This window comes from Actinocorallia libanotica, assembly GCF_039525175.1.
In the GTDB taxonomy this organism is placed as follows: Bacteria; Actinomycetota; Actinomycetes; order Streptosporangiales; family Streptosporangiaceae; genus Actinocorallia; species Actinocorallia libanotica.
In genome coordinates this window covers 1-109,591 of sequence record NZ_BAAAHH010000011.1, presented here as the reverse complement: position 1 = coordinate 109,591, position 109,591 = coordinate 1, and the positions used below count along the sequence as shown (strand labels likewise).

General features: G+C 72.1%; 114 protein-coding genes and 1 riboswitch (1 of these 115 cut by a window edge). Of the genes, 61 read left to right on the top strand and 53 right to left on the bottom strand.

Translation table 11 applies throughout. The features are described from left to right. The 4 genes from ABD140_RS15950 to ABD140_RS15935 all read left to right on the top strand — a co-directional run. Window positions 1-328, top strand: partial view of an ABC transporter permease gene (locus ABD140_RS15950; protein ID WP_344241482.1) — the 3' portion only. The gene continues 668 nt to the left of window position 1, outside the view; 328 of the gene's 996 nt are visible here — the last part of the coding sequence; its start codon lies off the left edge, out of view; its stop codon occupies window positions 326-328. A 53-nt stretch (window positions 329-381) separates the two neighbouring features. Beyond that, window positions 382-1,434 carry a substrate-binding domain-containing protein gene (locus ABD140_RS15945; protein ID WP_344241480.1) on the top strand — a complete coding sequence of 351 codons (1,053 nt, stop codon included), beginning with the start codon at window positions 382-384 and terminating at the stop codon, window positions 1,432-1,434. A gap of 12 nt (window positions 1,435-1,446) precedes the next feature. Further along, a complete protein-coding gene (locus ABD140_RS15940) occupies window positions 1,447-2,598 on the top strand; it encodes a Gfo/Idh/MocA family protein (RefSeq protein ID WP_344241478.1) in 1,152 nt (383 codons plus the stop codon). Between the two features lie 273 nt (window positions 2,599-2,871). Beyond that, a complete protein-coding gene (locus ABD140_RS15935) occupies window positions 2,872-3,864 on the top strand; it encodes an Acg family FMN-binding oxidoreductase (protein WP_344241476.1) in 993 nt (330 codons plus the stop codon). A 49-nt stretch (window positions 3,865-3,913) separates the two neighbouring features. Here ABD140_RS15935 and ABD140_RS15930 read toward each other — a convergent pair whose 3' ends face one another. Continuing rightward, the gene (locus ABD140_RS15930) at window positions 3,914-4,489 is read right to left on the bottom strand and encodes a DUF4383 domain-containing protein (RefSeq protein WP_344241474.1); all 576 of its coding nucleotides are present in this window, start codon (window positions 4,487-4,489) and stop codon (window positions 3,914-3,916) included. Between the two features lie 168 nt (window positions 4,490-4,657). Here ABD140_RS15930 and ABD140_RS15925 point away from each other — a divergent pair, with 168 nt between their 5' ends. Together ABD140_RS15925 and ABD140_RS15920 are read left to right on the top strand one after the other, a co-directional pair. Next, window positions 4,658-5,707: a type III polyketide synthase gene (locus tag ABD140_RS15925; RefSeq protein WP_344241472.1), complete on the top strand. Its 1,050-nt coding sequence runs from the start codon at window positions 4,658-4,660 to the stop codon at window positions 5,705-5,707. Next, a complete protein-coding gene (locus tag ABD140_RS15920) occupies window positions 5,704-6,249 on the top strand; it encodes an isoprenylcysteine carboxyl methyltransferase family protein (RefSeq protein WP_344241450.1) in 546 nt (181 codons plus the stop codon). The genes ABD140_RS15925 and ABD140_RS15920 overlap by 4 nt, the downstream gene beginning before the upstream one ends. Window positions 6,250-6,290: 41 nt before the next feature. On the opposite strand, the gene ABD140_RS15915 is transcribed toward ABD140_RS15920, so the two are convergent. Beyond that, entirely contained in the window at window positions 6,291-6,677 is a 387-nt protein-coding gene (locus ABD140_RS15915; RefSeq protein ID WP_344241448.1) for a DUF6292 family protein, read from the bottom strand. Between the two features lie 310 nt (window positions 6,678-6,987). Next, on the bottom strand, window positions 6,988-7,116 hold the full coding sequence (locus tag ABD140_RS15910) for a hypothetical protein (protein WP_344241446.1): 129 nt from the start codon (window positions 7,114-7,116) through the stop codon (window positions 6,988-6,990). 244 nt (window positions 7,117-7,360) lie between these two features. On the opposite strand from ABD140_RS15910, the gene ABD140_RS15905 reads away from it, so the two are divergent. From ABD140_RS15905 to ABD140_RS15885, 5 genes are all read left to right on the top strand, one after another. Continuing rightward, window positions 7,361-8,212: a GntR family transcriptional regulator gene (locus ABD140_RS15905; RefSeq protein ID WP_344241444.1), complete on the top strand. Its 852-nt coding sequence runs from the start codon at window positions 7,361-7,363 to the stop codon at window positions 8,210-8,212. A 58-nt stretch (window positions 8,213-8,270) separates the two neighbouring features. Next, a complete protein-coding gene (locus tag ABD140_RS15900; RefSeq protein WP_344241442.1) occupies window positions 8,271-8,900 on the top strand; it encodes a GNAT family N-acetyltransferase in 630 nt (209 codons plus the stop codon). A gap of 1,123 nt (window positions 8,901-10,023) precedes the next feature. Further along, window positions 10,024-10,251, top strand: a complete 228-nt coding sequence (locus ABD140_RS15895) for a ribbon-helix-helix domain-containing protein (protein ID WP_344241440.1) — start codon at window positions 10,024-10,026, stop codon at window positions 10,249-10,251. Window positions 10,252-10,383: 132 nt separating this feature from the next. Beyond that, window positions 10,384-11,271, top strand: a complete 888-nt coding sequence (locus ABD140_RS15890) for a serine/threonine-protein kinase (protein WP_344241438.1) — start codon at window positions 10,384-10,386, stop codon at window positions 11,269-11,271. 57 nt (window positions 11,272-11,328) lie between these two features. After that, complete coding sequence (locus ABD140_RS15885; protein ID WP_344241436.1) at window positions 11,329-11,688, top strand: DUF488 domain-containing protein; 360 nt, start codon at window positions 11,329-11,331, stop codon at window positions 11,686-11,688. Between the two features lie 40 nt (window positions 11,689-11,728). Here the strand turns inward: ABD140_RS15885 and ABD140_RS15880 are convergent, their stop codons facing one another. Together ABD140_RS15880 and ABD140_RS15875 are read right to left on the bottom strand one after the other, a co-directional pair. Next, window positions 11,729-11,938 (bottom strand): hypothetical protein, encoded by a 210-nt coding sequence (locus ABD140_RS15880; RefSeq protein ID WP_344241434.1) that lies wholly within the window; start codon window positions 11,936-11,938, stop codon window positions 11,729-11,731. A 209-nt stretch (window positions 11,939-12,147) separates the two neighbouring features. Next, window positions 12,148-12,333, bottom strand: coding sequence for a hypothetical protein (locus ABD140_RS15875; RefSeq protein WP_344241432.1), 186 nt, complete (start codon window positions 12,331-12,333; stop codon window positions 12,148-12,150). A 152-nt stretch (window positions 12,334-12,485) separates the two neighbouring features. Between ABD140_RS15875 and ABD140_RS15870 the strand changes: the two genes are divergently transcribed. After that, a complete protein-coding gene (locus ABD140_RS15870; protein ID WP_344241430.1) occupies window positions 12,486-15,194 on the top strand; it encodes an RNA repair domain-containing protein in 2,709 nt (902 codons plus the stop codon). Here ABD140_RS15870 and ABD140_RS15865 read toward each other — a convergent pair. Next, the gene (locus tag ABD140_RS15865) at window positions 15,181-16,467 is read right to left on the bottom strand and encodes an ABC1 kinase family protein (protein ID WP_344241428.1); all 1,287 of its coding nucleotides are present in this window, start codon (window positions 16,465-16,467) and stop codon (window positions 15,181-15,183) included. The genes ABD140_RS15870 and ABD140_RS15865 overlap by 14 nt on opposite strands. Window positions 16,468-16,598: 131 nt before the next feature. On the opposite strand from ABD140_RS15865, the gene ABD140_RS15860 reads away from it, so the two are divergent. Genes ABD140_RS15860 through ABD140_RS15850 form a run of 3 tightly spaced genes read left to right on the top strand, consistent with a single transcriptional unit; the run spans window position 16,599 to window position 19,045 of the window. Beyond that, the gene (locus tag ABD140_RS15860) at window positions 16,599-17,753 is read left to right on the top strand and encodes a sensor histidine kinase (RefSeq protein ID WP_344241426.1); all 1,155 of its coding nucleotides are present in this window, start codon (window positions 16,599-16,601) and stop codon (window positions 17,751-17,753) included. After that, window positions 17,750-18,391, top strand: coding sequence for a response regulator transcription factor (locus tag ABD140_RS15855; protein ID WP_344241424.1), 642 nt, complete (start codon window positions 17,750-17,752; stop codon window positions 18,389-18,391). The genes ABD140_RS15860 and ABD140_RS15855 overlap by 4 nt, the downstream gene beginning before the upstream one ends. Before the next feature lie 33 nt (window positions 18,392-18,424). After that, a complete protein-coding gene (locus ABD140_RS15850) occupies window positions 18,425-19,045 on the top strand; it encodes a pentapeptide repeat-containing protein (protein ID WP_344241422.1) in 621 nt (206 codons plus the stop codon). 4 nt (window positions 19,046-19,049) lie between these two features. Here the strand turns inward: ABD140_RS15850 and ABD140_RS15845 are convergent, their stop codons facing one another. Continuing rightward, the gene (locus tag ABD140_RS15845; protein WP_344241420.1) at window positions 19,050-19,511 is read right to left on the bottom strand and encodes a DUF2267 domain-containing protein; all 462 of its coding nucleotides are present in this window, start codon (window positions 19,509-19,511) and stop codon (window positions 19,050-19,052) included. Between the two features lie 225 nt (window positions 19,512-19,736). On the opposite strand from ABD140_RS15845, the gene ABD140_RS15840 reads away from it, so the two are divergent. Together ABD140_RS15840 and ABD140_RS15835 are read left to right on the top strand one after the other, a co-directional pair. Then, complete coding sequence (locus tag ABD140_RS15840; protein ID WP_344241418.1) at window positions 19,737-19,943, top strand: hypothetical protein; 207 nt, start codon at window positions 19,737-19,739, stop codon at window positions 19,941-19,943. Between the two features lie 28 nt (window positions 19,944-19,971). Next, window positions 19,972-20,346, top strand: coding sequence for a hypothetical protein (locus tag ABD140_RS15835; protein WP_344241416.1), 375 nt, complete (start codon window positions 19,972-19,974; stop codon window positions 20,344-20,346). 6 nt (window positions 20,347-20,352) lie between these two features. Here ABD140_RS15835 and ABD140_RS15830 read toward each other — a convergent pair whose 3' ends face one another. Beyond that, window positions 20,353-21,516, bottom strand: a complete 1,164-nt coding sequence (locus tag ABD140_RS15830) for a protein kinase domain-containing protein (protein WP_344241629.1) — start codon at window positions 21,514-21,516, stop codon at window positions 20,353-20,355. Window positions 21,517-21,561: 45 nt separating this feature from the next. Further along, the gene (locus ABD140_RS15825) at window positions 21,562-22,167 is read right to left on the bottom strand and encodes a TetR/AcrR family transcriptional regulator (RefSeq protein ID WP_344241414.1); all 606 of its coding nucleotides are present in this window, start codon (window positions 22,165-22,167) and stop codon (window positions 21,562-21,564) included. An 81-nt stretch (window positions 22,168-22,248) separates the two neighbouring features. On the opposite strand from ABD140_RS15825, the gene ABD140_RS15820 reads away from it, so the two are divergent. Beyond that, window positions 22,249-23,097: an SDR family oxidoreductase gene (locus ABD140_RS15820; RefSeq protein ID WP_344241412.1), complete on the top strand. Its 849-nt coding sequence runs from the start codon at window positions 22,249-22,251 to the stop codon at window positions 23,095-23,097. 112 nt (window positions 23,098-23,209) lie between these two features. On the opposite strand, the gene ABD140_RS15815 is transcribed toward ABD140_RS15820, so the two are convergent. Further along, window positions 23,210-23,791 carry a hypothetical protein gene (locus tag ABD140_RS15815; protein WP_344241410.1) on the bottom strand — a complete coding sequence of 194 codons (582 nt, stop codon included), beginning with the start codon at window positions 23,789-23,791 and terminating at the stop codon, window positions 23,210-23,212. Between the two features lie 173 nt (window positions 23,792-23,964). Here ABD140_RS15815 and ABD140_RS15810 point away from each other — a divergent pair, with 173 nt between their 5' ends. Next, complete coding sequence (locus tag ABD140_RS15810; RefSeq protein WP_344241408.1) at window positions 23,965-25,503, top strand: ABC transporter substrate-binding protein; 1,539 nt, start codon at window positions 23,965-23,967, stop codon at window positions 25,501-25,503. Window positions 25,504-25,523: 20 nt separating this feature from the next. Next, on the top strand, window positions 25,524-27,215 hold the full coding sequence (locus ABD140_RS15805) for a protein kinase domain-containing protein (protein WP_344241406.1): 1,692 nt from the start codon (window positions 25,524-25,526) through the stop codon (window positions 27,213-27,215). A gap of 4 nt (window positions 27,216-27,219) precedes the next feature. On the opposite strand, the gene ABD140_RS15800 is transcribed toward ABD140_RS15805, so the two are convergent. Next, on the bottom strand, window positions 27,220-28,836 hold the full coding sequence (locus tag ABD140_RS15800) for a phytoene desaturase family protein (RefSeq protein ID WP_344241404.1): 1,617 nt from the start codon (window positions 28,834-28,836) through the stop codon (window positions 27,220-27,222). Between the two features lie 188 nt (window positions 28,837-29,024). Between ABD140_RS15800 and bdeA the strand changes: the two genes are divergently transcribed. The 3 genes from bdeA to ABD140_RS15785 all read left to right on the top strand — a co-directional run bounded on the left by bdeA (window position 29,025) and on the right by ABD140_RS15785 (window position 31,750). Continuing rightward, window positions 29,025-29,900, top strand: coding sequence for a bis(hydroxyethyl) terephthalate hydrolase (gene bdeA, locus ABD140_RS15795; RefSeq protein ID WP_344241402.1), 876 nt, complete (start codon window positions 29,025-29,027; stop codon window positions 29,898-29,900). 108 nt (window positions 29,901-30,008) lie between these two features. Further along, entirely contained in the window at window positions 30,009-31,175 is a 1,167-nt protein-coding gene (locus ABD140_RS15790; protein ID WP_344241400.1) for an acyl-CoA dehydrogenase family protein, read from the top strand. Between the two features lie 29 nt (window positions 31,176-31,204). Continuing rightward, window positions 31,205-31,750 carry a TetR/AcrR family transcriptional regulator gene (locus ABD140_RS15785; RefSeq protein ID WP_344241398.1) on the top strand — a complete coding sequence of 182 codons (546 nt, stop codon included), beginning with the start codon at window positions 31,205-31,207 and terminating at the stop codon, window positions 31,748-31,750. On the opposite strand, the gene ABD140_RS15780 is transcribed toward ABD140_RS15785, so the two are convergent. Genes ABD140_RS15780 through ABD140_RS15770 form a run of 3 tightly spaced genes read right to left on the bottom strand, consistent with a single transcriptional unit; the run spans window position 31,751 to window position 37,444 of the window. Then, window positions 31,751-32,344 (bottom strand): hypothetical protein, encoded by a 594-nt coding sequence (locus ABD140_RS15780; RefSeq protein ID WP_344241396.1) that lies wholly within the window; start codon window positions 32,342-32,344, stop codon window positions 31,751-31,753. Continuing rightward, window positions 32,341-32,661 (bottom strand): hypothetical protein, encoded by a 321-nt coding sequence (locus ABD140_RS15775; RefSeq protein WP_344241394.1) that lies wholly within the window; start codon window positions 32,659-32,661, stop codon window positions 32,341-32,343. The genes ABD140_RS15780 and ABD140_RS15775 overlap by 4 nt, the downstream gene beginning before the upstream one ends. Then, a complete protein-coding gene (locus ABD140_RS15770; protein WP_344241392.1) occupies window positions 32,654-37,444 on the bottom strand; it encodes an HD domain-containing protein in 4,791 nt (1,596 codons plus the stop codon). The genes ABD140_RS15775 and ABD140_RS15770 overlap by 8 nt, the downstream gene beginning before the upstream one ends. 258 nt (window positions 37,445-37,702) lie before the next feature. On the opposite strand from ABD140_RS15770, the gene ABD140_RS15765 reads away from it, so the two are divergent. Both ABD140_RS15765 and ABD140_RS15760 read left to right on the top strand, forming a co-directional pair. Then, window positions 37,703-40,201: a protein kinase domain-containing protein gene (locus ABD140_RS15765; RefSeq protein ID WP_344241390.1), complete on the top strand. Its 2,499-nt coding sequence runs from the start codon at window positions 37,703-37,705 to the stop codon at window positions 40,199-40,201. A 2-nt stretch (window positions 40,202-40,203) separates the two neighbouring features. Next, the gene (locus ABD140_RS15760) at window positions 40,204-41,556 is read left to right on the top strand and encodes an extracellular solute-binding protein (protein WP_344241388.1); all 1,353 of its coding nucleotides are present in this window, start codon (window positions 40,204-40,206) and stop codon (window positions 41,554-41,556) included. Between the two features lie 6 nt (window positions 41,557-41,562). On the opposite strand, the gene ABD140_RS15755 is transcribed toward ABD140_RS15760, so the two are convergent. The 6 genes from ABD140_RS15755 to ABD140_RS15730 form a co-directional block, all read right to left on the bottom strand. After that, window positions 41,563-42,366, bottom strand: coding sequence for an acyl-CoA thioesterase (locus ABD140_RS15755; protein WP_344241386.1), 804 nt, complete (start codon window positions 42,364-42,366; stop codon window positions 41,563-41,565). 75 nt (window positions 42,367-42,441) lie between these two features. Beyond that, window positions 42,442-43,266 (bottom strand): acyl-CoA thioesterase, encoded by an 825-nt coding sequence (locus tag ABD140_RS15750; protein WP_344241384.1) that lies wholly within the window; start codon window positions 43,264-43,266, stop codon window positions 42,442-42,444. A gap of 102 nt (window positions 43,267-43,368) precedes the next feature. Then, entirely contained in the window at window positions 43,369-45,138 is a 1,770-nt protein-coding gene (locus ABD140_RS15745; RefSeq protein WP_344241382.1) for a PD-(D/E)XK nuclease family protein, read from the bottom strand. Window positions 45,139-45,376: 238 nt separating this feature from the next. Then, window positions 45,377-45,856 carry a YcxB family protein gene (locus ABD140_RS15740; RefSeq protein ID WP_344241380.1) on the bottom strand — a complete coding sequence of 160 codons (480 nt, stop codon included), beginning with the start codon at window positions 45,854-45,856 and terminating at the stop codon, window positions 45,377-45,379. 241 nt (window positions 45,857-46,097) lie between these two features. Continuing rightward, window positions 46,098-47,000 carry a pyridoxamine 5'-phosphate oxidase family protein gene (locus ABD140_RS15735; RefSeq protein WP_344241378.1) on the bottom strand — a complete coding sequence of 301 codons (903 nt, stop codon included), beginning with the start codon at window positions 46,998-47,000 and terminating at the stop codon, window positions 46,098-46,100. A 12-nt stretch (window positions 47,001-47,012) separates the two neighbouring features. Continuing rightward, window positions 47,013-47,447 carry a VOC family protein gene (locus ABD140_RS15730; protein WP_344241376.1) on the bottom strand — a complete coding sequence of 145 codons (435 nt, stop codon included), beginning with the start codon at window positions 47,445-47,447 and terminating at the stop codon, window positions 47,013-47,015. A gap of 112 nt (window positions 47,448-47,559) precedes the next feature. On the opposite strand from ABD140_RS15730, the gene ABD140_RS15725 reads away from it, so the two are divergent. Beyond that, a complete protein-coding gene (locus ABD140_RS15725; RefSeq protein WP_344241374.1) occupies window positions 47,560-48,105 on the top strand; it encodes a CGNR zinc finger domain-containing protein in 546 nt (181 codons plus the stop codon). A 2-nt stretch (window positions 48,106-48,107) separates the two neighbouring features. Here ABD140_RS15725 and ABD140_RS15720 read toward each other — a convergent pair whose 3' ends face one another. Next, window positions 48,108-48,431: a DMT family transporter gene (locus tag ABD140_RS15720; protein ID WP_344241372.1), complete on the bottom strand. Its 324-nt coding sequence runs from the start codon at window positions 48,429-48,431 to the stop codon at window positions 48,108-48,110. 19 nt (window positions 48,432-48,450) lie between these two features. Continuing rightward, a riboswitch (guanidine-III (ykkC-III) riboswitch) is annotated at window positions 48,451-48,516 on the bottom strand. A 19-nt stretch (window positions 48,517-48,535) separates the two neighbouring features. Further along, window positions 48,536-49,027: an NUDIX hydrolase gene (locus ABD140_RS15715; protein WP_344241370.1), complete on the bottom strand. Its 492-nt coding sequence runs from the start codon at window positions 49,025-49,027 to the stop codon at window positions 48,536-48,538. Between the two features lie 104 nt (window positions 49,028-49,131). Between ABD140_RS15715 and ABD140_RS15710 the strand changes: the two genes are divergently transcribed. Next, window positions 49,132-49,599, top strand: a complete 468-nt coding sequence (locus tag ABD140_RS15710) for a TspO/MBR family protein (RefSeq protein WP_344241368.1) — start codon at window positions 49,132-49,134, stop codon at window positions 49,597-49,599. Window positions 49,600-49,638: 39 nt separating this feature from the next. Here the strand turns inward: ABD140_RS15710 and ABD140_RS15705 are convergent, their stop codons facing one another. Together ABD140_RS15705 and ABD140_RS15700 are read right to left on the bottom strand one after the other, a co-directional pair. Then, window positions 49,639-50,175 (bottom strand): Pvc16 family protein, encoded by a 537-nt coding sequence (locus tag ABD140_RS15705; protein WP_344241366.1) that lies wholly within the window; start codon window positions 50,173-50,175, stop codon window positions 49,639-49,641. Between the two features lie 162 nt (window positions 50,176-50,337). Next, complete coding sequence (locus tag ABD140_RS15700; RefSeq protein ID WP_344241364.1) at window positions 50,338-51,690, bottom strand: MBL fold metallo-hydrolase; 1,353 nt, start codon at window positions 51,688-51,690, stop codon at window positions 50,338-50,340. 158 nt (window positions 51,691-51,848) lie between these two features. Between ABD140_RS15700 and ABD140_RS15695 the strand changes: the two genes are divergently transcribed. From ABD140_RS15695 to ABD140_RS15685, 3 genes are all read left to right on the top strand, one after another. Next, window positions 51,849-52,424, top strand: coding sequence for a hypothetical protein (locus ABD140_RS15695; RefSeq protein WP_344241362.1), 576 nt, complete (start codon window positions 51,849-51,851; stop codon window positions 52,422-52,424). Window positions 52,425-52,552: 128 nt separating this feature from the next. Then, on the top strand, window positions 52,553-53,080 hold the full coding sequence (locus ABD140_RS15690; protein WP_344241360.1) for a copper chaperone PCu(A)C: 528 nt from the start codon (window positions 52,553-52,555) through the stop codon (window positions 53,078-53,080). A 14-nt stretch (window positions 53,081-53,094) separates the two neighbouring features. Next, entirely contained in the window at window positions 53,095-54,270 is a 1,176-nt protein-coding gene (locus ABD140_RS15685; protein ID WP_344241358.1) for a Dyp-type peroxidase, read from the top strand. Between the two features lie 417 nt (window positions 54,271-54,687). Here the strand turns inward: ABD140_RS15685 and ABD140_RS15680 are convergent, their stop codons facing one another. The 7 genes from ABD140_RS15680 to ABD140_RS15650 all read right to left on the bottom strand — a co-directional run bounded on the left by ABD140_RS15680 (window position 54,688) and on the right by ABD140_RS15650 (window position 63,607). Next, a complete protein-coding gene (locus tag ABD140_RS15680; protein ID WP_344241356.1) occupies window positions 54,688-55,380 on the bottom strand; it encodes an N-acetylmannosamine-6-phosphate 2-epimerase in 693 nt (230 codons plus the stop codon). A gap of 159 nt (window positions 55,381-55,539) precedes the next feature. Then, window positions 55,540-56,682, bottom strand: coding sequence for an ROK family protein (locus tag ABD140_RS15675; RefSeq protein ID WP_344241354.1), 1,143 nt, complete (start codon window positions 56,680-56,682; stop codon window positions 55,540-55,542). A gap of 387 nt (window positions 56,683-57,069) precedes the next feature. Then, window positions 57,070-58,008: a dihydrodipicolinate synthase family protein gene (locus ABD140_RS15670; protein ID WP_344241352.1), complete on the bottom strand. Its 939-nt coding sequence runs from the start codon at window positions 58,006-58,008 to the stop codon at window positions 57,070-57,072. Continuing rightward, window positions 58,005-59,054, bottom strand: a complete 1,050-nt coding sequence (locus tag ABD140_RS15665; protein WP_344241350.1) for an oligopeptide/dipeptide ABC transporter ATP-binding protein — start codon at window positions 59,052-59,054, stop codon at window positions 58,005-58,007. Before ABD140_RS15665 ends, ABD140_RS15670 begins: the two co-directional genes overlap by 4 nt. Continuing rightward, window positions 59,051-61,030, bottom strand: a complete 1,980-nt coding sequence (locus ABD140_RS15660; protein WP_344241348.1) for a dipeptide/oligopeptide/nickel ABC transporter permease/ATP-binding protein — start codon at window positions 61,028-61,030, stop codon at window positions 59,051-59,053. The genes ABD140_RS15665 and ABD140_RS15660 overlap by 4 nt, the downstream gene beginning before the upstream one ends. Next, complete coding sequence (locus tag ABD140_RS15655) at window positions 61,030-61,986, bottom strand: ABC transporter permease (RefSeq protein WP_344241346.1); 957 nt, start codon at window positions 61,984-61,986, stop codon at window positions 61,030-61,032. The genes ABD140_RS15660 and ABD140_RS15655 overlap by 1 nt, the downstream gene beginning before the upstream one ends. Window positions 61,987-62,008: 22 nt before the next feature. Next, the gene (locus ABD140_RS15650) at window positions 62,009-63,607 is read right to left on the bottom strand and encodes an ABC transporter substrate-binding protein (protein ID WP_344241344.1); all 1,599 of its coding nucleotides are present in this window, start codon (window positions 63,605-63,607) and stop codon (window positions 62,009-62,011) included. A gap of 175 nt (window positions 63,608-63,782) precedes the next feature. Between ABD140_RS15650 and ABD140_RS15645 the strand changes: the two genes are divergently transcribed. Continuing rightward, window positions 63,783-64,520, top strand: a complete 738-nt coding sequence (locus ABD140_RS15645; RefSeq protein ID WP_344241342.1) for a FadR/GntR family transcriptional regulator — start codon at window positions 63,783-63,785, stop codon at window positions 64,518-64,520. Between the two features lie 21 nt (window positions 64,521-64,541). Here the strand turns inward: ABD140_RS15645 and ABD140_RS15640 are convergent, their stop codons facing one another. The 3 genes from ABD140_RS15640 to ABD140_RS15630 are packed head-to-tail and all read right to left on the bottom strand — an operon-like array spanning window position 64,542 to window position 67,412. Next, window positions 64,542-65,717, bottom strand: coding sequence for an alpha/beta hydrolase (locus ABD140_RS15640; RefSeq protein ID WP_344241340.1), 1,176 nt, complete (start codon window positions 65,715-65,717; stop codon window positions 64,542-64,544). A 5-nt stretch (window positions 65,718-65,722) separates the two neighbouring features. Continuing rightward, window positions 65,723-66,808 (bottom strand): homogentisate 1,2-dioxygenase, encoded by a 1,086-nt coding sequence (locus tag ABD140_RS15635; protein WP_344241338.1) that lies wholly within the window; start codon window positions 66,806-66,808, stop codon window positions 65,723-65,725. 4 nt (window positions 66,809-66,812) lie between these two features. Beyond that, on the bottom strand, window positions 66,813-67,412 hold the full coding sequence (locus ABD140_RS15630; RefSeq protein WP_344241336.1) for a TetR/AcrR family transcriptional regulator: 600 nt from the start codon (window positions 67,410-67,412) through the stop codon (window positions 66,813-66,815). Window positions 67,413-67,520: 108 nt separating this feature from the next. On the opposite strand from ABD140_RS15630, the gene ABD140_RS15625 reads away from it, so the two are divergent. The 3 genes from ABD140_RS15625 to ABD140_RS15615 all read left to right on the top strand — a co-directional run bounded on the left by ABD140_RS15625 (window position 67,521) and on the right by ABD140_RS15615 (window position 69,141). Further along, window positions 67,521-68,315 carry an SDR family NAD(P)-dependent oxidoreductase gene (locus ABD140_RS15625; RefSeq protein WP_344241334.1) on the top strand — a complete coding sequence of 265 codons (795 nt, stop codon included), beginning with the start codon at window positions 67,521-67,523 and terminating at the stop codon, window positions 68,313-68,315. 91 nt (window positions 68,316-68,406) lie between these two features. Next, complete coding sequence (gene trxA, locus ABD140_RS15620; protein ID WP_344241332.1) at window positions 68,407-68,772, top strand: thioredoxin; 366 nt, start codon at window positions 68,407-68,409, stop codon at window positions 68,770-68,772. 102 nt (window positions 68,773-68,874) lie between these two features. Beyond that, a complete protein-coding gene (locus ABD140_RS15615) occupies window positions 68,875-69,141 on the top strand; it encodes a metal-sensitive transcriptional regulator (RefSeq protein WP_344241330.1) in 267 nt (88 codons plus the stop codon). Here the strand turns inward: ABD140_RS15615 and ABD140_RS15610 are convergent. Together ABD140_RS15610 and ABD140_RS15605 are read right to left on the bottom strand one after the other, a co-directional pair. After that, on the bottom strand, window positions 69,128-70,366 hold the full coding sequence (locus tag ABD140_RS15610) for an oxygenase MpaB family protein (protein ID WP_344241328.1): 1,239 nt from the start codon (window positions 70,364-70,366) through the stop codon (window positions 69,128-69,130). The two genes, ABD140_RS15615 and ABD140_RS15610, sit on opposite strands and share 14 nt — an antisense overlap. Before the next feature lie 50 nt (window positions 70,367-70,416). After that, window positions 70,417-71,712: a family 1 glycosylhydrolase gene (locus ABD140_RS15605; RefSeq protein WP_344241326.1), complete on the bottom strand. Its 1,296-nt coding sequence runs from the start codon at window positions 71,710-71,712 to the stop codon at window positions 70,417-70,419. A 90-nt stretch (window positions 71,713-71,802) separates the two neighbouring features. Here ABD140_RS15605 and ABD140_RS15600 point away from each other — a divergent pair, with 90 nt between their 5' ends. Continuing rightward, the gene (locus ABD140_RS15600; protein ID WP_344241324.1) at window positions 71,803-72,681 is read left to right on the top strand and encodes an NAD-dependent protein deacetylase; all 879 of its coding nucleotides are present in this window, start codon (window positions 71,803-71,805) and stop codon (window positions 72,679-72,681) included. A gap of 33 nt (window positions 72,682-72,714) precedes the next feature. Then, window positions 72,715-73,182, top strand: coding sequence for a hypothetical protein (locus ABD140_RS15595; protein ID WP_344241322.1), 468 nt, complete (start codon window positions 72,715-72,717; stop codon window positions 73,180-73,182). Window positions 73,183-73,189: 7 nt separating this feature from the next. Here the strand turns inward: ABD140_RS15595 and ABD140_RS15590 are convergent, their stop codons facing one another. The 3 genes from ABD140_RS15590 to ABD140_RS15580 all read right to left on the bottom strand — a co-directional run bounded on the left by ABD140_RS15590 (window position 73,190) and on the right by ABD140_RS15580 (window position 75,266). Next, the gene (locus tag ABD140_RS15590) at window positions 73,190-73,354 is read right to left on the bottom strand and encodes a hypothetical protein (protein WP_344241320.1); all 165 of its coding nucleotides are present in this window, start codon (window positions 73,352-73,354) and stop codon (window positions 73,190-73,192) included. 3 nt (window positions 73,355-73,357) lie between these two features. Then, complete coding sequence (locus tag ABD140_RS15585) at window positions 73,358-74,296, bottom strand: hypothetical protein (RefSeq protein WP_344241318.1); 939 nt, start codon at window positions 74,294-74,296, stop codon at window positions 73,358-73,360. A 61-nt stretch (window positions 74,297-74,357) separates the two neighbouring features. Further along, window positions 74,358-75,266, bottom strand: a complete 909-nt coding sequence (locus tag ABD140_RS15580) for an LLM class F420-dependent oxidoreductase (protein ID WP_344241316.1) — start codon at window positions 75,264-75,266, stop codon at window positions 74,358-74,360. Between the two features lie 126 nt (window positions 75,267-75,392). On the opposite strand from ABD140_RS15580, the gene ABD140_RS15575 reads away from it, so the two are divergent. Both ABD140_RS15575 and ABD140_RS15570 read left to right on the top strand, forming a co-directional pair. Further along, window positions 75,393-76,268, top strand: a complete 876-nt coding sequence (locus ABD140_RS15575; RefSeq protein ID WP_344241314.1) for an SGNH/GDSL hydrolase family protein — start codon at window positions 75,393-75,395, stop codon at window positions 76,266-76,268. A 73-nt stretch (window positions 76,269-76,341) separates the two neighbouring features. Continuing rightward, entirely contained in the window at window positions 76,342-77,283 is a 942-nt protein-coding gene (locus tag ABD140_RS15570; protein ID WP_344241312.1) for a phosphotransferase family protein, read from the top strand. Here ABD140_RS15570 and ABD140_RS15565 read toward each other — a convergent pair. Next, window positions 77,280-78,452, bottom strand: coding sequence for an acyl-CoA dehydrogenase family protein (locus ABD140_RS15565; RefSeq protein WP_344241310.1), 1,173 nt, complete (start codon window positions 78,450-78,452; stop codon window positions 77,280-77,282). The genes ABD140_RS15570 and ABD140_RS15565 overlap by 4 nt on opposite strands. A gap of 57 nt (window positions 78,453-78,509) precedes the next feature. Here ABD140_RS15565 and ABD140_RS15560 point away from each other — a divergent pair, with 57 nt between their 5' ends. Together ABD140_RS15560 and ABD140_RS15555 are read left to right on the top strand one after the other, a co-directional pair. Continuing rightward, window positions 78,510-78,884 carry a DUF6285 domain-containing protein gene (locus ABD140_RS15560; RefSeq protein WP_344241308.1) on the top strand — a complete coding sequence of 125 codons (375 nt, stop codon included), beginning with the start codon at window positions 78,510-78,512 and terminating at the stop codon, window positions 78,882-78,884. Beyond that, a complete protein-coding gene (locus tag ABD140_RS15555) occupies window positions 78,881-79,897 on the top strand; it encodes an NAD(P)-dependent alcohol dehydrogenase (protein ID WP_344241306.1) in 1,017 nt (338 codons plus the stop codon). Before ABD140_RS15560 ends, ABD140_RS15555 begins: the two co-directional genes overlap by 4 nt. A gap of 30 nt (window positions 79,898-79,927) precedes the next feature. Here the strand turns inward: ABD140_RS15555 and ABD140_RS15550 are convergent, their stop codons facing one another. Next, on the bottom strand, window positions 79,928-80,755 hold the full coding sequence (locus ABD140_RS15550; protein ID WP_344241304.1) for a hypothetical protein: 828 nt from the start codon (window positions 80,753-80,755) through the stop codon (window positions 79,928-79,930). Between the two features lie 47 nt (window positions 80,756-80,802). Next, window positions 80,803-81,888: a succinyl-diaminopimelate desuccinylase gene (gene dapE / locus ABD140_RS15545; RefSeq protein ID WP_344241302.1), complete on the bottom strand. Its 1,086-nt coding sequence runs from the start codon at window positions 81,886-81,888 to the stop codon at window positions 80,803-80,805. Window positions 81,889-81,950: 62 nt separating this feature from the next. Here dapE and ABD140_RS15540 point away from each other — a divergent pair, with 62 nt between their 5' ends. From ABD140_RS15540 to ABD140_RS15510, 7 genes are all read left to right on the top strand, one after another. Next, window positions 81,951-82,760 (top strand): LOG family protein, encoded by an 810-nt coding sequence (locus tag ABD140_RS15540; protein WP_344241300.1) that lies wholly within the window; start codon window positions 81,951-81,953, stop codon window positions 82,758-82,760. 430 nt (window positions 82,761-83,190) lie between these two features. Continuing rightward, entirely contained in the window at window positions 83,191-83,715 is a 525-nt protein-coding gene (gene ectA, locus ABD140_RS15535) for a diaminobutyrate acetyltransferase (RefSeq protein WP_344241298.1), read from the top strand. 49 nt (window positions 83,716-83,764) lie between these two features. Beyond that, window positions 83,765-85,015, top strand: coding sequence for a diaminobutyrate--2-oxoglutarate transaminase (gene ectB / locus ABD140_RS15530; RefSeq protein ID WP_344241296.1), 1,251 nt, complete (start codon window positions 83,765-83,767; stop codon window positions 85,013-85,015). A 19-nt stretch (window positions 85,016-85,034) separates the two neighbouring features. Further along, on the top strand, window positions 85,035-85,427 hold the full coding sequence (locus ABD140_RS15525) for an ectoine synthase (protein WP_344241294.1): 393 nt from the start codon (window positions 85,035-85,037) through the stop codon (window positions 85,425-85,427). Continuing rightward, on the top strand, window positions 85,424-86,308 hold the full coding sequence (thpD, locus tag ABD140_RS15520; RefSeq protein WP_344241292.1) for an ectoine hydroxylase: 885 nt from the start codon (window positions 85,424-85,426) through the stop codon (window positions 86,306-86,308). The genes ABD140_RS15525 and thpD overlap by 4 nt, the downstream gene beginning before the upstream one ends. Window positions 86,309-86,380: 72 nt before the next feature. Beyond that, complete coding sequence (locus tag ABD140_RS15515; RefSeq protein WP_344241290.1) at window positions 86,381-86,953, top strand: LOG family protein; 573 nt, start codon at window positions 86,381-86,383, stop codon at window positions 86,951-86,953. Between the two features lie 95 nt (window positions 86,954-87,048). Next, window positions 87,049-88,383, top strand: coding sequence for an alkaline phosphatase PhoX (locus ABD140_RS15510; protein WP_344241288.1), 1,335 nt, complete (start codon window positions 87,049-87,051; stop codon window positions 88,381-88,383). A gap of 7 nt (window positions 88,384-88,390) precedes the next feature. On the opposite strand, the gene ABD140_RS15505 is transcribed toward ABD140_RS15510, so the two are convergent. Next, window positions 88,391-88,699, bottom strand: coding sequence for a hypothetical protein (locus tag ABD140_RS15505; RefSeq protein WP_344241286.1), 309 nt, complete (start codon window positions 88,697-88,699; stop codon window positions 88,391-88,393). A 45-nt stretch (window positions 88,700-88,744) separates the two neighbouring features. On the opposite strand from ABD140_RS15505, the gene ABD140_RS15500 reads away from it, so the two are divergent. The 3 genes from ABD140_RS15500 to ABD140_RS15490 all read left to right on the top strand — a co-directional run bounded on the left by ABD140_RS15500 (window position 88,745) and on the right by ABD140_RS15490 (window position 91,071). Further along, window positions 88,745-89,128, top strand: coding sequence for a hypothetical protein (locus ABD140_RS15500; RefSeq protein ID WP_344241284.1), 384 nt, complete (start codon window positions 88,745-88,747; stop codon window positions 89,126-89,128). Between the two features lie 178 nt (window positions 89,129-89,306). Then, window positions 89,307-89,474 (top strand): DUF3117 domain-containing protein, encoded by a 168-nt coding sequence (locus tag ABD140_RS15495; protein ID WP_106399558.1) that lies wholly within the window; start codon window positions 89,307-89,309, stop codon window positions 89,472-89,474. A gap of 202 nt (window positions 89,475-89,676) precedes the next feature. Then, complete coding sequence (locus tag ABD140_RS15490; protein ID WP_344241281.1) at window positions 89,677-91,071, top strand: leucyl aminopeptidase family protein; 1,395 nt, start codon at window positions 89,677-89,679, stop codon at window positions 91,069-91,071. Here ABD140_RS15490 and ABD140_RS15485 read toward each other — a convergent pair. Then, window positions 91,052-91,675: a hypothetical protein gene (locus ABD140_RS15485; protein ID WP_344241279.1), complete on the bottom strand. Its 624-nt coding sequence runs from the start codon at window positions 91,673-91,675 to the stop codon at window positions 91,052-91,054. The two genes, ABD140_RS15490 and ABD140_RS15485, sit on opposite strands and share 20 nt — an antisense overlap. Before the next feature lie 2 nt (window positions 91,676-91,677). Continuing rightward, a complete protein-coding gene (locus ABD140_RS15480; protein WP_344241277.1) occupies window positions 91,678-92,301 on the bottom strand; it encodes an O-methyltransferase in 624 nt (207 codons plus the stop codon). A 130-nt stretch (window positions 92,302-92,431) separates the two neighbouring features. Here ABD140_RS15480 and sigE point away from each other — a divergent pair, with 130 nt between their 5' ends. From sigE to ABD140_RS15460, 4 genes are all read left to right on the top strand, one after another. Then, entirely contained in the window at window positions 92,432-93,040 is a 609-nt protein-coding gene (sigE, locus tag ABD140_RS15475) for an RNA polymerase sigma factor SigE (RefSeq protein WP_106399562.1), read from the top strand. Then, a complete protein-coding gene (locus tag ABD140_RS15470) occupies window positions 93,037-93,636 on the top strand; it encodes an anti-sigma factor family protein (protein ID WP_344241273.1) in 600 nt (199 codons plus the stop codon). The genes sigE and ABD140_RS15470 overlap by 4 nt, the downstream gene beginning before the upstream one ends. 112 nt (window positions 93,637-93,748) lie before the next feature. Next, complete coding sequence (locus ABD140_RS15465) at window positions 93,749-95,368, top strand: S1C family serine protease (protein WP_344241271.1); 1,620 nt, start codon at window positions 93,749-93,751, stop codon at window positions 95,366-95,368. Between the two features lie 83 nt (window positions 95,369-95,451). Next, the gene (locus tag ABD140_RS15460) at window positions 95,452-95,823 is read left to right on the top strand and encodes a sec-independent translocase (protein WP_344241268.1); all 372 of its coding nucleotides are present in this window, start codon (window positions 95,452-95,454) and stop codon (window positions 95,821-95,823) included. Window positions 95,824-95,946: 123 nt separating this feature from the next. Here ABD140_RS15460 and ABD140_RS15455 read toward each other — a convergent pair whose 3' ends face one another. Next, window positions 95,947-97,083 (bottom strand): Mrp/NBP35 family ATP-binding protein, encoded by a 1,137-nt coding sequence (locus tag ABD140_RS15455; protein WP_344241267.1) that lies wholly within the window; start codon window positions 97,081-97,083, stop codon window positions 95,947-95,949. Between the two features lie 137 nt (window positions 97,084-97,220). Here ABD140_RS15455 and ABD140_RS15450 point away from each other — a divergent pair, with 137 nt between their 5' ends. Further along, complete coding sequence (locus ABD140_RS15450; protein WP_344241265.1) at window positions 97,221-97,709, top strand: MarR family winged helix-turn-helix transcriptional regulator; 489 nt, start codon at window positions 97,221-97,223, stop codon at window positions 97,707-97,709. Here the strand turns inward: ABD140_RS15450 and ABD140_RS15445 are convergent. The 3 genes from ABD140_RS15445 to ABD140_RS15435 are packed head-to-tail and all read right to left on the bottom strand — an operon-like array spanning window position 97,685 to window position 100,104. Then, window positions 97,685-98,221 (bottom strand): DUF1003 domain-containing protein, encoded by a 537-nt coding sequence (locus ABD140_RS15445; RefSeq protein WP_344241263.1) that lies wholly within the window; start codon window positions 98,219-98,221, stop codon window positions 97,685-97,687. The two genes, ABD140_RS15450 and ABD140_RS15445, sit on opposite strands and share 25 nt — an antisense overlap. Beyond that, window positions 98,218-99,534 (bottom strand): magnesium transporter MgtE N-terminal domain-containing protein, encoded by a 1,317-nt coding sequence (locus ABD140_RS15440; protein ID WP_344241261.1) that lies wholly within the window; start codon window positions 99,532-99,534, stop codon window positions 98,218-98,220. The genes ABD140_RS15445 and ABD140_RS15440 overlap by 4 nt, the downstream gene beginning before the upstream one ends. 36 nt (window positions 99,535-99,570) lie before the next feature. After that, window positions 99,571-100,104, bottom strand: coding sequence for a hypothetical protein (locus ABD140_RS15435; RefSeq protein WP_344241259.1), 534 nt, complete (start codon window positions 100,102-100,104; stop codon window positions 99,571-99,573). A 79-nt stretch (window positions 100,105-100,183) separates the two neighbouring features. Between ABD140_RS15435 and ABD140_RS15430 the strand changes: the two genes are divergently transcribed. From ABD140_RS15430 to ABD140_RS15420, 3 genes are read left to right on the top strand one after another with little or no spacing between them, the layout of a single operon-like run. Beyond that, window positions 100,184-101,122: an HpcH/HpaI aldolase/citrate lyase family protein gene (locus tag ABD140_RS15430; protein WP_344241257.1), complete on the top strand. Its 939-nt coding sequence runs from the start codon at window positions 100,184-100,186 to the stop codon at window positions 101,120-101,122. 57 nt (window positions 101,123-101,179) lie between these two features. Further along, entirely contained in the window at window positions 101,180-102,724 is a 1,545-nt protein-coding gene (locus ABD140_RS15425; RefSeq protein ID WP_344241255.1) for a CPBP family glutamic-type intramembrane protease, read from the top strand. A gap of 24 nt (window positions 102,725-102,748) precedes the next feature. Next, window positions 102,749-103,927, top strand: a complete 1,179-nt coding sequence (locus ABD140_RS15420; protein ID WP_344241253.1) for a hypothetical protein — start codon at window positions 102,749-102,751, stop codon at window positions 103,925-103,927. Here ABD140_RS15420 and ABD140_RS15415 read toward each other — a convergent pair. Together ABD140_RS15415 and ABD140_RS15410 are read right to left on the bottom strand one after the other, a co-directional pair. Then, entirely contained in the window at window positions 103,888-104,661 is a 774-nt protein-coding gene (locus tag ABD140_RS15415; RefSeq protein WP_344241251.1) for a hypothetical protein, read from the bottom strand. The genes ABD140_RS15420 and ABD140_RS15415 overlap by 40 nt on opposite strands. A gap of 58 nt (window positions 104,662-104,719) precedes the next feature. After that, a complete protein-coding gene (locus ABD140_RS15410) occupies window positions 104,720-105,115 on the bottom strand; it encodes an NUDIX hydrolase (protein ID WP_344241249.1) in 396 nt (131 codons plus the stop codon). Between the two features lie 81 nt (window positions 105,116-105,196). On the opposite strand from ABD140_RS15410, the gene ABD140_RS15405 reads away from it, so the two are divergent. The 3 genes from ABD140_RS15405 (at window position 105,197) to ABD140_RS15395 (ending at window position 107,528) form a co-directional block, all read left to right on the top strand. Next, window positions 105,197-105,838, top strand: a complete 642-nt coding sequence (locus tag ABD140_RS15405; RefSeq protein ID WP_344241247.1) for a DUF6758 family protein — start codon at window positions 105,197-105,199, stop codon at window positions 105,836-105,838. A 114-nt stretch (window positions 105,839-105,952) separates the two neighbouring features. Beyond that, on the top strand, window positions 105,953-106,621 hold the full coding sequence (locus ABD140_RS15400) for an MBL fold metallo-hydrolase (RefSeq protein WP_344241245.1): 669 nt from the start codon (window positions 105,953-105,955) through the stop codon (window positions 106,619-106,621). Between the two features lie 10 nt (window positions 106,622-106,631). Beyond that, window positions 106,632-107,528: a RecB family exonuclease gene (locus tag ABD140_RS15395; protein ID WP_344241243.1), complete on the top strand. Its 897-nt coding sequence runs from the start codon at window positions 106,632-106,634 to the stop codon at window positions 107,526-107,528. Here ABD140_RS15395 and ABD140_RS15390 read toward each other — a convergent pair. Further along, a complete protein-coding gene (locus ABD140_RS15390) occupies window positions 107,515-108,423 on the bottom strand; it encodes an oxygenase MpaB family protein (RefSeq protein ID WP_344241241.1) in 909 nt (302 codons plus the stop codon). The two genes, ABD140_RS15395 and ABD140_RS15390, sit on opposite strands and share 14 nt — an antisense overlap. A gap of 134 nt (window positions 108,424-108,557) precedes the next feature. Continuing rightward, the gene (locus ABD140_RS15385; RefSeq protein ID WP_344241239.1) at window positions 108,558-109,430 is read right to left on the bottom strand and encodes an alpha/beta fold hydrolase; all 873 of its coding nucleotides are present in this window, start codon (window positions 109,428-109,430) and stop codon (window positions 108,558-108,560) included. Window positions 109,431-109,591 lie beyond the last annotated feature (161 nt).

Genomic DNA, 109,591 nt, shown 5'->3' with positions numbered 1-109,591 from the left:
GCGCAGGCACACCGTGCTGCTGTACGCGCTGTCCGGCCTGTGCTGCGGCATCGCCGCCCTCATCATCATGGCCCGCACCACCGCGGGCTCCTCCACCCACGGCCAGCTCTACGAGCTCGACGCCATCGCCGCGGTCATCATCGGCGGCACCCTGCTGACCGGCGGCCGGGGCACCATCATCGGCTCCATCCTCGGCCTGCTCGTCTTCACCGTCATCACCAACCTCTTCATCCTCAACGGGCTGGACACCAGCGACCAGCTCATCGCCAAGGGCCTGATCATCGTCGTGGCCGTCCTGCTCCAGCAGCGCACCGCGAACACGGGCTAGCGGCACCGGCACGACCCGTCCGCTCCACCACCCCCCACCCCCAGGGAGTTCCCATGCCCCACAACCCCGGACGCCGCGGCTTCCTCTTCGGCGGAGCCGCCATCGGCGGCGGCCTGCTCGCGTCGGCCTGCACCAGCAACGCCTCCAACGACGACACGTCCGCCTCGGCCCCCGCCCTGGCCGGCACCGACAACGACAAGCCGGGCCAGAAGGTCGTCATCGGCTTCTCCGCCCCGGCCGCCGACCACGGCTGGATCGCCGCGATCGCCAAGAACGCCGAGGCCGCCGCGAAGCTGTACTCCGACGTGGAGTTCAAGGCGGTCGAGCCCACCAACGACATCAACCAGCAGATCGCCGCGGTCGAGTCGCTCATCGACGCCAAGGTCGGGGCGCTGGTGCTGCTGCCCAACGACGGCCAGCAGCTCAACCAGGTGGCGCGCAAGGCGTCCGACGCGGGCATCCCCGTGGTCAACCTCGACCGCGTCTTCCCCGACAAGCTCTCCTACCGCACGTGGATCGGCGGCGACAACTACGGCATGGGCGTGGCCGCCGGGCACCACATCGGCGCCAAGCTCAAGGAGAAGGGCGTCGCCAAGCCCGTCATCGTGGAGATCCAGGGCATCGCCACGCTCCCGCTCACCCAGGACCGCAGCAAGGGCTTCGCCGACGCGCTGAAGACCTACGGCTTCTCGGTGACGGCGCAGCAGGACGCGCAGTTCACCGTCCAGTCCGGCACGGACGTGGCCACCAACCTCCTCCAGGCGCACAAGAAGATCGACGCGCTGTGGAACCACGACGACGACCAGGGCGTCGGCGTGCTGGCCGCGATCAAGGAGGCGAACCGCACCGAGTTCTTCATGGTCGGCGGCGCGGGCTCGGCCAACGCCATGCGGGAGATCAAGAGCGGCTCGTCCGTGCTGGAGGCGACTGTCACCTACAGCCCCAGCATGGCCTCGTCGGCGGTCAAGCTGGCCCGTCTGATCGCCCAGGGCAAGGGGATGAGCGACCTGGTCGAGCACGGCGTGCCGCAGTCGATCACGCTGGCCTCGGAGACCATCACCAAGGACAACGTCGACACCTACCTGCCGCTCGGCTTCGAGTCCTAGGAGAGGCTTTCCGTGACGCAGAACAGGCCCGCGCTCGGGGTCGGCATGGTCGGACACGCCTTCATGGGCCGCGTGCACTCGCAGGCGTGGCGCAGCGTCGGCGCCTTCTTCGACCTGCCCGTGCGGCCTAGCATGACGGTCCTGGCCGGCCGGTCGCAGACGCGCGCGAGCGCCGCCGCGGCCGAGCTCGGCTGGGCCGGCGCCGAGACCGACTGGCGGCGGCTGCTGGAGCGCGACGACGTGCACGTCATCGACATCTGCACGCCGGGCGACACCCACGCCGAGATCGCGATCGCCGCGCTGGCGGCGGGAAAGCACGTGCTCTGCGAGAAGCCGCTGGCCAACTCCGTGGCGGAGGCCGAGGCGATGGCGGCGGCGGCCGAGGACGCCGCCGCCCGCGGGGTGCGCAGCATGGTCGCCTTCAACTACCGGAGGGTGCCCGCGGTCGCCTTCGCCCGCAGGCTCGTCGCCGACGGGCGGATCGGAACGGTCCGGCACGTTCGCGCCCAGTACCTCCAGGACTGGATCGTCGACCCGGAGCATCCGCTGGTGTGGCGGCTGCGCAGGGAGAAGGCGGGGTCCGGCGCGCTGGGCGACATCGGCGCCCACATCGTCGACATGGCCCAGTACGTCACCGGGGAGCCGCTGACCGGCGTCTCCGGGATCAGCGAGACCTTCGTGAAGGAGCGGCCGCTGCCGGACGGCTCCGGAACGGGCGCCGTCACCGTCGACGACGCCGTGGTGTTCATGGGCCGGCTGGCGGGCGGGGCGCTCGCCTCGTTCGAGGCGAGCCGGTTCGCGCCGGGGCGCAAGAACTCGCTGCGCCTGGAGGTCAACGGCTCCCTGGGCAGCCTGTCCTTCGACTTCGAGTCGCTCAACGAGCTGCGCTTCCACGACGACACCCTGCCCGCCGAGGAGGGCGGCTTCCGCCGCATCCTCGTCACCGAGCCCGGCCACCCGTACGCAGGGGCCTGGTGGCCGCCCGGACACGGCCTCGGATACGAGCACACCTTCACCCACGAGGTGCGCGACTTCCTGGCGGCGATCGCCGAAGGCGCCGATCCCGCCCCCTCGTTCGCCGACGGCCTGCGCGTGCAGCGCGTCCTGGCCGCCGTCGAGCGCAGCGCCGCCGACGAAAGCCGCTGGATCCCCGTCGGAGCCTGAACCCGCGGACTCCGCCGCCCGGAGGGCCGGCCGGGTCCCCGTCCCGCCGCCGCGTCGAGGCGGCGGGACGGGGAGTGCCACCCCGGTCCGGTCCTCCGGGCGGTGAGATCACGCCGTTCCCAGGTGAGGAGAACACCCCGGATTCTCCGGGCGGGGGATCACGGCTGAAGGGGGCGAAGGTCCTCCCGGCCGGGGACCTTGGGGCCTGCGGCCCGGAGAGGGGAGGTGGGACGCTCGAAGCGGCGCGGTGGGGCGAGGCGAAGGAGGCAGGCGATGGAGCCGTTGAGCCGGGAAGAGGTCCTGACCTGCGTGGAGGCGGCCGTGCGGGCGCCTTCGATCCACAACACGCAACCGTGGCTGTTCCTGCACGAGGACGACCGGATCGAGGTGCACGCCGACCCGTCGAGGCGGCTGCCGTCCGTCGACCCGCAGGGGAGGGCGCTGCACCTCAGCCTGGGCGCGGCCGTCCTGAACCTCTGCCTCGGGGTGGCCGCCGCGGGCCGCCGCCCCTTCCTCGACCTGCTGCCCGCGGCGGGGGACGAGCGGCACGTCGCGACCGTCACGGCCGAAGGCCCCTACGCGATGGACGACGAGGACCGGGCGCTGTACGAGGCGATCCCGGTGCGGCGCACCAGCCGCCGTCCGTTCCTCGACGCGCCGGTGGACCCGCAGGCGCTGCGGCGGCTGGAGGAGGCGGCGCTGCTGCAGGGCGGCGAGCTGAAGTTCGCCGATGAGCCCGAACGCGAGCTGCTGCTGAGCCTGGTGCGGACCGCCGACGAGCGGAGGAAGGACGACTTCGCCTACCGGGCGGAGCTGCGCACCTGGACGACCGACGACCCCTACCGGGAGGACGGCGTCCCGCTGGAGGCGATGGGCCCCGGGAGCAGGGACGGCGCCGTCCCCGTCCGCGTCTTCACGCCCGAGCTGGAGCGGGACGTCCGGGAGTTCGAGTCCGAGCCGGTGATCGCCGTCCTGTCGGCCGTCGGCGGGGACTCCCCGGCGGACTGGCTGCGGGCGGGGCAGGCGCTGCAGCGCGTCCTGCTGGAGGCGACGCGGCTGGGGCTGGCGACCGGCCTGTTCACCCAGCCGATGGAGCACGCCGACCTGCGGGACCTGCTGGCCGACCCGGCGGGCCGCACGCACGTCCAGGCGATCCTGCGGTTCGGCCACGCCGCCGAGGGGACCTCTCTCACGGCGCGGCGGTCCGCCGAGGACGTCATCGCCCGGGGCAGGCCGCTGCCGCTGCGGCCGACGAGGCTGGGCTGAGGGACCCCGGACGGCCCGGCCGCGCCGGGCCGGGCCCGTCCGGCCGGGGTCAGCGCGTGTCGCGCTGGCCGCGGGAGCCGCGGGAGCCGCGGGGCTCCTGGCCGCCGCGGGGAGCGGTCGAGCCCGGGGGCAGGTCGCCCCGGGAGTGCGCGCCGCCGACCGCGGAGCGGGAGCCGACCTTGCGGGCGAGCGCCAGGCCCAGGGCGATCATGCCGGCGCCCAGCACGAAGTGCAGCCAGTCGTCCGCGCGGTTGAACGGGACGAAGTTGGCCTCGTGGCTCTTGTTGACGATCAGGCCGTAGATCCAGAAGAGCAGGTAGACGATGCCGCCTCCCACGAGGAAGCCCTTGGCGGTGCCGGGGGAGCGGCCCAGGGTGAGGCCGAGGACGCCGAAGGCCAGGTGCACGATGTTGTGCAGGATCGACACCTGGAAGATGCCGAAGAGCTTGGCGCCCGAGTCGTGCCCGGCGAACTGCATGGAGTCGTAGTTCGTGGTGATGCCCGGGATGAACCCGAGGATGCCCACGATCAGGAAGAGCGCGCCGACCGCCATGGCCGCCTTGCAGATGGGCGGGAGGGCGGGACGGGTGATCGTTGATCCGGTTGATCCAGATGTTCGCGTCATGATGACCGACCTTCCGGTGAATTCGGATTTTCTCATTGTAGCCAAATTCCACAGATGTCCAGAAAAGCCATTTCGTGGGATTTGTTTTACTTTTATGGGGGGTGTTTCTGGGGGCGGGCGCCTCATGTACATAGGGACGACCCGTTCCCGCCCGCCGCAGAGGTGCTCATGACCCGTATCGCCGCCGTTCACGGCGCGCTGCCCAGGCACCGCTACGCGCAGTCCGAGCTGACCGAGGCGTTCGTCCGGGGGTGGGGGCTGGCGGGCGCGAAACGGGCGCTGCTGGAGCGGCTGCACCGGAACGTGGGCGTGGAATTCCGGCATCTCGCGCTCCCCGTTCCGCGTTATATTGAAATTTCTGGCTTTCGGGAGGCGAACGACGCCTACGTCGCCGCGGCCCTGGACCTGGCGGCCGAAGCGGCGGACGCCGCACTGGCCGAAGCGGGCGCCGCGCCCGCCGAGGTCGACATGATCCTGCTGGTGTCCACCACCGGGGTCGCCGCGCCCTCGCTGGACGCCCGGCTCGTCGAACGGCTCGGGCTGCGCCACGACGTCAAGCGCCTCCCGGTGTTCGGGCTCGGCTGCGCCGGCGGCGTCGCCGGGATCGCCCGCGTCCACGACCTCCTGCGCGGCTGGCCCGGGCAGACGGCGCTGCTGCTGTCGGTCGAGCTGTGCTCCCTGACGCTGCAGCGCGACGACCTGTCCGTCGCCAACTTCGTGGGAAGCGCCCTCTTCGGCGACGGCGCGGCGGCGGTCGTGGCGCGCGGCGCCGCCCGGGAGTCCGCGGGCCCCGCCGTGGTCGCGACCAGGAGCCGCTTCTACCCCGGCACCGGGCACGTGATGGGCTGGCAGGTCTCGGAGAAGGGCTTCCAGGTGATGCTGGACCCCGGCATCCCCGACCTCGTCCGCACCCACCTCGCCGGAGACGTCGACGACTTCCTGGCCGAGCACGGGCTGACCACCAAGGACATCACCGCCTGGGTCTGCCACCCCGGCGGCCCCAAGGTCCTGGAGGCCATCACCGAGACCCTCGACCTCCCGCCGGACGCCCTCGACGTCACCTGGCGCTCCCTGGCCCGCAACGGCAACCTGTCGTCCGCGTCCGTCCTGCACGTCCTGCGCGACACCCTCGCCCGCCGCCCCGAGCCCGGCACCCCCGGCCTCCTCCTGGCCCTGGGCCCCGGCTTCGCCGCCGAACTCGTCCTCCTGCGCTGGTGACCGCCGTGACCCCCTGGTACACCGCGCTGGTCCTGCTCGTCGCGGCCGAGCGCCTCGCCGAGCTGGCCGTGGCCCGCGCCAACACCCGCTGGAGCCTGGCCCGCGGCGGCATCGTCCTCGGCAGCGGCCACTACCCCCTGTTCGCCCTGCTGCACACCGCCCTCCTGGCCGGCTGCCTCCTGGAGCCGCTCCTGGCCCACCGCCCCCTGATCCCCGCCCTGGCCTGGCCCATGCTCGCCCTGGTCCTGGCCGCCCAGGCCCTGCGCTGGTGGTGCATCCGCACCCTCGGCCACCAGTGGAACACCCGCATCATCGTCGTCCCCGGCCTCCCCCGCGTCACCCGCGGCCCCTACCGCTGGATCCCCCACCCCAACTACCTGGCCGTAGCCCTGGAGGGCGTCGCCCTCCCCCTGGTCCACACCGCCTGGCTCACCGCCCTCGCCTTCACCCTCCTCAACACCGCCCTCCTCACCCACCGCGTCCACCACGAATCCCAGGCGCTCCACCTCCACCTCACCCGCCCGGCCCCCGAACACACCTGACCGCCGGCCCCCCAGGGGGACCGGCGGCCGAAAACCCCAGATCAGTACCTGCGCAGAACCTCGTTGAACCCGTCCCGGGCCCTGATCTCGCGAACGACGAGCGGCGCGCTCTGCTCCAGCACCACCCGCCGCGCGATCTCCTCCGGCGGTGGAACCACGCCCCCGCCCAGCAGTAGCGCCTCGGCCAGGACGGTGCGTACGCCCTGCTCCCCGGAGAGGAAGTCCCCTACGGCCCAGCCGTGCGTCTCGTTCCAGACCAGCGCCCGGCCCCCGGTGACGATGGTCGCGTCGACGGGCTGGCAGGGATCGAGCCACACCCGGTCCACGGGCACGCCCTGCAGGGCCAGCTCTCTGCTCACGGCGGTGATGTAACCCCGGGACTCGTCGACCTCGGGATCGGGATGAAGGTGCGGGATCTTCTCGGTCATGCGGACGCCTCTCTGCGGGATAAGAAGCCAGACCCAGAAGAAAAGATACAACTGACCTGTTTGTCCGTCTATATCCTTCAATAAGTGTGTTTTATGGTTTTCTTTTTTATTTACGGGCTTGTTCGGGCTGGAGTGGAAGGAGGGGCCGAAAGGTCGGAGGGGAACGGGTCCCGTCCCGCAAAAGTCGAGATCCCGTGTCGCGGCGCCGACGGCCTTGGCTCCCGCGTGCCTTGCCGCCTGCCTTCCCTCCGGCCTTTCGGTGCTCTCATCCCCCGTCCCCGTCCGGTGCGAAGCGAGCCGGCGCCGGGCCCTACCGGCGGACGATCTTGAGTTCGGCCCGGGTGGTGGGCTCCTCCTTGGAGAGGTCGAGGTGGGACACCTCGGAGAGGTGGAGGAGGGGTGCCTCGACCTTGCCCTGGCCCGCTTCTGTGTTCCCCACGTGCCTTTCTCCTCGTTCGGCGGCCGCCCGGCGGCAGTCAGGTCCCGACCTCGGTCTGGTCCTGCTGGGGCAACCTGTCGATCTATTCTTGATTTTGCCTCATTCCACCTATACCAACAAGTGGCTTATGCCAAACTCTCTCCCGGTCGGGTATGTCAGATCTCGGAACGGGTATCCAGGTGGGGAGGAGTCCGAGGTCCGGCATGCAGGCCTCGGAGAGGTCGCGAGCCGAGGGAGTAGCGGGATGGCCAGGTACGCCAAGTGGCGCGAGGTCGCAGAGGATCTGCGCAGGCGCATCGAGGCCGGTGAGTTCAACGTGGAGACGGGGCGGGCCCAGCTGCCCAAGGAGCTGGACCTGCAGAGCGACTACAACGCCTCCCGCAACACCGTGCGCGACGCCCTCCGGTGGCTGGCCGACCAGAGGGTGGTGGAGACCGAGGCGGGCAAGGGCACCTTCGTCCTCTTCAAGCCGGATCCGTTCCATGTGACGTTGTCGGCGCACCGCATGATCCGCCGCGAGGAGGACGAGTTCGCCGTCCCGGGCGGCGGTGAGGGCGTGGACTACAGCAAGGAGGCCTCGGTCCAGGGCCGCACCCCCTACGACACCGAGCCCCGGGTCGAGGTGCAGTTCGCCTCCGAGAAGGTGGCGCGCTGGCTGGAGTTGAGCACGGAGAACCAGGTCGTCCTGCGGCACCAGGCCCGGTACATCGAGAAGAAGCCGTGGTCCCTGCAGACCTCCTACTATCCGCTCGACTTCGTGACCAAGGGGGCGGTCAAGCTGCTGGAGGCCAAGGACATTCCGCAGGGAGTGGTGGCCTATCTGGGGGAGAGCGTCCTCGGGATCTCCCAGGCGGGCTACCACGACGAGATCAAAGTCCGCCCGCCGAATGCGGAAGAGGCGAACTTCTTCGGGCTTCCGGAGACGGGCTCGGTTCCCGTTTATGAAACTTTCCGTACCGCCTACGATCAAGACGGCAATGCTTTCCGTTTCACTGTTACGATATGGCCTTCAGACCGCAATCGTCTCCATTACAACGTCGGCAAGGTTCCCCAGCGAGTGATCGACGAACCTGGACAGGCGAGTTTCGACGGCTGACCCTGTCCGCTTTTGCCCTTCTCGATGACGAGACGGGACTCGATCAGTTCTTGGGAAGATGGCCGAACCGTTTGTGCTCAGTCTCGCGACCGACGACGACGTCGCCGGGATCACCCGCCTTCTCGACGAGACGGGGGGCTGGCTGCGCGAGAAGATAGGGACCGACCAGTGGAACCTGCCCTGGCCCGACGAGGCGGCCAGGGACGCGCGGGTCCGGGACGGGGTGGCCCGGGGCCGGACCAGGGTCCTGCGGAGCGGCAGGACCCTGGTGGCGAGCGTCACCGTCGAGGTGGCGGGGAGTCCCGGGCTGTGGACGGCGCAGGAGCTCCGGACCCCGGCGGTCTACCTGCACCGCCTGGTGGTCGACCGCGGCTACAAGGGGCTGCGGATCGGCGAGGCCCTGATCCGCTGGGGCGCGGCTCACGGCCTGCGGGAGGAGCCCGCGGCCGAAGAGCTGCGCATCGACACCTGGAGCACCAACGGCAGGCTCCACGAGTACTACGTCGGCATCGGCTTCTCCAAGATCCCCGGTGCCCGCGTCACCGAGGACCGGACGCCCTCAGGCCAGCTTCTCCACATGCCCATCGGAGACGTAGGTCCGTGGGAGGAGCTGGCCGGGGCCCTCGAGATGCAGGAGGAGGGTGCGCCGGTGCACGCCGAGCAGGCAGAGCCAGCCGGTCAGCTCTGACTCCTTCACCCGTGCGGTGAACCGCTGGTAGGCGCCGGGCTCCAGACCGTCCAGGGCGTGCCGGACGATCGTCTCGTAGACCAGGGCGGAGGCGACGAACGTCAGGTCGGCGCCGACGCGGCGCTGCTCGTCCTTGGCGGGCTGGGCGTCCAGGAGCCGTGCGGCATGGATGACCGCCTCGCCGCGCACCGCGTTCCAGGCCGACCGCACCGGACCCGTGTGCAGGACCACGCGCAGCTGGAGCCGGGTGCCCTCCGTCGCGCCCCGGTTGTGCTCGGCCAGGAACTCGGCGAGCGGCAGGAGGAAGGGGCTCAGCGCCCGCTGGGTGGGGGTGGGCAGGGGCAGGACCAGCAGGATGCCGTCGCCCCTGTCCTCCAGGTGGCAGCGGGTCCAGGAGATGCCGGCCCGGGCGCAGGCCCGGTTGACGCCGCGGTACATGGCGTCGTGCACGACCGCGCGGTCGGCGTCGGTGCGCTCGGGGGAGCCGAAGCCCACGATGTCGAGGAACAGGATCGACGCGGGCTGGCCGGTGAAGTGCGGCCGTCCCCCCGCCCGCCGGACACCCGGGAGGGCCGCGAGGCCGAGGGCGCCGACGAAGGACACGACCGCGGTGTCCATCAGCTGGCGGATCTCCTCGGTGGAGGTGGCCAGCGCGGCGGCCTTGCGGACCAGGGCGAGCTGGATCCAGGCCAGGGGGCTGAGGAAGGCCAGGCCCCACAGCACGGCCAGGCACAGGACGGGAAGGGCCAGCCGCGGCTCCCTCGTGACGGAGCCCCCGAAGAAGGCGATGCCGTGCGTGAGGGCGACCGCGGTCAGCACCCGCAGCCGCACCCCTGCCTTCCGGCGCCTGCCGGACCGGCCTGTTCTCTCTTCCCCCATGACGGATCCTTCCCCTGCGCGTCCCCGCCTCCGGATGAGCGGTCAGGCGGGCTTTGTGCATCCATCATGCATATGATGTATGTATGGAAAGCGTGTGACATGACACTTACAGCTGAGTAAGTGAAGAGGAATCGGGGTTTGCTTTGTCTGGGATGTGGCAACAAGACATACTGAGCGTGCCTATGCTCCGCGGTCGGCTTGCCGACGGGCAGGGATGAACGAGTGCCAGGGCGAAGGAGACCGCATGTCGAAGGCCGAGTCCTCCGCCAAGGAGCGGATCACGGTCAATCTGACGCCCAAGACGACGCTGGATCTCAACGAGCTCGTCGAGCGGACGGGGGACACCAAGACCGACACGATCAACCGCGCCCTGCAGCTGTACGCGTTCCTCGACGGCGTCATCCGGGAGGGCGGCAAGGTGTACGTGCAGGAGTCCGAGTCGGACGAACTGGAGCGGGTGCGCTTCCTGTGACCCGTCCCGGTGACGGGACGGGCGGGGCGGGACACCGGTCCCGTGGGGTCGGGGAGGTCGGGGCCGTGCGCCCGGGTGCTCCTGTGCCCTGTTGACCGATTCTGGGTCTGGTCAGGGAAGGAGACCGGGCTCATGGACGGCTGGGACGTGCCGGGGTACACGGCGCTGCGGGAACTGGGGGCGGGGGCTTTCGGACGGGTGGTGCTGGCCGTGCGGGACGCCGACGGGCGGCGGTTCGCGGTCAAGTGCCCGGCGGGCGGGGGGCCGCGGGCGGGGTTCGCCGAGGAGGCCCGGCTGCTGGGGGCGGTGCGGTCGCGGCACGTGGTGCGGTTCGTGGAGTACGTCGACCGGGGTGTGGACGGCGGGGCGGCGATCGTCATGGAGGCGGTCTCCGGACGGACGCTCAAAGAGGTGCTGGCCGCGCAGGGGGCGCTGCGGCCGGAGGCGGCGCTGTCGGTGTTCCGCGGGATCCTGCGGGCGCTGTCGGACGCGCACCGCGCCGGTGTCGCGCACCGGGACTGCAAGCCGGGCAACGTGCTGGTCGATGAGCGGGGTGCGGTGACGCTGGTGGACTTCGGCGTCGCGGGACGTATCGGCGCGGATGCCGCGTCCATCGGGACGCCCGCCTACATGCCGCCGGAGCAGTGGCAGGGACTGCCCGCCTCCCCGGCCGGCGACCTGTACGCGGCGACGGCCGTCTTCTTCGAGTGCCTCACCGGCCACCGGCCCTACCGGGGCGACTACCTGCCGAACCTGGCGGCCCAGCACATGCACGCGCCCGTCCCCGACGCGGAGGCGCCCGAGCCGCTGCGCCACCTCGTCCGCCGGGGCCTGGCCAAGCGGCCCGAGGAGCGGCCCGCCGACGCCGCTTCCTTCCGTGCCGACGCCGAGGCCGCCGCGCGCCGTGCCTACGGCCGTTTCTGGGAGCGCAAGGGCCGCGCGGCCCTCGCCGACGCGCCCGCGTGCGGGCGTCCGCTCCCGCGGCCTCTGCCCGACGGCCCCTGGGCCCTGGCCGCCTGACCGGCGCCTCCTTCCGCGCCGGAGGACGGCACGTACCCTGGGAGGACGGGAGGTGCCATGAGCAAGCAGATCACCTATCGCCGCGTCCAGGAGGAGACGTCTTCCCGTGAGGGCAGGCGCGTGCTCGTCGACAGGATCTGGCCGCGGGGCGTGAGCAAGGAGAAGGCCCGTCTCGACGAGTGGCTGAAGGACGTCGCGCCCTCGACCGAGCTGCGCCGCTGGTACGGCCACGATCCGGAGAAGTTCACCGAGTTCCGCCGCCGCTACCTGAAGGAGCTCCACGACGCCGGCCATCGCGAGGCCGTCGACCATCTGCGCGATCTCGCGGCCCGTCACCGCCTCACGCTCCTGACCGCGACCCGCGACGTGGAGCACAGCCAGGCGGCGGTCCTCGCGGAGTGGCTGAACTCCGGCTGACCGCACTTCTCCTCAGAACCCGCCGAACGGCCCCGCCGGATCACGGACCGGCGGGGCCGCCGGTGTCCTCGGGGTGCTCGTGCCGCTCCCACAGGAGCGACCGGCGGTCGCGGCGGTCGCGCGGGGTGCGGTCGGCCGGGTCGGAGTGGATCACGGTCCCGCGGGTGCGGAGGCCGAAGCCGAGCACATGGCCGAGATACAGGCCCAGCAGGAAGGCCGTCACGACGACGATGGCCAAAATGGTGATCATTGGTGCCTCGGGGGTCCTTCGAGTTGATTCGTGAAGGTGATTCCTCGCCGGATTCGAGGCAAACGGAGCGCCGTGCGGGGGGCACAGGGGAATAAGTCGAGTGCCATAGGAGGAGAAACGCCTGGGGCCGCGGTGGCGGAAGTGCGGGAAGAAAAAAGCGCCGGCCCTTTCAGGGCGCGGCGGAGCTGCGGACGGCCGGGCGGTTCGCCTCAGAGCCGGGTGTCGTTCTTTCTGCCGATGATCCAGAGGGTGCGCTTCTGGCGGCGGGAGACGCGGGATCGGGAAGGGGAGTGGAAGGTCGTCTTGCGGGTGCGGAAACCGAAGGTGAGGACGAGCCAGAGGTAGAGTGCGAAGAAGAGCAGGGAGATGAGCGTGATGGCCAGGGCGGCGATCATTGTTTCCCCTCCTTGACGGATCGGGGGTGGTTCCGTCTTATCAGAAGAAAGCGGTGATCGTGTGCTCCCGGGGCTCAGGGAAAAGGGTCTGGTGACACATTCGCGGGTTAATCGGTGGCCCGGGGGGCGGGGGACGGCCTAGAGTCCGCGCGGTGAGGACGAGTGAGGAGATCTACCACCGGGTCAAGTGGGATCCGCGGTTCGATCCCGCGCGGTTCGTGCTGGGGGTGACGACGCGCGGAGGGCCCGTCAAGCGGGTGCCGTTGGCGGGGTTCACGCCGGGTGGGGACATCCCGTGGCATCGGATCGTGTGGATCGAGGCCGACGGGGTGGCGGTGTGGGACCGGGAGCAAGGGCTCGACCTCGTGGGAGAGGTCGAGGCGGGGCTGGTGCGGGCGCCTCGGATGCTGCCCGCGCGGTTCTTTCAGGCCGGTGGGGTGTTCTCCTGGGGGACAGAGGGGACGGACGGCGAGTGGCGGACGCGGGAGGACGGGCGCAGGAGCGCCGGCGGGCCGCTGAGGACGCTGACGTGGAACACGCTTTGGGACCGGTACGACAGCGACAAGGTGTTCACGGCGCTGCGGAGGCCATGGCTGCTGGAGGCGTTGGAACGGGTCGACGCGGACGTCGTGGCGCTCCAGGAAGTGGAGAAGCCGCTCCTCGAACTGCTGATGCGGACCCCGTGGGTGCGGGAGAAGTACGCGCTCAGCACCGGTAAGCCCCGGCTGGACGTGGCGGACAGCGGGCTGCTGCTGCTCAGCCGCCTGCCGGTGCGGGAGGTGGGAAGGCATTCGCTGGGGCCGTACAAGGCCGTCGTCGCGATGACGGTGGAGACGGTGAGCGGCCCGGTGGTGGTCGCGACGACCCATCTGAGCAGCGACCACTCCCATCGCGGGGACGTGCGAAGGCGGGGGCAGCTCGGCAGGCTCGCGGAGATCCTGGCGGGGCTGGACTGCGACGTCGTGCTGATGGGGGATTTCAACGACGGAGGCACGCTGCCGACGGAGGTGCTCGGGCTGCGTGACGCCTGGGCCGAGACGCACGGTGCGGGGGACTCGACACCGACGTTCGATCCGGTGGTGAATCCGCTCGCCGCCGTCTCGTCGTTGTCGGGGACGCCCGCGAGGCTCGACAGGGTGCTGTTGCGGGGGCCGGATCTGCACGTCGGGACGGCGGAGCTGGTGGGGGACCTCCCGAGGGCGGACGGGCTGTACATCTCCGACCACTACGGAATCTTCGCGGAGCTGTACGCCGAAGAGGCCGGGAGCGCGGGCGTCGGGGTGAAGCCCACGGCGCGTACGGCGGTGGCGTGGGTGCCCGGCGAAGAGGTGCGAAAGGCGGTGCAGCCCGTCCGACGGGAACGCGACCCGCAGGTGGACAGGTGGCCGCCGCACGTCAACCTCCTCTTCGGCTTCGTGCCGGAAGCCTCGTTCGAGGACGCCGCGGCGGGGTTGCGTGACGCCGCGGGTGAAGTGGCTCCGTTCACGGCACGCCTGGAAGGAGTGCAGACGTTCGCGCACCGGCAGGACGCGACGCTCTGGCTCGATCCGGCGGCCGCCGGGGCCGGGCCGTGGCGGGACATGCGGCGGGCGCTGGAGAGCAGATTCCCGCAGTGCAGGGCACGGGCGGAGGGCTACACGCCGCATCTGACGCTGGGGAAGGTTCCTTTGGATGAACCCGTCCAGGTGAGACTCCCGGTGATGAAGGCCCGCGTGGATGAGCTTCTGCTGTTGTCACGACGCGGAGACGAGCCCATGCGGGCACGCGCCTCTCTTTCCCTGGGCAGTGGAGAACTGCGCTGGCTCGACCCGAAGGGCGGCCCGCTACCGGGGGAACCGCCCCATGACGAACGGCCCGCGGAGGTACTGAGGCGGTTGCGGGAAGCCGTGCCGGAAGGAGTCTTCGAGGTGACAGGCTCCCGCCGGATGGGCTGCGAGCTGGAAGGCGCCGACCTCGACCTCGTCGTGACCGTCCCGGAAGGCACAGAGGTCAAGCGTCAGGTGGAGGGCGCCTTCCCCGAAGCGCACGTGACGGCCGTCGAAGGAGCCAGAGTTCCCGGCGTCAGGCTGCGTGTCGCGGGACTCGGAGTGGACCTCGCGGTCGTTCGCAGCGGAGCGGAGTCCGAAGAGGCGACGAAAATCGCGCGCAGCGCCATCACCGACGCGGACGAGATCCTCGCCGCAGTAGGGGAGCGGAAAGCGGAATTCGCCGCGCTGGCACGGGCCGTCAAAGCGTGGGCGCGGGCCCGCGGCCTGGATTCGGCGCCCTTCGGCGGGCTTCCCGGCCTGGCGTGGGCGGTGCTGGCGGCACGGACCGTCCAGGAAGGCGGAGACTTCTTCGCCACGTGGGCGGCCTGGGACTGGCGGCACCCGATCGCTCTGCGTCCGGACGCGCCCGCCGCCCCCGACGGCTCCCCGCTGCGGATCCTGACGCCGACCGCGCCCGTACGCTCCTGCACCGTGCAGGTCGGCCTGGACATGCTCGACCTGCTGGCCCGGGAGCTGTTCCGCGCCTGGGAGCTGCTGGACGCGGGCGGCGACCCGTGGCCCGAGCTGCTCGCCCCGCCTCCGATGCACCGCCGGCACGCGGCCTGGGTCGTCCTGGACGTCCAGGACGAGGCGGCGGGCCGTGCGCGGGGCCGCCTCCGCGCGCTGCTCACCCTCCTGGAGGAGGCGGGGGCGCGGGACGTCCACGCCTGGCCGCGCCCGTTCGAGTCCGGCGGCGGCCGGAGCCGCTACGCGATCGGCCTGGGGCATGATCCCCTCGACGCCGCCGAGCTGGCCGAGATCGCGGCGCACTGGACGGTGCCGGGCGTCCGGGTCGCCTGGGCGTCCGGCGGGGAGGTCCCTACTCTGCGGTGAGCCAGCGCAGCGCCTCGGCCTGGAAGGGGACCTCCGCCTCCAGCTGGCACAGGACCCCTATCCCGACGCCCAGGGCCCGCTGGGCGTGGACGAGGTCCGGCGGGAACGCCAGGCTCAGGGCGACCGCCGGGGACGCCGTCATGCGCCGTACGGTCTCGCGGAGATGGTGCGGGGTGAAGGCGAACGTCTCGGCGTGCGCGGGCTGCCCGGAGTGGGCGAACAGCTCCTGCAGGCCCGCGGCGTCGGCTTGGACCCCCGGCCGCAGGAAACCGACGTCCCGCAGCGTGCGGAGGAGCTCGTCGGGGGTCTCGGCCAGGTGGATCCGCAGCCACCTGTGGAGCGGGCTCTCCTCTCCCGGGACGAGCCGGTACACCGCCCCGAAGTCCAGGACACCCAGAGAGCCGTCGTCGAGCAGCCGGAAATTACCGGGGTGGGGGTCGCCGTGCAGGCGGCCGCACAGGACGGGGGCGGCGAACATCAGCCGGGTCAGCAGCAGCCCGGCCCGATTCCGCTCCTCCCGGGAACCGGAGGCGATGACCTCCGCCAGGGGAGTGCCTCCCACCCACTCCGACACCAGGACACGACCCTCCTGCCGCACGACCTCGGGCACCCGGAACTCCGGCAGGCCGGCGAATCCGGCGCGGAAGGCGCGCTGTGACGCGGCCTCGCGGGCGTAGTCGAGCTCCTCGGCGATCCGGTTCATGAGGTCCTCGGCCATCGCACGGCCGTCCAGGACGGGTGCGACCAGCCGGGTGAACCATCCCATCACCAGGATCAGAGAGTCCCTGTCCCCGAGCAGGTCCGCATGCGCCTCGGGATACTGCACCTTGACCGCGACCTCCCGTCCGTCGTGCCAGACCGCGCGGTGCACCTGCGCCAAGGAGGCCGCCGCCACGGGCTCGTCGTCGAACGAGGCGAAGAGCGTCCGCCAGTGCGCGCCGAGGTCTTCGACCAGCACGCCGTGCACGACCGCCTCGTTCTCGGGACGCGCAGCCTCCTGCAACCGCGCCAGCCGATGCCGGTACACGGCAGAGATCTCCGGTGGCAGGACCGCCTCGTACACCGAGAGCACCTGCCCGAACTTCATCACTCCGCCTTTGAGGCCGCCGAGCACCTCGAACAGCTGGTCGGCGGTCTGTTCGTGCAGCTCCAAGGACGACGCGTCGGTCAACTTCCCGAATGCCCGCAGCCAGCCGCCCACGAGTGCCCGCTGCGCCATCCCCAGCGGAATCACCGACATGCGCGCCGTCCGCTTCCACGCTCTGAATCCCATGCCCGCAGCGTCCGCCGTGCGGCCTTCCGCACGCATCGCCCCGCAGTTGCCGCTCTCCCGGGACCGTGGTCGTAGCAGGCCTCTGCCCGTGGGCCGATGACCGTTCGATGAGCGCGTTCTACGATCCCCGCATGGGCCGCGCTGAGAGCCGGGTGATCCGGTTCATCTCCCTGGTGGGTATCGCGTGGGCGGCGTTGGCGATCGCGCTGTCGCCCGCTCCGGCCGCGCGGACCGTTCTCGCGGGGACGTTCATCGCGCTGTGCGCACGGCAGGCGTGGCGGCCGTGGCTGCCCTCGGAGCGACTGGTGCCCTTCGCCGCCCTCGCGGTGTTCGGCCTGCTGGTCCTGGCGCCTGTAGCAGAGGGGGCACCGGACGGTTTCCGTCCGTTCCCCTTCGCGGAGGGAAGCTACGCGGACGGGGCATTGGCCGTGGCGAGCGCACCCGTGTGGATCCACCTCGCGGTGCTCGCCCGGCTGAAAGACCTGGCATGGTGCGTCCCGGTGACGCTGGCGATGGCTCCGGGACGTGATCTGCTCGGTGGAGAACTGCCGCTGTGGCCCGCCTGGACACTGTGGGAGGTCGGCTTCCTCCTGCTCGGAGGCGCCTTCCGTGTCCACGGAATGGTCTACGAGGCACGTCTACGGAGGGAGCGCGAAGCCGTGGCGGAAGAACGGAGAAAGATCGCCCGGGAGGTCCACGACCTGGTCGGCCACGGGCTGGGAGCGGCGCTGCTGAACATCACGGCGGCCCGGATGGCCGCCCGACGCGGAGATTCCGACGCCGTCACCGCCGCGCTGGAGGAGGCCGAACGCATCGGGAGGCAGAGCGTACGCGACGTACGCCGCGGCCTCGTCCTGCTGCGCGGCTCCGCACCGCCGGACGGGGCGATCGAACCCGCCCCGCCGACGGCCGAAGACCTGCCCGCCCTCGTCGACCACTGGCGCGCCACCGGCCTGCCCGTCGCCCTGACCGTCCGGGGAGAGCCCGCGGCACTCGACTCCGCCGTGGGACTGGCGGTCTACCGCATCGTGCAGGAGTCGCTCTCCAACACCGCCCGCCACGCCCCCGGCGGAAGCGCCTCCGTCACCGTGGACGTCGGCGAGCGGACCGCCCGGATCACCATCGAGGACTTCGGAGGCCGTCCGGCCCGCGCGCACGCCGACGGCCTCGGCCTGATCGGGATGCGGGAGCGCGCCGCCGCTCTGGGCGGATCCCTGGACGCCGGGCCCGCCCGCGGCGGCTGGGCGGTCCACGCCGTCCTGCCCCTCACCGGGAGCATGCCGTGACCGGCCTGCTGCTCGTCGACGACCAGCAGCTCGTCCGGGCGGGGCTGCTCCGCATCTTCGACGCCGCGCCCGATCTGCGGGTCGTCGGGGAATGCGCCGACGGCGACGAGGTGCCGGCCGCGGTGGCCCGCCTCCGCCCCGATGTGGTCCTCATGGACGTGCGCATGAAACGCGTGGACGGCGTCCGCGCCACCCGCCTTCTGCGCCGAGGGGACGCCCCGCCTCCGGTGCTGGTCCTCACCATGTTCGACGAACCCGAGGTCGTCGCCGCGGCCCTCGCCGCCGGGGCCGCCGGAATCGTCCTCAAGGACGCGCCGGGCGAGGAGATCGTTCAGGCGGTCCGCGCCGTCGCCGGCGGGCGCGGCTGGCTGGACCCGTCGGTGACGCCCCAGGTCCTGGAGGACTACCGCGCCCACCACCGGCCCGCCGCGCCGCCCGCCCTGGCCGCGCTGTCCGTCCGGGAGCGGGAGGTCCTGTCCCTCATCGGCACCGGCGCCACCAACGCCGAGATCGCCGCCCGCCTCCACATCGCCGAGGGCACCGTCAAGACCCACGTCGGCGGCGTGTTCGCCAAGCTGGGCCTGCGGGACCGCCCCGCCGCCGTCGTCTTCGCCCTCCGCCACGGGATCGCGTCCTGAAGGAATGTCGGAAGGGGTCCCTAGGGTGGCGGGATGGCCGATCGCAAGCACGGGGTGGCGGCTCCTCCCACCGAGACGACGATTCGATCCCGCGACTGGGAGTTCCGCGACCTGGAGCGGGAGGCCTTCCACCGGGTGCTGTTCGTCGACGTCGATCTGACGGAGACGGTGAACCGCGGCTCGGTGTTCGAGGAGTGCACGTTCCGCGGCGTGCGGTTCAACTGCTCCGTGCACGAGGAGGCGGCGTTCCTCAACTGCACGTTCACCCGGTGCACGATGTTCGACGCACGGTTCACCCGGTGCAAGCTCACCGGCAGCATGTTCGACGGCTGCACCTACGGCGCCTTCAAGGTCACCGGCGGCGACTGGTCCTTCGTCGGCATGCCGGGGGCGGACCTGCGGGGAAGCCGGTTCTCCGAGGTCCGCCTGCGCGAGGCCGACCTGACCGGCGCCCGGCTGGAGTCGGCCGAGGTGCGCGGATGCGACCTGTCCGGGTCGTGGCTGCACAGCGCCGACCTCACCGGGTGCGATCTGCGCGGCAGCGACCTCGCGGTGTTCGACCTGGACGCCACGCGGTTCCGGCACGCCGTCATCGACCCCTACCAGGCGACGACGGTCGCGACGGTCTTCGGTTTCGACGTCCGCCCCGAATGAGGCCTCACCACGCGTCGTTGCCGGTGTCGGAGGCGAGGTCCTCCTCGCCCTCCAGGAGGGCGCAGACGTCCTTGGGCAGCTGGTCGAAGGCGTGGTCGAGCGCTCCGCGGCCCAGGTGCCGGCGCATGCAGCGGGTGACGGCGGCCAGTGAGGGCACGGCCGCCTGGCCGCGGATGGCCGAGGAGTCGCAGAACGCCTCCAGGTACTGGTCGCGCCCGTACTTCTTCGGGACGTTGCCCGGCGACCAGCCGTCGTAGTAGACGCCCCGGAAGATCTCGGGGAGCTGCGCGGCGAAGTGCGCGCCGGTCTGGACGGTCAGCCGGTCCCGGAGGGTGTGGAGCCAGCCGCGCAGCGCCCGGTACGCCTCGCGGCGGTCCTCCGTGCCGAGTTCCCTGGCGATGTCGTCCAGCCATCGGTTGGTGGTGTCGATGCTGTGGTCGAGGTGCTGCACTCCGGTGAAGGGCATGGATTTCCTCCTGACGGCTCCTCACGGCTTCATCCCTCCTTGGTAGCCCGGATCAGGCGGAGAGGAGGGGTGAAACTCCCCAAGCCGGTGAAAGGGAGTGCACAATAAAAGTTTGCCGATTTATGGTGATCTGTCACACAGGGTGGCATTTGGGGCGGTCGTCGGATTAGTGGGGCCGGTCGGGGGCAAGGGAGGAGAGCGGCTGCCACCGACCCGGGGGAGAAGATGGAGACCGACGACAAGAAGGCACGGCTCAGGGAGATCGAGGAGGACATCGCCGGGCTCCGCAGGGAGTTCCCGGACCGGACGGACGACCCGCAGGACTACGGGGACGCCGGGGCCGCGCTGACCCAGCGCCAGGAGATCTCGGCGCAGCTGGAGGCCCTGGCCACCGAGCGCGACCGGCTCAAGGAGGAGCTCGGGCTCGACTGAGCGCGGGCAGCGGGGAAAGGAGACCGCCATGACCGACCGGCATCACGACGTGCGCGGGGAGCACAAGTACCAGCAGGAGGTGTCCTCTCCCGGGCAGCACGAGGAACGGCCGGGGCGCAGCCTCGTCACCACCAGCCACGAGGTGATCCGCCAGTGGGCGGACGAGCGGGGCGCCGAGCCCGCCACGGTGCCGGGCAGCCAGTACGAGGGGCGGCCGGGCCGGCTGCTGCTCGACTTCCCCGGCGGCAGGGGCGAGGACCTCCAGCACATCTCCTGGGACGACTGGTTCGAGACGTTCGAGGCGCGCGGGCTCAACTTCCTCTACCAGGAGCACAGGGCGGACGGCTCCCAGAGCAACTTCTTCAAGCTGGAGAACCCCGGCGGCGACCGGCACTCCGGCTGACGCCCCTCACAGGGGGCGGACGCCGCGCGCCTCCGGGCCGCGCTTGCCCGGCACGGTCTCGAAGGAGACGCGCTGGCCCTTCCCGAGCGTCTTGAAACCGGGCATGTCGATCCGCGAGTAGTGGACGTAGACCTCCTCGGAGGAGGCGTCCGGGACGATGAATCCGTAGCCCTTCTCGGACTTGAACGACTTGACGGTCCCGTGCCGGACACCGTCCCGCACCGGTCGCGCCCCGTCCTCCCGCTCCGCCGGGCCGGAGGGCTCCACGGGACCGGAGGGCTTCGCAGGATCGGAGGGCGTTGCGGGACCGGAGGGTTCCGCGGGGCCGGAAGGCTGCGGCGGGGCGCCTCGGCGGAGCAGCAGCGTCCGGAGGGTCTCGGCGGCCCGCGCGGCGGAGGGCCGGAGCTCCGGCTCCTTGCGCAGCAGGTCGTTGAGGAGCACACCCAGCGCCCCCGCGTGCAGGGCGGGCCGCGGCGGCCGGTTGAGGACCGCGTTGAAGAGCGCCGCGAGCGTCGGGGCGGCGAACGGCGTCTCGCCTTCCACCGCCGCGTACAGCGTCGCGCCGATCGACCACAGGTCGGCCGCCTCGGTGGCGGGCAGCCCCTCGATCTGCTCGGGGGCCATGTAGAGCGGGGTGCCCAGGACGGTGCCCGCCCGGGTGAGGACGGTGCTGTCGGCGAGGCTGGCGACGCCGAAGTCGCTGATGACGACACGCCGACCGTCGATCATGATGTTGTCGGGCTTCAGGTCGCGGTGCACGATCCCCGCCGCGTGCGCCACCGCGATCGCCTCCAGGAGCTCGCATCCGATCGAGGCGACCCGCTCGGGCGCCAGCCGCCCCTCCCGCCGGATCAGCGCCCCGAGCGACCCCCCTCGGATGAACTCCATCACCAGCACCGGCATGCCGCGGTGCGGGACGACGTCGTGGATGGTGATGACTCCCGGGTGGTTGAGCCGCGCGGCGGCCCGCGCCTCCCGCATCACCCGTCCGACCAGCAGCTCCTGCTGCTCGGGCGCGATCCCCGGCCGCACGAAGAACTCCTTGAGCGCCACCTCGCGCTCCAGCACCTCGTCCAGGGCGCGCCACACCCGCCCCGCCGCCCCCTCGCCGATCGCCTCGACCAGCCGGTACCGACCCCCCGCCGACTCACCGGCGACAGCAGCGTTCATCACGCCCGTCACCCTAACCGCGTCCTTCCCCCGCCCGCTCCCGGCTCAGGCGGTTTCCGCGGGCCGGGCGGAGGCCGCCAGGGCGTCGATCCAGTTCTCCAGGCGGTGGCCTTCGGCGGTCATCAGGTCGGGGTCGCGCAGGGTGTTGGTGAGCAGGGCGATGCCCTGGTAGGCGGCCAGGAGGGCGACGGCGAGCTCGCGCGCGTCGGCGCGGCCCAGCTCGTGGAACTGGCGTTCGATCCAGTCGAGCAGGCGCCGCATGAGCCGGGCGACGGCCGCGTCCAGGCCGTCGGACCGCTTGTCGAGCTCGCTGGCGAGCGTTCCGGTGGGGCAGCCGTACCGGGCGGCGAGCTCGCGCTGCCCGACCCAGCCGCGCACCAGCGCCTTCAACCGCTCGTGCGGCGCGGGGAGGGCGTCGAGCGCGGCGGTCATCTCGTCCAGTTCCCGCTCGTGGACGCCGATCGCCGCCTCGACGAGCTGGTCCTTGGTCTTGAAGTAGTAGTAGACGTTCCCGACCGGCACCTCGGCGACCTGCGCGATGTCGGCGAGCGTGGTCTTCTCCACGCCCTGCTCGTGCAGCACCCTGGCCGCCGCCGAGGCCAGCCGCTCCCGCTTGCCCGAGCCGCGGCGCCCCCTTTTTGAGTCAGTCACCCGACTGACTATAGACGCCGGGGCCGGGGACCGGCTAGGGTCGCGTCTAAGTCAGTCAGCTAACTAAGAAAAGGTGCGACCATGATCGTGGTGACCGGGGCGACCGGCAACGTCGGGCTGGAGCTCGTGCGGATCCTCAACGGCGCGGGCGAGCCGGTGGCCGGCGTCTCGCGCCGGGCGGTGGACCTTCCCGGCGGTGCGCCCCACCACAGGGGCGACATCGCCGACCCGGAGGGCATCCGTCCTCTGCTGGAGAAGGCGGACGCCCTGTTCCTCCTCGTCGCCGGGGAGCTCCTCGCCGGCGGCCCGGATCCGGCGGAACTCCTGCGCGCGGTGCGGGAAAGCGGCGTCCGCAAGGTCGTCCTGATGTCCTCGCAGGCCGTGGGCACCCGGCCGGGGGCCGTCTCGCACGCCCGGCTGCACGCGTACGAGGAGGCGGTGCGCGGCTCGGGCCTGGACTGGACGATCCTCCGTCCGGGCGGCTTCATGACGAACGCCTTCGCCTGGATCGAGCCGATCCGCGCCCACCGCACGGCCGCCGCCCCGTTCGCCGACACCGGCCTGCCGCTCGTCGACCCGGCCGACATCGCGGCGTGCGCCGCCGTGGTCCTGCGCGAGCCGGGCCACGCGGGCCGCGTCCACGAGCTCACCGGACCCGCTCTCAGCACCCCGCGCCGCCGCGCCGAGGAGATCGGCGCGGCCCTCGGCGAACCGGTGCGCTTCGTCGAGCAGACCCGGGAGGAGGCCCGCGCCCAGATGCTCACCTTCATGCCCGAACCGGTCGTCGAGGGCACCCTCTCCATCATCGGCGAGCCCACCCCCGCCGAGCAGAAGGTCGGCCACGACGTCGAGTACCTCCTCGGCCGGCCGCCGCGCGCCTTCGCCCGATGGGCCGAGGCCCACGCCGACGCCTTCCGCGCCCCGGCCTGAGGACCGGAGCGGCCGCGCCGCGGCCCCGGGTGCCGAGGCCCTGGGTGCCGCGGCCCCGGGCGCCGTGCGCGCCCGGGGCCGCGAGGCGTCGGGACCGCGGCGCGGACGTCGTTCAGCGGCGGGTGTACCGGATGGTGGCGCGGAACTGGTATTCGCCGTGGTACCAGCTCTGGTGGGTGCGGAAGGTGAGGGTCCGGGCGGTGCAGGTGTAGGAGGCGCGCTTGAGCACGACCATGTCCCAGAGCCGCTTGTCGCGGATGACCGCGGCCAGGGAGCGGTGGCGTCCGGGAGCCTGGCTGCGGGTGAAGGTGGCGTCGCCGGAGGCGGTCTTCGCCTTCAGTGCGACGGTCCCTTTCGCTCTGCCCCGGAGCTTGACGCCGACCTTGAGTTTCTTGTCGTACTTCATCCATTCATTGATGGGTTTGCCGCTGTCGGTACCGGTGATGACCGCCTTCTTCGAGCGGGTGAAGTCGTAGGACAGCGCCGACTTCGTGACGGTGAGGCGGACGCCCTTCAAGCCTTTGCTGACGTCGGTGTACTCGACGTAGCCGATGTTCTCGGCGGAGAAGTTCGTGAGCCTCCACTTCCCGACGGCGCAGGGCCCGGCGGCAGCCCCGGCGGGGGAGGCGGCGGCGGGCAGCGCGCAGGCGGCGAGGACGGCGACCAGAACGAGGCGGGGGATTCGCGGGTGCATGTTTCCTCTCGGTGAAAGCGCAGGTCAGACGATAACAGTGTGATAAGCGGATTGAACCACTGCTAATACGGCTTCAGAACAAAGTGGAGAAGGTGTTAAATGGCCGCAATCCGGCAGGCCGGTCGGCGATGTAGAGGAAGAAGTCCTTGGCATTGGTCAAAGGTGGCAGGGCCATGGCGTGGACCGTGGCCGTGGCGGTGGCCCTCAGCCTCGCCATCGTTCTGACCGTCGCGTACTTCAGCGGCCCGTCCGAGCCGGAAGGGTGCGCGGACGCGCCCGAGGGGATCCGGCTGAACAGCGCCGAGCACGGCGAATGCATCGGGATCACCGACGGAGGCTACATCTTCACCCCGGCGGAGGGCGGGGACCTCGGCGAGGCCGACCGCGCGGCGGCCGCCGAGATCGCGGAGGTGCAGAAGAAGCTCCTCGAGGAGAACCGCCGCGTCGTGAAGTCCGGCAACTACGTCAAGGTGGCGCTGCTCTCGCCGCTGACGGTGTCCAAGAAGATCCCGTCGACCATGTCCCTCCAGCAGATCCGGGACACCCTGCAGGGCACCTACACCGCGCTCGTCCGCGCCAACCGCTCGTCGGTCTTCAGCGACCCCGCCGCCGTGCAGATCCAGCTGCTGCTGGCCAACCAGGGCAGCCAGCAGGAGGCCGGCACGCGTTTCGTGGAGGGGCTGACGGCGGTGTCCGAGCCGGACCATCCGCTCGTGGCCGTCGTCGGGCTCGGCTCCAGCGTGGAGAACACCGAGAAGGTCGCCCGGGACCTGGCGGGCCGCGGCGTCCCGATGGTCAGCGCCGTCACCTCCGCCGACACCCTCACCGGCATCGAGGGGCTGTGGAGCGTCTCGCCGGGCAACAGCCAGTACGCCCAGGCGCTCAAGGAGTTCCTCGACCGGCCCGACCAGCGGGAGCTCAAGAACGGCATCATCGTCCACGACCGCAACGAGGACCCGTACACCACCACGCTGCGCGCCGCCTACGAGACCGTTCTCGATTCGTACGTGCGCTATCCCAGCCAGGACTACGCGGGCAGCACCGCCGAGCAGCCCCTGGCGCCCAACGCCTTCAGGCCGGTCATCGACAACCTCTGCGCGGCGACGGGGCGGCAGGACGACCCGCTGGACGTGGTCTTCTTCGCCGGGCGCCTCGCCGACTTCGAGGTCTTCGCCCAGTACCTGGACGAGCGCATCTGCCGGCAGGACCCGCTGACGGTCATGGTCGGCGCGACGGGCTTCGCCGGCGCGGAGAAGTACGGCGACCTCCTGAAGGGGGCGAACGTCACCGTCGTGTACGCGACCTCCTCCGACTCCCAGAGCTGGGGCGCCGGGGAGAAGGGCACGCCGCGCCACTACACCGACTTCCAGAAGGCGTTCCTCTCGCACGGCTTCGACGCCGCCGACCTGCGCGACGGGTACGCGATCGCCCACCACGACGCCCTCGCCACGGCCGCGACGGCGATCGGGCTCGCGGCGATCCCCCGCAAGCAGGACACGTCCGCGCGGCTTCCCACGCCCCAGGACGTCAAGGCGCAGTTCAGCAGGCTGAACCTCGCCAACGTGGTGCGCGCGGCCTCGGGCGAGCTGAGCTTCGAGCCGTCCGGCGGCCGCGCGGCCGGGCGCTCCATCCCGCTGCGGCAGGTCGGATCGAACTCCCAGGTGCCCGCGCTCCCCGAAGGGCTCACCCCCTACGTGGTGCCGGCCCCCTGACCGGACGAGAGGGAACCGCCGTGCGCCGCCACATGATTTTGGAGGACCGGTACGAACTGGTCGACCTGCTCTCGCGCGGCGGCATGGGCGAGGTGTGGCGGGGCTTCGACCGGCGGCTGGACCGGCCGGTGGCGATCAAGGGCATCCGGCTGGACATGGCGGCCTCGGACCGGGTCGTCGAGCTCTTCCAGCAGGAGGCCAAGATCGGCGCCAAGCTGCGGCATCCCGGCCTCACCGTCATCCACGACCTTCTGGAGTACCGCCTCGACGACGATTTCGCGGCCCGCGAGAAGGGCCTCGCCCTAGTCATGGAGTTCCTCGAAGGCGAGGACCTGGGCAGGCTGCTGGAGGACCGGGCGTTCTCGGTGCGCGAGACCCTGGAGCTGGGCGCGAAGATCCTGGAGGCGCTGCGCGCCGCGCACACCGCCGGGGTGATCCACCGCGACGTCAAGCCGAGCAACGTCATGGTGCTGCCCGACGGGCGGGTGAAGATCTGCGACTTCGGCATCGCCAAGGCCCGCGACTCCACCAAGGGCCTGACCGCCGACGGGATGCTCGGCACCTACGCCTACATCGCCCCCGAGCGCATCAGGCGCGAGAAGACCGACGCGCGGGTGGACCTCTACTCGTTCGGCATCGTGATGTACGAGCTGCTGCGGGGCAGGCCGCCCTTCGAGGGGGAGCCGGGAGCGGTCCTGCACGCCCACATGGAGGAGGTCCCCCACAGCCTCCGCGGCCCCGACGGCGTGCCGGACCTGCCCGAGGAACTCGACGAGCTGGTCATGCAGCTGCTGGAGAAGGACCCCTCCGCCCGCCCCCCGGACGCCAGGACGGTCCTGCGCCGCATCAGGGCGATCGAACGCTCCCTTCCCCGCCTCCTCCAGGGCCGCTACGAACTCGTCCGCCGCCTCGCCTCCAGCGGCCTGACCGACACCTATCTCGCCCGGGACGTGCGGACCCACCAGGACGTCGCGCTCCGGCTCCTGCGCTCGGACCTCCTGGGCGACCCGTCGTCCCACGAGGAGTTCCTCCACGAGCTGGACCGCGACCGCCCCGACTCGGTCGCGGCGGTCACGGCGACCGGGGAGAGCCCCCTCACGGTCACGCTCCCCTTCGCCGTCCTGGACCTGGGCCGGTCCGCCCCGCTGCGCGAGCGCCTCGCGGACGGCCCGCTGCCCGCCCAGGAGGCGGTGCGGCTCATCGACCTCGTCCTGCGGGCGATCGAGCGCGGGCACGCCGACGGCCTCGCCCACCCCGGCCTGGGCCCCGACACCGTCCTGCTCTCGGGCGACACGGACCGCCCGGAGGTCCGCCTCCTCACCTTCGCCGCCCGCTCCCCGGAACTGACCAGGATCGACGGCGCCCCGGCCGAGAGCCCGGAAGACGACCTCCGCGCCGTCGCCCGCCTGCTGCACGAGCTCCTCACCGGCTCGCCGCACGCGCCGGGCGCCGAGCCCTCGGCCATCAACCCCTTCGTCCCGCAGTGGTGCGACGAGATCGTCCGGACGGCCCTGTCGCCCGACCGCCCGTACCGGTCCGCCGCCGAGTTCCGCCGCGCCCTGCGGGAACGGCCCGCCCACGTCCCCGTCGAGCGGCCCGCCGAGCGCCGGCCGCGGCCGCCCGCCCCGCTCGGCTATCTGGGCGTGGGGCTCCTGATCGTCATCACCCTCGTCTCCACGGGCCTTCTCCTGCTCACCTGGCTCCGCGGCTGAGGCGTCACGGCCCGGCGAGCAGCCGCCGGGCGGCGGAGAACCCCGGCGCCAGCAGGCGGCGTACGGGGGCTTCGGCGCGGAGCGCGGCACGCGCGGCGTTGGAGCCGCACGCGCCGTGGACGCCCCCGCCGGGATGGGCCGAGGAGGAGGCCAGGTAGAGGCCCCGCACCGGGGTCCCGGCACCGCCCGAGCCGGGGACCGGCCGGAAGAACAGCTGCTGGTGGACGGCGGCCGTCCCGCCGTTGATGGCGCCGCCGACGAGGCCGGCGTTGTGCTCCTCCAGAGCCGGAGGGGAGAGGACGCGGCGGTTCAGCACGCGCCGCCGGAAGCCGGGCGCGCGGCGTTCCACGGCGGCCTCGACGCGGTCGGCCATGGCCTCCCGCTCGCGTTCGTCCCAGGCGCCGGTGATGCCGTCGCGGCCGCCGTCGGCCTTCACCCGGTGCGGGACGTGGGTGTAGGCCCAGGCGGATTCGGTGCCCGCGGGGGAGCGGGTGGCGTCGGTCGTCGTCATCTGGCCCAGGAGCAGGAACGGGTCGCCGGGCACCCGCCCGGTGGCGAGCAGGGCGCTCTGCTCGGTCAGCGCGTCGACGCCGTCGGCCAGGTGGACCGTCCCGGCCCGCGCGGCCTCCGGCGAGGCCCACGGGACGGGCCCGGACAGCGCCCAGTCGACCTTGAAGGCGGGGGCGTCCCACTGGAAGCGGCGCATGTCCTCGCGCAGCCGGGAAGGCAGGTGCTCCCAGCCGACGAGGCCGCCGTACAGGTGGGTCGCGGGGACGTCGGCGAGCACGGCCCTGCGTGCACGGACGGCCGTGCCGTCGGCCGTCCGGACGCCCAGGGCACGCCCGTCGCCGACGACCACGGACGTGACGGGAGCTCGGCAGACCACCTTTCCGCCCCTCTCCTCCAGCCTGCGGACGAGCGCCGAGGTCAGCGCTCCGGCACCGCCTTCGGGCGCGGGCCAGCCGTACTGCTGGCCGACCATCGTCAGGAGCCAGCCGAAGATCGTGCCGCCGACGGACTCGGGGGAGAAGTCGGCGTGCAGCGCCGAACCGGCCAGCAGCAGCCGCGCGCCCTCGCCGGCGAACTCCTCCTCGCCCATCCGCCGCACGGGCAGGGACAGGAAGCGCGCCAGCCGCAGACCGTCCGCCGCTCCGAGCCGGGCGGCCAGGGCCAGTCCCGGACGGATCGGGGGGAACGGCGAGAAGAGCGCCTGGAGGACGTCGTCGGACAGCTCCCGCCACTGCCGGTAGAGCCGCAGCCACGCCTCCCCGTCCCCGGGGGCGAGCGCGTCCAGGCCCGCGGCCGTACGGTCCGGCTCGCGTTCCAGCACCGCGCAGCGCCCGTCCGGCAGCGGATGGGCCAGGACGGCGGGAGCGTGCCGCCACCGCAGCCCGTACCGCTCCGGCTCCAGCGCCCGGATCACCGGGGAGGCCACCCCGAGCGGGTGGAAGGAGCTGCAGAAGTCGCTGACGTGGTCCGGGTGTACGCCGCGGTCGCTGCGCACGCCGCCACCGGGCTCGTCCTGCGCTTCCAACACCAGGACGTCCCAGCCCGCGTCTGCCAGAATGTTGGCCGCCACCAGCCCGTTCGGCCCAGCACCGATCACCACCGCGTCGGACACGGGCACCTCCCTTCCGCAGGGCTCCAGAATGCCCGTCCGCCGCGGCCCGGTGTCGCGCGGGTCCGGCACGGGCCGAAGACGACTGGTGATTTCCCCGATGCGCGGATCCGGCCGGGATCGCAGACTCCTGAGCACGGCCCGAGGCACCCTCCGCCCCCCGCCCGGGCACGACCGCAGAGGAGACCCCCATGTTCGGCAAGAAGCTCAGGGCGCTGCGCCTGGCGCCGCTCGTCGCGGCGGTGGCCGCGGCCGGCGTCGTCGCCGCCCCGTCCGCCCAGGCCGCGGACAACCCCTACGAGCGCGGCCCGGCCCCGACCAACAGCAGCATCGAGGCGCTCCGCGGCCCGTACTCGGTCTCGCAGACCTCGGTGTCCTCGCTGTCGGCCATCGGCTTCGGCGGCGGCACGATCTACTACCCGACCACCACCTCCGACGGCACGTTCGGGGCGGTCGCGATCTCGCCCGGCTTCACCGCCTACGAGTCCAGCATCTCCTGGCTCGGCCCGCGCCTGGCCTCGCAGGGCTTCGTGGTCTTCACCATCGACACCCTCACCACGCTGGACCAGCCCGCCAGCCGCGGCGACCAGCTGCTGGCCGCGCTGGACCACCTGACCCAGCGCAGCACCGTGCGCACCCGCGTCGACTCCTCCCGCCTGGCCGTGATGGGCCACTCCATGGGCGGCGGCGGCACGCTGGAGGCGGCCAAGGACCGGCCCTCCCTGAAGGCCGCGATCGGGATGACGCCCTGGAACCTGACCAAGAACTGGTCGGGGAACCGGGTGCCGACCTTCATCATCGGCGCGGAGAGCGACTCGGTCGCCCCCGTGTCCTCGCACTCCGAGCCCTTCTACGACAGCCTGTCGGCGACCTCGGAGAAGGCGTACCTGGAGCTCAACAACGCGTCGCACTTCGCGCCCAACACCTCCAACACGCCGATCGCGAAGTACTCGATCTCCTGGCTGAAGCGCTTCGTCGACGCCGACACCCGCTACACCCAGTTCCTGTGCCCCGGCCCGAGCCGGAGCACGGACGTGGAGGAGTACCGCTCCAGCTGCCCCTTCTGATCCCCTCGGCTCCGCGACGGCCGCCCGGCGACACCGGGCGGCCGTCCCCTTTTTCCGCGCCGGGCAGGCCCTTGGCAGAGACCATACTCGTAAGTATGGTTCCGTACCATGAAGTATGGAGATGAGGTCCTCGACCGCGTGCGCGCCCTGACCCCCCTGCTGGCCGAACGGGCGCAGGCGGCGGAGGAGGCACGGCGGCTCCCCGACGAGACCGTCGCCGACCTCGCCGGGACCGGGGTGCTCGACCTCCTGGTCCCCCAGCGGTTCGGCGGCGCGGAACTCGCCCTCGACGCCCTGGTGGACTCCTGCCGGGAGATCGGCGCGGCCTGCGGCTCGACCGGCTGGCTGACGGCGATCTACACCATGCACAACTGGATGGTCGCCCTCTTCCCCGAGGAGGCCCAGCGCGAGGTCTGGGCGGACCGCCCGTACGCGCTGATCCCGTGCGCGCTGTCCCCCGGGGGCACGGCCGAGGCCGTGGACGGCGGCTACCGGGTGACCGGGCGCTGGTCGTGGGGGAGCGGCGTCATGCACGCCGACCACGTGATGGTGATGGCGCTCGTGACCGTCGAGGACACCCTCGAACCCCGCGTCTTCCTGCTGCCGCGCGAGGACGTGACGGTCCACGACGTGTGGCACACCAGCGGGATGCGGGCGACCGGGAGCAACGACATCGAGGTCCCCGACCGGTTCGTCCCCGCGTACCGCTCGGTGGCGCTGCAGGACCTCACCGAGGGCCGGGCGCCGGGCGCGCAGGTCCACCCGGGCACGATGTACCGCGTCCCGCTGGTGCCGGTGTTCGTCCTGACGGGCGCCGCCCCCGTCCTGGGCATCGCCGAAGGGCTGCTCGCCGGCTTCGCCGAGCGGATGCAGGGCCGCGTGATGGCCTACACGGGCGTCCGCCAGCGCAGCCTGATGAGCGGCCAGATCCGCCTGGCCAAGGCCACCGCCGACCTCGCCGCCGCCCGCCTGCTCCTGGAGGACGAGGTGCGGCGCCTGACCCGGACGTACACCGACGGAGGCTCCTACGACCTGACCCGGCGCGCTCATTCACGCCTGGTCGCCGCGCACGTCGCGGCCGTGGCCCGTACTGTGGTGAACGAGCTGTGCGCGGTGTCGGGAGCCAGCGTGCAGTTCATGCACTCGCCGTTCCAGCGCGCCCAGCGCGACGTGAACACGATCGCGGGCCACGTGGTGTTCGACATGGACGCCACGTACGCGCTGTACGGCAAGGTCTCCCTCGGCAGCACCCCCGACGCGATGACGTTGGTCTGACGAGCCGAGCGGTTTTTCGAGGAGGACGCGTGGAGACGGCGAAGCGGGCACGCCCCAGGGTGAGCAGACGCGACTGGGTCGAGGCCGCCTACCAGGAGCTCGTCCGCAGCGGCGAGCCCGGCATCGGCATCAACGCGCTCGCCGCCCGCCTGGGCGTCACCAAGGGCAGCTTCTACTGGCACTTCCGCGACCGCTCCGAGCTGCTGCGCGCCCTCCTCGACCGCTGGGCCCACGAACGCACCGACGAGGTCCTCGGCCTCGCCTTCGGCACCACCCCCGACCCCCGCGAACGCCTCCGCCGCATCCAGGCACTCGGCGCCGAGGTCGCCTCCCTGGACCGCGCGATGCGCCTGTGGGCCCAGCACGACCCCGACGCCGCCGAAGCCGTCCGCCACGCCGACCGCGCCATGCTCGGCCACATCACCGCCTGCCTCACCGACCTCGCCGTCCCCGACGCCCCCCTCCGCGCCCTCCTCATGCTCCGCGCCTGGGTGGGCGGCTACCTCATCCCCACCCCGGAGGACACCCCTTCGGCCACCCCCGACGAACTCCTGGACTTCTTCCTGGGCCCGTGATCAGCACTTCTCGGCGGCCTGCACCCCGATCAGGTCGACCAGCGGCACCGAGGCGACGCTCTTCGTCCTGGGGCTCCGCACGAGCAACCGCCCCTGCGCGGACCCCGAGAGCTCCCCGCAGACGGTCCCCTGCCGGTGCACGACGGTCACGAGGACCGCGCCGCTCTTCGCGGGAGCCGTCCAGGTGATCCCCACCGCGACCGCGACCGCCGTGACGGCCGTCAGGGTCAGCAGGGACGCCCAGGCGACGAAGCGCTCGATGCGCACGACCTCGGCCGTGCTCCAGGAACGCAGATGCTCACCGGTGAGCAGGATCCTCCCGCCCGGATTCCCGGCCGCCGCGCTCACGGCGAGCATGGTCGCGGTGACGAGCAGGACCAGCGCCGCGCCCAGGAGGACCATGACGATCCAGCGGTACGGGTCGTTCAGGTCGGCGAGGCTGTCCTTGCCCTTGATGACGAGCACAGCGCCGAGGAGCGAGGTGAGCCCGGTGAGCGCCGCACGCCAGCTCTCCGCCTGCTTCCTGGCGATCTCCAGCTGCTGGAACTTCAGCTCGTAGGCCTTGAGCGCCCAGCGCTTGTCGTCCGGGCTCACGGAAGCCGCACCTTCCAGAACCGCCCGCAGCCCCGGTCGGTGGCCTCCGGCGGCCGCTCGGCGTGGACGTGCCCGCACATGCAGAACACCGTGATCTCCGCCGGGGCCGGCGCCGAGGCCCGCCGCCGGCCCTTGGTGCCCACGATGCCGCGACCGATCGCGAACTCGGTGAACGTACGACAGGCCGGACAGACCCCCTGGACGACCATGCCGTCCCCGTCCGGATCGGCGGTGACGGTGAACGGCTGATCCGCCGTCGCACGTGCTTCCGCGTAACCGATGTCCCGGTGGTGGTCGATGGAAGGACTCTCAGACATCGGCGGCCTCCGGCAGCTCGGGGAACGAGAACAAGGGGGCGTACACCCGCAGGCGTTCGAGCAGCCACCCGACCGAACTCTCGGTCCGCTCCGCGGCCTTCCGCAGATGCCCGGCGTCGACGGCCTCCACCGCGGGCGCCTGGCCGTCCAGATACGTGGTCAGCGCCAGCAGGTCCTGCCAGCGGACGATCTCATCCGGAACCGCCCCCGCGGGATAGTCGAGCGTCAGCCCGAGCGGCGCCAACCGCTGAAGCCGCCCGTTGACCTCGGCCGGGGTCCACCCCAGCCTCCCGGCGATACGAACGAGATCGAGTGGGCCGATATCGGAGATGTATTTTTCTCTCCAATATCTTGAACTTGTGGAAATCGCATATATGTCATACTCGTCGACCGGGGTCTGATCAAGTTTGGCAAGGGCCTCCTCGTCCAGTTCGGGGATTTGAGCTCCCAGTTCCCGGTAGGGCTCTAGTTTTTGAAGGTATCCCCTCAATGGAATGTTGTTATAAAACGCTCCGCTGATAACTTTTCCAGGGGCCACCTTCCACTCTTGAGGTTCTGTTTCTTGATAGGGTAGAGCGATCAGGTGGGTGAGGAAGTTGTGTGGAACCTCCAGAGAGAGACAGTTTTCAGGTATGGGCATGATGGAGGCATCGGGGTAGGCTGACAGGATTTTTTCCCTGGATTCTCCGATAGTGCAGCGGAGGTGGTACGCCAGAGTTGCAAGATGGAAACCCGAGAACGCACCTCTCGGTGTGATTATTTGTTTAAGTTTGCGGGCGGCTGCGGCATGGTTGCCATTGAAGCGCGTAGTCCCCGACAGTGCTTCGGCGATCAAAATGCACTGGTAGTTTTCGGTTATTCCGTTCGGGTTCTTCTTCAAGAAGCTCCGGTAGAGTTCTTCGAAGGCGAACCCAAGTTCTGGTGGGTCTATTTTAAGGTTGTGGCAGTTCTCGATTTCCGGCAGCTGGAGAAATCCCTTATTTTCCAGTGTGGAGAGGTTGTTGATCGTTTGGCCGAGGGTTGCTCCTGACTTCCCTGCCACAATTATTATCTCGACGATCGACATTTTCTTGCCAATGGATCGGGTGAGTTGGAGGGCTTCCATCTCTGCCGCTGTGAGATCATCTGGATACGCCTCGCGGTTCGCTACTCGCACGCCCAGTGGCTTGAGCCTGTCGGCCATCGCCAGGACATCGTTCAAGGGTCGGGCCAGCAAGCCGGTGGCTGACATCAGGTGCGCAGGGCTGAGCGCGTCCTCGACCCAGGGATGGGTTTTTTCTGAATTCTCTGTCAGTAGAAGGACATCGGCACTCGTACACGTGTAGTTGGCGAGGGCCCCAAGGTTGGGGGACTGGATGCTCCATCCTTCTGGGACTATTCGCGCGGCCTGATCGATGACTTCCCCTATGGGAATGTCCATTTCCATGGATGCTTTCACGATCCATCCTGCTATTGATTTATTGGCCTTCGCGCCGGGTCTCGACCATGCCCCAAAAGCGTAGAAGAGCTTCCTGTTGTCCTCCGCGCATCGATGCGAAATCTCTGGAATATTGCGCAGCTCGATGATGTTTATTCCCGTGATGGCATAGCGGGCGAGCCTTCGGATTATCTCCTTTGCGGGTTGTTCGGGGTGGGCCACGGCAGGGAGGAGTCTGTTGATGGGCACCCTGTCGTCGTCTTCGCTGTAGAATTGGAGGGCGCCTATATCGTTCATTATCCTGCTATCCGTGGGGTCGGTGACAGGGAACCCGTCGACACTACGGGGGGAGGTTTTGAAGTCCATGACGGGCATGTGGTTGGTATAGGTATTCCAAATTCCGTTTCGCCATGCTTGAAGCCAGCGGGGATATACAATCCCCGATTTGTGCGCATCGAGAAGGGCTTCGTCCTGGATGAATAGGCCGACGAGGTCAATGGGTGCTGATGTTGATTCGCTCCAGATTCCTCCGACTCTTACTGAAATGCCTTTGCCGGTGGCATAGTCGAAGATCTGCTGAGCAACCTCTGTGTTCGAGGTGGAGACTTTCCAGAGCCAGGACAGTGTGAAACCGGGCCACTCCATGAGCCGGGGAAGGGCTGCGGCTATCTGCTCCTTCACCCAGTCCTTGTCCCAGTTGCGCAGGGTCTTGCGGTCGACGGTGAACTCGGGGCGCTGCTCGTTCCTGAGGTTGATGATCAGCCCGTAGATCTCCTCGTTGGTGCGCAGGCCGTCGGCGGCGAGGCCGCCTTCGCCGGAGACCCACCACAGGTGGTCGCCGTGGGCCCGGGCGGCGGCCGTCTCGTCGTGGTAGCGCAGGACGCCGGGCTCCCACACCTCGGTCAGGCCGTCCTGGACGACCTCGACGCGGTGCTCGGCGACCCAGAGGAGTTTGCGCATCGTGCGGGAGACCGAGACGGAGGTCTCGTCGCCGGCGAGGTAGAGGCGGACGCGGGTGCCGCCGCCGCGCAGGTCGTCGGAGCGGGTGATCTGGAAGAGGCTGCCGCTGCTGGCGATGTGCACCTGGTGCGCGCTCGGCGCGACGGTACCGGCGCGGGGGACGTGCCGGGTCGTCACGGTGATCTCGTCGGCCAGCATGAAGTAGCTGAACACGCCGACGCCGAACTGGCTGTTGGGCACCATCTGCACCGGCGGGTCGAGCTCCTGCCAGGCGGCCTGCTCGTCGCGGAACTCCATCTGGTAGACGAGCCGTTCACCGGCGTTGGCGAAGACGTTCTTGAGGATCTCGATGTTCATCCCCGCGCCGTTGTCCTCGCACTCGATGAACCGGCGGCCGCCTTCCGTCCCCTGCCGCATGACGATCCGGCCCTCCCACGGGTCGGGGCGCAGGCCGCGGCGCTCCAGGGCCTGGGTCCTGGCCCCGCGGAGGCGGCAGGCGTCGAGCGCGTTCTGGTACAGCTCGCGGATCGCGAGGTTGGGGTCGTCGTAGAGCTGCCTGCCCATGAGCAGCTCCCTGACCTTGTCCTCGGCCAGCTGGAAGCGGGGCAGCGGCACCTCGTAGGCGCGTCCGGTGTCGGGGACCTGGACGGGCCGGAGCCCGGTCGAGGTGACACGCCGGGGCAGGCGGTCGCGCAGCCAGGACGGGACGGCCAGCGCGTTGAGCGACCGCTCGCAGGCGGTGTTCGCCCTGGCCGCCACGGCTTCAAAGACATCGTGGAGGGCCGGGTGGCCGCACGTGAGCCGCAGATCGAGGTCCTCGCCCTCGTAGTGCCAGCTCGCGTCGCGGCTCGCGGCGTTCTGCACGATGCCCAGCGGCAGCTCCAGCTGGGTCCCGAGGAGATCGGCGAGCACCGGTTTGCCGCGCCTCGTGTCGGCGGCCATCAGGCCGGCGAGCCAGAGGACCGCCGCGTATCCGCGCCACCGGTCGTCCACGTAGTCGTGTGCCAGCCAGGAGAGCAGGGACTCGTCGATCGGCTCCGCGCCGACCGCGCGGATGAGAGCCTCCGCGAGGTGGCAGACCTCCGCCTGCCCCGCGCTGCCCGCGCAGTCGGCGAACAGCCCGGCGCCCCATCGGTAGGCCTCCCGCGCGGCGGGTTTCCTCCAAAGGGACCTGCGTGCTCCCAGCCACTGGTGGACGAGCCACATGACGAGGGCGTTCCAGGGCTCCTTCTGGCCGCGGGCATGGAACCCCTCGGCCCGGCGGACGATGTGCTGGTACATCTCGTGCGAGACCTCCAGGTCCCGCCGGAGCCCGGACCCGTAGGTGCGGTCGAGGTTCTCCGGTGAGATTCCGGCGGCGTCGTGGATTCCCGCGGCCAGCACCGTCTCGTGGAGGAAGGGCGCGGCGATGAGGAAGGACGCCTCGGCGGGCCGCAGGCGGGCGTCGCCTCCCAGCAGGACGCGCACCGCTTCCAGCACCCGTCCGGGGTGGTTCTGGTCGGTCCAGGGATCGGTGAGGCCGGTGCGCCGGTGGAGGGCCGCGGAGGCGTCTCCGCAGCGGCGCGCGCATTCCGTGACGACGCGCAGGGTCTCCTGGCGGGCGGTTTCGGAATCGCCTTCGCAGAGGTCCCAGAGCCCGTTGGAGAGGACGGCGTTGCGCCAGGCCGCGACCAGTCCGTCACCGGCGCAGATCGGAATCCGGCTCGCGGACCGGAACACCTCGGGATAGGGAAGGTGGGGTTCCTGCTCGTCCCCGCTCCAGCGGGCCCGGTCCTTCATGTTCGCCTTCACCGCCTCGACGACCTCTTCCAAGGTGACGGCGGGATTCCGGCGGTCGAGGGCCTGGGCGAGCGCCTGGGTGAAGACGCTCCCTCTCTCGTCGAAGTTGCAGACCTGGCCGGGCCGGCATCCGTTGACCAGGACGAACGCGCCGCCTTCGGCGCGGTGCAGGAGCGGGTTGACGGGAGGGGCGTCGTCGGTGCGGACCGGCGTGCGGCAGGCGTCGACGATCATGAGGATGAGCCGGGCGCGGCACTCGGGGATCCCGTCGGGGACCACCGGGACGAGGCTGTTGGTGTCGAGTCGCCCGGTCGAGCGTCTGACGTAGGCGTCGCTCGGCACCAGGTAGTCGCGTCCGTCGATGGACACCCCGTGACCGGAGTAGTAGATGAGCAGCACGCCGTCTTCGGGGGCGTCCTCGTACGCCTCGTCGATGACCCTGGTGATGAGGTTGCGGGTGGGCGCGTCCTCGATTCCGCCGATGCCGTGGGACTGGACGTCGTAGTCGGAATTGCGGAGGGCGTCGGCCAACCTCTCGATATCGGACCTGACTATGTCTTCAATAGTGTCCAGGCCGGAATTCTTGCTCTGTGGCACACCGATCAGACAGGCCCTGCGCGTGACCATGGAACCCCTAGGGTTACGAAGCCGACCAAAGCGATGACAAGCACTTTAAGGTCTTCGATGTCAATCCCGTGGTATTCGCTGACATCTTCCTGGGCCACCGTCGAGCGCCGGTTCTCCCGGGCGGACGGCGGCGTGACGGACCTGTGGCTTGCCGGAAAGGGCCAGATCGCTTATTCGAGAGAAACAGCGGAGAGGTTCTGGTCACATGGGAGGGCGGATGTCTTCCGGTGCGGGGGGCCGAACACGGAGGTCTGAGGAGTGACGCGTCGGCTCGATGTGCCCGAGGAGGTGGCGGGGTACCGGGTGGGGGAGGAGGTGGGGCGGGGCGGCCAGGCGGTCGTGTACCTCGGGGTGGGCGAGGACGGGGCGCGGGGCGCGGTGAAGGTGTACGGGCGGGGGGAGGACGCCGAGGACCGGTTCGGCAAGGAGATCGCGGCGCTGCGGGAGGTGCCGGCCGGGTACGCGGCGCGGCTGCTGGACTTCGGCAGGCTCGAGGACGGACGGCCCTACCTCGTCACCGAGTACCTCGAGGGGCCCACGCTGAAGCAGCGGCTCGACGAGGTCGAGGACGGGCGGCTGGGGCCGGGGGAGCTGCGGGAGACGGCGCTCGGGACGATCGTCGCGCTGGCCGCCTTCCACGCGCACGGCGTGGTGCACCGCGACTTCAAACCGGCGAACGTGATCTGCGCGCCGGACCACCCCCACGTGATCGACTTCGGTATCGCCCGGCGGGCCGGCAGCGCCACGACCGTCTGGCGGGGACCGGTCGGGACCATCGCCTACATGGCGCCCGAGCAGTTCTCCCCGGGGCGGGCCGGGTTCGCCTCGGACGTGTTCAGCTGGGCCGTCGTCATGGTCCACGCCGCGACGGGCGGGCACCCCTTCCGCGACGAGGGCGACAACGCCGACCGGGTGGTCGAGCGGATCAGGACGCAGGTGCCCGACCTCACCGCCTTCCCGAGGCCGTGGCGCTCCCTGCTGCGCAGGTGCCTGCACAAGAATCCGCGCCGGCGCCCCGCGGCGGAGCGGGTCCGCGCGATCGTCGAAGGGCTGGACGACCCCGTCCTCACCGTTCCCGCCGCGCGGACGACGCAGGAGACGGCCGTCGATCCGCGACCGGGCGCGCCCGGTCCCGTCCGGTGGTTCGAACGGCCGGTGGCGGGGCTGGCCCTGGGCGCGGTGCTGGCGGGGACGGCCTGGGGCGGCGCGGAGCTGGCGGGTGGCTGGGCGGAGGACTGTCCGCAACCCCTCGTGCTGCGGGCCATGGCGCCGGCCGAGTCGCGGGAGGAGCTCCACCGGGCGGGGCAGGGCTTCGCGGCGGCGGAGGCCGGTGACGGATGCAGGCCCGTGCAGGTGGTGGTCTCCGCCCAGCCGTCGCTGGAGGCGCTGCGCGCGGGACTGCTGAGCGGCTGGGCGGACCGGCTGCGCACCGACCCGCAACCGGACGTGCTGATGATGAGCAGCTCGGCCGAGAAGGCGTACGTCGACCCCGCGGCGGCGGACGAGATCCCGCCGGGGGCGCGGCCGCCGCGGCTGGTGGACCTGGGAGGCACCGGCGTGAGGTCCGCGATGACCGTGGCCGCGACGGCGGCGGCCTGGGGCGTCCTCGACGCGGAGCGGCGGGACGGGCGCTGGAAGGACCTGCCGGGACTGCTGGAGCGGGCCGAGGCGCACGGGATCGCGGTGCTGCGCCCCAACCCCGACAGCGCGGCCTCGGGGACGCTCGGCAGCCTGGCCTTCTACGCCGACCCGGCGGTGAACGGGGACAGGAGGCGGCTGAACGCCTTCGAACGCCAGGTGGCGCGGGTCCCGCTCGCCGACGCGGGGGCGGCCATGTGCGCGCTGGAGGAGCAGGCCCAGGCGGTGGCGATCGTCCCCGAGCGCGTCGTCGCCGGGTACAACGCGGCGTCCACGTCCGGGCGGAGCACCGGATGCGGGACCGGCCGCCGGCCCACCACGTTCCCCCTCCTGCAGGTCGAGGGCCTCCCCCGGCTCGACCACCCGCTCGTCCACGTCGCCTGGCCCGGCGCGCGGTCGGCGGAGCGCCGGGAGTACGCCGAGCGGTTGCGCGGCTGGCTCGCCGGGCACGCCGCCCGGAGCGACTGGCCCGCCGGCTCGGTGCCCCTGGAGCCCGGCGCGCTCGCCGGAACCCAGGACCTCCTCAAGCAGACCCGCGGCGGGCGCACCGTCGAGGTGCTCATCGACCGGTCGGGATCGATGGAGCAGGACGCCCCGGGCGGCGTCCCGCTGGTCACCGTCCGGGCGCTGACCGGCGACCTCCTGGCGGAGCTGCGGGAGAACGACAGGGTCGGGCTGGCGGTCTTCCCCGGTCCGGGGGGCAGGGACCCGGCCGAACTCCTGGCGCGCGGCCCGGCGGGGCTCCAGGAGGTCAAGGCGGTGCGCGAGAAGGTGGAGGACCTCGAAGCCGACGCGGCGAGGACCCCGCTGCACCGGGCCCTGGCGGTCAGAGGCGCGGCGCTGAACGCCGCCGACCCCGCCGGGGTGCTCGTCGTCTTCACCGACGGGGCGGACGAGGACGTCTCCGAGGACGCGGCACGGGAGGCCGCCGTCGACATGGGAGTGGAGCTGGGCCGCCAGGGCGCCCCGCGGGTGGTCGTCGTGGTGCTGGGCGGGCGCGGGTGCGCCGACGGCGTCAAGACCCTGGACGAGAGGCTGGAGGGCTTCGTGTGCGTCGCGGCCGGAAGGTCGTCCTATGAGGAGCTCCGGGCCAGGCTGTTCGTCGAGATCTGGAGATGAGCATGCGCCAGTGGAAGTTCGCCGCCGGGCTGCTCGCCGGAGTGCTCCTCGTGTGCGTCGCGGCCCTGGCCGTCCACCGGCCCTGGCGGGGGAGCGGCTGCCCCGGGCGCACGGACCACACGCTCGTCGTCCTGGGCGACAAGGACGTCAGCTCCGGCAGGCAGCGCAAGGCGGAGATCGAGCGGTGGCGCGGCCCCGGCGGGACGCGTGCGGAGCTGCGCGAGCTGTCGGGGGTGGCCGACCTCCAGCACGCCCAGCTGGCCGCGACGGCCCAGGACGGCGGGTGCGGCGTCGACGTCTACCTCCTCGACAGCCCCTGGGTCGCCGAATTCGCCGAGGCGGGCCATCTGGAGCCCTTCGGGGAGCCGGTCGGCGGGCTGCTGGAGGGGAGGCTGCGGGAGAGCGGAGAGCACGCCGGAGAACTGTGGGCGGTGCCCTTCAGCGCCGACGCCCCGCTGCTGTACTACCGCAAGGACCTGCTGGAGAAGGCGGATCTCGACCCGCCCACGAGCTGGGACGAGGTGTGGGAGCACTCCCGGACGCTGCTCGCGGACCCCTCCAGCGGGCTCAGCGCCGGATACGCCGCCCAGCTGGCCCACTACGAGGGCTTCACCATCAACGCCCTCGAACTGATGTGGACGCACGACAGCAGCGAGCTCCTCGACGACGACGGCGAGGTCGAGATCAACACGATCGCCCTCCAGGAGATCCGCAAGAAGCTCGGCGACTCCCGGCTCATCGCACGGGACTCCTTCACCTGGCACGAGGACGAGGCGACCCGCGCGTTCATCGAGGGCGAGACGCTGTTCCTGCGCAACTGGCCCACCGCCTACCGGCGGCTCGCCGAGGACCCGTCCGTCACGGACGCCGGGCGGCTCGCCGAGAAGTACGGCGTCACGGTGCTGCCCGGGAGCGGCGTCCTGGGCGGGCAGAGCCTGGCCGTCGCCGCGCACTCCCCGTACAAGGAGGAGGCGCGGCGGCTCATCCGGGCGCTGACCGGGTACGACGCCCAGAACAGGCTGTTCTGGTGCGGAGGGTTCGCGCCCGTGCGCGCCGAGGTCTACGACAGGCGCAGCCCGCAGACCTGCGACGCCCAGGACTCCGACGACGCGGACGGGTACGTCGCCCGGCTGCCGCCGGAGGAACTGGAGACCCTGCGCACGGCCGTCGAAGAGGCGCGCCCCCGGCCGAACACCCCCTACTACACCGAGTTCAGCCGGGTCTTCCAGGAGCTCCTGTACTGCGACCTCCAGCCCGCCGCGCTGGTCACGGCATGTCCGCAGAAGCCGGGATCGGCCCCGGAGTTCCCGGACGACCTGGAGAAGCGGCTCACCGAGGCTCTGCGGGGGAGGTGAACGCCGTCAGCCGGCCGGGCGGATGAGGGTCTCCTGGGCGACGGAGGCGACGAGGGTGCCGTCGAGGGTGTGCATGGTGCCGCGGGCCATGCCCCGGGAGCCGTGGTTGGTGACGGATTCCATGGAGTAGAGCAGCCACTCGTCGGCGCGGGCGGGGCGGTGGAACCAGACGGCGTGGTCGAGGCTGACGGCCGTGGAGTAGGAGACGGTCGAGCCCGGGGCGCGCGAGGAGTCGACGACGGCGAGGTCGGAGATGTAGGCCATGACGCACGGGTGCAGCGACGCGTCTTCGATCGGGTCGCGGTAGCGGAACCAGAACGGGTGGCGCAGCGGGAACAGCTCGTCGAGGAGGAGGGGGCCGGCCGGGCGGACGTCGAAGTTCGGGACGCCGCCGAACCACGCGGGCAGCTCGTAGGAGGTGAGCTCCTCCGGTCCGGGCACGTCGAGCCCGCCGGTCGGCTGCCACTCCTCGCCGTCCTCCGGCACGTGGAAGGACGCCGTCAGCTCGAAGATCGTCCGGTCGCCGTGGCTCGCGGTGACATGGCGGGTGGAGAACCCCCGGCCGTCGCGGACGCGCCGTACGGCCAGGTCCAGGGGCTTGGTGGGCTGCCCGGTGCGCAGGAAGGAGGCGTGCAGGGAGTGCACGGGGCGGCCGGGCGCCACGGTCAGCTGCGCGGCGCGCAGGCTCTGCGCGGCGATCTGCCCGCCGAACGTGCGCTCCATCTGCGACGGCACGGGCCGGATCGTGAAGCGGTCCTCCTCCTGCCGTTCCAGCGCGAAGATATCCGCCAGCACACCGCTCATGCCCATTGCCCCGAACCTTTCCTTGGCCTTCGCCGGAATCGTACGGAACGCCGTTCCGCCGGTCCGCGGTGACCCCGGAGCTCAGGACGCCGGGCCGCCGCGGTCGGGGCGCAGCAGGGTCTCCTGGGCGACGGAGGTGACGCGGGCGCCGTCGCGGGCGCGCATGCCGCCCATGGTCATGCCGCGGGCGCCGTGGTTGCTGACGGGCTCCATCGTGTGCAGGAGCCAGGCGTCGGCGCGGGCGGGGCGGTGGAACCACACGGAGAGGTCGAGGCTGGCGAAACCCGAGTAGGCGAAGGACGTGCCGGGCCGGCGGGAGGCGTGGACGAGGCCGATGTCGGTGAGGTAGGTGATGAGGCAGGCGTGCAGCCCCGGGTCCGGCACGGGGGAGGAGAAGCGGATCCAGTACGGGTGGCGCAGCGGGTAGTCCTCCTCCTCTTCGGCGAGCGGGGCCACCGGCCGGACGTCGATGTGGGGGGCGAGCCTGATGATGAACGGGGGGAGCTGGAAAGGGGCGATCTCCTCGGGGGAGGGGACGTCGACGCCGTCGGACGGCTGCCAGTCCTCGCCCTCCTCCGGGTCGTGGAAGGACGCCGTCAGCTCGAAGACGGTCGTGCCGTCCTGGCTCGCGGTGACGTGGCGGGTGGAGAAGCCGCGGCCGTCCTTGACCCGCCGCACGTCCAGGTCGAGCGGTGCGGAGGACCGGCCGGCCCGGACGAAGTGGCCGTGCAGGGAGTGCGCCGGGCGCCCGCGGGGAGCGGTGAGGGTCGCGGCCCACAGGCTCTGCGCCGCGACCTGGCCGCCGAAGGTGCGCGGCATCACCCCTTCGACGGGGTCGGCGGTGAACCGGTCCGCGGCCCGCCGCTCCAGGGAGAAGAGCTCCTTCAGCGCCTCGTTCAGGTCCATGTCCGGCGTCCCTTCCTCCGATGGCGGGGGACGTTCCCCGGCCGGATCGCTCCCGCTCTCGTCGAGATGCGTAATCTCATTTTAGAGAATGGAGTTTCCGGATCAGAACGGGGGCTCGTCGTCCGGGTCGGGTTCGGCGACCGTCGAGGCCACCGCCTGGGCGAGGCCCGTCACGGGCGCCTCGTTGAGGATCTCCCCGGTCCGCGGGTCGATGAGCACGCCGTCGACCTCGATCGGGCCGGTGTCCGGGGCGTGCCGGTCCGGACACCAGCGGGCCACCGGGCAGGTCGCGCAGTGCCGTCCGGGCCGGGGGCGGAACTCCACGTCGGTGTGCCAGCCGCCGGCGAGCCGGACGAGCTCCGCGCGGGCACGGGCGACGACGCCGGCGTCCCCGGTGTCGAAGGAGAAGAGGGACGCGCCGGCCGGGGACATGACCTCCAGCTCGACCGTTCCCGACACGGGCGCCTCGCCGCCGAACGCGCCGTCGGCGATCAGGCAGACGGCCAGCGCGAGCTGCGGCACCCGCTCGAAGAGCGTGTCGGCGTCCCACGCGGCGGAGCCGCCCGTCGTCTTCTGCTCCCGGTAGAAGGTGCGGCCGCCGGCGACGTAGACGAGGTCCGGGTGGGCCACGACCAGCACGTCCGCCTGCGCGTCGTAGGCGGCGGTCGCGGGCTCGGCCGTCAGCGAGGTGACGTTCGCGTCCGTGCGCAGAGGGCACACTTCGAGGTGGCTCAGCAGGAAGGGCCGGATCTGGCGGTACTCGTCCGGCGTCATGAGCTCCGCGGCGAACCCCGCGAGCGCCTCGGGCAGATCCTCCTCGGCGCAGGCCCGGTAGGGGAGCCGCGAATGCGCGACCTCCAGCCAGGTGTGCACGAGCGTGCCCCGGCGGATCGCGGGATGGTCGCTCCAGTCGCCGGGGAGCCGCTGGTCCCGCAGATGCGCCTGCGCCGGGCAGATCCGGTACTGCCCCGCCGTGGCCGCCGACCACACCCGCCGGTGCGTCCCGCTCCCGTCCAGCCCCAGCAGCCCCGGCACGTGCGGCAGCGCGTCGCACTCGGCCCGCAGCTTGCACTGCGCGCAGTCCGATCCCGGCTGCCTGCGCCCGCCGAACACCACATCCGAGGCCACCGGCTGCGCCCGCTCCCGATACCTCCGGGCGATCTCCTCGGGTCCGGCGTCCACCACGACCTTCGGCACCCGCTCGTCGCTCACCACGACCTCGACGACCCGCACCCGCTTCGCGGGCCCCGCGTCTGCGCGCACCTCCACCGGCATGTCCCGGTAGACCGAGCCCGCCGCCTTCGCCCCGAACGCCGCCAGCTGCGCCAACGCCAGGTTGGACGGATCGTCCCCCGCCCCCACCCGGCTCACCCGCAGCCGCCGCACCTCCCGCACGGCACCGTCCGCGGAGGCGTACCACCGCCCCCACCCCGTCAGCACCCGCGCTTCGAGGGGAGAGGCGACATGCTGCAGCACCCGGGACTCCCGATGCGGCAGCAGCACGACGTCCCCGAGCTCGTCGGCGAGCCACCGGGCGTCCTCCAGGTAGGTGCCGACCGCCTGCCGCACCCACCCCTCGACCCCCGGATGCACGCTCTTGGGCGTCTCCTCCAGCACTTTCTGAACGGAGACCTCGGCGTCGAGCCCGCCGAACTCCACCCCGTCCAGCGCCGCCATCACCAGCCCGAGCGGAAACCCCTCCCAAGGCGCGTCCCGCCGCTCCTCGAACTGCTTCGGCCACACCCGGGGCCGCGCCTTCAACGCCGCGAACTCCGCGCACTTCCCCTCACCCGCGTCGAGCTGCCCGGCCGACAACCGGACCAGCCCGGCAGGCCCTTTGAGACTGGCATGCGGAACCCACGACATCGTCATCCCCACATCGTCGAACGACCCGGCTCTCTCCCCGACGGCCCCGGCGGTGCAGGCGACCGGGTCACGGCTGAAGTCCTGCCCCGTCGAGGATCCGGTGGGCGATCCCGCTGAGAAGATTACGGCTTTCTTCTTCGGAAAGCGCAGCGCTTCTGACGGACTCATACCTTCTGGCGTATCTCGCCACCTCTTCGGGGCGCGTGCGTACGTGGTCGGCCGCGAGAAAGGCGAGGCCGTTCCGTCAGGCGACTCCCGCGTTCCGCCGCGCCGCGAAGAAGGCGTCGAGTTCGGCCTGCTGCGCGCCGTCGAAGGCGCACCGGGGAAGGAACCCGTTCCACTGCCCGTTCACGAAGAACAGCCAGGACTCAGGAGTGTCCACGATCCGCCCGAACATGGACCACTGCACCGTGGTGGCGGACTGGTCGGTCCGGCACTCGTACCCGTCATCGGCCACCCGGATCGTCGTGGGCACGCAGATGTACGTGAGCTGCCGCCTGGCGGTCCGGCGGATCCCCCAGTTCATCGCGAAGGGTGCCACGACCGCTCCGGCGATCATGCCGATCCCCATGGAGACGGCGCCGACCAGGACACAGACGGCCCCCGACACGACCAGTACCGACGGCAGCCCCAGGCGGAAGGTCCTGAGCTGCCGCCTGATGCCGTACTGAGCCGCCCGCACCACATCGTCGGGAGTGGGTTCATAGCTGACGGTGAAGTTCACGATGCCACTTTCATCTGATCCGGCGATGGCCGGGCGGCGGGGACGAACGCCGCGCACAGGGCGATGAGAACTCCGTGAGCAGGTAATGGAGCCCGTAGGGAAACCGAAAACGGTGTGGACCGCCAGGAGCGCTGCAGATCTTTCCAGGTTTCTCCGAATCGCGGCAAGAGGCTCGTCCCGGAGCGGCATCCGCCCGTACGGAACCCGAACGCCGATCCCCGCCGAATCCCGCGGGGACGGTTCAGGTGCCGGCCGCGGCGGGTGGGTTGAACTTGGAGTAGGCCGGGGCGCTCCAGCGGAAGGGCATGGCGCCGGTGATCTCGCGGACCTCTTCGACGGTGAAGTCGACCAGGCGTTGGGCGCCGGGGAAGGCGGCGGTCTCGGCCTCGTTCCAGACGGTCTCGGCGGTGCCGGTGAGGTGGAGGAGGGAGCCGGTGGACCAGGAGGGGACGAGGAGGGCGGCGGCGGGATTGAGTTCGAGGTTGCCCAGGGTGAGGAACATCGTGTTGCCCCGGTAGTCGGGCCAGCGGAGGCGGGTGGGGGACAGGACCCGGACGAAGCCGGGGGAACCGCCCCGGTGGGAGGCGTCGGCGTCGCCTTCGGGGGAGGCGGTGGTGACGAAGAACGTGTCGGTCTCCTCCAGCGCGCGTTGCTGGGCGGGGGTGAGGGCCGCGCCCCGGTGGAGGGTGAGGGGGGTGGGCGGGAGGGGGTCGGGGGTGCGCTGCTGGATGTACTTCGGGCAGTTGGAGATGACCTGGTCGGGGGTGATGAGCAGGCCGCCGGGGACGGGCTCGGAGGTGCCGTTGATGCGCATGCGGCGGCGGGAGGCGGGCTCGATGGCGATCATGCCGACCTTGGCGGGGGCGGCCAGGGCTTCGGCGAGGGGGTCTTCGGGGTGGGGGAGGGAGTGGACGGCCAGGGTCGTCTCGGTGGGCTGGAGGAAACCGGGGTCGCCGGTGAGCAGGGTGGTCCAGAGGCGTCCGGCCGGGTCGGCGGCGCCGATGACGATCATGGGCTGCCGGGTGAGGAAGGCCATGGCGACCTCCGGGAAGGAGCTTCTGATGGCGCGGAGCGCGGACGCGGCAGGGGTCTGCAGGCCGGCGCGGTGCTGAACGGAGAGCTCTCCGTCGTGGTAGGTCGCCATGGCGCGGGCCGCTTAGAAGAAGCCGCAGGTGGGGGCGCCTGCGACGGGTGCGGTGGCGGACTCGGCGCCGGACGGGGCGTAGACCTCCAGGCGGATGCCGTCCGGGTCGCTGAAGAAGATGCCGCCGGAGGCGGCCCCCTCGCCGTGGGGAACGATGCCGTCGTAGGTGAACCGGGTGCCCAGGCCGCGCAGGACCTCCTCGGCCGCGCGGACCTCCTCGATCGTGTCGACCTGGAACGACAGGTGGTGCAGGCCCGCGACGTCCGTGCGGGCGGCCGCCTCGGTCTGGCGCCACAGGGCGACGACCAGCCGCCCGTCCTTGCCGAGGAGGGCGTGGCCCTCGTCGCGTCCGGCCACCTCGAAGCCGAAGGCGCGCGTGTAGAAGGCGATCGAACGGTCCAGGTCGGTGACGTTCAGTCCGACATGGCCGGTTTGCAGCGTGTTCACGGGAGGTCCTTTCTCCGGCGCGAGGCGATCTCTAACCGGTGAAATTGACTTTAAGGGTTAGATCGTCGGGCGTCAACCGGCCACATGACGATGAGCGGTTAGCATGGAGGCCATGGATCCCCGACCGCTGACCGGTGAGCCGATCTCCCTGGAGCTGCTGAACACCCGGTGGCCGCAGGACGGGGAGCCGCAGGACCTGCTCTCCTCACTCGACGGCCTGGCGATCTGGCTCGCCTCGCCCACGGTCGCCTCGGAGCTGGGCGAACACCCCGTCCACGCCGACGAGCCGACGCTCGCCGCGCTGCTGCGGGCGCGGGACGCCCTGGCGGAGCTCCTGGCCGATCCCGCGAACACGGCGGCGGCCGACGCCGTGCTGGCCCGCGGGAGGCTCCGCCTCACCGCCTCACCGCAGGGGCCGGCCGAACGCCTCGAACTGGACGATCCCGCCTACTACCCGGCCTGGACGGCGGTGCGCGACTACCTGCGCCTCGTCGGCGACCGCCCCGACCGGCTCCGCAAGTGCGCGCACGACGCCTGCGTCCTGCACTTCTTCGACACCTCGAAGAACGGCACCCGCCGCTGGTGCTCCATGGCGGCCTGCGGCAACCGGGCCAAGGCCTCCCGCCACTACGCGCGCGCCCGCACCGGGCGGGACTGAGGTCAGTGGCCCCCGCCGGCCAGGTTGAGGCCGACCACGCCGGCGAGGATGAGGAGGATCGAGGCGATCTTGAGGGGGGAGGCGTTCTCGCCCAGGACGAGGACGCCCAGGACGGCGGTGCCGACGGCGCCGATGCCCGTCCAGACGGCGTAGGCCGAGCCCACCTCCAGGTGGCGCAGGCCCAGGGAGAGCAGGCCGAAGCTGAGCAGCGCGAAGACGGCGAAGGACACGCTGGGGGCCAGGACCGAGAAGCCCTTGCTGAGCTTCAGCGAGTAGGCCATGGCGACCTCGAACAGACCGGCGGTGATGATCAGCAACCAGGCCATGACGGCTCCTCCTTGCGGGGAAGCGTCGTCTTTGCAGTCCGGGTACGGCGCGTCTCGTCCGGGCACGCCCCTTCTGGGGCCGCGCCTTCGTCAACGAACGGGGATCACCGGGAATTCCCGGGACGTCGGCGAACCGTCCGGACGAGACGGGCGATCTCCAGATCCAGAGGATGCGCCGCTTCCGGAGGCGGCGTCGTCTCGTCCCACCACAGGCAGGCGCCGATCTCCGCGCAGGGGGTGAAGGAGTCCTCCGGGCGGGCGACGCGGCCGGTGAAGACGGCGGCGTATTCGAGACGCCGCTCCGGGCCCAGCCGGAAGCGAGCGTGGCCGGCGAGGCGGAGCGCGTCGACCTCCTGCCCGGTCTCCTCCCGCAGCTCCCGGACGGCGGCCTGGTGAGGGGTCTCTCCCGGGTCGATCATCCCGCCCGGGAGCTCCCACTGCCCGCGCGCGTTGTCGAAGACCAGCAGCAGGAACGGCCCGGAGCGCAGGACGACCAGGGACGCGGGGAGCGGGGCCGGGGCGCCGGGAGCCCGGTCGGAGCAGGGGATGAAGCCGGTCAGCATGTCGCCCGAAGGGTCGGTGACCGGGAACTGCACGGGTTCCTCCTTGGTCCGGGGCCGTACGGCCAGGGTAGGGCGGACACGGTGCGTGTGGGCCGGGCTACAGGTTCTGGAATCACTGGCCGGGTAGGTGGTGAGATATGACGACGAAAATGAACACGCTGCTCAAGACCTCGGCGGCGGTCGGGGTGGCCGCGGGAGCGGGGGCGCTGGCCACCGACGCTGAGTCCGACTGGTACCGGCGGCTGGAGAAACCCTCGTGGCAGCCGCCGCCGCAGGCGTTCGGCATCGTGTGGCCCGTGCTCTACGGCCTGATCGCCTACTCTTCGGGGCGGGCGATGGACCGCGCTCCCGCGGACGAGCGGCGGGGCGTGGCGCAGGCCCTCGGCATCAACCTGGCGCTCAACACGGGCTGGTCGGTGCTGTTCTTCGCGGCGAAGAAGCCGCGGGCCGCGCTCGGCGAGATCGTGGCGCTCAACCTTTCCAACGCCCTGCTGGTGAGCAGGGCGTGGCGCGCCGACCGCCGCGCCGGGATGCTCCTCCTCCCGTACGCGGCGTGGACGGCGTTCGCGACGGTCCTCACCGGCACGATCGTCCGCCGCAACTGAAGCCCCGCCGGCCGACGGGGCCAAGGCCCCGTCGGCACGTCAGGCCGGTTCCAGGAGCGGGGTGCGCGGTTCGAGGAGGATCTCCACGTCCTCCTGGGCGGGCTGGTGGGACAGGATCATGTCGGCCTCGTAGTAGAGGGCCAGCTGCATGGGGCGGCCGTGGGCCGTCCACAGGGCGGTGCGGTCGGCGAGCGGCGGGTCCAGCAGCCGGACGGTGAGCCTGCGCAGCCGGGACGCCAGGCCGGGGCCCAGGTCGTCGGGGCTGAGGGAGGGCACCGAGTGGAGGATCTGCGCGACGCGGCCCAGGCGGGCCTGCAGCTCCAGCGGCGGGAAGCCGGGACCGGTGACCACGTAGGTCAGGCGCAGTCCGAGCGGCGGGCGCCGGAGCCCGCCGGGCGGGCCGGAGAGCGGGGCGCCGCGCAGGCAGGGGTGTTCGGCGATGCCGCACAGGCACAGGTGGATCTGGTGGGGGGTCAGCGCGGCGCCGGCGTCCAGGGAGCTGACCGCCACCCAGTCGGGGTCGCCGCCGCGGACCCGCAGGAGCTCGGCCAGCGCCGAGGTGACCTCGTCGATCATGACGGCCACCGGGATCTGCGTTCGCCCATCGGACGCCCCTCTCTCTCACCGCGTGCCGGACCCGGGCCGGAGCGAGGGTCCTCACGCTGGGTACCGTTCTATGAACGCAATGTAACACTCGGTGGGCCGGTGGTGGCAAGAGGTGGCGAACCGGACGAAAACTCAGTCCGCCTTCCGGACGTACGGGGCGGCGTTGGCGAAGTCGTCGTCGACCACCACGACCCGCCGGCCGGCGGCGGCCAGGAAGGACCCGGCGATGGCCGAGCGGTAGCCCGTGGCGCAGTGCACCCACACCTCGCCCTCGGGCACCTCGTCCAGGCGGGAGAGCAGCTCGTGCAGCGGGACGTGGACGGCTCCGGGCAGATGCGACCGCCGCCACTCGTCGTTCCGGCGGACGTCCAGGACGGTGACGGTCCGGTGGTGGCGCACCGCCGCGAGCTCGTCGAAGGTGCCGAGCCCGACCTCGCTCAGGGGCGCGCCGCCCGTCCAGCCGGACGGGTCGCCGGAGGCCGCCGACGCGGGGCGTTCGATGCCGATCCGGACGAGTTCGCGCTGGGCCTCGGCGATCTCGTCGGGGGTCTCGGCGAGCAGGCTCACCGGGGTGCCCCACGGGATCAGCCACCCCAGGTAGGTGGCGAAGGAGCCGTCCAGGCCGAAGTTGAACGCGCCGCCCAGGTGGCCCGCCGCGAACGCCTTGCGGGAGCGCAGGTCGACGACCCACTCCCCGTCCTGGAGGCGGCGGCGCAGCTCGGCGGCGTCGGCGCGGCGGGGCTCCGACAGGTCGGGGGCGCCGGGGCCGTCGAGGTTGCGCGGGCTCATGTGGGCGTAGTAGGCGGGATAGGCGTCGAGCCCGGCCAGCAGGGTCTCCACGTACTCCCGCTCGTCCTGGGTGAGCACCGGGTTGGTCTTCCGCTCCCGCCCGATCGTGGACCGGGTGGCGTCGGACTGGGTGGAGGAGCAGAAGCTGCCGAAGCCGTGCGTCGGGTAGACCTCGGTGTCGTCGGGCAGCTCGTCGGCCAGGCGCCGCGCCGTGCGGTGCTGGGCGCGCGCCAGGGCGTCGGTGTGGTCGGGGCCGAGCAGGTCGGGGCGGCCCGTCGAGCCGTAGAGCAGGGACCCTCCGGTGAAGACGGCGACCGCCTCGCCCCCGGACTCCAGCACGTAGGACAGGTGGGTGTGGGTGTGCCCGGGGGTGGCCAGGGCGCGGACGCGCATCCGCGGGCCGACCTCGATGACGTCCCCGTCGCGGACGGGGGAGTGCTCGAAGCGCACGGGGTCGTCGGCGTTGACGTGGTAGGCGGCGCCCGTGGCCTCGGCGAGGGCCGGGCCGCCCGTCACGTAGTCGTTGTGGATGTGGGTCTCGAAGACGTGGGTGATGCGGAGGTCCCGGCTCCGTGCGGGCTCCAGCATGCGGTCGATGTCGCGCTGCGGGTCGACGACGAAGGCGGTCGTGCCGTCGGTGACCAGGTAGCTGCGGTCCCCCAGCGTCGGGGTCTCCATGGGAATGATCTCGATCATCGTGCGTCGCCCCCTTGGCTCAAGGCTAGGTGAAGTGCCGGGTCTTATACCCCCGGGGGTATCTTTTCCTCACGTTATGCCCTGATTCGCGGGAGGGCAAACGGTCGTCCACAACCCGGCGGGCGAGGGGCGCGGAGGCGTGGCAGGATGGCGGCGAGATGAACGTCCGACCTCCGCTCCGCCTGGCGCGCGCCTCGGTCTTCGCGGCCGTGTGCGTGCTGCTCACGTCCGCGGGCCACGCGACGGCCTCCGGGGAACCGCTGGGGCCGGGAAGCGTGCTGGCGGGATTCGCCGGGGTGCTGGCCTTCGCGTTCGTCCTGGCCGGGCAGGAACGCTCCCTTCCCGTGATCACCGGGGGGCTGCTCGGCGGGCAGTTCATGCTGCACGCCCTGTTCACGGCCGCGGACACGGGCTTCGGCCACCACGGGAACCTCCCGCAGCTCGTCGCCGAACCCTCCGGAGGCGGCACGGGCATGGCGGCGGCGCACCTGCTCGCCGCCTGGGGGTCGGGCTGGTGGCTGCGCCGGGGCGAACGCGGCGCCTGGCGGCTGGCCCGGCAGGCGGCGAAAGCCCTGCTGAGGCCGCTTCTCCTCGTTCTCTCCCCGCCTGTCGAGGCGGTGCGGCACATCGCCGTGGCCCAGGACGTCGTCGTGCCGCGCGCCGTCGTGGTGCTGCGGCACGTGCTCGTCCTCCGGGGGCCGCCGAAGGGGTTCCGGGCGCTCGGCTTCGGCTGAACGCCACCGAGGCCGGACGGCCCGCGGGCCGTTCCCCCACCTCTTCACACCCGCCTTCCGCGCGGGTGCCCGGAAACCCCTCGCGGGTGCCCGGAACCCCTTTCGACAGAGCACTCATGGAGATCCGCATGTCCACTCGTCTCGTCTCGCTGTGCGCCGCCCTCGCGTTCGGAGCCGCCGCCCTCACCGGCTGCTGCGGCTCCGACGACACCTCCGCCAAGGAGACGGCCGCCCCCTCCACCGCCGCGAGCAGCACCGCCGCCGCCCCGCTGGCCTTCGAGAACGCCTGGGTGAAGGCGGCCGAGAAGGGGATGACCGCCGCGTTCGGCACCCTCGTCAACACCACCGGCGCCGACGTCACCGTGGTCTCGGCCGCCACCCCCGTCTCCCCGATGGTCGAACTGCACGAGGTCACCGGGAGCGGCGGCCAGACCCAGATGAAGGAGAAGGAGGACGGGTTCGTCATCCCCGCCGGGGGCGAGCTGGAGCTCAAGCCCGGCGGCTACCACATCATGCTCATGGGCCTGAAGCAGAAGCTCGAGCCGGGCGGCGAGGTCGTCTTCACGCTGACCTTCAAGGACGGCGCGAAGAGCGACTTCACCGCCGTGGTCAAGTCCTTCCAGGGCGGCAACGAGTCCTACGCCCCGGGGCACTGATGGCCGGGCGGAACATGAGCCGGCGGGGACTCCTCGCCGGCGGCGCGGCGGCGGCGGGGGGACTCGCCGCCACCGGCGGCTACCTCACCGGCAGGGCGGCGTCCGAGCCCGCCGAGGCGCGGGCGGCCGAGCAGCCCGGCACCGTCCCCTTCCACGGCGTCCACCAGGCGGGCGTCGCCACGCCCCCGCAGACGTACGGGGCCTTCGCCGCCTTCGACCTGCGCCCGGGGGTCGCCAAGGAGTCGCTGGGACGGCTGATGCGGCTGCTCACCGACGACGCCCGGCGGCTCACCGAGGGCAGGGCCGGCCTCGCCGACGCCCAGCCGGAACTCGCCGGCGTCCCGGCCCGGCTGACCGTCACGTTCGGGTTCGGCCCCGGCCTGTTCACCAAGGTCGGCCTGGACCACGAGCGCCCCCTCACCGACCTGCCGGAGTTCAAGACCGACCGGCTGGAGGACCGCTGGAGCGGCGGCGACCTCCTGGTCCAGCTGTGCGGGGAGGACGCCGTCACCCTCGCCCACGCGCTCCGGCTGATCGTCAAGGACGCGCGGGACTTCGCCACGGTCCGCTGGGTGCAGCGCGGCTTCCGGCGCAGCCCCCAGGCCCAGCCGCCCGGCGAGACCCAGCGCAACCTCATGGGCCAGCTCGACGGCACCGTCCAGCCCGCCGACCCGGACAAGGCGGTCTGGATCTCCGGCGGCGGCCCGGCCTGGCTGAAGGGCGGCACCTTCATGGTCCTCCGCCGTATCCGCATGGACCTGGAGGAGTGGGACGCCGCCGACGAGGCGGCCAAGGAGTTCTCCATCGGCCGCAGACTGGCCGACGGCGCCCCTCTCACCGGCGGCCGGGAGACCGACGACCCCGACTTCGCCGCCAAGGACTTCGCGGGCTTCCCCGTCATCGACGACAACGCCCACATCCGCCTGGCACGCGTCGACGACCCGGCCCTGCGCATGCTCCGCCGCGCCTACAACTACGAGGAGGACGTCAGCCAGGACGGCGTCGTCGACTCCGGCCTGCTGTTCATCGCCTACCAGGCGGACCTGGCCCGCCAGTTCACGCCGGTCCAGCGCCGCCTGGCGGACTCCGACCTCCTCAACGAGTGGATCACCACCACCGGCTCGTCCGTCTTCGTCCTCCCGCCCGGCTGCACCCCGGAGGGCTGGATAGGCGAGACCCTCCTGTCCTGACCACCCCGGCGAGCCGTCCCCGCTCCCGGCGGACCGCTTGATGAACACGTGAGCCCCCGGCCCTCAGGACCGGGGGCTCACACATGCCGCGGACCGCGGATCCCGGCTCGAACGGTCCCCCTTCCGAACCGAACGACCAGAACCCGCAGCCCGCGCGCCCCCTCACGGAACTCCTCTCGGAGCGCCCCTCCCGCGAGGGCGGGCTTTGCGGAAGCCCTCTCACGAAGGCGGACCTTGCGGCACCCGCTCTGCGGAAGCGCTCCCGTACGAGTCCGACCGCAGCCTCCGTTTCGTGCGGGAGCACTTCCGTGAAGGTTCGCCTGCAGCGTTCGCTCGCGGGACGCTTCCGCGAGAGTCCGTCGGTGGCCTCCGCTTCGCGGGAGCGCTCCTGCGGTGTCCGCTCGCGGGGTGTCGCGGTCAGGGGCGGGGGAGGGCGGCGGCGAAGGAGGCGGTGATCCAGGCGGGGTCGGTGATGGCGGTGCCGACGACGACGGAGGTGGCGCCGGCCTCCAGGGCGGCGGCGGCGTGGGCGGGGGAGTGGTAGCGGCCCTCGGCGATGAGGAGGGTGGCGGGGAGGGCCTCGCGCAGGTCGCGGACGAGTGACAGGTCGGGGCCGTCGGTCTTGGGGCGGGCCGGGGTGTAGCCCGCGAGGGTGGTGGCGACGATGTCGGCGCCGGCCTCGGCGGCGGCCACGCCCTCGGCGAGGGTGGCGACGTCGGCCATGACCAGGCGGCCCAGGTCGTGGACGGCGCGGACGGAGTCGGCGAAGGACAGGCCGTCGGGGCGGGGGCGGTCGGTGGCGTCGATCGCGACGACGTCGGCGCCCGCCTCGACGACGGCGCGGGCGGCGGTGGCGGTCGGGGTGATGTAGACGCCCTCCGTGCCGTCCTTGGTCAGGCCGATGACGGGAACGTCCACGGCCGCCCGGATCGAGACGATGTCGGGCGTGCCGCCGACCCCGCCGCAGCGGATCGCCGCGGCCCCGCCCTCGACGGCGGCCAGCGCCATCCGCGTGAGCGCCGCGGTGTCCCGCAGCGGGTGCCCGTCCCACGCCTGGCAGGAGACGATCAGTCGGCCGCCGACCAGCGCGGCGAATTCACTCGGCGTCATGATGCTCTTTCTCTCGGATGTTCCTACGGTGCCGGCGGCCGCGCCCCCGCCCGGCCACCGACTGCGGAGGCCCCGTCCGGGAGCCCCCGCGTTCCACGCCCCGCTCGACGAACCGGATCACGTTCCGATCCGCGCCGCGCGCCGCGTCCTGTCCCGCGGTCAACCGCGCTCCGGCCCGGAGCCCGACCGCGGGCCGGTGGCCTGCCGGTCGGTGGTCTGCGGGCCGGTCTGCGGGCCGGTCTGCGAGGCGGTCTGCGAGGCGGTCTGCGGGCCGGTGGTGCGCGGGCCGGTCTGCGAGGTGGTCTGCAGGTCGGTGGTGCGCGGGCCGGTCTGCGAGGCGGTCTGCGGGCCGGTGGTCTGCGGGCCGGTGGTGTGCGGGGCGGGCCGGGTGGTGAGGGCGGCTTTGGACTGGAGGGCCGCGCCGATGAGGGGGGCGTCGGTGCCCAGGTGGGCGGGGAGGACGGGGAGGGCGCGCAGCGGGGGGAGGGCCTCGGCGTGGAGGGCCTCGGTGAGGGGGGTGCGGAACGCGGGGCCGATCTGGGCGGCGCCGCCGCCGACGACGAGGGCGTCGGGGTCCAGGACCGCCGCGAGCCCGGCGAGGGCGCGGCCCAGGAGGGCGGCGGCGCCGTGGACGGTGTCGCGGGCGGCGGGGTCGTCGGCCAGGCGGGCCGCGATCTCGGGGAGGGGGAGGCGCTCGCCGGTGCGGGCGGCGTAGGCGGCGGCCATGGCGGGGCCGGACGCGACGGCCTCCAGGTGGTCGAGGCGGCCGCAGCCGCACGGGATGGCGCCGGTGGCGGGCACCAGCAGGTGGGCGGTCTCGCCCGCGGTGCCGTGGGCGCCGTATTCGAGCTCCCCGTCCCTGGTGAGGGCGCCGCCGATGCCGGTGCCGACCGAGACGTAAAGGACACGGGAGAAGCCCGCCCCGGCCCCCGCCTTCGCCTCGCCGTAGGCCATGGCGCGGACGTCGTTGTCGACCGTGACCGGGACGCCGGTCAGCTCCTCCAGCGTGGCGCGGACCTCCATCCCGGCCCAGCCGGGAAGCACGTCGGTGGCGGAGACGACCCGTCCCGCGGCGCGGTCGATGACCCCCGGCGAGCCCACGCCGACCGCCGCGACCGTCGCGCCGGGGAGCCCGGCGCGCAGCTCGGCGATGAGGCGGGCGGCCGCGACGGGCACCGCGGCGCCGCCCCCGGCAGGGGTCGGCGTGCGGGCCTGCCGCACGATCCGGCCCTCCTCCGAGACGAGGGCGACGGCGATCTTGGTGCCGCCGATGTCCACCCCCGCGTAGAGCGTTCCGGCCATCGGATGCGCGGCGCGCCCCCGAGGGACGGACGCCGCTCCCTCCCTTCCCGGAGAGCGGTATGCGAACAGGACGAGACCCGCCGGCGCGGGCGGCCCGCCCGCGTCCGAACGAACGCGGACGGACACCGTTCCGACCCCGGCCGACCGAGGAGCCCCGACCGGCCGAGCGGCCCGGTCGGCCGAGGAGCCCCGACCGGCCGAGAAGCCTTCGATCAGTCGAGGTCCTCGGTCGGTCGAGAAACCCTCGGTCAGCCGAGGAATCCGATCAACCGAGAAGCCCCGGCGGGCCGAGCGCCCTGACCGGCTGAGCGCTCCGACGGGCTGAGCGCCCCGACGGGCGGAGCGCCCCGACCGGTGGAGTGGTCTCGGTCGGACGGGTGGTCGGGGTCAGAGGAGGCCGGCGGCTTCGAGGCGGGTGCGGACGTGGGCGGTCTCGGCCTCGTTGAGCGGGATCTGCGGGGGGGCGGCGAGGGGGGAGGCGATGACGCCGCGCAGGTGCAGGCCGGTCTTGAAGGCGCCGAGGGCGGAGGAGCCGCGGCCCATGCGGTCGGCGGGGGCGGCGTTGACGAGGTCGAACAGGCGCAGGAGGCGCTCCTGCTCCAGGCGGGCCTCGTCCCACTTGCCGTCGGTGCACAGCTGGGCGATGCGGACGTATCCGGCGGGGTCGACGTTGCCGAGGCCGGGGACGACGCCGTCGACGCCCATGCGGTAGGCCGAGTCCACGGTCAGCTCGGAACCGGTGAAGACGCGGAACTGCGCGAGGCCGGCGTCGTCGCGGGCGACGAGCAGGCAGCGGAGCCCGTTGTCGTCGCCGGTGGAGTCCTTCAGGCCGGCCAGCACGCCCTCGGCGCCCAGGCGCAGCAGCATCGCCGCGTCCAGCCGGGAGTGCACCGAGACCGGCACGTCGTAGGCGTACAGGGGCAGGGAGGTGGCGGCGGCGACCCGGCGGAAGTGGTCCTCGATCTCCACGGGGTGGGTGCGCGTGTAGAACGGCGCGGTGGCGACGAGCGCGTCCACGCCGGCCTCGGCGGCGACCTTGGCGTGCTCGATCACCCGCAGGGTCGTCATGTCGATGATCCCGGCGATGACCGGCACCCGTCCGGCGGCGTGCCGGACGATGGTCTCCAGGACCGTGCGCCGCTGGGCGTCGGGCAGGAAGGCGACCTCGCTGGTGGAGCCGAGGGCGAACAGCCCGCTCACGCCGCTGTCGATGAGGAAGTCGACGAGCCGCTCCAGCGACGGCACGTCCACCTCGAAGTCGGAGGTCAGCGGGGTGCAGACGGGCGGGATGACACCGCTGAGGGCGGTGGCGGCGACGGTGGTCACGGGGTCTCCTGGGTGAGGGCGGCGGCGAGGTCGGCCTCGCCGGTCACGGGGTGGTGGCACCGGTAGCGGTGCGTGGAAAGGTCGCCGGAGGCGTAGGCGGGCATGGCGTCCGCGCACGTCTCGTCGGCCCGCCAGCAGCGGGTGCGGAAGGGGCAGCCGCTGGGCGGCGTCACCGCGGACGGCACGGGGCCGATCAGCGGGATCGGGTCGATCGGGTCGAGCAGGCTCGGCGTGGCCGAGAACAGCGCGCGGGTGTAGGGGTGGCGGGTGGCGTCGGGGATCGCGGCGGCCGGCGCCTCCTCCACGATCCGCCCGAGGTACATCGTCACGACCCGGTCGGACATGCGGCGGACGGTCTGGATGTCGTGGGAGACGAACACCATCGACAGCTCCAGCCGCTCCTTCAGGTCGAGCAGCAGGTTGAGGATCTGGGCGCGCACGGACACGTCCAGCGCGGAGGTCGGCTCGTCGGCGACGAGGAGCTGCGGCTCCATGGCCAGCGCCCGCCCGATCGCCACGCGCTGCCGCTGGCCGCCGGACAGCTGGCCCGGCAGCGCGTCGGCCAGCACGGGCGGCAGCCCGACCAGCGCCATCAGCTCGCGCACGCGCTCGTCGCGCTGCGCCGGGGTGCCCCTGCGGTGCACGTCCAGCGGGTCGCGCAGGATCGTGCGGATCGGCAGCCGCCGGTTCAGCGCGGTCGACGGGTCCTGGAAGACCATCCCGACGGACGCGCCGAGCACCCGCCGCCGCTCCTTCTCGGGCAGCTCGGTGACGGGCGTGCCCCGGTACAGGACCGTGCCCAGCGTCGGCTTCTGCAGCCCCACCAGCACCTTGGCCAGCGTGGACTTGCCGCAGCCGGACTCGCCGACGATCCCGACGGTCTCCCCCCGCCCGATGGCGAGGTCGACCCCGGTCATCGCGTGGACCCGCGCCTTGCTGAACATGCCGCCGCCCCGCGTCGGGTGCTGGACGTGCACGTCGCGCAGCTCCATCACGGCGGCGTCGCGCGTGTCCGGCGCCTCTTTCACGTTCGCCGTCTTCTTCATGAAAGGCCTCCCGTGAGGGTCTTGGCCGGCCCGGCCGCCGCCTCGCCGACACCGCCGGCGATGGGGTGGTGGCAGGCGAAGGCGTGGGCGGACCGCTCGCCGGCCAGCTCCGGATGGGTGGTGGCGCACAGCTCGGTGGCCGCGGCGCACCGGTCGGCGAAGCGGCAGCCCTTGGGGAAGGCGGCGGGGGACGGGACGACGCCGCGGATCTGGGCGAGCCGGGTGTCGGCGGCCTCCAGGGAGAGCACCGAGTCGAGCAGGCCCCGCGCGTAGTGGTGGCGGGGGCCGCCGACGACCTGCGGGGTGGCGCCGCACTCGACGATCTGGCCGCCGTACATCACCACGACGCGGTCGGTGATGTCGGAGACCAGCGCCAGGTCGTGGGAGACGAGGATGAGGGCGAAGCCCAGCTCCTCGCGCAGGCGCAGCAGCAGCTGCATGACCTGGGCCTGGACGGTGACGTCGAGCGCGGTGGTCGGCTCGTCGGCGACGATCAGGCGCGGGTCGCGCGAGAGCGCCATGGCGATGAGGACGCGCTGGCGCTGGCCGCCGGACAGCTCGTGCGGGTAGCTCCTGAGGGTGCGCGCCGGGTCGAGGCCGACGAGCTCCAGCAGCTCGGCGGGGGTGCGGGTGCCGCCGCGCCGGTGCACCTGCTTGAGCTGGGCCTGGATGGTCATCGCCGGGTTCAGCGAGGACAGCGCGTCCTGGTAGATCATCGCCATGTCGTGGCCGAGCAGCCGGCGCCGCTCGCCCGCGGAGAGGGTCAGCAGGTCGCGCCCGTCGAAGAGGATCTGCCCGCCGATGCGGGCGCCCTTGGGCTCCAGGCCCATGATCGCGAGGCTGGTGAGGCTCTTGCCGCAGCCGGACTCGCCGACCAGGCCGAGCACCTCGCCGGGCCGCACCTCGAAGCTGATCCGGTCGACGATGTCGACGCCGTCGTGCCGCTCGGCGAAGCCGATGGCCAGGTCGCGCACCTGCAGCAGCGGCTCGCCCTCGGGCAGCGGACGCGCCCGTGCGGCCAGCCGCTCGCCGGCCTTGCGCAGCCCCTCGCTCAGCGCGACGGGGGCGATCGGCCCGGTGGCGGCCTCCGGCGACTCCAGCGGGTCGGTGGCCTTGCGGATCGCGGCGGGGTTGGCCCGCGCGGCGGGCGCGGCCCAGGCGTCGGAGACGCCCTCGGACAGCACGTTCAGCGCCAGCACCGTCAGCAGGATGAACACGCCGGGGAAGAACGTCGCCCACCAGCCGCCGGACAGCACCAGCGCCTTGCCGTAGGCGATCACGCTGCCCCACGAGGGGTCGGGGTCCTGCACGCCGGCGCCGATGAACGACAGGCTCGCCTCGAACACGATCGCGTTGGCGACCAGGACGGTGCAGTACACCAGGATCGGCGCGGCGCAGTTGATGACGACGTGCCTGCTCAGGATGTGGAAGCGCCCGGCGCCGACGACGCGTTCGGCGTTGACGTAGTCCTCGCCGTACTGCGACAGCACGTTGGCGCGGATGACGCGGGTGATCTGCGGCACGAACAGGAACGCGATCGTGCAGATCAGCACGGGCAGGCTGTTGCCGAAGACGGTGACCATGACGGCGGCCAGCGCGATCATCGGGAACGCCATGACGACGTCCAGCGCCCGCATGATGAGCTCGTCGACCGCCTTGCGGGAGGTAGCGGCCAGCGAGCCGAGGACGGCGCCGGCGAGGAGCGAGAGCGCCGTGGCGCCCAGGCCGATCGCCAGCGACCAGCGGGTGCCGTAGGCGATGCGGGCGAAGACGTCGCGGCCGACGCGGTCGGTGCCGAACCAGTGCTCGGCCGACGGCGGCTGCTGCGGCGTGCCGGTGAGCAGCGGGTCGTGCACGGAGATGAGCGGGGCGAGAAGGCCCAGCACCGCCACGGCCAGGATGAAGCCCAGGGCGATCCGGGACGCCGTGGAGAGCCTGCGCAGGGTGCCTGTGAGCCCGGAAAGGACGGTACGCATCAGGAGGCACCCCTCAGACGCGGGTTGGCGAAGAGATAGAGGATGTCGACGACCAGGTTGACGACGACGAAGGTGAGGGCGATGTAGAGCACCACGCCCTGGACGAGGCCGGGGTCGCCGGCCGTCACGCCCTGCATGATGAGGGTGCCCAGGCCCGGCAGGCCGAAGATCGCCTCGATGACGACGGCGCCGCTGAGCATGTAGCCGATCTGCAGGCCCAGCACGGTCAGCGGGGTGATCAGCGCGTTGCGCAGCACGTTGCGCCCCACCACGACGACGCGGGGCAGCCCGCTGCCGATCGCGGTGCGCACGTAGTCGCGGTCGAGCTCCTCGACCATCGAGGTGCGGATGATCCGGGTCAGCAGCGAGGCCACGGGCAGGCCCAGCGAGATCGCCGGGAGCGCCATGCTCTTCATCCAGCCTTCGAAGGACTCGGCCGGGTTGACGTACCCGCCGGTCGGCAGCAGCTCCCAGTTGAGGGAGAACTGCTGGATGAGCAGGATGCCCAGCCAGAAGGAGGGCATGGCCACGCCCGCCATCGACACCACGCGGATCACCTGGTCCGGCCACCGGTCCCGGAAGAGCGCGCCGGTGACGCCCAGGACGGTGGCCAGGACCACGGCGAACGTCACGCCCAGCAGGGTGAGCTGCAGGGTCAGCGGGAACGCGGTGGCGATGGCGTCGGTGACCGGCCTGCTCGGCGGCGCGGTGACACCGAGGTCGCCCTGGACCAGGTCGCCCAGGAACCGCGCGTAGCGCACCAGCAGCGGGTCGTTCAGGCCGTTGGCCTCGGCGTACGCCTCACGGGCCTCGGGGCTGGCCGCCTCGCCCAGGGCGTTGTAGGCGGGGTCGTTGGGGGAGAAGCGCAGGACGACGAAGACGAACAGCGTGATCCCCAGCACCAGCGGCACCAGGGTCAGCAGACGTCGCGCCGTCATGCGGAGGATCGCGCTCATGGTCTACGTCGTCCTGTCGTTCCTAGGCCCGGCCGACGTTCAGCAGCGACATGCCGGTGGTCGGCAGCGGCTTGAACCCCTTGAGGGCGTCGTCCTTCCACGCGGTGTTGAGCTTGCGGTGGAAGATCGGGTAGAGGGCGGCGTGCTCGGCGACGGTGTTGAACGCCTGGGTCCACAGCTCCTTGCGGGCGGCGGCGTCGGTCTCGCGGGCGGCCTTGTCGAGCAGCTCGACGACCTTCTTGCCCTCGGGGGTGCCCTCGCTGTAGTGGCGGGTCTTGGGCCAGGTGCCGACGTAGAACCAGCGCATGAGCAGGTCGGTGTCGTTGCCGAAGACCGACGGGTCGCCGGGGGCGGCCATGACCTGGTACTTGCCGGTGTCGACGAGGTTGGTGTACTGGCCGCCGGACTGGCCGATGTTCAGCGTGGTCTGCACGCCGATCGCGTCCCAGCTCTGCTTGATCAGCGGGGCGCAGTCCTTGACGAAGTCGGTGTCGGTGAGGACCAGCTCGATCTTGAGGTCCTTGACGCCGGCCTCGGCGAGCAGGGACTTGGCCTTCTCCGGGTCGTAGGTGTAGACCGTCTCGGCCTGCACGTAGTCCGGGTGGGACTTGGGCAGGTAGCCCGTGGCGGCCTCGGCGTTGCCCAGCAGCGCGGTCTGGATGAGCTTGCCGGTGTCCAGGCCGTAGTGCAGGGCCTGGCGGACGCGGACGTCGTCGAACGGCTTGGCCTTGAGGTTGAACATCAGGAACATCAGGCCGAAGCTCTGCACCGCCTCGACGGAGGCGTCGCGCTTGAGCTCCTCGACGTTGAGGTACGGCACGGCCTCGATGGCCTGGACGCGGCCGGACTGCAGCGCGGTCACGCGGGCCGACGGGTCGGTCAGCAACTGCCAGTTCATCTTCTTGACCAGCGCCGGGCGGGGTCCGTTGTAGCCGTCGAACTTCTCGAACACGATGCCGTCGGTGGCCGAGGCGCTGACGTACTTGAACGGCCCGGAGCCGATGGGCAGCGCGTCGTACTTCTTCTGGTCGGCCTCGACGACGGCCTTCGGCACGACCTTCACGACCGCCAGGCGCTCGGCGAACATGGGGAAGGCGTACTTGAGCTTGAACTCGACGGCGGTGTCGTCGACCTTCTTCACCGAGTCCAGGAACGGCAGGAACTGGGAGAACAGCGAGGCGTTCTTCGGGTCGAGGACGCGCTCGAAGCTGTAGACGACGTCCTCGGGGGTGACGGCGGAGCCGTCGTGGAACTTCGCGCCGTCGCGCAGGGCCACCCGGTAGGTCGTGGGGTCGACCTCCTCGGGCATCGCCTTGGCCAGCGCGGTGTAGGCCTCGCGGGTGGCCGGGTCGAGGTCGACGAGGGACTCCAGCGTGTGCAGGTTGGCCGCGGTGGCCACGGCGCTGGAGGCGGTCATCGGGTCGAAGCCCGTGGACAGCGCGTAGGCGAGCGCGACGTCGATGGAGTCCTTGGAACCGGACGAGGAGTCGCTGCTGCCGGTGGAGGAGGGCCCGCCGCAGGCCGAGAGCGAGGCCGCGATGGCGGCGCCGCCCGCGATCAGTCCGGAGTACCGGAGGAAATCACGACGGCTCGCGCCGCTTCCGTTTTGTACCTCTGTCACATCTTCTCCCAGGCAATGAGGGGTTTTGCGGGGGGATACGCAATATATCCGCAAAGAACCGATGAGGGATGTAGGACATCCAACGTCGAGTGTCCGGTGTAGGCTAAGCCTCGCTCTAGGCAGGGTCAAGATGTCGCCTGTGGAGAAACGGGGTCGGTATGTGGAGCGTGGACGGATGACCGGCGTACGTCCCGGCCGCCGGGCGAGCCGGGCGCGCAGCAGCCGTACCGAGGAGGTCCAGCAGCAGATCAAGCAGCTGATCCTGGAACGCAACCTCGCGGTGGGCGACCCCATGCCCACCGAGTTCGAGCTGGTCGAGGAGCTCGACGTCAGTCGCAACTCGCTGCGCGAGGCGCTGAAGGCGCTGCAGGCCGTGGGGATCGTCGACATCAAGCACGGCTTCGGCATGTACGTGGGCTCGATGTCCCTGGGCGCGCTGGTCGACGAGCTGACCTTCCACGCCAGGATCTCCCGGCAGAAGGGGCACAACGACCTGGCCCACCTGGTGGAGGTCCGCGAGGTCCTGGAACGCGGCCTGATCGACGAGGTCATCGAGCGGGGCCTGGCCGACGAGACGCCCGAGCTGGACGAGGTCATGGCCCAGATGGAGGCCGAGGCCGCCGCGGGCGGGGTCAGCCCCGACACCGACCGGCGCTTCCACGAGCTGCTCTACCGGCCGCTGGCCAATCCGATCGTCAGCCAGCTCCTGAACGCCTTCTGGGACGTCTACAACGCCCTGCGCCACGACCTGGCGCCCGCGGAGGAGAGCCCGATGGAGATCGCCCTGCGCCACCGCGAGATCTACGACGCGCTGCGCGCCCACGACCGTCCGGCCGCCGCCGTCGCGATGTCCGCGCACTTCCGCGGCATCCACGTCCGCCTGGCCAGGATGGAGGAGCGCAGCTCCACCTGACCGGGCGGACGCGGGGGCGGATCAGGACCAGCCGTGGCGGTCCAGCCAGCCGCCGATCAGCTCCACCGCCTCCTGGAGGCGGGGCAGCTGGTCGGGGCCCATGTAGTAGTGGGTCGCGCCCTTGATCTCGTGGAGTTCCCTGTCCTCGTGGGTGAAGGCCTCGTAGATCCGGTGGGTGTGGCTGGGCGTGCAGGCGTCGTCGGCGGAGTTGCCGACGACCAGGACGGGCACCGAGATGTCCGGCGCGCAGCGCTCGGCGTCGGCGTTGGCCTCGTCGTAGCTCCACTGCGACAGCCAGCTGCGCAGGGTCGTGAAGCGGGCGAGGCCGACCGGGCTCATGTTCACCACGCGCGGGTCGCCCTGGTAGCACCAGTTGGGGCGGCGGTCGTTGGGGTCGACGGCCGGGTCCAGCCAGCGCGGGTCGGCCATGGTCCCGTGCACCACGAAGCCGAACTCGTCGTGCGGGCGCCCGGCGGCCTTCAGGGCGGCGAGCTTGGCCTTCACCCACGCGGTGATCCGCCGGTTCCGGGCGATCTGCGCCTGGCGGTAGCGCTCCAGGAACTCCGCGCTGTAGGGGGGCTGGTGAGGGTTGTCGGGGTGGTAGAGGTCCAGCTCCAGGTCCCGGACGGTCGGGTCGTGCTCGTCGAGGAGGGACGGGTCCATCCACTCGGTGAGCGTCTGGTGGCGGCTGACGTGCGCGGCCAGCAGCATCAGCCCGTCCGCCGGGATCAGGTCCATCGCGGTGAGGTCGAAGGGGTCGCCGGCGGGGGTGTGGGTGACCGTGGGGTTCTCGGCCTGCGCCTGGTAGAACGCCGACAGCGCGCCGCCGCCGCTCCATCCGGCCAGCACGACCTTGGAGTAGCCGAGCTTCTCCTTGGCGTGGCGCACGCACGCGCCGAGGTCCTGGGTGACCTTCTCCATGATGAGCGCGCTGTCCACGCCCCGGTAGCGGCTGTTGCAGTAGATGACGTGGTGCCCGGCCTTGGCCAGCGCCACCGTCATCGGCAGGTACGCGCCGCCGCCGATCGGGTGCATGAAGACGATGACGGTGTCCGACGCCTTCTCCGGGCGCAGGAGGTGCGCCTCCAGGGCGACGATCTCGCCGGTCCCGCCGTAGGTGTCCCGGACGGGGGAGTCGTCGCTGAAGACGACGAGGAGGGGAACGCGCTCGTAGGAACCGCTGAGGGGGGTGCTCATGGCGGTCAGGCTCCTTCGGGACGGAGGGCGGGGTCGACCTTGAGGGGCTTGCGCACGTCGATGGACATCACCGACCAGTTGAGCTCGTCGTACTGGTCGAACTTCTGGCGGGAGAGCTCCCGGGCGACCTCCGGCGGGCCGTGGTGGACGCCCTGCGGCGAGAGCGTGATCAGCCCGGCGGGCATCGGGAAGCCGAGCAGGTCGCCGCCGTGGAAGAGGGCGACCTCGTCGTAGTCGGCGTTGCGGTGGTACCAGGGCAGCCGTTCGGCGCCGGGGCGCATCTCGGCGGGCCGCGGCAGGAAGTTCAGAACGACGACGTGGTCGTTCTGCAGGAACATGTGGACGGTCGGAGGCAGGTGCACGCCGGCCGACATCACCGCGTTGTAGTCGCGGATGTTGTACTTGAACGGGAAGTAGTCGCCCTTCCAGCCCTCCACGTCGCAGGGGTTGTGGGGGTAGAAGATCGCCCCCTGCTCCTCGCGCCGGGTCAGGCGGATCTCCCACTCGGGGCCGCCGTCGGTGAGCACCTCCGGCTCGGGCACGAAGACGGTCGAGGAGTCGAACGGGAAGTGCCGCCCGAGGATGCCCGCGGGCGGGGTGCGCAGCTCGTCCACGGTCTCGACGATGAGGAAGACGCCCTCGGATCCCGCGTCGGGGAGCTGCCGGTAGGTGACGGCCTTGGGCAGCAGGACCCAGTCGCCCGGCTCGTACGGGATCGTTCCGAACTCCGTCTGGAAGACGCCGGTGCCCTGGTGGACGAAGAAGAGCTCGTCACCGCCGATGTTGCGGGCGAAGAACGGCATCGCCTCGGCCCGGCGGCTCAGCAGGAACCGCACGTCCTCGTTGTGGAAGAGGGGGAGCGGGTTGCCGCGCGGGTCCTCCAGGTCGGTGGGCCGCAGGTCGCCGGACATCACCGAGGTCATCTGGATCGGCCCCTCGGCCCGGTAGACGGTCGGGTCGTTGCGCCGGTACAGCTGGGCCTGCCGTCCGGTGAAGCCCATCCGGCCCAGCTCGTCGTCCTTCAGCCCGTCGAGGTCGCGGTGGACGTGGTGGGGCGTCGTTCCCTTGCGGAACTGTACGAACGATTCCATGTGTCTACTCCTCGTCCGGGGGCGGTGGGGGGTGGGGCGCGAGCAGGACCCCGCGCAGGAAGATGTCGCAGTACAGGTCGGCGATCCGGTCGGTGTCGAGCCGTCCGTCGCCTTCGATCCACAGGTACGAGTAGTTGAACATCCCGAGGATGCCCAGGACCGCGACCCTCGGCTCGGCCGGCTGGAAGAGCCCCCGCGCGGCGCCCGAGGCGTAGACGCGCTGCCAGATCTCGGCGTACCGGTCGCGCAGCTCCAGGACGTGCCGGAGCCGTTCGCCGGTGAGGGCGTTGAAGTCGCGGTAGTGGACGGTCCACTCCACCCGGTGGTCGGCGATGTTGCGCAGGAGGGCTCGGGCCATGAGGCGCAGGCACGCGGCCTCGTCGGGCGCCTCGGCGGCGATCCGCGTGGAGATGCCGACCATGTGCTCCAGCTGGGTGCGGCTGATCTCGTAGAGCAGGGACTCCTTGTTGCCGATGTGGTGGTACAGCGCGCCCCGCTTGAGCCCGACCTCCTGCTCCAGCCGCGCCATGCCCGCGCCGTGGTAGCCCTCCCGCGCGAAGAGGGCCGCGGCGGCCTTGAGGATGCGTTCCCGCTGCGGAGACATCTCAGCCGCTCCTAGGGAGGCGCCCCGCCGGGGGCGCATGGTGTACCGACCGATCGGTACGGTACAACTAGAACGTCATTCTGGTCAACGACCTCGTTGGAGCGCACCGTGAACGCAACCGCCGAGAACGCCTTCCCGACCGGGCCGGGAACGCTCACCGCCGATCTGACGGGCCGCGTGGCCGTGGTCACCGGAGCCTCCAGCGGCCTCGGCGCGCGGTTCGCCGAGCTGCTCGCCCGCTCCGGCGCCACCGTCGTGGCCGCCGCCCGCCGCAAGGAGCGGCTGGAGGAGCTGGCCGCACGGGTGCCCGGCATCGTCCCGGCGGTCTGCGACGTGACGGACGACGCCTCGCGGCGGGAGCTGCTGCGCACCGCCCTGGCGCAGACCGGCAGGGTCGACGTGCTGGTCAACAACGCCGGCCACGGCTACCAGAAGGCCGCGCTGGACGAGACGGTCGAGGAGTTCGAGGGCATCCTCGCCCTCAACCTCACCGCCACCTTCGCGCTGGCCGTGCTCTTCGCCCGCGAGATGATCTCCGCGGGCGGCGGCAGCATCATCAACCTCGCCTCCATCCTCGGCCTCGTCGCCGCGCACCCCACCTCGCAGGCCTCCTACGTCGCCGCCAAGTCCGGCGTCGTCGGCCTCACCCGCGACCTGGGCGTGCAGTGGGCGCCGCACGGGGTGCGCGTCAACGCGCTGGCGCCCGGCTGGTTCCCCAGCGAGGCCACCGACGAGATGTTCACCGACGAGCGCAGCCACCGCTGGCTGGTGCGCAACACGCCCATGGGCCGGGGCGGCCGGACGGGCGAGCTCGACGGAGCCCTGCTCCTGCTGGCCAGCGACGCCTCCACGTTCATGACGGGCCAGACCGTCACGGTCGACGGCGGCTGGACGGTCCGCTGACCGTCTTTCCGGGCAAGGGGGAGGGGTCGGGGAACAAACTCTCCGAGAGCGGTGTTCCGATACCCACAGGGGTATTTCGAGAGGAGAGAACATGGCGACCGTCGAACTGACCAAGGACACCTTCCAGGAGGCCGTGGACCAGGGAGGGATCCTGCTGGTGGACTTCTGGGCGGCCTGGTGCGGCCCGTGCCGCCAGTTCGCGCCGGTCTTCGAACGGGTCTCCGACAAGCACGGCGACGTGGTGTTCGCCAAGGTCGACACCGAGGCGCAGCCGGAGCTGGCGGGGGCCTTCCAGATCACCTCGATCCCCACGCTGGCCGTGATCAAGGACAAGGTCGTGATCTTCTCCCAGCCCGGCGCGCTGCCCGAGCCCGCCCTGGAGGACCTCGTCGACCAGGCCAAGCAGCTCGACATGGACGAGGTGCGCCGCCAGATCGCCGAGTCGGGCCAGGCCTGACCGAACGGCCCGCCGCGCGGCGCGCACCGTCGCGCGGCGGCCCCCCGCATACCCCCGCGGGTACCATGGAGCAGTCCCCCCAGCGCGCACAGGAGGTCCCCCATGCAGGTCAACGAGGAGGCCGTCGGCGCGGTGCTCAACCGGCTCCGCCGCGCCCAGGGGCAGCTCGCCGGCGTCATCGCGATGATCGAGGCCGGGCGCGACTGCAAGGACGTCGTCACCCAGCTCGCCGCCGTCTCCCGCGCGCTCGACCGCGCCGGATTCAAGATCGTCGCCAGCGGCATGCGCCAGTGCATGGCGGCCGCCGACGGCGACGCGCCCCCCATGTCCGAAGAGGAGCTGGAGCGCCTCTTCCTCACCCTCGCCTGACGGGCGGCGATCCCGCTCCGCCGGTCCCGGCCGGATGCCCGCCGGCGGCGTCCACGAGATCGTGGGAGACGCCGAGGCGGGCGGCGGTCGCGGCGGTGGCCGCGTCGACGAAGTCCAGGCTGCGGCGGAGCTTGCGGTCCGGTTCGCTCGGGATGAGGCGCTGGAGCTCGTTGACGAGGAAGACGGGCGGGGCCAGCAGGGCCGGGAGGTGGCGCCAGGCGTTGCGCTCGACGTGCAGGAGGTCGGCGGTGCGGTCGCCGGTGAAGGCGCGGGAGAGGCCGTGGGCCAGGGGCCGGGCGAGCCGCCGGACCAGGGGCGCCAGCGCGCCGCTCTGGTCGGCCAGCGACTCGGGCATGATCGTGTCGAGGAGCTCGGCGACCAGCTCGCGGCTGTAGTCGCTGGGCTGCGAGCCGGTCAGGTGGTAGATCCGCTCCAGCTCGGTGAACTCCTCCTCGGTGCGCGGCAGGACGCGCTCGTCGACGCCCATGAGGTGTCCGACGTACCGGAACAGGTGGTAGACCGCCTCCCGCTCCCGCGCGGTGTGGCGGATGCCGAAGCTCCGCATCACCCGCAGCGGGATCAGGCTGAACTCGATCAGCGTGTACGCCGAGTCCGCCTGGTTGATGGGATGCCCGAGTTCCGCGGCGTCCCACGGCAGCCCGGTGAGGATGTGGTGCCGGACGAAGGCGTGGATGAGCCGCACCCGCACGGTGGCGGCCAGGCCCGGCGCGAAGCGCTCCAGCCCGCCGGGGCGGGCGGCGGCCCACAGCCAGGAGGCGGTCTCGAACGTGCGGACCTGCCCCTGGTCGGTGAACCGCCGGGTCAGCGCGAGCGGTTCGACTGCCGCGCCGTTGACGTAGCTGCCGACGAGCGAGGCCGGTCCGAGCGCCAGCCCGATCACGAGCGGATGCCGGCAGTAGGCGCGGGCGCCCTCCTCCAGCAGCTCGTGCCGCAGCCACTCCGGCCGCCGGTCGATCTCCTCGAAGAGCCGCACGAACGACGCGGGCGCCCCCTCCAGGCTCTCGACCCCCTCGGCCAGCCCCCGCCGGACCATCCGCATGCCCTCGCCGCGCCCCATCTCCACCACGTCCGCCACGACCGCGTCGGCGACGGGATCCCCCCAGCCGAGGGCCTCCAGAAAGACCTGCGCCCGCTCCCCGTACCGGGCCAGCACCTCTTCGGGCCGGCTCACCCGTCCGGGCGCGGAGCTCGTCGGTGTGCTCATGGCTCGGCAGCCTAGACCAGTAAGTGCTTACTTGCCAGAGGGTCCGCGCCTCATCCCGGATAGGGCGGTGTGGCCGGAAGGGCGGCGCAGGTGGACAGGAGGGCGGGGAGGGAGCAGCGGGCGGGGGGTTTGACGGGGACGTAGCCCGGGGGGAGGCCGTTGCGGCGGGTGAGGTCGCGGTAGGCGGCCACGGCCTCCGTCGGGTGGCGCTTCAGGGACGGGTCGGTCTCCACGTTCACCGTGTAGAGGCCGAAGCGGGGGCGGTAGGAGCCCCACTCGTAGCCGTCCAGGAGGGACCAGTGGTTGTAGCCGATCACGTCGATGCCGTCCTGGATGGCGCGGTGGATCCAGTAGGCGTGGTCGCGCAGGGAGTCGGAGCGCTGGTAGCCGTCGGCCTGGGGCTTGCCGTCGTCGGTGCTCGCGCCGTTCTCGATGATGTAGATCGGCAGGCCGGGGAAGCGCCGGTGGTAGTCGTGCAGCACGTGGTAGAGCCCGTCGGGCTCGGGCTCGATCGTCCAGTACTCGCCGCTGAAGACGCGCAGCACCGACAGGTTCGCGGCGCTCATGCTGAGGTAGTAGTCGAGGCCGAGGTAGTCGAGCTTGTCGGGGACCTCGGTGAGGAGCGCCCTGTCGAACAGCGGGTTGAGCACGGTGCTGTAGGCGACGTTCGCGGTGACCATGGCGTCGTCGTCGATCCGGTGGATCATGTCGTAGGCCCTGCGGTGCGCCTCGACGAGGCGGGAGCTCATCAAAGGGGCTTCGGACAGCCGGAGGGCCTTGTTCCGCACCTCGTCGAGGATGTAGTAGCTCGCCTCGTTGAACGTCACCCACAGGACGTCGTGTTCGGCGTAGCGCCGGACGACGAACTCCGCGAAGTCCAGCCAGTCCTCGACCGTCCGCGCGTTCTTCCACGCCCCCTGGTCGTGCACCCAGCCCGGGTGCGCGAAATGGCTGAGCGAGAGCATCGGCCGCATCCCGTGCGCGACCATCCGCGCGACGAGGTCGTCGTAGTAACGGACCTCGCGCCAGTCGATCTTCCCGCGCGCCGGCTCGATCCGCGCCCATTCCACGGACGTGCGGAAGACGTCGACGCCCAGCGAGGCGGCGCGTTCGAGGTCCTCCCGGTAGCGGTGGCGGAAGTCCGCGCTGTCGCGGTACGGGGCCTTCTCCTTGCGCTGGGCCAGGTAGCGCGTCCAGTTGGAATCCGGATAGTGCCCCTCGTGCTGGAAGCCCGACACCCCGACCCCCCACAGGAAGCCCGCGGGGAACCCGCCTGCGGCCCCGGCGGGCAGGGGGGTCAGGAACAGCGCCGTCATGGCCAGGAGTACCGCGAAAGCACGCTTCATAGGCATTTTCCGAGACTCTCGATTTTGCCCGGATGGTACGGCCGAAACGCGGGCCGCGCCACCCCGCGGGCTGGGGCACTATGGAAGGCGATGAGGAACTTGGGGCTGGAGCTGCTGGCGGAACTGATCGCCGAAGGCTCCGTGGTGGTGCTGAGCGGAGCCGGGCTGTCCACCGAATCGGGCATCCCCGACTACCGCGGGGCGACGGGGCGGGCGCGGCGGTCCGAGCCGATGACGTATCAGGCGTTCCTCGGCGGCGTCGAGGCGCGGCGCCGGTACTGGGCGCGCAGCCACCTGGGCTGGCGCGCCCTGACCGGCGCGGCGCCCAACGACGGCCACCGCGCGGTGGCCGAGCTGCAGCGGCGCGGCCTGGTCTCGGGGATCATCACCCAGAACGTGGACGGGCTGCACCAGGCCGCCGGCGCCCGCGAGGTGATCGAGCTGCACGGCGGCCTGGACCGCGTGGTCTGCCTGGGCTGCGGCGAGCGCACCCCGCGCGTGCGGCTCGACGCCCGGCTGCAGGCGGCCAACCCCGGCTGGGCCGACCTGGTCGGCGCGGCGGTCGGCGGGCGGGTCAACCCCGACGGCGACGCCCGCGTCGGCGACGAGCACGTGCACGACTTCCGCATCGTGGACTGCTCCTCCTGCGGCGGCGTGCTCAAACCCGACGTGATCTTCTTCGGCGAGAACGTGCCGCGGCCCCGCGTCGACTCCTGCTTCGCGCTGACCGCCGCCGCGGGCCTCCTGCTGGTCCTGGGCTCCTCCCTGACCGTCCGCTCCGGCTACCGCTTCGTCGCCAGGGCCACCGAGCTCGGCATCCCCGTCGCCATCGTCAACCAGGGCCCCACCCGCGCCGACACCGAGGCGACGATCAGCCTCGACGCCCCCCTCGGCGCCACGCTGGGCACCCTCCTGAGCGGGCTCGGGAAGTCTGGAGCCGAGCGCCTGATCCCCGGCGGAAAAGGGTGATGCGCGGGCATCGGCCGGCCTTATGCTCCGCTCATGCGGATCTTCACGGCGGACGGGTCGGACGTCGCCTTCGTCGCGGTCGGCCAGGAGGCCACCGGGATCATCGCCATCGGGCAGGTGGCGAACGGGGTGGTGGCGATCGGTCAGATCGCCACCGGAGTCGTCGCCTTCGGGCAGCTCGCCCGCGGCTTCTTCGCGGTGGGCATGCTGGCGGCGGGCGTCGTCTCGGTGGGCATGCTGGGGATCGGCGTGGTCTGGGCCTCGGGGATGCTGGCGGTGGCGCCGTTCGCCGGACCCGGCATGCTCGCGCTGGGCTTCCTGGGCAGGCTCTCCCCGCTGGAGGCGTTCAGCCCGCACACCCGCTGGACCCCGCCCTGGCAAGCCCTGCCGCCGTGGCGGGTCTTCCTCGGCGCCGCCGGGCTCGCGGCCCTGGCCGCGCTGTGGTGGTACACCACGGGTTCGGGGCTGATGGTGCCCCGGATCCCCCTCGGGTTCGGGTGATCCCGGCTCAGGACGTTCCCGGGGCCACCGCCATGGCCAGGACGAAGACCGTCAACGCCAGCAGGAGGGCGCCGATCGCGTTGACCCAGCCGGGCACCGGGGAGAACAGGCGGTGGCCGCCCCGCGAGAGGCCCGTCCGGGGGTCGTGCGGCGCGGGAGTGCGTTCGGCCATCGGTCAGCCCGCCTTCAGCTCGGGGACGAGGGACAGCCCGGCGCGGCGGGCCTTGGCGACGCTGGCGCGCAGCGCCTCCTCGACGACGCGGGCCTGCTCGGTCAGGCCGCCGATCTCCGCCAGGGCCAGCTCGTCGCGGACGGTGCGGGCCAGCAGCTCCTGGTAGGCGTCGCCGTTGGCGGCCAGGCGCTGGACCGTCCGCCACTGCTCCAGCGCCTCGTCGGCGGCCCGCGTCCGCGCCGCGTACCCCTCCAGCGCCGCGATCCGCTCGGTCACCGAGGCGGTGGCCAGGCGCAGGACCTCCTTCTGCGGGGCCAGCAGCTCGGCCACGCGGGGGTCGTCGGCGCGGGCGCCCGCGTGCTCGTCGGTGAGCCGGTCCAGCTCCATCAGCGTCCGGGCGATCTCCCACTGCTGCGCGGGCAGCGTGACGGCGTTGCGCACGTCGTCGAGCAGCCCCTGGGAGTGGACCTCCGACTCCAGGACGGTCTCGACGGCCGTCGCCGTCCGGTAGAGCAGCGAGCGGTACTTCTGGGCGAGGTCGCCGTACTGCACGTAGTGCCCGTGGCGGCGGCGGGCGAGCCTGCCGGCGGCGTCCTCGCCGCAGAGCGCGAGGAGCACCAGGAAGGCCGCCGGCAGGACGGCGAGCACGAGCGCGGTGAAGACGGGTCCGGGCCGCCAGAGCAGCGCCGCGACCAGGGCGGCCTGGGCGGCGAGCCCGGCCGCCCTGACCCGGGGGCCGTGGAAGGTGCCCATGAGGCCGGGCAGGAACGTCCAGACCGGCGCCTGCCAGAGCGAGAAGAACGCGTCACGCCCCGTCCGGCCGCCGAAACGGGGTTCGGGAACCGCCTCCTCGGGGCCGTGCAGCGCCTCGGGCGCGCTCTTCAGGATCCGCTGCTCCTCCTGGGGAAGCTGCGGATCCACCACGACCATCGCATGCGCCATGCCGTCCTCCAGCGGATCTCCTACCGGTAGACGCGGGAGGACGGCGTTCGGTTCTGCCGGATCAGAGGAGGCTCTTGAGGAGGGCGCGGGTGCGCTCGCCGTCCTTGCCGGGCAGGAAGCCGCCCGCGACGAAGTCGGTGACGCCCGCGTCCCTGAGATCGGCGATGGCGGCGGCGACGGTGTCCTCGTCCCCGAGGAGGGCCAGGTCGGCGGGCCCCTCGGCGCCCTCGCGGTCCATCATCGCGCGGTAGGACGGGAGCTGCCCGTACACCGCGAAGACCTCGCCCGCACGGGCGCGGGCGGCCTCCACATCGGAGGTCACGCCGACGGGGAGGATGCACACCACGCGCGGGTCGGGCCGACCGGCGGCCTCGGCGGCGGCCCGGATGGTCGGGACGATGTGGTCGCGGACGGTCCTGGGGCCGGTCATCCACAGGACGGTGCCGTCGGCCTGCTCGGCGGCGACCTTCAGCATCTTGGGGCCGAGGGCGGCGATGACGACGGGCACCCGGCCCTCGTTGGGCACCGACAGGCCGATGTGCGCCTTGACGGTCTCGCCGGAGAAGGCGACCTGCTCGCCGTTCAGCAGCGGGCCGAGCACCGAGAGGTACTCCTTCATGTGCCGGACGGGACGGCTGAAGTCGTAGCCGAACATGCCCTCGATGACCATCTGGTGGGAGAGGCCGATGCCCAGGGTGAGCCGCTGCCCGCCCAGGGCCAGCGCCGTGGTCCTGGCCTGCTGCGCCAGCGCCGCGGGGTGGCGCGGGTAGGTCGGCACCACGGACGTGCCCAGCTCGATGCCCGGGACCCGGCTTCCGGCGACGGCCAGGCAGGTCAGCGCGTCCATGCCGAAGATATGGCTCATCCAGACCGAGGCGAACCCGTCGTCCGCGGCCCGCCGCACGCCGTCGGTGAAGCGCTCCAGGGCGTCGGGCCCGCCGCGTTCGTCCATCGAGATTCCGATCCGCATGTCCGCCTCCTCATCGCAGTGATCTTCCTTGTCGGATTCTGCCCGATCGGCCGCTCACCGCACCTTCCGATCCGCACACCGCACCTCCCCTCCGGGAATCCGGCGCGAGGTGATCGACTGGTGACCGTGCGCGACAGTCTCCTGCTCAAGAACACGACGTGCGCCGCGGCGGCGGCCGGTCTGCTGCTCGGCTCGCAGGGCCCGGTCCAGGCGAAGGCGGACACGCCCCTGCGCTACGTGGCGCTCGGCGACTCCTACACCTCGGCTCCCTACGTCTCGCGGATCCGTCCCGGCTCGCCGGCGAAATGCCGCCGCTCGGAGCTGAACTACCCGGGGCGGCTCGCCCTGAAGCTGAACCCCCGCTCCTTCACCGACGTGAGCTGCTCGGGCGCCGCCCTGCGCCACCTGACGGCGCGGCAGGGCGACAACCCGCCCCAGCTGGACGCGCTGAAGCCGGACACCACGCTGGTCACCCTCACCATGGGCGGCAACGACATCGGCTTCGACAGGTGGAAGACGTGCGCGATCCTCAGCCTCACCGACCCCAACGGCGCCCCGTGCCGCAAACGGCTGCGCCGTGACGGGGACGACCCGTTCGCGGCGATCGCCCGTACGGGGAGGAGGTTCGGGGCGGCGCTGCAGCAGATCCACCGCCGCTCGCCGCTGGCCGAGGTCCACGTGCTGGGCTACCCGATGCTCGTCCCGTCCACCGGCCACGGCTGCTACCCGCGCGTCCCGTTCGCCCGCGGCGACGTCGCCATGGTGCGCCAGGTGCAGCGGAGGCTGAACACGATGCTCGCCCGCCAGGCCAGGGCCAACGGCGCGGTGTTCGTGGACATGGCGGCGCCCGGCCACGACATGTGCCAGCGCGACGACGAGAGGCGCTGGGTCGAGCCGCTGCTCCCCGGCATGCGCGCCGCGCCCTTCCACCCCAACACCAACGGCGTGGCGGCGATGACCCGCGCCGTGCTGCGCGCCTTCCGGCACCCGGTGGACGCCTGAGGCCCCTTCTCTCCGGAGCGTGCCCGCGCTTAGCATGGCGGCCGTGGAGGAGCTACCGAATGAGATTCGGCCCGTGTTGGCGGGCCTGGCCGAGCACTACGGACCCGGCGTGCGCGTCGAGGGGCTGCGCCGGGACAGCGGCGGCGCGTCCCGGCTGACCAGCGTGTTCGAGGCGGTCACCGCGGCGGGGGAGCGGCACCGGCTGGTGCTGCGGCTGGCCACGCCGGGCGCCGACGACGTCAGCAGCCCGCTCGCCCGCGAGGCGGCGCTCATGCGGGCGGCCCGCGCGGTCGGCGCGCCCGTGCCGGAGGTCATCGCGGCGGGCGACGGCTCGTCGGGGGAGCCCGAGCACATCGTGATGACCCACGTCGAGGGCGAGACGATCCCGCGCCGCGTCCTGCGCTCCCCCGAACTGGCCGACGCCAGGGCGGGACTGGCCGCCGAGTGCGGGGAGATCCTCGCCGCGATCCACCGCATCGCGCCCGGGTCCGTGCCCGACCTGCCGGGCGAGGACCAGCTGGCGGTGTGGACGGCGGTCCTGGACGGGCTCGGCACCCCCTACCCGGCGCTGGAGCTGGCGCTGCGGCGGCTGACGCTGACCCGCCCGCCGAGCACCCGCCGGACCGTGGTGCACGGCGACTTCCGCAACGGCAACCTCATCATCGGCCCGGACGGGGTGCGGGCCGTCCTGGACTGGGAGCTGTCCCACCTGGGCGACCCGCTGGAGGACCTCGGCTGGCTGTGCGCCAAGGCCTGGCGCTTCGGCTCCCCGCTGCCCGTCGGCGGCTTCGGTGAGTACGACCAGCTCATCGGCGCCTACGAACGCGCCTCGGGCACCGAGGTCGACCGCGACGCGGTGCGCTGGTGGGAGCTGTTCGGCGTCTTCCGCTGGGGCGTCATCTGCGCCCTGCAGACGCGGCGGCACCTGACCGGCGGCGAGCGCTCGGTGGAGCTCGCCGCCCTGGGCCGCCGCGTCGCCGAGAACGAGTGGGACCTGCTCCGGGCCCTGCCTTAGAACGTCCAGCGGCCGCCCTTCTTGTACTCCTTGAGGATGCGCTGGGCGGTGCGGCTGATGTGCACCTCGTCCGGGCCGTCGTAGACGCGGCTGGCGCGGGCGTGGCGGTACATGCGGTCCAGGGGGGTGTCCTCGGTGAGGCCCTCGGCGCCGTAGGCCTGGATGGCGCGGTCGATGACGTTGTGCAGCATGCGGGCGCCCGCCACCTTGATCGCGGCGATCTCGACCCGCGCCTGGTCGCCGGAGTCGATCTTGTGGGCGGCGTGCAGGGTGAGCAGGCGGGCCGCCTGGATCTCGGTGTAGGACTCGAAGACGTGCTGCTGGAGCAGCTGCTTGTCGGCGAGCGGGCCGCCGAAGGCCTCCCTGCGGTGCAGCCGCTCGCACAGCAGGTCGAAGGCGCGCTGGGCCTGGCCGAGCCAGCGCATGCAGTGGAAGATCCGGCCGGGCCCGAGCCGCTCCTGGGCGATGACGAAGCCGTGGCCGCGCGGCCCGAGCAGGTTCTCCTCCGGCACCCGCACCTCGTCGTAGAGCACCTCGTAGTGGCCGTCGTGGAGGCCGAGGACGGGCGTGTCGCGGACGATGGTGTAGCCCGGCGTGTCGGTCGGCACGAGGATCATGCTGAACGACAGGTACGGGCTCGCGTCCTCCTCGGTGCGGCACATGACCGTGGTGTAGGCGGCCTGCGCGGCGCCGGTGGTGAACCACTTGCGGCCGCGGATGACCCACTCGCCGTTCTCCAGGGTGGCCGTCGTCCGCAGCTGCGTCGGGTCGGAACTGGAGATGCCCGGCTCGGTCATCGCGAAGCTGGGGGAGATGTCCCCCTGGACCAGCGGCAGGAGGAAGCGCTCCCGCTGCGCCGGGGCGGCGTACTTGTGCAGCATCAGCGAGTCCTGGAGCGTGTAGGTGCCCAGGGCGATCTGCCCGAACTCGCTGCGGCCCTGCACCTCGTTGACGTAGACGTAGTCCATGAACGGCAGGCCGCCGCCGCCGATCTCCTTCGGGTGGCCGAGCGCCCACAGGCCCTCGGCCTTGGCCTCCCGCTGCAGCGCGCGCAGCAGGTCGCGGTCCCCCTCCTGGAGGGCCTTCTCGTTCGGCTCCACCCGCTCGGTCAGGAACGCGTAGACGGCGTCCCGCAGCGGCCGCACCGACGCCGGCACCTCAAAGCCCATGGCTCCACCTCTCCTGTGACTAGAATCGCATTCTGTCTTGTGAGGGGAGAGCGCGCCATGCCCGGACCGCACGATGTGCCCGCCGCGCGCGGGTTGGTGGAGGCCGTGAGGGAGTTCCTGGAACGGGACGTCCTCCCGGCGGCCGCGGGGCGGCAGCGCTTCCACGCGCTGGTCGCCGCCAACCTGCTGGCCATGGTGGAGCGGGAGCTGGAGCTGGGCCCCGCCCAGGACGCCGAGCACCGCGAGCGGCTGGCGGCGCTGGGCTTCGGCTCCGACGCCGAGCTGGCCCGCGCGATCCGGGCCGGGGAGCTGGACGAGCGGTACGGCGAGGTCCGCACGGCGCTGCTGGGCGCGGTGGAGGCGAAGCTGGCGGTGGCGAACCCGGCCTACCCGGCGGCCGCGGAGAGCGCATCGGCTATAAGTAAGTCATGACTTACGTCGCTACCGTCGCCGACCTCCGCGCCCCCGGTGGCCCCTTCGAGCTGCGCCCCCGCGACCTCGCCGAGCCGGGGCCCGACGAGGTGCTGGTCCGGCTGGTCGCCACCGGCATCTGCCACACCGACCTGGTGACCGCGGACCGGCCCGTCGTGCCCGGGCAGATCCTCGGCCACGAGGGCGCGGGCGTCGTGGAGGCGGTGGGCGCCGACGTCGGTGCGGTCGAGCCCGGCGACCACGTCGTGCTCAGCTACTCCTGGTGCGGGGAGTGCGACAACTGCGGGCGGGGGCGCATGGCCTACTGCGCGCGCTTCCTGGAGCTGAACTACGTCGGGGAGCGCTTCTTCGGCCAGTCGTCCTTCGCGACCTTCACCCTCACCAGCGAACGCAACGTCATCCGCGTCGCCAAGGACCTGCCGTTCGAGTTCCTCGCCCCGCTCGGCTGCGGCGTGCAGACCGGCGCGGGCGCCGTCCTCAACGTGCTCCGGCCGCGCAAGGGCTCCTCCCTGGCGGTCTTCGCGCTCGGCGCGGTCGGGCTCAGCGCCGTCATGGCCGCGCACATCGCCGGCTGCGACCGGATCGTGGCGGTCGACCCCAACCCCGACCGCCGCGCCCTGGCCCTGGAACTGGGCGCGACCGAGGCCGTCGAGCCCGCCGACGCGCCGCGGGGCACCATGGACCACTCGGTGGAGTGCATCGGCCGCCCCGAGGTGGTGCAGGCCGCGCTGAAGGCGCTCGCGGGCCCCGGCGAGTGCGTGACCCTCGGCTTCACGGGGCAGCGCAACCCGGTGGAGCTCGACCAGCGGGCGCTGATGAACGGCCGGAGCATCCGCGGCTCCATCGAGGGCGACGGCATCCCCCAGCGCTTCATCCCCGAACTGATCAAGTACCACCGCCAGGGCCGCCTGCCCGTCGAACGCCTGGTGCGCACCTACGCCTTCGCCGACATCAACGAGGCGTTCACCGCCGCCCGCCAGGGCGCCGCGGTCAAGCCCGTCCTGATCTTCTGACGGCACCGGGCGCCGCCCCGGGCGGACAGGTCACTTCAGGAGGATGCGGTCGGCGGGGGCGGAGGCGTCCGGCAGCCAGCCCTCCTGGCCCTCCTCCGGGCTCCAGCGGCGGCCGTCGAAGCGCACCTCGGTGAACCCGTACGTCCGGGCGTGGGTCATCGCCCACGTCGCGACCGACCAGCCGGTGGCCTTCGTGGCCTTGGCGGGCAGCTCGATGGTCTGCCCCTTCCGGGTGAACCGCTTGCCGAAGGTGCGGCGCAGCTCCGCGGCGGACGCCTCGGCCTCGGGCGCGGGGCCCTCCTCCAGCCGGTACCAGCAGGTGATCGCGGCGGGCGCCTCCCCGGCGAAGCCGGTGGTGAGGATGTCGGCCATCCCCTCGTGCTGGGCGTAGAGGCTGCCGTCGAAGCTGCGCTGGACGAGCTGGGCGGCGTCGTGCACGTCGCGCTCGGTGTAGTCCTTCACCTTCACCAGGGCGGCGAAGAACTTCGTGGTGGAGTACACCGGGTCCTGCAGCTGCTCGACGGTGCCCCAGCCCTGCGAGGGGCGCTGCTGGAAGATGCCGACGGAGTCGCGGTCCCCGTAGGGGATGTTCTCGATGTGCGACTCCTGCTCGGCCGTCGCATAGGCGATCACCAGCGCGCGGCGGGGCAGCTTCTCGCGGTGCGCCACGCCCGCGATCGTCGCGGCGTTCGCCGCCTGCTCCACCTCCAGCTGGATCTCCCCTGCCGGGGCCTTGGCCGTGCAGCCCTCGCCCATCAGAGCCCTGTCCAGCTCGGAGAACAGCCGGTAGCCGCCGTACCCGAGGCCGCCCACCAGCACCACCACCGCGACGACGATGGCCAAGCCCCGCCCACTCATGCCCAGACCGTACCTTTTTCCCGACATCGTTCAGGCCAACCAGGGTCTCAGGTCAGCCAGGCGCGCAGGCGCCGTTCGCAGTCGCGCACCGTGGCCAGCGGGACCCGCTCGTCCTTGTGGTGGGCCAGGGTCGGATCACCGGGGCCGTAGTTGACGGCGGGGACGTCCAGCGACGAGAACAGCGACACGTCCGTCCAGCCGAGCTTGGCCCGCACCCGGCCGGCCTCGACCGCCTCGGCGGGCTCCAGGGCGGTGACGGCGCGGACGAAGTCCCGGGCGGCCGGGTGCAGCAGCCCTGGACGGGCCGACTCGCTGCGGTCGACGACCTCGACCCCGTAGCCCAGGGGCTCGAACAGCCCCCGCAGCCAGTCCTCGGCGGCCGTCAGGTCGCGGTCGGGCGCGAAGCGGTGGTTCACCGAGACCACGCACTCGTCGGGCACCACGTTGCGGGCGACGCCGCCGCGGGCGAAGACGGCGTTCAGCCCCTCGTGGTAGGTGATGCCGTCGACCACGGGGCGGCGCGCCTCGTAGGCGTTCAGCAGGTCGAGCAGCGGCTTCATCGCGTGGATGGCGTTGGCGCCCATCCAGGAGCGCGCGGTGTGCGCCCGCGCCCCGCGCGCGGTGACCTCCACGGTGACGGTGCCCTGGCAGCCGCCCTCGATCGCGCCGTCGGTGGGCTCCATGAGCACCGCGAAGTCGGCGGCCAGCAGTTCGGGGCGGGTCTCGGCCAGCCGCTTGAGCCCGTTGCGGTCGGCGGAGACCTCCTCGCACTCGTACGCCACGTACGTCACGTCGCGGGTGGGCTCCTCGAGGACCGCGGCCAGGTGCAGCAGGACGGCCAGGCCGCCCTTCATGTCGCAGGAGCCCAGCCCCCACAGGGTGTCGCCCTCCAGCCGGGAGGGGAGGTTGCCGTTGACCGGCACGGTGTCGGTGTGCCCGGCCAGCACGACCCGCTCGGCGCGCCCCAGGTGCGTGCGCGCGACCAGGGTGTCGCCGTCCCGCACGACCTCCAGCCACGGCAGCGCCCGCAGCCCGGCCTCGATCTCCGCGACGACCGCCCGCTCGTTGCCGCTCACCGATTCGATGTCCACCAGGGTGCGCGTCAGCTCGGCCACGTCCATCGAGAGATCCATGTTCACCGAGCTTACTTTCCGCGCCAGGTCCTTTGGGTCTTTCGCGCGGTTAACGTGTTCGGATGAGCGGCGATCACACGGAAGAGACGACCAGGAAGACACGACGGCAGGGGCCGACGGTGCTGCGCGGCAAGGCGCTGCCGGCGAGCACCCACGACCAGCGGCTGCTGGACACCCGCGGTTCGGTGGACTGGCTGCACCAGGACCCGTGGCGGGTGCTGCGCATCCAGGCGGAGTTCGTGGAGGGCTTCGGCCTGCTGGCGGAGCTGGGCCCGGCGGTGAGCGTGTTCGGCTCGGCCCGCCTGCGCCCCGGCTCCCCCCACTACGACCTCGCCGAGCGGGTGGGCCGCGGCCTGGCGCGGGCGGGCTACGCGGTGATCACGGGCGGCGGCCCCGGCATCATGGAGGCGGGCAACAAGGGCGCCAACGAGGACGGCATGTCGGTGGGGCTGGGCATCGAGCTGCCCTTCGAGCAGGAGCTGAACTCCCACCTCGACATCGGCATCTCGTTCCGCTACTTCTTCGTCCGCAAGACGATGTTCATCAAGTACTCGCAGGCGTTCGTGGTGCTGCCCGGCGGGTTCGGCACCCTGGACGAGCTGTTCGAGGCGCTCACCCTGGTGCAGACCGGCAAGATCACCCGGTTCCCGATCGTCCTGGTCGGCACGGAGTTCTGGTCGCCCCTGATGGACTGGTTCCGCGGCACCCTCGCGGCCGAGGGCGTGATCTCCCCGGACGACCCGGACCTGCTGTACCTCACCGACGACCCCGAAGAGGTGGTGCGGATGATCACGGAGGCGCACCGCGAGGGCGGCCGCCGCCTGGAGGAGCGGGCGGCCCTGGAGGCCGCCGAGGAGGAGGCGGGCACCTGAGGCCCGCCTGTCCCCGACAGTCCACCCCGTCCGCGAAGAGGGCCCGGAATCCGGGCCCTCTTCGCCGCTCTCCGGCCCTCACGGGGAGTCACATGGCTGTTCCGTTCAGTCCCAGACGCCCGAGTTAGGTCACAGGTTCACATCGCTACACGGTGATGAGGGTCACAAAATTACTCGGGGACGATCAGGCAACCTTTCCTTCTCTTCGAGGGTCGCCCTCGCCGGCGGGGGAGCGCGGGGGCCTGCCCGCACCCCGGGTGAACCACCTGCTGGAGCCGGAAAAAGAGCCGGTTTTCGGACGGTCGATTTGTCGCGCGGAAGGGGGCCGCCGCCGAGCCGGACAGCCCTACCCGGGATCCCCGGGCTCAAACCAGCACCGCCTTTCCCGAGCCCGCGGGGGGTTCGGGCGCCGTGGCTATGGTCTTTTCGCATGACCAAGGAGATTCCATCCCGAGTCACTGGCAATCTGACCGAAACCATCGTTCTCGACCATCCACACCCCGGAGACGGCGGCGCCCTGTGGCGGCTGGCACGCGACTCCCGGACCCTGGACGTCAACTCCCCCTACAGCTACCTCCTGTGGTGCCGTGACCACGGGGCCACCTCGGTGGTGGCCAGGGACGGCGACGGCGGGGCCTGCGGCTTCGTCACCGGATACCTGCGCCCCTCGGCCCCCGACACCCTGTTCGTCTGGCAGGTCGCCGTCGCCGACGACCACCGCGGCCGCGGGCTGGCGGGGCGGATGCTCGCCTGGCTCGCCGACGGGAAGCCACAGGGGCGCTTCCTGGAGGCGACGGTGACCCCCGGCAACACCGCCTCCACCCGCCTGTTCGAGGCGTTCGCCCGGGAGCGGGGAGCCGTGCTGCGCAGAAGCGAGCTCTTCGCGGCCGAGGACTTCCCGGTGCCCGGCCACGAGCCCGAGGTGCTCTTCCGCATCGGCCCGTTCCCCGCGTGAGCCGCGGCCTTCCCCTTCCCACCCCCGTCAGCGCCAGGAGAGGCAGCACGTGAAAGTCTTCGAAGAGGTCGAGTCCGAGGTCCGCAGTTACTGCCGAAGCTGGCCCACCGTCTTCACCAAGGCCCAGGGCAGCCGGGTCTACGACGAGGCGGGCCGCGAGTACCTGGACTTCTTCGCCGGAGCCGGCACCCTCAACTACGGCCACAACCACCCCCAGCTCAAGCTGAAACTGCTCGGCTACCTCGTCAACGACGAGATCGTGCACGCCCTGGACGCGCACACGGCCGCCAAACGCGACTTCCTTGAGGCGTTCCGCAGGACGGTCCTGGCACCCCGCGGGCTCGACTACAAGATCCAGTTCACCGGCCCCACCGGCACCAACGCCGTCGAGGCCGCGCTGAAACTGGCGCGCAAGTACACCGGCAGGGAGACGGTCGTCAGCTTCACCAACGCCTTCCACGGCATGTCGCTGGGCTCGCTGTCGGTCACCGGCAACTCGATGAAGCGCGGCGGAGCGGGCGTCCCCCTCAACCACGTCTTCACCATGCCCTACGACAACTACCTCGACGGGTGCACGCCCGACTTCCTGCTCTTCGAGCGCATGCTCACCGACAACGGGAGCGGCCTGGACAAGCCCGCCGCGGTGATCGTGGAGACGGTCCAGGGCGAGGGCGGGCTGAACGAGGCGGGCATCGGCTGGCTGCGCGGCCTGGCCGACCTGTGCAAGCGCCACGAGATGCTGCTGATCGTCGACGACATCCAGATGGGCTGCGGGCGGACGGGTCCGTTCTTCAGCTTCGAGGAGGCCGGGATCGTCCCGGACATCGTCTGCCTGTCCAAGTCGCTGAGCGGCTACGGCCTGCCGATGGCGGTGACGCTGCTGCGCCCCGACCTCGACGTCTGGGAGCCCGGCGAGCACAACGGCACGTTCCGCGGGTTCAACCCCGCGTTCGTGACCGCGACCGCCGCCCTGGACTTCTGGCGGGGCGAGGGGCTGCGGGAGCAGACGCTCGCCAAGGGCGAGCGGGTGGCCGAGGCCTTGGAGGAGCTCGCCGGCGAGCACGACAAGGACATCGCGGGCCGCCGCGGCCGCGGCCTGGCCCAGGGCCTGGTCTTCACCGACCCGCCGCTGGCCGGGCGGGTCTGCGCCGAGGCCTTCCAGCGGGGCCTGCTGATGGAGACCTCCGGCCCGGACGGCGAGGTGGCCAAGCTGCTGCCCCCGCTGACCATCACCGACACCGAGCTCGACGAGGGCCTGGCCATCGTGCGCGAGTCCGTCGCCGCGGTCCTGGACGCCTAGAGAGAAACGGAGCACGATCTTGATCGTCAAGTCCCTGCAGGACATCATCGGCACCGACCGCGACGTGCAGGCGCCCACGTGGTGCAGCCGGCGGCTGGTCCTGGCCAAGGAGAAGGTCGGCTTCTCCCTGCACGACACCATCCTGTACGCCGGCACCAGCACGGCCATGTGGTACGCCAACCACATCGAGGCGGTCTACTGCATCGGCGGCACCGGCGAGCTGGTGAACGAGGAGACCGGCGAGCGCCACGACATCGCCCCCGGCACCATGTACCTGCTGGACGGGCACGAGCGCCACACCCTGCACGCCCACACCGAGCTGCGCATGATCTGCGTGTTCAACCCGCCCTGCACCGGCCGCGAGGTCCACGACGAGCACGGCGTCTACCCGCTGGTCGAGGAGGACGCGTGACCCGGCACGACCCCTACCCCACGCGCCGCGCCGCGCACCCCGAGCTGATCGCCCGGGTGGACCCGGTGGTCCACGGCGGCGGCACGGGGCCGCTGTCCGCCGGGGAGCTCGACGGCTTCGACCGCGACGGCTTCCTGGCGATGGACCGGCTGATCACCCCGGAGGAGGTCGCGCGCTGCCGGGCCGAACTGGACCGGCTCGCCGCCGACCCCGCGCTGCGCGGCGACGAGCGGCTCATCACCGAGAAGGACTCCGGCGAGGTCAGGTCGGTCTTCGAGGTGCACCGGATCAGCGAGGTCTTCGCCGCGCTCGCCGCCGACCCGCGCGTCGTCGGACGGGCGCGGCAGATCCTCGGCTCGGACGTCTACGTGCACCAGAGCCGCGTCAACTACAAGCCGGGCTTCCGCGGCAAGGACTTCTACTGGCACTCCGACTTCGAGACCTGGCACGCCGAGGACGGCATGCCGCGGATGCGCGCGGTGAGCGTCTCGATCTCGCTCACCCCCAACAACCCCTGCAACGGCGCCCTGATGATCATGCCGGGCTCGCACCGGACGTTCGTCTCCTGCGTGGGGGAGACCCCCGCCGAGCACTACCGGGAGTCCCTGAAGGACCAGGAGGTCGGCACCCCCGACCCCGAGAGCCTGACGAAGCTCGCCGACGTCCACGGGATCGAGCTGTTCACCGGTGATGCGGGCTCGGCGGTCATGTTCGACTGCAACTGCATGCACGGCTCGAACGGCAACATCTCCCCCTACCCGCGCTCGAACGTCTTCCTGGTGTTCAACAGCGTGGAGAACGCCTGCGGCGAGCCGTACGCCGCGCCCGGCCGCCGGCCCTCCTTCCTGGCGTCCCGCGACTTCACGCCGGTCGGGGCCTGACCTCACGAAGAGCCCCTCCGGCCCTATGATCGCCCGAAAGGCCGAGGGATTACGGAGGGGCCCGCTTTGCCCATGACGATCACCGTCTTCTGCGCGTCCAGCACCCGCATCGACGCCAAGCACGTCGAGGTGGCGGCGGAGCTGGGCGCCGAACTGGCGCGGCGGGGGCACACCCTCGTCACCGGCGGGGGCACCCGGTCGTGCATGGGCGCGGTCGCCAGAGCGGCGCGGGCCGCGGGCGGGCGCACCGTCGGCGTCGTCCCGGCGGGCATGCCCGACTCCCAGGAGGGCGCCGACACCGAGAACGACGAGCTGGTGCGCACCCCCGACATGCGCTCGCGCAAGGCCGAGATGGACCGCAGGGCCGACGGCTTCCTCATCCTCCCCGGCGGCATCGGCACCCTGGAGGAGCTCCTGGAGGTCTGGACGGCCCGCAGCCTGAACTTCCACACCAAGCCCATCGTCGTCCTGGACCCCTACGAGGTGTACGCGCCGCTGCGCACCCTGATGGACCACCTCCTCGCCGAGGGCTTCAACCGCCCCGCCGCCGCCGAGGCGGTCTCCTACGCCACCGAGGTCGGCCGGGCCCTGGACGTCCTGGAGTCGGAGTACCGCAGGGTGGGCGAAGAACTTCTGGAGTTCTGAGTTCCCGGGGGCTTCGCCCGGCTTTCATCGGGGGTTCAACCGGCTGGACCAGGCTCACAGGGTCGAATGAGCGTCCCGCAAGGAGTTCCTGTCCCATGAGTGTCTCCCGTCGTGGTTTCGTGGCCGGTGGAGCCGTCTCCATCGCGCTGGCCGGAAGCCTTGATTCCGTTTTCGCGACCGCCGCCGGAGCGGCCGAGGGCGAGGCCTACGGCTACGGCCCGCTGGTGCCCGACCCCGCCGGGGTCCTCGACCTGCCCAAGGGCTTCACCTACGAGGCCTTCTCCACCGAGGGCGACACGCTGCCCGGCGGCGGCGCCGTGCCCGGCAAGCACGACGGCATGGCCGCCTTCCCCGGCCGCCGCCACGACGACCTGCGCCTGGTGCGCAACCACGAGCAGGGCGGCAGCGGCACCAAGGCCGTCGCCCGCCCCGAGTGGACCTACGACCCCGCGGCCTTCGGCGGCACCACCACGCTCCACGTCGACGGGAAGGGCGACCTGCGCGACCAGTACGTCAGCCTGGCCGGCACCGCCACCAACTGCGCGGGCGGCGTCACCCCGTGGGGCACGTGGATGACCTGCGAGGAGACCGAGGGCTTCGGCGGCCAGACGAAGTCGCACGGCTGGGTGTTCGAGGTGGACCCGACCGGCCTCCGGACCGTCGCCGAGCCGATCGAGCCGCTGGGCCGGTTCGCGCACGAGGCCATCTGCATCGACCCGCGCGACGACACCATGTACCTCACCGAGGACGCCTCGGGGCCGTTCGGCCTGCTCTACCGCTTCCGGCCCAGGGCCCGCCGCGGCGGCTACCACTCCTACCGGGCCGGCGGCGTCCTCCAGGCGATGCTGGTGCCGGACGTGTCCGACCTGTCGCAGGTCCTGGAGGCCGGCACGGTCCTCCGCGGCGTGCGGTGGGTGGACGTGCCGGACCCGTCGGCGGCGAAGACCTCCACCCGCAAGCAGTTCGACACCATCACCCGCTCGCAGAAGCTGGAGGGCATGTGGTGGGACCGCAGGGGCGGGGGCCGCGCCTACTTCGTGGCCTCCTACTCCCGCACCTCCTCCGGCGCGGCCGGTGACCACGCGGGCCAGGTCTGGGCGTACGACCCGCGCCGCAACACCCTGGAGCTGGAGCTGGTCTTCAAGCCCGGCGGGAAGTACGACTCGCCCGACAACATCACCGTCTCCCCGTACGGCGGCGGCGTGATCCTGGCCGAGGACGGCGACGGCGAGCAGTTCCTCATCGGCACCGACCGCAGGGGCGAGCCCTTCAGCCTGGCCCGCAACGCCGCGAACGACTCGGAGTTCGCCGGTGTGACGTTCTCGCCCGACGGCCGCACCCTCTTCGCCAACCGCCAGAGCGGCCCCGGCACCACGTTCGCCATCCGCGGCCCCTGGCAGCGGATCAAGGGCGGCCACGGCCGCCGCTGACCTCCCCTCAGGCCAGGGCCCGTCTCCCGACCGCCGGGGGGCGGGCTCCGGCCATCGAGGCGACCATGTCGAGCACCTGGCGCAGCTCGTCCGGATCGCCCTCGAACTCGAGGGCGGCGGCTCCCAGCCAGGCGTAGACGGCGGCGGCCGCCAAGGCGCCGGAGCCGGCTCCGGTGACGGACGCCTTCACCGGGCGCCCCTTCGCCACCAGGGCCGCCAGCTCCCCGGCCGCCGGGTCGACGCCCGCGTCGAGGAGGTCGTCCGGGTCGCCGGGGCGTCCGGTCCACACCAGATCACGGCGGTTTCGCGCGTTCATATTCTTGAGCATGGCACGATCGTCGTACCGGTGAAGGAGGACCCCGTGCCCGTAGTGCTCTTGCTCGCAGCCGTCGCGGTGGTCGCGGCCACCGCCTTCCTGGCCTCGGGGCGGGGCGGCGAGCTGCGCGAGCCCGTCGAGGAGCTGCCGCCGACGGGACTGCCGGAGGACCGGCCGCCGACCGGGACGGACGCGGCGATGGTGCGGCTGCCCAAGGGCGTCTGGGGCTACCACCCGATGCTCACCGACGAGGTGCTGGGCCGGCTCGCGCACGCCCTGATGCGGCGGGAGAGCGAGGTGGCCGCGCTGGAGCGGCGGGTCATCGAGCTGAGCGGGTACGGGCGGCGGGAGGAGCTGGACGCCGCCTGGCTTAAAAAAACGGACAATTCGGCCCTGTCGGACGAGCCGATCCGGGAGGACCTGCCCTGAACGCGGGCCGGAAAAGTCCCGGACACGGCACCTTCGGAGATCTTGCGAGCCTGATCGTTACCACTTCGCGCCCGGAACACGGGATAATGGACCACTACTGCTAGACGCGGACGCTTCGGCGGCCAGCGGCTCGCACGGGCCCGAACGGCCCTGGGCCGGGAAGGAAGGGGATGCACGCATGGCGGCGATGAAGCCGCGGACAGGTGACGGTCCGCTCGAAGTGACCAAGGAGGGCCGCGGCATCGTCATGCGCGTGCCGTTGGAAGGCGGCGGCCGGCTGGTGGTCGAACTGACTCCCGACGAAGCCAGAGAACTGGGCGAGGCCATCGGCGGCGTGGTCGGCTGACCCGCCCGGTCCGGGACTCCTGCCGGACCCGTCGCGTCGGGGCCGTCCGATCCTCGCCGCGGCCGGTTGACGAACCGCACGGCCACGCGGTCCCGGCAGATCTCGCCGCCGGGGCCGGGGGCCGTCTTTTTCGTCTTCCCGCCTTTCGCACCCATCCATCTCCATCGTCGCCGTCTTCGGCTTTCTCCCTTAGGGGGCCGTCATGCCCGTCCTGACCCAGCTTCGCGCGGCCGGGGAGCCGCTCGCCCAGGTGCCCGGAGCCCGCCTGCTGGCGGTGCCCCAGGGCGGCGACCCCGGCTTCGACACCGGCCTCCCGGTGGCGGACCTGCTCTCCTTCCACGAGGCCAAGGGCGAGGCGGGGGAGATCATCTCCCTGCCGGTGCAGGTCGAGGGCACCCTGCGGGAGCTGCTCCTGTACGGCACCGGCGACGGTTCGCCCGCCGCGCTGCGCAAGGCCGGCGCGGCCCTGGCCCGCCGCGCCAAGGGCAGGGACGTGCTGGCGGTGCAGGTCCCCGAGGGCGATCTGACGGCCTTCACCGAGGGCGCGCTGCTGGCGGGCTACGACTTCAGCCTGAAGACCGGCGAGGGCAGGAAGCCCGTCGCCGAGATCGTGCTGGTCGGCGGCGAGCCGGCCGCGAAGGGCGAGGTGCTGGCCGCCGCCGCGGCGCTGGCCCGGGACCTGACCAACACCCCGTCGGTGGACAAGTGCCCCGCCTGGCTGGCCGACCAGGCCGTCGCGCTGGCCGGCGACGCGGGCCTGGACGTGCGGGTCCGCTGCGAGCGGGAACTGGCCGCCGAGGGCTTCGGCGGGCTGCTGGCCGTCGGCTCCGGCTCGCCCCGGCCGCCCCGGCTGATCGAGCTCACCTACGCGCCCGAGGGCGCGAGGCGCCACATCGTGCTGGTCGGCAAGGGCATCACCTTCGACACCGGCGGCATCTCGATCAAGCCGAGCGCCGCGATGCAGACCATGAAGACCGACATGGCCGGCGGCGCGGTCGTCATGGGCGTCATGTCGGCGCTGCGGGCGCTGCAGGTGCCGGTCAAGGTCACCGGACTGGTCCCGAGCGCCGAGAACTCCTTCTCCGGCTCGGCGATGCGCCCCTCCGACGTGATCACCCACTACGGCGGCACCACCTCCGAGGTGCTCAACACCGACGCCGAGGGCCGCCTGGTGCTGGCCGACGCGCTCGCCTACGCCGACCGGGAGCTCGCCCCCGACCTCGTCGTCGACATCGCCACCCTCACCGGCGCCGCCAAGCTCGCCCTGGGCCTGCGGCACGGCGCGCTCTTCGCCACCGACGAGGACCTGGCCGCGGCGCTGCTGGCGGCGGGCTCGCGCGCCGAGGAGCCGCTGTGGCGGATGCCGCTGACCGAGGACTACCGCGTGGCCATCGAGTCGCAGGTCGCGGACGTGGCCAACATCGAGAAGCGCGGCTTCGGCGGCGGCGCGATCATGGCGGCGCTGTTCCTGGAGAGGTTCACCGGCGGCCGCCCGTGGGCGCACCTGGACGTCGCGGGACCGGCGCGCGGCGGCGAGGGCGCCACCGGCTACGGGGTGCGGCTGCTCCTGGAGTGGCTCACGTCCTCTTCGGCCTGACCACCCGGCGCTTCCTGGGCAGCCCGATCCGGCGGTCCTCGAACGGCGCCCCGGTCAGGGCGCGGACGCGCGCGATCACCTCGTCCTGCGGCACCGTCCAGCCGGCCAGCACCGGGACGCTCCAGCGCAGCACCGGCACGCCGGGCAGCCCCTGGGTCTTGACCCGCAGCATCTCCGCCCCGGAGGTGCCGCGGGCCTGCGGGCTGTCCTCGGCGGGCAGGAACGCCAGCCGGTGGGCCAGGCCCTTGCCGGTGGGCACCCCCTCGGACCAGGCGCAGACCGCCGCGACCTCGTCCCACGGCAGGAACCTGTCGCGCGAGCGCGGCAGCGGCCACCGGGCGGGGACGCGCACCCCCTCGCCGTCCAGGACGAGCAGCGGCCTGCGGCCCAGCAGGTGCCCGGTGACCACCGCCAGCGTCGCGCCGAAGCCGACCGTGCCGACCGCGCCCAGCACCAGGAAGAGCACGCCGCCCACGCTGGCGGGGTCGGCGAGGCCGCCCACGACGAACATCAGCGAGCAGAACAGCAGGATCAGCAGCCCGATGGCCTGGCCCGAACCGCTGAAGGAGGGCCTGAGCCGGACGGTGAGGGGGGCGGGGGGCATGGTCAACCTCGCTTCTGTGCGACGAGCAGGCCGTCCCCGAGCGGCAGGAACAACGGGATGAGGCCCTCGTCCTCGGCGACGAGCCGCGCCGTCGCCCGCACGCCGCGGGCGTCCGCCGGGTCGGCCAGGGGGGTGAGGGCGTCGTCGAAGGCCACCACGCCGCCCGGCCGCAGCAGGCGCACGGCGGCGGCCAGGTACTCGGGGTACTCGCGCGGCAGCGCGTCGCAGAACACCAGGTCGTAGGCGCCGTCGGTGAGCCGGGGCAGGACGTCCAGCGCCCGGCCGCTGATCATCCGGGTGCGGGAGGCGGCGAACCCGGCGTCGGCGTAGGCGAGCTTGGCCAGCCGCTGGTTCTCCGGCTCGACGTCCACGCTGGTCAGGACGCCCTGGGGGTGCATGCCGCGCAGCAGCCAGATGCCCGACACGCCGCACCCGGAGCCGATCTCGACGACGGTCCTGGCCCTGATCAGGGAGGCGACGAACCGCAGCGCCGCGCCGCCGTCCGCCCCGACCGGATCGGCGCCGAACTCCTCGCCCAGCCGCCGGGCCTCGCGCAGCGGCTCATCCTCCGGGGAGAACCACTCCCCGTAGGTCTGCACCTCGTTGATGGCCGCCTCCCGTGTCACATAACCCTCCGGGGGCAAAACGATAGCGCCGACCGGGAACGTCATGGCGGTCCGCGACGTTCTAAAAAACACCAGCCGAAGGAAACGATGCTCCCTCGGCGCGGAAGAGGAAAGGGTGATCTGAGACACCATGTCTGTCTCAGCGGTTCCATTTCAGGGCGCGGCCGGAGGGGTCGTCGGCAGGGAGAACGCCCCGGCGGCACAGTGGTCGCCGCCTTCGTGGGACCAGGTCGTCCGCGACCACTCCGCGCGGGTCTACCGGCTGGCCTACCGCCTGACCGGCAACCAGCACGACGCCGAGGACCTCACCCAGGAGGTCTTCGTGCGGGTCTTCCGCTCGCTGGCCAACTACACGCCCGGCACGTTCGAGGGCTGGCTGCACCGGATCACGACCAACCTCTTCCTCGACTCCGCGCGCCGCAAGCAGCGCATCCGCTTCGAGAACCTCGCCGACGACGCGGCCGACCGGCTGCCCGGCCGGGAGAAGACGCCCGCCCAGGTGTACGAGGACACCAACTTCGACGACGACGTCCAGGCGGCACTCGACGCCCTGGCGCCCGACTACCGCGCGGCCGTCGTGCTGTGCGACATCGAGGGCCTGTCGTACGAGGAGATCGCCGCGACGCTCGGGGTGAAGCTCGGCACCGTCCGCAGCCGCATCCACCGGGGGCGCGGCCAGCTGCGCGCCGCCCTGGCCCATCGTGCTCCCGCGGAGAAGAGGAAAGGGATCACCCAGTGAGCTGCCTTGGCGACCGTCTGACCGCCCTGGTCGACGGCGAGCTCGACCATGACGGCCGGGACCGGGCGCTGGCCCACCTGGCGGGCTGCGACGGCTGCCGCGCCGAGGCCGAGGCGCTGCGCCGCCTCAAGCGCCGGCTGTACGCGCTCAAGGAGCACCCCGTCGGGGGCGACCTGCTGGGCCGTCTCTACGCGATGGGGGAGACTCCGCCCGACTCGCCGAAGAACGACCTTCTCTGGCCACCTCAGGTCAAAATGGATGGTCCGGTTCCGGGCGACGAGCTGATGCGCCGCCTGCACCGGCTGGACGGGCCGGGCGACGGCAGGGCCGACGCCTCCCGCTACCGCAGGCCCCCGGACGGCCGTCCGGCGCGGGACCGGCGCCAGGCCGCCCCCCGGCGGCGGCTGCCGCGGGCGCGCTACCTCGTGGCGGGCGCGGCCACCCTGGCGGCGCTGGGCGCGGGCTCGGCACCGTACGTGAACACCGGCAACGCGCGGGTGCCCAAGGTGTCGCCCAGCTGGAGCCAGAGCTCGGTGCACAATGGAGGCGTCTCCCAGGTGCGGCTGCCCCGCCGCCAGGAGGAACAGAAACGCTGATCTCCCTGCTTTCGGCATTATCCCGGCCTAGCGTTTAAGGTGCTTACGGCAAGCACATGGCGGGCGGGCCACGATAAGCCCGTACAACTCAGGCTCGTCAAGGAGTGGGGTAATGACGGAGGAAAGCCGAGGCTCGGTGGAGTCGCCGGGGGAACCGGGGTTCACTCCCCCGGACGCGCCGGCCGAGCCGCCGGCGGACAGGCTGGTGGTCTCCCGTGAGGCCGCCCAGGCCGCCGCCCCCGCCGCCACCATGCTGGACGGCATGCAGGCCCAGCAGCAGGACGGCGCCCAGTCGCAGTGGCATTCGGGGGGACAGCCGCTGCCGCAGCAGCAGAAGTCCGAACCCCAGCCGAACTTCGCCCAGCCGGACTCCTTCCGGGAGCCCGAGAACGTCCCCCCGCCGCCCTACCAGGACGTCCCGCCCCCTTACGGGGAGCCGGCCCCCTACGCAGACCAGCGGCCGGGGTTCGCCCCGCACCAGCAGGGCGCCTTCTGGCCGGGCTCCCAGCCCCCGCCCCCGCCGCCGCAGCAGCCTCCGCTGCTCGTCCCCGGTATGGGCGGGCAGCCGCCGATCCCGGGCCAGGGCGGCCCCTCCGGTCCCGGCAGCCCCAACTGGGCGCCGGTGCCCGGTCCGCCGCCTGTGCCCAAGCGCTCGCCCAGCCTCGGCCTCCTGGCCGTCGTCGCGCTGGTGATCGCGCTGGTGGCCGGCTCGGTCGGCGCGGCCGTCGTGGGGCTGACCAGCAGCGACGGATCCCCCAGGGTCTCCCTGGGCGGCGACGGCGGCGAGCACGCCCAGGTGCGCGACCCCGACTCCGTGGCGGGCATCGCCCAGCGGGTGCTGCCCAGCGTGGTGACGGTCAAGGTCAGCATGGGCAACGGCGAGGGCAGCTCGGGCACGGGCTTCGTCGTCGAGGGCGGCTACATCATCACCAACTACCACGTGGTCTCCGCCGGGGGGCTCGGCCAGCCCTCCAGCGTCACGCTCGTCACCAACGACGAGAAGCAGCTGCCGGCCACCGTGGTCGGCAGCTCCGCGGAGAACGACGTGGCGGTGCTCAAGACCCAGGGCGACCACGGGCTCCCCCCGCTGGAGCTGGGGGACTCCGACGCGCTGGCCGTCGGCGACCAGGTGATGGCGATCGGCTCGCCGCTGGGCCTGACCGGCTCGGTGACCACCGGCATCATCTCGGCCAAGGACCGCGTGGTGCCCACCCAGAGCGAGGGCGGCGCCGAGGCCAGCATGATCACCGCGCTGCAGACCGACGCGGCGATCAACCCCGGCAACTCCGGCGGCCCGCTGCTGGACATCTCCAGCGGCCGGGTGATCGGCGTGAACACCGCGATCGCCAGCCTCGGCGGCGGCGGCGGGGAGAGCGGCAGCATCGGCCTGGGCTTCGCCATCCCCAGCAACAAGGTCCGCCAGGTCGCCGAGACCCTGATCCAGGGCGGCACGGTCAAGAAGACCGTGATCGGCATCAGCATGGACCGCACCTACGTCGGCGACGGCGTGCAGATCCTCAAGGGCGACCAGGGCGTCATCAAGGGCGGCCCCGCCGACAAGGCGGGCCTGAAGTCCGGCGACGTCATCCTCAAGGTCAACGACAAGGTGATCAACTCCACCGAGTCGCTGATCGTGGTGATCACCTCGCACGCCCCGGGCGACAAGGTGAAGATCACCTATCGCCGCGGCGGCCAGGAGAAGACGGTCGACGTGACCTTGGGTCAGGGCTGACCAGCGACTTGTCAGCTCTAGGGCGGCGGATACCCTAAGGGAGGCCGGGACCGATCCCGGCCTCCCTGTCCATGGAGGCGCAGTTGTTCGACATTGGGCTCTTCGAGGCACTGGTCCTGGCGATCCTGGCCCTGGTCATCTTCGGGGAGAAGCTCCCCACGGTGGCGCAGCAGGCCGGTCGCACCCTGCGCCAGCTCCGCCAGATGGCGCAGTCCGCGCAGACGGACCTGCGCGAGGGGCTCGGCCCGGAGTTCAAGGACTTCGACCCGCGCGACCTCAACCCCAAGTCCTTCGTGCGCAAGCACCTGTTCGAGGACGACGAGGACCCCCTGGGCGTGCGCAAGTTCCACGCGGAGCTCGACGACCTCGACGAGCCGGCGGGCCCCCCGGGCCTCAGCCGCTCCCAGATGCTCGCCCAGGACGAACGGCCCCCGTTCGACGACGAGGCCACCTGAGTCCTCCGCCGCGAGGCGGCACGCGACAGGCCGCTCGGGTCCTCGTCCGCGAGGCGGCACACGACGAAGAAGATCCCGCGCCCCCGAGGGGCGCGGGATCTTCGTGTTCGGAGCGGTGCGGGGTCAGCGGCCGGCCGGGGTGACGCTCAGCTGGCGGCCGAGGAGGCCGCGGCTGCGGCCCGCGAGGTTCTCGGCGATCTTGCGGAGCTCGGCGGCGGCGGGGGCGTCCGGGTCGGACAGGACCAGGGGCTTGCCGGCGTCGCCGCCCTCGCGCAGGCGGGTGTCGAGCGGGACCTGGCCCAGCAGCGGCACGCGGGCGCCCAGGGTGCGGGTCAGCTCGTCGGCGACGGTCTGGCCGCCGCCCTCGCCGAAGATGAACTGCTTCTCGCCGCAGTGGTCGCACAGGTGGTACGACATGTTCTCGATGACGCCCGCCACCTGCTGGTGGGTCTGGGCGGCGATCGCGCCGGCCCGCTCGGCGACCTCGGCGGCGGCCTGCTGCGGGGTGGTGACCACCAGGATGTCCGCGGACGGCAGCAGCTGGGCCACGGAGATGGCGATGTCGCCGGTGCCGGGCGGCAGGTCCATCAGCAGGATGTCCAGGTCGCCCCAGTAGACGTCGGCGAGGAACTGCTGCAGCGCGCGGTGCAGCATCGGGCCGCGCCAGACCACCGGCTGGTTGCCCGCGGTGAACATGCCGACCGAGATCACCTTCACGTCGTGCGCCGACGGAGGCATGATCATGTCCTCGACCTTGGTGGGCCGACCGTCCACGCCCAGCATGCGGGGCACGGAGTGGCCGTAGATGTCGGCGTCCACGACGCCGACCTTGCGGCCCAGCGCGGCGAAGGCCGCGGCGAGGTTGACCGTGACGGAGGACTTGCCGACGCCGCCCTTGCCGCTGGCCACCGCGTAGACCTTGGTGAGCGAGCTGGGCTTGGCGAAGGGGATCTCCTTGGCGGGCTGCCCGCCGCGCAGGGTCTCCTGCAGCGCCTTGCGCTGCTCGTCGTTCATGACGTCGAGCTCCACCCGTACCGACGGCGCGCCGGCCCGGGTGACCGCCTCGGTCACGTCCTTGGTGATCCGGTCGCGCATGGGGCAGCCGGCCACGGTCAGGTAGACGCCCACGGTGACCGCGCCGTCCGCGGCGATCTCGATGTTCTTGACCATGCCGAGGTCGGTGATCGGACGGCGGATCTCCGGGTCGTTGACCGTGGCGAGAGCCGCGGTCACCTGCTCGGTCGTCAAAGGGGAGGCCATGCGTCCATGGTATGGAACGTTCGGCCCCGCGGCGAACGCGGGGCCGGTAGATCCTTTCCGCGCCGGGCCGTGCAACGTTTCGCAAACGTCATCGAAGTCAATCACCCCGGTAGACCTGGCGTTTTACGATCGTTTGCGTGACTGACGTGAGCGCTCTCCCCGCAACGACGACGATGTCGGCAGAGGAACTCGCGGTCTGGCGCGTCCTCCTGCGGGCGCAGGTCCGCATCTCCCGCCACCTGCACCAGGACCTGCTGGCCGAACACGACCTCGCGCTCGGCTCCTACGACGTGCTCCAGCACCTGGGCGAGCAGCCGGACGGCAGGCTGCGCATGAACGACCTGGCCGACCGGGTCCTGCTGTCGCGCAGCGGCCTGACCCGGCTGGTCGACCGGCTGCAGCGGGACGGGCTGGTCCGCCGCGAGAGCTGCGCCAGCGACGCGCGGGGGCTGTTCGCCGTGCTGACCCTGCAGGGCAGGGAGCGGCTGCGGGAGGCCACCGCCACCTACCACCGCGGCATCCGCGAGCACCTGCTGGGCAGGCTGGACGCGGCGGAGAAGAACCAGTTCACGGTGCTGCTGCACAAGCTCTCCGAGGACGATCAGCCGGTGGCGCTGTCGGCCTGAGGCCGCCCCCGCCCGTCCGGCCCGCCGGGCTCCTCGCCCCGCGCCCCCTCCAGCTCCTTCAGCAGCTGCTGCAGCTCCGACCGCAGGAAGTCGCGGGTGGCCACCTCGCCGAGCGCCATGCGCAGCCCGGCGATCTCCCTGGTCAGGTACTCGGTGTCGGCCATCGTGCGCTCGGCCTGCCTGCGGTCCTGCTCGTACTGCACCCGGTCCCGGTCGTCCTGCCGGTTCTGCGCCAGCAGGATCAGCGGGGCGGCGTAGGAGGCCTGGAGCGAGAGCATCAGGGTCAGGAAGATGAACGGGTAGGGGTCGAACCGCCACGCCGCCGGGGCCAGGAAGTTCCACGAGAGCCAGAGGGTGACGAAGACCGTCATGTAGACCAGGAACCGCGCCGTGCCCAGGAAGCGGGCGATCCGCTCGGAGGCCTCGCCGAAGATCTCGGGGTCGTAGCGGGGGCGGGAGAAGCGGCGGCGGACCTCGCGCGGCTGGTCCAGGCGGGGCCGGGGAGAGGTCATCGGCCGCCCCGCAGCGACTCGGTCTCGGTGTCGAACGGCTCGGCGGCCCCCTCCTCGGCGTCCATGGCGGTGTCGCGCCAGTCGGCGGGCAGCAGGTGGTCGAGCACGTCGTCGATGGTGACCGCGCCGATCATGTGGCCGTCCTCGTCCACGACGGCCGCCGAGACGAGGTTGTAGGTGGCCAGGTGCCCGGCCACGGTCTGCAGCGACATCGACGGGCGCAGCGGGGACAGCGCCGCGTCGACGATCTCGCCGATCATCGTGGACGGCGGGTCGCGCAGCAGCCGCTGGAAGTGCACGGTGCCCAGGTAGTGGCCGGTCGGCGTCTCGGTGGGCGGACGGCAGACGTACACCTGCGCGGCCAGCGCCGGGTTGAGGTCGGGGTTGCGGATCTGGGCGAGGGCCTCGGCGACCGTGGCGTCGGGCTGCAGGATCACCGGCTCGGTGGTCATCAGGCCGCCCGCGGTGTCGTCGGCGTAGCTCAGCAGCCGCCGCACCGGCTCGGCCTCCTCGGGCTCCATCAGGGCCAGCAGCCGCTCGCGCTGTTCGGGCGGCAGCTCGCCCAGCAGGTCGGCGGCGTCGTCGGGGCCCATCGCCTCCAGCACGTCGGCGGCGCGGTCGACGTCGAGCTTGCCGAGGATCTCCACCTGGTCGTCCTCGGGCAGCTCCTCCAGGATGTCGGCGAGCCGCTCGTCGTCCAGGGCGGCGGCCACCTCGCCGCGGCGCTTGGGCGACAGCTCGTGGATGACGCTGGCCAGGTCGGCGGGCTTCAGCCGCTCGAAGGCGTTGATCAGGCCGACGGCGCCCTGCTGCTCGGCGGCCACGTGCAGGCCGCTGATCTCGTCCCAGTCCAGGACCAGCGTCTCGCCCCTGCGGCGGCGGACGGAGCCGCCCCGGCGCAGGCGGGAGGGCCGCTGGACGGCGACCTTGGTGATGCGCCACTCCCGGCCGCGCACCGGTTCCATGCCGACGTCGATGACGACGTACTCCACGCCGTCCTCGCCGCGGACGTGCCGGTCGAGCATCTCGGCGATGGCCAGGGTCTCGGCGGGCCGCTGGGAGAAGCGGCGCATGTTGAGCCGCCCGTTGAAGATGACGGCCTTGGCGTCGAACGCGGTGACCCGGGTGATCGGCAGGAAGACGGCGCGGCGCGGCGGGACGTCCACCACCAGGCCGAGCACCCGCGGGCGGCCGGTGCCCGACCACAGCGCGACGACCACGTCGCGGACCCGGCCGACCTGGTCGCCCGCGGGGTCGAAGACGGCGATCCCGGCGAGCCGTGCGATGAACACCCTTGACGGCCCCGAACTCATGCTCTCGACGTTACCCAAGATCGGAGCACACCAACGTCAAAGGTCTGCTTTGCGACGTTTGCCACCCCACATGAACGGTTTCCGCACCGGGTTCACCGCCGGATTCGGCACCGGGCGCACCGCGGCGTACGGCTCGTACTCGCCGGGGACCTCCGGGTACAGGCCGGTGGGGGTGAGCCTCATCAGGTACGCCTCCCTGGCCCAGCGGGGGACCGGGGTGTAGGCGGCGCCCTCCTCGAGCGCCTCGTCCGGCTGCGGCCGGGCGTTCAGCCGCTCCTTGAACAGCAGCGGCGCCACCTCGTCCCACCCCTCGGTGCCCGCGGGCACCTCCTCGACCGCGGCCCGCCACGACACCAGCCGGCCGCCCTTGTCCTTGCTGCGCACGATGACGGTGATCCGGTCGGCCTCCGGCAGCCCCGGCAGCGGCTGCTCCCCGGCGCCGCCGGTCAGGACGTAGGCCGCGCCGCCGTGCCACACGTGCCAGGCCGGACGGGGGCGGGAGCCGTCGGGAAGGGCGATCCACACCAGACCGGACTTCTTCATCGCCTCGTCCACCAACGCTTCGGTCATAGGCCCATCATGACGGCCCGGCGGGCCGCGGGAGAACCCGGCATCACGCGGTGATCGGCGGCTCGGTAGTCTCCGGGCCATGCAGCGCTCGCGACGTACCACCCTGGCCGTGCCCGGCAGCAACCCGCGCTTCATCGAGAAGGCGCAGGGCCTCCCCGCCGACGAGATCTTCCTCGACCTGGAGGACGCCGTCGCCGTCGACGCCAAGGCCGACGCGCGCAAGCTCGTCGTGGAGGCGCTGAACCAGGGCGACTGGGGGAGCAAGGTGCGGGTCGTGCGGGTCAACGCGCTCGACACCGAGTGGACGTACCGCGACGTCATCGAGGTCGTCGAGGGCGCGGGCGAGCGGCTGGACTGCGTGATGCTGCCCAAGGTGAGCACCCCGGCGGACGTGCGGTGGCTGGACACGCTGCTCACCCAGATCGAGCGCGCCAACGGGCTCCCGGTCGGCGGGATCGGCATCGAGGCGCAGATCGAGGACGCCCGCGGCCTCATCGAGGTGGACGCCATCGCCGCGTCCTCGCCGCGGCTGGAGACCCTCGTGTTCGGGCCGGGCGACTTCATGGCGTCCATCAACATGAAGACGCTGGTGGTGGGGGAGCAGCCCCCCGGCTACACCGAGGGCGACGCCTACCACTACATCTACATGCGCATCCTCATGGCCTGCCGCGCCTACGGGCTGCAGGCCGTCGACGGGCCTTACTTCAACGTCCGCGACACCGAGGCGTTCACCCGCGCGGCGCGGCGGACGGCGGCGCTGGGCTACGACGGCAAGTGGGTGCTGCACCCGTCGCAGATCGACGCGGGCAACGAGGTGTTCTCCCCCGCGCAGGAGGACTACGACCACGCCGAGCTGATCCTCGAGGCCTACGACTACTACACGACGGTCGAGAAGCGCGGCGCGGCGATGCTGGGCGACGAGATGATCGACGAGGCGTCGCGGAAGATGGCGCTGGTCGTCGCGGCCAAGGGACGTGCGGCGGGCCTCGCCCGCACGCGGCGCTTCGAGGCGCCCTGAGGGGCTGATCCGGGGCTTCCCGGTTTGGGGGACGGCCCCGGTGCGTAGGCTCCTCCCATGGAGCCGCCACCCGCAACCCCGCCTTCGGAACCGGACGAGCCGGGTGGAGACCGGCCGGCCGAGGACGCCCGCGAGGAGTCCCAGCCGCCCTGGCAGCCGCCGGACTCCGGACGGCCCGCCTTCGCCCCGCCGCAGCCCCAGGCGTCCTGGCCCGCCGAGCACACCTACCCGGTGCGCCACGAGGAGCAGCCTCCTCCGGCCGGCCCCGGGGCGTCCCCGAACGCCCCCGGGTACCTGCTGCCGGGCCAGGTGGCGCCCGGCGCCGGGCCCTCCACCGGGCCGTTCCAGGGGCACCCGGGCCATGACGCCCCGCAGGCGCCGCCGGGATCCGCCTCGCAGGGCTGGCCCGGGTATCTGCCGCAAGGCCAGCCCGGGTATCCGCCGCAGGGGCAGCCCGGGTACGGGCAACCGGGTCAGCCCGGGTATCCGCCGCAGGGCCAGCCCGGATACGGCTGGCAGGGGCAGCAGACCGCGCCGTCCGGGCAGGCGTACGGTCCCCATGGCGGGTATCCGACGCCCGGGTACGCCGTTCCCGGGTCGCCCTACGGGTACGCCGCGCCGCGGCCCTCCAGGGTCGTGGCCGCGCCGCCGGGAACCCCGTTCCACCAGCAGGACCGCACCGAGCGGCACCGCTGGTGGCGGCCGCTGCTGGGGACGTCCGCCCTGGCGGGGGGCGTCGTCTTCCTGATCCTCGTGGTGTTCGTCGGCTGGATGGCGGGGCACGCCCTGGTCACCGGGGAGCTGCCCGAACCCGTGGAGGGCGGCGACCAGCTGGTCGGCGGGCCGCTGGAGGACCTCGCCCTCCAACTCGTCCTGCTCGGCGTGCTGCTCCCGCTGGTCCCGCTGGCGGCGTGGATCTTCTCCCGCCGCCCGATGGGCACGGTGATCTCGGTGGTGGGCCGGATGCGCTGGCGCTGGCTGGGCGTGTGCGCGCTGGCCGCCCTGGCCTACGTGGCGGTCTCCCTGGTGACCGGCATGATCGTGACGGCGGTCTTCACCGACGGCGAGCCCCTGCTGGAGTGGGCGGGCTGGAGCGTCTTCTGGGCCCCGGCCCTGGTGATCCTCCTGCTGGTGCCGTTCCAGTCCGCCGCCGAGGAGTTCGTCTTCCGCGGCTGGGTGCTCCAGGCGGTCGGCGGCTGCACCCTGCGCCGCCCCGACGGCTCCTACCGCAACGCCCTCACCCGCGCCCTGGGCCGGGTCTTCGGCACGCCGTGGCCCGCCATCCTCATCAGCAGCGCCCTCTTCGTCGCCGGGCACGGCTACCGCACCTGGGCGATGGTCGACATCTTCATCTGGGCGGTGGCCTGCGGCTGGCTGGCCGTCAAGACCGGCGGCCTGGAGGCGCCCATCGCCCTGCACGTCCTCAACAACCTGCTGGCCTTCGGCGTCACCGCCGCCGCCGGCGACCTGGAGGACTCCCTCCAGCAGGGCGCCGCCCCCTGGTACTACCTCCTGTCCGACATGCCGCCTCTGATTGTCTTCGTCCTTCTCATCCTGTGGCTCCGCCGCCGCATGAACATCGCCGCCGTGACACCGGAGTGATCAACAAGTCCTAGCCTTCGGCGCATGCCCCCGTCCTCCGACGATCCCACCGTCACGCGCCGGGACCCTCCGGGAGCCCTCCGCCCGCAGTTCCTGCCGCCGCGCCCGCCTCCAGAACCCCCTCGGGAATACCCGGGCGCGGCCCACCCGCCGCCTCCCGGACCCGCGGTCCCGGTGACCGCCCGGGCGCGCGTGGCGTCGCCCCCGCCGGGCACTCCGTTCCACCAGATGGGCAGGACGGCGCTGCACAGGTGGTGGCGGCTTCCCATGGAGTCGTTCGCGTTCGTCGCCGTGCTGGCCGGTACCTTCCTCACGGGGGCGTTGCTCATGGGAGTGGTGCTCTGGGCGGCGACCGGAGAATGGGTGCTGTTCTCCTCGAGCGGCACCGAGATCAGCAGTACTGCGGAATGGGCGACGAGAACGGTCTTCACCGCCGTGCTGCTCCCCGTCCCGTTTCTCGTGGTGCGGCTGGTCTCCCAGCGACCTTGGGGGACCCTGCTCTCGGTGCTGGGCCGGATCCGCTGGCGCTGGCTGGCGGCGTGCACGGTGCTGGCGGTCGAGTGCGTCATCCTCGGCTTCGCGATGAGCGCGGTGCTGAAGGGGGCCTTCACGGACGAGCCGCCGCTCCCGCCGTGGCACTCGTGGGAGAGCTTCCGAAGGCCCCTGCTGGAGAGCCTGCCCGCGACGGTGCTCATAGGGGTGGTCTTGGAGCTCTACCGAATCTGGATCATGCAGACCGTCGGCGCGCACACCCTGCAGCGTGCTGACGGGGGCCGTCGCCGCGGGGTCGCCGGACTGCTGGGGAAGGCGCTGCGAACACCCTGGCCCGCGATCACGGCCGGCGCCGCACTGCACCTCCCGTTCGCCTTCTCCAACGGGCAGGAGGCGAAAGCCGCCGTCTTCCTCTTCTTCTGGTTCTGCCTGCTCGGCTGGCTGGTGGTGAGGACCGGGGGCGTGGAGGCGGTGCTCGCGTTCCTGGTGATCAGCGGTGCGCTGACGCACGTCTTCGACATCGCCTCAGGCGAATACCCGGCTGGGACGGATATGCCGTACCTGTACTCGATAGGGGAACCCCTGTTGGGTTTGGTGTTCTTCACGCCGTTCGTCCTATGGCTGCGGCAGCTCATGGACGTCGCGGTGGTGACACCGCCGCCCGCGGCGGGTCAGGCCGGGGGGTTGGGGTTGCCCGCGCCGAAGACCTGAGTCCACTCGCCCGGGTTCTGCCGGGGCTGCTGCTGGGGCTGGCCGTACGGCTGCTGGGGCTGCGGCCCGCCGTACTGGGGCTGGGCGGGAGCCGGGGGCTGGCCGTAGGGCTGCTGCGGCTGCTGATGGTAGGGAGGCTGCTGGCCGTACTGCGGTGCGGGCGGCTGCTGGGCGGGGGCGCCGAAGGGCTGCTGGCCGTACGGCTGCTGGGGGCCGCCGAAGGGCTGCTGGGCGGGGGCGCCGAACGCCTGCTGGGGGGCGCCGAAAGGCTGCTGCTGGGGCTGGCCGAAGGGCTGCTGGGGCTGCTGGACGGGCGGGAGGCCGGCGTAGTGGGTGTGCCACTGCTGGATGCCCTGGAGCTTGAGGTCGAACTCGGGGTCGGGCATCGAGAAGTAGTGCAGGGGAGCCCAGGCGCGGCGGCTGGTGCCGTCGGTGAGGCGGACGAGCACGCGGTCCTGGAACCACCACTTCTGCTTCTCCACGGACTGGATCTGCGACCAGGCGTGGGTGCGGGTCTGCCAGCCGTTCATGGTCAGGCCCTGCGGGCTCAGGGTGAGGCCGAACTTCGCGAACTGGAAGTAGTAGAAGACCATGACGCCCGCGATGACGAAGCCGACCAGGGCGCTGCCGACGCTGTCGATGAGGCGCAGCACTCCGATCACGCCCCAGAGGGCGGCCAGGATCAGATAGACCTTCCGCTGGCGTTCTTCCAGCCGGAACTCGACCTGCTGCATGGGGGGCGTCTCCTCGAACGACGGGTGTGCCGCGCCGGTATGGCCGCGGAACTCGATTTTACTCGGGTATGACCTGCCAGGAACGGAGCGTTTCGACGAGGCCGGACGTCACCGCGAGGTCCGCGACCTCGGCCAGGGGCACCCAGCGGACGTCCGCCGCGTCGTCCCCGGCCGCCAGGACGCCGCCCGTCACGGTGCAGAGGTAGTCGTGGACGTCGAAACCGGGGAGCTCCACCGAGCCCAGGAGGGGGCCGGCGGCCACCGCCAGGCCGGTCTCCTCGCGCAGCTCCCGCACCACGGCCTCGGCGTCGGTCTCGCCCGGCTCCACCCGCCCGCCGGGGACCGACCACAGCCCGGCGCCGGGCGGGCGGCCCCGCAGGACCATCAGCAGCTCGCCGCCGCGCACCACCACGCCGCCCACGCAGCGCGCCCTCCCGTACGGTCCCTCGGACATCCCTCCAGTAAAGACTCCTGGAGGAGTTGATGGGCTCTTCCGCCTTGACTTGACGGCCTCTGACTACGACTGTGGGTAAGCGTGAGACCGGAACCCACCTGCCCCCGCTGCGGGAGGACCGTCGTGCCGCCGAACGCCAGGTCCACCGACTGGACCTGCGCGGTGCACGGTGCGGTCCTGCCGCTCCAGCCGCCCGCCAGCCCGTCCGAGGAGGGTCTGGCGGTGGTGCGGGCCCGGGCCCGGGTGCCGATCTGGCTGCCGTGGCCGCTGCCGATGGGCTGGCTGGTCACCGGCTTCCTGCACGCGGGGGACGAGCACACCGGCGCCCGCGCCGCGGGGGTGGCGCTGTCGGGCCCCGGCCTGACCGCCGGACCCGCCGACCTGCTGCTGATCGCCGAGGAGGTGGGCGTGGGGCTCGGCGCACGGCTCGCCGGGCTGCGCGGCCCCGACCCGGGCCCCGGGTTCGACACCGGTCCCGCCCACGCCAAGGTCCACGCCGAGGGCAGGCCGGTGCCGCTGTGGTCGGTCGACGCGGGGCCCGAACTCGCCGTGTATGCGGGCGAGGCCAGGGGCCGCTGGCTGTGGGCGCTGCTGTGGCCCGCCGAGGCCGGGGCGCTGATGGCCGACCAGTTCCAGTTCATCGACCTGCGGGAGCCGGGCATGGACCTCGACCTGCCCTTCGGGGCGCCGTGCCCCCGGCTGGACGGGCTCCCGGGGACGTGACGGCCGTACAGAACGGGCATTGTTTTTCTGTCGCGCACGGTCTCCGCTCGGGTCGTGCGTTCATTCGGCAAGGAAGGATAGGCTTCGCGGGTGACTGCGCGCATTGAACAGATTGTGACCAGTGGCCCCGTGACCGTGGACGACGAGGTCTTCACCGAGGAGGTGAACACCTGGGTGATCGGCGACGACGAGGCCGTCATCGTGATCGACCCGGCCAACGACGCCGAGGCCGTCCTCAAGGCGGTCGACGGGCGCGAGGTCATGGCCGTGGTCTGCACGAACGGGCGCGACAACGTCGTCAGCACCGTTCTGGAGGTCTCGGCGGACGACGAGCGGGGCGACGCCCCCATCCTGCTGCACCGCGGCGACCGGAGCCTGTGGCGCGACTACTTCCGCCGCCTGGCCAAGGACACCGACGACGAGGAGCTGCGCTCCCTGGAGCCCGACCAGTACCTGGAGGAGGGCGGCACCTTCGAGATCGCCGGTGTCCAGCTGGAGGTGCTGCACACCCCGGGCTTCACCCCGGGCAGCATCTCGCTGTACGGCGAGAGCGACGGCGTCCTGCTCACCGGCGGCACCCTGTGGCGCGGCCGCCCGGGCGCCTACGGCGAGGTCTACCTCGACCTGCACACCCAGCTGAACTCCATCACCGCCCAGTTCGGCCAGCTTCCGGCCGACACCAGGGTCCTGCCGGGCAGCGGCGAGGAGACCACGGTCGGCGAGGAGGCCGACCGCTGGGAGTCCTGGTACTCGCTGCAGCAGACCGCCGCCGAAGAGGAGTGACACCCGCTCCGTGGAGCAACTGGGTCTCGAGGGGATGCCGCGCCGGCTCTACCCGTGCACCCCGTCGCGGCTGAACACCTGGCTGGACTGCCCGCGCCGGTACCGGATGACGTATCTGGACCGGCCGCAGCCCTCCAAGGGGTCGCCGTGGGCGCACAACAGCGTGGGCGCGGCGGTCCACAACGCCCTCGCGGGCTACTGGCGGCTGCCCCCGGCCGGGCGCACGCCGCAGGCGGCGGGGGCGCTGCTGGTCCGGGGCTGGCTGACCGACGGGTTCCGCGACGCCGAGCAGTCACGGGCGTGGCGGGAACGGGCACGGATCATGGTCGAGGAGTACGCGGCCGGCCTGGACCCGCGGCGGGAGCCGGCGGGCGTGGAGCGCACCGTGGCCACCCGCACCGAGGTGATCGCGTTCTCCGGCCGCATCGACCGGCTGGACCACCGCGGCGCGGAGCTGGCGGTCGTCGACTACAAGACGGGCCGCCGCCCCCTGGGCCCCGAGGACGCCAGGAGCTCGCTGGCGCTGGCCCTGTACGCCGTCGCGGCCGCGCGGGTGCTGCGCCGCCCCTGCCGGACGGTCGAGCTGCACCACCTGCCGACCCGGACGGTCGCGGTGTGGGAGCACACCGAGGAGTCGCTGGCCCGGCACCTGCGCCGGGCCGAGGCGGTCGCCGAAGAGTGCGCCGACGCCGACGAGGCCTACCGGAGCGGTCCGGCGCCGCGCCGGACGGGCGGCGCGGTCGAGCACGCCCCGTACGACGCGGTCTTCCCGCCCCGCACGGGGCCGCTGTGCGGCTGGTGCGACTTCGCCCGGCACTGCCCCGAGGGCAGGGCCGCCGCCGCGCCCAAGGAGCCCTGGTCGGGCCTGGCCGGTGAGGACGCGGCGGCGCCCGTCAGGCCGGAGTGAGGACCTTGGCGGACGGCCAGCGCCGGGGGTCGCGCAGCCCGATCAGCCCGCCGCCGAGGTCGTAGCCCTCCGCAGCCAGCGCCTGGCGGCTGCGTTCGAGCATCTCGCGGGTCGGCTTCATGAACGCGAGGTCGTGCACGGGCTCCGGGATGGAGTTCATGGCCATCCGGAACGAGCGCAGCGCGGCCGTCACCGCGGGCTGGGGCACCTCCGGCAGCAGCCCGTACATCTCGCGCGCCCACTGGGGGAGCGTGTAGTAGCACAGGGCGCCGAAGGGGAACCAGGCGGGCTTGCCGGGGGCGAGGAACTTCAGGTTCTCCGGCATCCGCGGCCACAGCAGGAACTTGACGGTCTCGCGGGCCTCGTCGGTGACCCGCAGCCTCGGCCGCATCTCCTGGAAGTAGGCCTCGGTCTCGGCCACGGTGGCCGGGACGTCCTCGGCGTGCAGGCCGACGTGGGTGGCCACCTCGCGCTGCTCGTCCAGGTACCGGTCGGCCATCTTGTCGGTGAGCGGCAGCCCGCCCCTGCGCGCGGCCTCCAGGTAGGAGAAGACCTCGGCGCAGTGCACCCACAGCAGGAACTCGGGCTGGTCGAGCCGCTCCTTCCTGCCGGTGTCGTGGTTGAGGATCCGCAGGCTGCGGTGGATCTGCCGCACCTTGGCGGCGAGGGGTTCGATGTCCTCGCGCGAGCCGAACGTCGCCACGCCCACGAAGTCCGCGGTCCGCTGGAGCCGCCCGAACGGGTCCTCCTGGAAGTTGGAGTTCTGCCACACCCCCCACATCGCCATCGGGTGCAGGGCCTGCAGCATCAGGCTGCGCACCCCGCCCACCCACATGGTCCGATCGATGTGCACCCGCCAGGTCACGCTCTCCGGAGCCATCACCGTAGCCGCCATCACTCACCTCCCGTGAGACAAACTTTGGTAAATGTATCATTACTGAACCGGGCCGTCCGGCGGGGGGCGCCACGGGGGCGGAAACGGCGGCGCCCCCGGCCGCGGGAGCGGACGGGGGCGCGGCTGCGGCCGGGTCAGCGGCGTTCGGCGGAGTTCCAGAAGTCGGTGAGGGCGTGGGCGGTGGTCTCCGGCGCCTCCCAGGCGGGGGAGTGGGCGGCGCCGGGGATGACGACGCGGGCGGCCTCCAGGCGGGCGGACATGGCGGCCTGGGTCTCGGGGAGCCAGGCGTCGTCGTCCTCGCCGTACAGGACCATGATCGGCAGGTCGGTGTCGTCGGCGGCCTTGGCCAGGTCGGCGGTCCGGTCGGGGGCGCTCAGCAGCTCGCCGGCCATGGTGACCAGGCCGGTGGTGCAGTTGTTGAGGTAGCGGTGGCGCAGGAACTCGATGATCTCCTCGGCCCAGCCCGCGGCGCGGGCGTCCGGGCCGAGCTTGATCTGCCAGATCTGCTCCATGCTCAGCGCGCCGGTGAGCGCGTCGCGCAGCGCGGCCGCCTTCTGGGCGCTCGGCCCGTCGATCGCGGCGGGACCCGACGCCATCAGGGTGTAGGAGGCGACCATGGCGGGCTCGGCCAGCACCGCCTCGCGGGTCACCAGGCCGCCGAAGGAGTGGCCGACCAGGTGGACCGGTTCGGGGCCCAGCGCCACGAGGATCTCCGCCACGTCGGCGCCGAGCTCGGGCAGCAGGTAGCGGGACGGATCGTCGCAGCCCGGGGAGTCGTGCTGGCCGCGCATGTCCAGCGCCAGCACCCGGCGCCCCGCCCCCGTGAGGGTCTGCAGGACCCCCAGGAAGTCCTCCTTGCTGCCGGTGAAGCCCGGCACCAGCAAGGCCGGATGCCGCTCCGGCTCACCCACGGGCAGCGCCTCGAGGACGGCGAAGGACCCGCGGGGCGTCCGCACGGTCGTGCGGCGCACGGCGGGGGGCAGTTGCAGAAACCGGGGCGTGCTCACGATGTCACAACCTACCAACGGTGGGACACCGAACCGGTACCGTCAGCTTCTCGGTCCTGGAGGACCGAGCTCGCAGCTCTTGATCACACCTGGCGGGTGTGGTTCAGGCCGCGTCGTCGGCAGCGTGACTCACTGCCCAGACCGCCTCACCGCGCTGGGCG

Bases quoted from the DNA above. Each gene is read 5' to 3' on its own strand.
- ABD140_RS15945 (WP_344241480.1), top strand. From the start codon at position 382: ATGCCCCACAACCCCGGACGCCGCGGCTTCCTCTTCGGCGGAGCCGCC.
- ABD140_RS15935 (WP_344241476.1), top strand. From the start codon at position 2,872: ATGGAGCCGTTGAGCCGGGAAGAGGTCCTGACCTGCGTGGAGGCGGCC.
- ABD140_RS15930 (WP_344241474.1), bottom strand. From the start codon at position 4,489: ATGACGCGAACATCTGGATCAACCGGATCAACGATCACCCGTCCCGCC.
- ABD140_RS15925 (WP_344241472.1), top strand. From the start codon at position 4,658: ATGACCCGTATCGCCGCCGTTCACGGCGCGCTGCCCAGGCACCGCTAC.
- ABD140_RS15915 (WP_344241448.1), bottom strand. From the start codon at position 6,677: ATGACCGAGAAGATCCCGCACCTTCATCCCGATCCCGAGGTCGACGAG.
- ABD140_RS15905 (WP_344241444.1), top strand. From the start codon at position 7,361: ATGGCCAGGTACGCCAAGTGGCGCGAGGTCGCAGAGGATCTGCGCAGG.
- ABD140_RS15900 (WP_344241442.1), top strand. From the start codon at position 8,271: ATGGCCGAACCGTTTGTGCTCAGTCTCGCGACCGACGACGACGTCGCC.
- ABD140_RS15895 (WP_344241440.1), top strand. From the start codon at position 10,024: ATGTCGAAGGCCGAGTCCTCCGCCAAGGAGCGGATCACGGTCAATCTG.
- ABD140_RS15890 (WP_344241438.1), top strand. From the start codon at position 10,384: ATGGACGGCTGGGACGTGCCGGGGTACACGGCGCTGCGGGAACTGGGG.
- ABD140_RS15885 (WP_344241436.1), top strand. From the start codon at position 11,329: ATGAGCAAGCAGATCACCTATCGCCGCGTCCAGGAGGAGACGTCTTCC.
- ABD140_RS15880 (WP_344241434.1), bottom strand. From the start codon at position 11,938: ATGATCACCATTTTGGCCATCGTCGTCGTGACGGCCTTCCTGCTGGGC.
- ABD140_RS15875 (WP_344241432.1), bottom strand. From the start codon at position 12,333: ATGATCGCCGCCCTGGCCATCACGCTCATCTCCCTGCTCTTCTTCGCA.
- ABD140_RS15865 (WP_344241428.1), bottom strand. From the start codon at position 16,467: ATGGGATTCAGAGCGTGGAAGCGGACGGCGCGCATGTCGGTGATTCCG.
- ABD140_RS15860 (WP_344241426.1), top strand. From the start codon at position 16,599: ATGGGCCGCGCTGAGAGCCGGGTGATCCGGTTCATCTCCCTGGTGGGT.
- ABD140_RS15850 (WP_344241422.1), top strand. From the start codon at position 18,425: ATGGCCGATCGCAAGCACGGGGTGGCGGCTCCTCCCACCGAGACGACG.
- ABD140_RS15845 (WP_344241420.1), bottom strand. From the start codon at position 19,511: ATGCCCTTCACCGGAGTGCAGCACCTCGACCACAGCATCGACACCACC.
- ABD140_RS15840 (WP_344241418.1), top strand. From the start codon at position 19,737: ATGGAGACCGACGACAAGAAGGCACGGCTCAGGGAGATCGAGGAGGAC.
- ABD140_RS15835 (WP_344241416.1), top strand. From the start codon at position 19,972: ATGACCGACCGGCATCACGACGTGCGCGGGGAGCACAAGTACCAGCAG.
- ABD140_RS15830 (WP_344241629.1), bottom strand. From the start codon at position 21,516: ATGAACGCTGCTGTCGCCGGTGAGTCGGCGGGGGGTCGGTACCGGCTG.
- ABD140_RS15820 (WP_344241412.1), top strand. From the start codon at position 22,249: ATGATCGTGGTGACCGGGGCGACCGGCAACGTCGGGCTGGAGCTCGTG.
- ABD140_RS15815 (WP_344241410.1), bottom strand. From the start codon at position 23,791: ATGCACCCGCGAATCCCCCGCCTCGTTCTGGTCGCCGTCCTCGCCGCC.
- ABD140_RS15810 (WP_344241408.1), top strand. From the start codon at position 23,965: ATGGCGTGGACCGTGGCCGTGGCGGTGGCCCTCAGCCTCGCCATCGTT.
- bdeA (WP_344241402.1), top strand. From the start codon at position 29,025: ATGTTCGGCAAGAAGCTCAGGGCGCTGCGCCTGGCGCCGCTCGTCGCG.
- ABD140_RS15790 (WP_344241400.1), top strand. From the start codon at position 30,009: ATGAAGTATGGAGATGAGGTCCTCGACCGCGTGCGCGCCCTGACCCCC.
- ABD140_RS15775 (WP_344241394.1), bottom strand. From the start codon at position 32,661: ATGTCTGAGAGTCCTTCCATCGACCACCACCGGGACATCGGTTACGCG.
- ABD140_RS15770 (WP_344241392.1), bottom strand. From the start codon at position 37,444: ATGGTCACGCGCAGGGCCTGTCTGATCGGTGTGCCACAGAGCAAGAAT.
- ABD140_RS15760 (WP_344241388.1), top strand. From the start codon at position 40,204: ATGCGCCAGTGGAAGTTCGCCGCCGGGCTGCTCGCCGGAGTGCTCCTC.
- ABD140_RS15755 (WP_344241386.1), bottom strand. From the start codon at position 42,366: ATGGGCATGAGCGGTGTGCTGGCGGATATCTTCGCGCTGGAACGGCAG.
- ABD140_RS15750 (WP_344241384.1), bottom strand. From the start codon at position 43,266: ATGGACCTGAACGAGGCGCTGAAGGAGCTCTTCTCCCTGGAGCGGCGG.
- ABD140_RS15745 (WP_344241382.1), bottom strand. From the start codon at position 45,138: ATGACGATGTCGTGGGTTCCGCATGCCAGTCTCAAAGGGCCTGCCGGG.
- ABD140_RS15735 (WP_344241378.1), bottom strand. From the start codon at position 47,000: ATGGCGACCTACCACGACGGAGAGCTCTCCGTTCAGCACCGCGCCGGC.
- ABD140_RS15725 (WP_344241374.1), top strand. From the start codon at position 47,560: ATGGATCCCCGACCGCTGACCGGTGAGCCGATCTCCCTGGAGCTGCTG.
- ABD140_RS15720 (WP_344241372.1), bottom strand. From the start codon at position 48,431: ATGGCCTGGTTGCTGATCATCACCGCCGGTCTGTTCGAGGTCGCCATG.
- ABD140_RS15710 (WP_344241368.1), top strand. From the start codon at position 49,132: ATGACGACGAAAATGAACACGCTGCTCAAGACCTCGGCGGCGGTCGGG.
- ABD140_RS15705 (WP_344241366.1), bottom strand. From the start codon at position 50,175: ATGATCGACGAGGTCACCTCGGCGCTGGCCGAGCTCCTGCGGGTCCGC.
- ABD140_RS15700 (WP_344241364.1), bottom strand. From the start codon at position 51,690: ATGATCGAGATCATTCCCATGGAGACCCCGACGCTGGGGGACCGCAGC.
- ABD140_RS15695 (WP_344241362.1), top strand. From the start codon at position 51,849: ATGAACGTCCGACCTCCGCTCCGCCTGGCGCGCGCCTCGGTCTTCGCG.
- ABD140_RS15690 (WP_344241360.1), top strand. From the start codon at position 52,553: ATGTCCACTCGTCTCGTCTCGCTGTGCGCCGCCCTCGCGTTCGGAGCC.
- ABD140_RS15685 (WP_344241358.1), top strand. From the start codon at position 53,095: ATGAGCCGGCGGGGACTCCTCGCCGGCGGCGCGGCGGCGGCGGGGGGA.
- ABD140_RS15680 (WP_344241356.1), bottom strand. From the start codon at position 55,380: ATGACGCCGAGTGAATTCGCCGCGCTGGTCGGCGGCCGACTGATCGTC.
- ABD140_RS15675 (WP_344241354.1), bottom strand. From the start codon at position 56,682: ATGGCCGGAACGCTCTACGCGGGGGTGGACATCGGCGGCACCAAGATC.
- ABD140_RS15665 (WP_344241350.1), bottom strand. From the start codon at position 59,054: ATGAAGAAGACGGCGAACGTGAAAGAGGCGCCGGACACGCGCGACGCC.
- ABD140_RS15660 (WP_344241348.1), bottom strand. From the start codon at position 61,030: ATGCGTACCGTCCTTTCCGGGCTCACAGGCACCCTGCGCAGGCTCTCC.
- ABD140_RS15655 (WP_344241346.1), bottom strand. From the start codon at position 61,986: ATGAGCGCGATCCTCCGCATGACGGCGCGACGTCTGCTGACCCTGGTG.
- ABD140_RS15645 (WP_344241342.1), top strand. From the start codon at position 63,783: ATGACCGGCGTACGTCCCGGCCGCCGGGCGAGCCGGGCGCGCAGCAGC.
- ABD140_RS15640 (WP_344241340.1), bottom strand. From the start codon at position 65,717: ATGAGCACCCCCCTCAGCGGTTCCTACGAGCGCGTTCCCCTCCTCGTC.
- ABD140_RS15635 (WP_344241338.1), bottom strand. From the start codon at position 66,808: ATGGAATCGTTCGTACAGTTCCGCAAGGGAACGACGCCCCACCACGTC.
- ABD140_RS15630 (WP_344241336.1), bottom strand. From the start codon at position 67,412: ATGTCTCCGCAGCGGGAACGCATCCTCAAGGCCGCCGCGGCCCTCTTC.
- trxA (WP_344241332.1), top strand. From the start codon at position 68,407: ATGGCGACCGTCGAACTGACCAAGGACACCTTCCAGGAGGCCGTGGAC.
- ABD140_RS15615 (WP_344241330.1), top strand. From the start codon at position 68,875: ATGCAGGTCAACGAGGAGGCCGTCGGCGCGGTGCTCAACCGGCTCCGC.
- ABD140_RS15610 (WP_344241328.1), bottom strand. From the start codon at position 70,366: ATGAGCACACCGACGAGCTCCGCGCCCGGACGGGTGAGCCGGCCCGAA.
- ABD140_RS15605 (WP_344241326.1), bottom strand. From the start codon at position 71,712: ATGAAGCGTGCTTTCGCGGTACTCCTGGCCATGACGGCGCTGTTCCTG.
- ABD140_RS15600 (WP_344241324.1), top strand. From the start codon at position 71,803: ATGAGGAACTTGGGGCTGGAGCTGCTGGCGGAACTGATCGCCGAAGGC.
- ABD140_RS15595 (WP_344241322.1), top strand. From the start codon at position 72,715: ATGCGGATCTTCACGGCGGACGGGTCGGACGTCGCCTTCGTCGCGGTC.
- ABD140_RS15590 (WP_344241320.1), bottom strand. From the start codon at position 73,354: ATGGCCGAACGCACTCCCGCGCCGCACGACCCCCGGACGGGCCTCTCG.
- ABD140_RS15585 (WP_344241318.1), bottom strand. From the start codon at position 74,296: ATGGCGCATGCGATGGTCGTGGTGGATCCGCAGCTTCCCCAGGAGGAG.
- ABD140_RS15580 (WP_344241316.1), bottom strand. From the start codon at position 75,266: ATGCGGATCGGAATCTCGATGGACGAACGCGGCGGGCCCGACGCCCTG.
- ABD140_RS15565 (WP_344241310.1), bottom strand. From the start codon at position 78,452: ATGGGCTTTGAGGTGCCGGCGTCGGTGCGGCCGCTGCGGGACGCCGTC.
- ABD140_RS15560 (WP_344241308.1), top strand. From the start codon at position 78,510: ATGCCCGGACCGCACGATGTGCCCGCCGCGCGCGGGTTGGTGGAGGCC.
- ABD140_RS15555 (WP_344241306.1), top strand. From the start codon at position 78,881: ATGACTTACGTCGCTACCGTCGCCGACCTCCGCGCCCCCGGTGGCCCC.
- ABD140_RS15550 (WP_344241304.1), bottom strand. From the start codon at position 80,755: ATGAGTGGGCGGGGCTTGGCCATCGTCGTCGCGGTGGTGGTGCTGGTG.
- dapE (WP_344241302.1), bottom strand. From the start codon at position 81,888: ATGGATCTCTCGATGGACGTGGCCGAGCTGACGCGCACCCTGGTGGAC.
- ABD140_RS15540 (WP_344241300.1), top strand. From the start codon at position 81,951: ATGAGCGGCGATCACACGGAAGAGACGACCAGGAAGACACGACGGCAG.
- ectA (WP_344241298.1), top strand. From the start codon at position 83,191: ATGACCAAGGAGATTCCATCCCGAGTCACTGGCAATCTGACCGAAACC.
- ABD140_RS15515 (WP_344241290.1), top strand. From the start codon at position 86,381: ATGACGATCACCGTCTTCTGCGCGTCCAGCACCCGCATCGACGCCAAG.
- ABD140_RS15510 (WP_344241288.1), top strand. From the start codon at position 87,049: ATGAGTGTCTCCCGTCGTGGTTTCGTGGCCGGTGGAGCCGTCTCCATC.
- ABD140_RS15505 (WP_344241286.1), bottom strand. From the start codon at position 88,699: ATGAACGCGCGAAACCGCCGTGATCTGGTGTGGACCGGACGCCCCGGC.
- ABD140_RS15495 (WP_106399558.1), top strand. From the start codon at position 89,307: ATGGCGGCGATGAAGCCGCGGACAGGTGACGGTCCGCTCGAAGTGACC.
- ABD140_RS15490 (WP_344241281.1), top strand. From the start codon at position 89,677: ATGCCCGTCCTGACCCAGCTTCGCGCGGCCGGGGAGCCGCTCGCCCAG.
- ABD140_RS15485 (WP_344241279.1), bottom strand. From the start codon at position 91,675: ATGCCCCCCGCCCCCCTCACCGTCCGGCTCAGGCCCTCCTTCAGCGGT.
- sigE (WP_106399562.1), top strand. From the start codon at position 92,432: ATGTCTGTCTCAGCGGTTCCATTTCAGGGCGCGGCCGGAGGGGTCGTC.
- ABD140_RS15465 (WP_344241271.1), top strand. From the start codon at position 93,749: ATGACGGAGGAAAGCCGAGGCTCGGTGGAGTCGCCGGGGGAACCGGGG.
- ABD140_RS15455 (WP_344241267.1), bottom strand. From the start codon at position 97,083: ATGGCCTCCCCTTTGACGACCGAGCAGGTGACCGCGGCTCTCGCCACG.
- ABD140_RS15445 (WP_344241263.1), bottom strand. From the start codon at position 98,221: ATGACCTCTCCCCGGCCCCGCCTGGACCAGCCGCGCGAGGTCCGCCGC.
- ABD140_RS15440 (WP_344241261.1), bottom strand. From the start codon at position 99,534: ATGAGTTCGGGGCCGTCAAGGGTGTTCATCGCACGGCTCGCCGGGATC.
- ABD140_RS15435 (WP_344241259.1), bottom strand. From the start codon at position 100,104: ATGACCGAAGCGTTGGTGGACGAGGCGATGAAGAAGTCCGGTCTGGTG.
- ABD140_RS15430 (WP_344241257.1), top strand. From the start codon at position 100,184: ATGCAGCGCTCGCGACGTACCACCCTGGCCGTGCCCGGCAGCAACCCG.
- ABD140_RS15425 (WP_344241255.1), top strand. From the start codon at position 101,180: ATGGAGCCGCCACCCGCAACCCCGCCTTCGGAACCGGACGAGCCGGGT.
- ABD140_RS15420 (WP_344241253.1), top strand. From the start codon at position 102,749: ATGCCCCCGTCCTCCGACGATCCCACCGTCACGCGCCGGGACCCTCCG.
- ABD140_RS15415 (WP_344241251.1), bottom strand. From the start codon at position 104,661: ATGCAGCAGGTCGAGTTCCGGCTGGAAGAACGCCAGCGGAAGGTCTAT.
- ABD140_RS15410 (WP_344241249.1), bottom strand. From the start codon at position 105,115: ATGTCCGAGGGACCGTACGGGAGGGCGCGCTGCGTGGGCGGCGTGGTG.
- ABD140_RS15390 (WP_344241241.1), bottom strand. From the start codon at position 108,423: ATGGCGGCTACGGTGATGGCTCCGGAGAGCGTGACCTGGCGGGTGCAC.